96 protein-coding genes and 1 pseudogene (1 of these 97 running past the window's edge) are annotated in these 115,343 nt (G+C 43.6%); 74 read left to right on the top strand and 23 right to left on the bottom strand.

The window, feature by feature from the left end:
- Together trpD and trpC are read left to right on the top strand one after the other, a co-directional pair.
- Positions 1-578: the 3' portion of an anthranilate phosphoribosyltransferase gene (trpD, locus tag C8N29_RS05570; RefSeq protein ID WP_107865058.1), read on the top strand. 466 nt of this gene lie to the left of the window's left edge; only the last 578 of its 1,044 coding nucleotides appear in the window; its start codon lies beyond the left edge, outside the window; the stop codon is at positions 576-578.
- 41 nt (positions 579-619) lie between these two features.
- On the top strand, positions 620-1,435 hold the full coding sequence (gene trpC, locus C8N29_RS05565) for an indole-3-glycerol phosphate synthase TrpC (RefSeq protein WP_107865057.1): 816 nt from the start codon (positions 620-622) through the stop codon (positions 1,433-1,435).
- On the opposite strand, the gene crp is transcribed toward trpC, so the two are convergent.
- The gene (gene crp / locus C8N29_RS05560) at positions 1,416-2,051 is read right to left on the bottom strand and encodes a cAMP-activated global transcriptional regulator CRP (RefSeq protein ID WP_107865056.1); all 636 of its coding nucleotides are present in this window, start codon (positions 2,049-2,051) and stop codon (positions 1,416-1,418) included. The two genes, trpC and crp, sit on opposite strands and share 20 nt — an antisense overlap.
- Before the next feature lie 356 nt (positions 2,052-2,407).
- On the opposite strand from crp, the gene C8N29_RS05555 reads away from it, so the two are divergent.
- Complete coding sequence (locus tag C8N29_RS05555; RefSeq protein WP_107865055.1) at positions 2,408-2,827, top strand: OsmC family protein; 420 nt, start codon at positions 2,408-2,410, stop codon at positions 2,825-2,827.
- Between the two features lie 56 nt (positions 2,828-2,883).
- Here the strand turns inward: C8N29_RS05555 and C8N29_RS05550 are convergent, their stop codons facing one another.
- Genes C8N29_RS05550 through C8N29_RS05540 form a run of 3 tightly spaced genes read right to left on the bottom strand, consistent with a single transcriptional unit; the run spans position 2,884 to position 4,381 of the window.
- Positions 2,884-3,363 (bottom strand): DUF4442 domain-containing protein, encoded by a 480-nt coding sequence (locus C8N29_RS05550; RefSeq protein ID WP_107865054.1) that lies wholly within the window; start codon positions 3,361-3,363, stop codon positions 2,884-2,886.
- Positions 3,356-3,994 carry a 2-polyprenyl-3-methyl-6-methoxy-1,4-benzoquinone monooxygenase gene (gene coq7 / locus C8N29_RS05545; protein ID WP_107865053.1) on the bottom strand — a complete coding sequence of 213 codons (639 nt, stop codon included), beginning with the start codon at positions 3,992-3,994 and terminating at the stop codon, positions 3,356-3,358. Before coq7 ends, C8N29_RS05550 begins: the two co-directional genes overlap by 8 nt.
- Positions 3,995-4,039: 45 nt before the next feature.
- Positions 4,040-4,381, bottom strand: a complete 342-nt coding sequence (locus C8N29_RS05540; RefSeq protein WP_107865052.1) for a histidine triad nucleotide-binding protein — start codon at positions 4,379-4,381, stop codon at positions 4,040-4,042.
- Positions 4,382-5,326: 945 nt separating this feature from the next.
- On the opposite strand from C8N29_RS05540, the gene glnA reads away from it, so the two are divergent.
- The 27 genes from glnA to C8N29_RS05405 all read left to right on the top strand — a co-directional run bounded on the left by glnA (position 5,327) and on the right by C8N29_RS05405 (position 32,626).
- Positions 5,327-6,736 carry a type I glutamate--ammonia ligase gene (gene glnA / locus C8N29_RS05535; RefSeq protein ID WP_107865051.1) on the top strand — a complete coding sequence of 470 codons (1,410 nt, stop codon included), beginning with the start codon at positions 5,327-5,329 and terminating at the stop codon, positions 6,734-6,736.
- A gap of 108 nt (positions 6,737-6,844) precedes the next feature.
- A complete protein-coding gene (locus tag C8N29_RS05530) occupies positions 6,845-7,375 on the top strand; it encodes a DUF4124 domain-containing protein (protein WP_170106902.1) in 531 nt (176 codons plus the stop codon).
- Between the two features lie 16 nt (positions 7,376-7,391).
- Positions 7,392-8,459, top strand: a complete 1,068-nt coding sequence (gene rfbB, locus C8N29_RS05525; RefSeq protein ID WP_107865049.1) for a dTDP-glucose 4,6-dehydratase — start codon at positions 7,392-7,394, stop codon at positions 8,457-8,459.
- Positions 8,460-8,463: 4 nt separating this feature from the next.
- Positions 8,464-9,333 carry a glucose-1-phosphate thymidylyltransferase RfbA gene (gene rfbA / locus C8N29_RS05520; protein WP_107865048.1) on the top strand — a complete coding sequence of 290 codons (870 nt, stop codon included), beginning with the start codon at positions 8,464-8,466 and terminating at the stop codon, positions 9,331-9,333.
- Entirely contained in the window at positions 9,330-9,875 is a 546-nt protein-coding gene (rfbC, locus tag C8N29_RS05515) for a dTDP-4-dehydrorhamnose 3,5-epimerase (protein WP_107865047.1), read from the top strand. The genes rfbA and rfbC overlap by 4 nt, the downstream gene beginning before the upstream one ends.
- Positions 9,872-10,726 carry a dTDP-4-dehydrorhamnose reductase gene (gene rfbD, locus C8N29_RS05510; protein ID WP_107865046.1) on the top strand — a complete coding sequence of 285 codons (855 nt, stop codon included), beginning with the start codon at positions 9,872-9,874 and terminating at the stop codon, positions 10,724-10,726. The genes rfbC and rfbD overlap by 4 nt, the downstream gene beginning before the upstream one ends.
- A gap of 398 nt (positions 10,727-11,124) precedes the next feature.
- Entirely contained in the window at positions 11,125-12,981 is a 1,857-nt protein-coding gene (locus C8N29_RS05505) for a polysaccharide biosynthesis protein (protein ID WP_107865045.1), read from the top strand.
- Positions 12,982-13,100: 119 nt separating this feature from the next.
- On the top strand, positions 13,101-13,859 hold the full coding sequence (locus C8N29_RS05500) for an ABC transporter permease (RefSeq protein WP_107865044.1): 759 nt from the start codon (positions 13,101-13,103) through the stop codon (positions 13,857-13,859).
- The gene (locus C8N29_RS05495; protein WP_107865043.1) at positions 13,859-14,563 is read left to right on the top strand and encodes an ABC transporter ATP-binding protein; all 705 of its coding nucleotides are present in this window, start codon (positions 13,859-13,861) and stop codon (positions 14,561-14,563) included. The genes C8N29_RS05500 and C8N29_RS05495 overlap by 1 nt, the downstream gene beginning before the upstream one ends.
- Before the next feature lie 21 nt (positions 14,564-14,584).
- Entirely contained in the window at positions 14,585-15,343 is a 759-nt protein-coding gene (locus C8N29_RS05490) for a glycosyltransferase family 2 protein (RefSeq protein WP_107865042.1), read from the top strand.
- Positions 15,340-15,975: a PI-PLC domain-containing protein gene (locus tag C8N29_RS05485; protein ID WP_107865041.1), complete on the top strand. Its 636-nt coding sequence runs from the start codon at positions 15,340-15,342 to the stop codon at positions 15,973-15,975. Before C8N29_RS05490 ends, C8N29_RS05485 begins: the two co-directional genes overlap by 4 nt.
- Complete coding sequence (locus C8N29_RS05480) at positions 15,968-16,603, top strand: HAD family hydrolase (RefSeq protein ID WP_107865040.1); 636 nt, start codon at positions 15,968-15,970, stop codon at positions 16,601-16,603. Before C8N29_RS05485 ends, C8N29_RS05480 begins: the two co-directional genes overlap by 8 nt.
- Positions 16,597-17,334 carry a glycosyltransferase family 2 protein gene (locus C8N29_RS05475; protein WP_239986966.1) on the top strand — a complete coding sequence of 246 codons (738 nt, stop codon included), beginning with the start codon at positions 16,597-16,599 and terminating at the stop codon, positions 17,332-17,334. Before C8N29_RS05480 ends, C8N29_RS05475 begins: the two co-directional genes overlap by 7 nt.
- A complete protein-coding gene (locus C8N29_RS05470) occupies positions 17,334-17,654 on the top strand; it encodes a cupin domain-containing protein (protein WP_107865039.1) in 321 nt (106 codons plus the stop codon). Before C8N29_RS05475 ends, C8N29_RS05470 begins: the two co-directional genes overlap by 1 nt.
- A gap of 57 nt (positions 17,655-17,711) precedes the next feature.
- On the top strand, positions 17,712-18,746 hold the full coding sequence (locus tag C8N29_RS05465) for a WavE lipopolysaccharide synthesis family protein (protein ID WP_107865038.1): 1,035 nt from the start codon (positions 17,712-17,714) through the stop codon (positions 18,744-18,746).
- A 25-nt stretch (positions 18,747-18,771) separates the two neighbouring features.
- Positions 18,772-19,890 (top strand): glycosyltransferase, encoded by a 1,119-nt coding sequence (locus C8N29_RS05460; protein WP_204509283.1) that lies wholly within the window; start codon positions 18,772-18,774, stop codon positions 19,888-19,890.
- A gap of 2 nt (positions 19,891-19,892) precedes the next feature.
- Entirely contained in the window at positions 19,893-20,492 is a 600-nt protein-coding gene (locus tag C8N29_RS05455) for a sugar transferase (protein WP_275656200.1), read from the top strand.
- Positions 20,489-21,454 (top strand): ATP-grasp domain-containing protein, encoded by a 966-nt coding sequence (locus C8N29_RS05450; RefSeq protein ID WP_107865036.1) that lies wholly within the window; start codon positions 20,489-20,491, stop codon positions 21,452-21,454. The genes C8N29_RS05455 and C8N29_RS05450 overlap by 4 nt, the downstream gene beginning before the upstream one ends.
- Positions 21,438-22,106 (top strand): HAD family hydrolase, encoded by a 669-nt coding sequence (locus C8N29_RS05445; protein WP_170106900.1) that lies wholly within the window; start codon positions 21,438-21,440, stop codon positions 22,104-22,106. Before C8N29_RS05450 ends, C8N29_RS05445 begins: the two co-directional genes overlap by 17 nt.
- Positions 22,091-23,272 (top strand): DegT/DnrJ/EryC1/StrS family aminotransferase, encoded by a 1,182-nt coding sequence (locus C8N29_RS05440; RefSeq protein WP_204509282.1) that lies wholly within the window; start codon positions 22,091-22,093, stop codon positions 23,270-23,272. The genes C8N29_RS05445 and C8N29_RS05440 overlap by 16 nt, the downstream gene beginning before the upstream one ends.
- Positions 23,273-23,324: 52 nt before the next feature.
- Complete coding sequence (gene glnE, locus C8N29_RS05435) at positions 23,325-26,201, top strand: bifunctional [glutamate--ammonia ligase]-adenylyl-L-tyrosine phosphorylase/[glutamate--ammonia-ligase] adenylyltransferase (RefSeq protein WP_107865034.1); 2,877 nt, start codon at positions 23,325-23,327, stop codon at positions 26,199-26,201.
- 212 nt (positions 26,202-26,413) lie between these two features.
- On the top strand, positions 26,414-27,331 hold the full coding sequence (locus C8N29_RS05430) for a branched-chain amino acid transaminase (protein ID WP_107865033.1): 918 nt from the start codon (positions 26,414-26,416) through the stop codon (positions 27,329-27,331).
- A 406-nt stretch (positions 27,332-27,737) separates the two neighbouring features.
- On the top strand, positions 27,738-28,658 hold the full coding sequence (locus C8N29_RS05425; RefSeq protein ID WP_107865032.1) for a mitochondrial fission ELM1 family protein: 921 nt from the start codon (positions 27,738-27,740) through the stop codon (positions 28,656-28,658).
- Positions 28,643-29,695: a glycosyltransferase gene (locus C8N29_RS05420; protein WP_107865031.1), complete on the top strand. Its 1,053-nt coding sequence runs from the start codon at positions 28,643-28,645 to the stop codon at positions 29,693-29,695. The genes C8N29_RS05425 and C8N29_RS05420 overlap by 16 nt, the downstream gene beginning before the upstream one ends.
- Positions 29,696-29,713: 18 nt before the next feature.
- Positions 29,714-31,000 carry an O-antigen ligase family protein gene (locus C8N29_RS05415; protein ID WP_170106899.1) on the top strand — a complete coding sequence of 429 codons (1,287 nt, stop codon included), beginning with the start codon at positions 29,714-29,716 and terminating at the stop codon, positions 30,998-31,000.
- Positions 31,001-31,005: 5 nt separating this feature from the next.
- Positions 31,006-31,758, top strand: a complete 753-nt coding sequence (locus C8N29_RS05410; protein WP_107865192.1) for a polysaccharide deacetylase family protein — start codon at positions 31,006-31,008, stop codon at positions 31,756-31,758.
- A gap of 100 nt (positions 31,759-31,858) precedes the next feature.
- Positions 31,859-32,626, top strand: coding sequence for a glycosyltransferase family 2 protein (locus C8N29_RS05405; RefSeq protein ID WP_239986965.1), 768 nt, complete (start codon positions 31,859-31,861; stop codon positions 32,624-32,626).
- 19 nt (positions 32,627-32,645) lie between these two features.
- Here the strand turns inward: C8N29_RS05405 and C8N29_RS05400 are convergent, their stop codons facing one another.
- The 4 genes from C8N29_RS05400 to C8N29_RS05385 are packed head-to-tail and all read right to left on the bottom strand — an operon-like array spanning position 32,646 to position 36,866.
- Positions 32,646-33,533 (bottom strand): glucosamine inositolphosphorylceramide transferase family protein, encoded by an 888-nt coding sequence (locus C8N29_RS05400; RefSeq protein ID WP_107865029.1) that lies wholly within the window; start codon positions 33,531-33,533, stop codon positions 32,646-32,648.
- Positions 33,534-33,540: 7 nt separating this feature from the next.
- On the bottom strand, positions 33,541-34,650 hold the full coding sequence (locus tag C8N29_RS05395; RefSeq protein WP_107865028.1) for a glycosyltransferase family 4 protein: 1,110 nt from the start codon (positions 34,648-34,650) through the stop codon (positions 33,541-33,543).
- 2 nt (positions 34,651-34,652) lie between these two features.
- Positions 34,653-35,636, bottom strand: a complete 984-nt coding sequence (lpxL, locus tag C8N29_RS05390; protein WP_107865027.1) for an LpxL/LpxP family Kdo(2)-lipid IV(A) lauroyl/palmitoleoyl acyltransferase — start codon at positions 35,634-35,636, stop codon at positions 34,653-34,655.
- A gap of 48 nt (positions 35,637-35,684) precedes the next feature.
- Positions 35,685-36,866: an FAD-dependent oxidoreductase gene (locus C8N29_RS05385; protein ID WP_107865026.1), complete on the bottom strand. Its 1,182-nt coding sequence runs from the start codon at positions 36,864-36,866 to the stop codon at positions 35,685-35,687.
- Between the two features lie 83 nt (positions 36,867-36,949).
- On the opposite strand from C8N29_RS05385, the gene waaA reads away from it, so the two are divergent.
- From waaA to C8N29_RS05365, 4 genes are all read left to right on the top strand, one after another.
- Positions 36,950-38,224: a lipid IV(A) 3-deoxy-D-manno-octulosonic acid transferase gene (gene waaA, locus C8N29_RS05380; RefSeq protein ID WP_107865025.1), complete on the top strand. Its 1,275-nt coding sequence runs from the start codon at positions 36,950-36,952 to the stop codon at positions 38,222-38,224.
- A gap of 72 nt (positions 38,225-38,296) precedes the next feature.
- Positions 38,297-38,503, top strand: a complete 207-nt coding sequence (locus C8N29_RS05375; RefSeq protein WP_107865190.1) for a type II toxin-antitoxin system VapB family antitoxin — start codon at positions 38,297-38,299, stop codon at positions 38,501-38,503.
- Between the two features lie 20 nt (positions 38,504-38,523).
- A complete protein-coding gene (locus C8N29_RS05370; RefSeq protein ID WP_239986964.1) occupies positions 38,524-38,880 on the top strand; it encodes a hypothetical protein in 357 nt (118 codons plus the stop codon).
- Positions 38,880-39,587 carry a 16S rRNA (uracil(1498)-N(3))-methyltransferase gene (locus C8N29_RS05365; protein WP_107865023.1) on the top strand — a complete coding sequence of 236 codons (708 nt, stop codon included), beginning with the start codon at positions 38,880-38,882 and terminating at the stop codon, positions 39,585-39,587. Before C8N29_RS05370 ends, C8N29_RS05365 begins: the two co-directional genes overlap by 1 nt.
- Here the strand turns inward: C8N29_RS05365 and C8N29_RS05360 are convergent.
- The 5 genes from C8N29_RS05360 to C8N29_RS05340 form a co-directional block, all read right to left on the bottom strand.
- Complete coding sequence (locus C8N29_RS05360; protein WP_107865022.1) at positions 39,584-40,321, bottom strand: NYN domain-containing protein; 738 nt, start codon at positions 40,319-40,321, stop codon at positions 39,584-39,586. The two genes, C8N29_RS05365 and C8N29_RS05360, sit on opposite strands and share 4 nt — an antisense overlap.
- 156 nt (positions 40,322-40,477) lie before the next feature.
- Complete coding sequence (locus C8N29_RS05355; protein WP_107865021.1) at positions 40,478-41,137, bottom strand: alpha/beta hydrolase; 660 nt, start codon at positions 41,135-41,137, stop codon at positions 40,478-40,480.
- 5 nt (positions 41,138-41,142) lie between these two features.
- Positions 41,143-41,601, bottom strand: coding sequence for a hypothetical protein (locus C8N29_RS05350; RefSeq protein ID WP_107865020.1), 459 nt, complete (start codon positions 41,599-41,601; stop codon positions 41,143-41,145).
- Positions 41,602-41,605: 4 nt separating this feature from the next.
- Entirely contained in the window at positions 41,606-42,595 is a 990-nt protein-coding gene (locus tag C8N29_RS05345; RefSeq protein WP_107865019.1) for a putative solute-binding protein, read from the bottom strand.
- 62 nt (positions 42,596-42,657) lie between these two features.
- The gene (locus C8N29_RS05340; protein WP_107865018.1) at positions 42,658-43,695 is read right to left on the bottom strand and encodes a helix-turn-helix transcriptional regulator; all 1,038 of its coding nucleotides are present in this window, start codon (positions 43,693-43,695) and stop codon (positions 42,658-42,660) included.
- 394 nt (positions 43,696-44,089) lie between these two features.
- Between C8N29_RS05340 and C8N29_RS05335 the strand changes: the two genes are divergently transcribed.
- The 11 genes from C8N29_RS05335 to C8N29_RS05285 all read left to right on the top strand — a co-directional run bounded on the left by C8N29_RS05335 (position 44,090) and on the right by C8N29_RS05285 (position 57,060).
- Positions 44,090-44,935, top strand: a complete 846-nt coding sequence (locus tag C8N29_RS05335) for a hypothetical protein (RefSeq protein ID WP_107865017.1) — start codon at positions 44,090-44,092, stop codon at positions 44,933-44,935.
- A gap of 130 nt (positions 44,936-45,065) precedes the next feature.
- Positions 45,066-46,712 carry a GH3 family acyl-acid amido synthetase gene (locus tag C8N29_RS05330; RefSeq protein ID WP_239986963.1) on the top strand — a complete coding sequence of 549 codons (1,647 nt, stop codon included), beginning with the start codon at positions 45,066-45,068 and terminating at the stop codon, positions 46,710-46,712.
- The gene (locus C8N29_RS05325) at positions 46,709-47,803 is read left to right on the top strand and encodes a hypothetical protein (protein ID WP_107865015.1); all 1,095 of its coding nucleotides are present in this window, start codon (positions 46,709-46,711) and stop codon (positions 47,801-47,803) included. The genes C8N29_RS05330 and C8N29_RS05325 overlap by 4 nt, the downstream gene beginning before the upstream one ends.
- Positions 47,804-47,805: 2 nt before the next feature.
- Positions 47,806-48,915 (top strand): efflux RND transporter periplasmic adaptor subunit, encoded by a 1,110-nt coding sequence (locus C8N29_RS05320; RefSeq protein ID WP_107865014.1) that lies wholly within the window; start codon positions 47,806-47,808, stop codon positions 48,913-48,915.
- Between the two features lies 1 nt (position 48,916).
- Entirely contained in the window at positions 48,917-52,123 is a 3,207-nt protein-coding gene (locus C8N29_RS05315) for an efflux RND transporter permease subunit (RefSeq protein ID WP_107865013.1), read from the top strand.
- 1 nt (position 52,124) lies between these two features.
- Positions 52,125-52,445, top strand: coding sequence for a DMT family transporter (locus C8N29_RS05310; RefSeq protein WP_107865012.1), 321 nt, complete (start codon positions 52,125-52,127; stop codon positions 52,443-52,445).
- Positions 52,446-52,697: 252 nt separating this feature from the next.
- Complete coding sequence (locus C8N29_RS05305; protein ID WP_204509281.1) at positions 52,698-53,072, top strand: glycine zipper domain-containing protein; 375 nt, start codon at positions 52,698-52,700, stop codon at positions 53,070-53,072.
- Between the two features lie 333 nt (positions 53,073-53,405).
- Positions 53,406-54,251 (top strand): DUF6502 family protein, encoded by an 846-nt coding sequence (locus tag C8N29_RS05300; RefSeq protein ID WP_107865010.1) that lies wholly within the window; start codon positions 53,406-53,408, stop codon positions 54,249-54,251.
- 239 nt (positions 54,252-54,490) lie between these two features.
- Positions 54,491-55,534, top strand: a complete 1,044-nt coding sequence (locus C8N29_RS05295) for an Lcl C-terminal domain-containing protein (protein ID WP_107865009.1) — start codon at positions 54,491-54,493, stop codon at positions 55,532-55,534.
- The gene (locus C8N29_RS05290) at positions 55,527-56,075 is read left to right on the top strand and encodes an Lcl C-terminal domain-containing protein (protein WP_239986962.1); all 549 of its coding nucleotides are present in this window, start codon (positions 55,527-55,529) and stop codon (positions 56,073-56,075) included. Before C8N29_RS05295 ends, C8N29_RS05290 begins: the two co-directional genes overlap by 8 nt.
- 25 nt (positions 56,076-56,100) lie before the next feature.
- Positions 56,101-57,060 carry a hypothetical protein gene (locus C8N29_RS05285; RefSeq protein ID WP_107865008.1) on the top strand — a complete coding sequence of 320 codons (960 nt, stop codon included), beginning with the start codon at positions 56,101-56,103 and terminating at the stop codon, positions 57,058-57,060.
- 41 nt (positions 57,061-57,101) lie between these two features.
- On the opposite strand, the gene C8N29_RS05280 is transcribed toward C8N29_RS05285, so the two are convergent.
- A complete protein-coding gene (locus C8N29_RS05280) occupies positions 57,102-58,406 on the bottom strand; it encodes a TolC family outer membrane protein (RefSeq protein ID WP_107865007.1) in 1,305 nt (434 codons plus the stop codon).
- 243 nt (positions 58,407-58,649) lie between these two features.
- Between C8N29_RS05280 and thiC the strand changes: the two are divergent.
- The 7 genes and pseudogenes from thiC to parC form a co-directional block, all read left to right on the top strand.
- A pseudogene (thiC, locus tag C8N29_RS05275) lies at positions 58,650-60,446 on the top strand (phosphomethylpyrimidine synthase ThiC); the annotation flags it as partial.
- 131 nt (positions 60,447-60,577) lie between these two features.
- Positions 60,578-61,219: an NUDIX domain-containing protein gene (locus C8N29_RS05270; protein ID WP_107865006.1), complete on the top strand. Its 642-nt coding sequence runs from the start codon at positions 60,578-60,580 to the stop codon at positions 61,217-61,219.
- Between the two features lie 72 nt (positions 61,220-61,291).
- A complete protein-coding gene (gene cpdA, locus C8N29_RS05265) occupies positions 61,292-62,101 on the top strand; it encodes a 3',5'-cyclic-AMP phosphodiesterase (protein ID WP_170106898.1) in 810 nt (269 codons plus the stop codon).
- A gap of 102 nt (positions 62,102-62,203) precedes the next feature.
- Positions 62,204-62,770, top strand: a complete 567-nt coding sequence (locus tag C8N29_RS05260) for a YqiA/YcfP family alpha/beta fold hydrolase (protein ID WP_107865004.1) — start codon at positions 62,204-62,206, stop codon at positions 62,768-62,770.
- Between the two features lie 6 nt (positions 62,771-62,776).
- Positions 62,777-64,663 (top strand): DNA topoisomerase IV subunit B, encoded by a 1,887-nt coding sequence (gene parE / locus C8N29_RS05255; protein ID WP_107865003.1) that lies wholly within the window; start codon positions 62,777-62,779, stop codon positions 64,661-64,663.
- Between the two features lie 844 nt (positions 64,664-65,507).
- Positions 65,508-79,376, top strand: a complete 13,869-nt coding sequence (locus C8N29_RS05250) for a prealbumin-like fold domain-containing protein (protein WP_107865002.1) — start codon at positions 65,508-65,510, stop codon at positions 79,374-79,376.
- A gap of 562 nt (positions 79,377-79,938) precedes the next feature.
- Positions 79,939-82,164 (top strand): DNA topoisomerase IV subunit A, encoded by a 2,226-nt coding sequence (gene parC, locus C8N29_RS05245; RefSeq protein WP_107865001.1) that lies wholly within the window; start codon positions 79,939-79,941, stop codon positions 82,162-82,164.
- Positions 82,165-82,227: 63 nt separating this feature from the next.
- Here parC and C8N29_RS05240 read toward each other — a convergent pair whose 3' ends face one another.
- On the bottom strand, positions 82,228-83,415 hold the full coding sequence (locus C8N29_RS05240; RefSeq protein ID WP_107865000.1) for a hypothetical protein: 1,188 nt from the start codon (positions 83,413-83,415) through the stop codon (positions 82,228-82,230).
- A gap of 322 nt (positions 83,416-83,737) precedes the next feature.
- Between C8N29_RS05240 and serB the strand changes: the two genes are divergently transcribed.
- On the top strand, positions 83,738-84,961 hold the full coding sequence (serB, locus tag C8N29_RS05235; protein WP_107864999.1) for a phosphoserine phosphatase SerB: 1,224 nt from the start codon (positions 83,738-83,740) through the stop codon (positions 84,959-84,961).
- A gap of 56 nt (positions 84,962-85,017) precedes the next feature.
- Here serB and tfpZ read toward each other — a convergent pair whose 3' ends face one another.
- From tfpZ to C8N29_RS05220, 3 genes are all read right to left on the bottom strand, one after another.
- Positions 85,018-85,755 carry a TfpX/TfpZ family type IV pilin accessory protein gene (gene tfpZ, locus C8N29_RS05230; protein WP_107864998.1) on the bottom strand — a complete coding sequence of 246 codons (738 nt, stop codon included), beginning with the start codon at positions 85,753-85,755 and terminating at the stop codon, positions 85,018-85,020.
- Between the two features lie 182 nt (positions 85,756-85,937).
- On the bottom strand, positions 85,938-86,804 hold the full coding sequence (locus C8N29_RS05225; RefSeq protein WP_107864997.1) for an arginase family protein: 867 nt from the start codon (positions 86,802-86,804) through the stop codon (positions 85,938-85,940).
- Positions 86,805-86,814: 10 nt separating this feature from the next.
- On the bottom strand, positions 86,815-87,789 hold the full coding sequence (locus C8N29_RS05220) for a hypothetical protein (RefSeq protein ID WP_107864996.1): 975 nt from the start codon (positions 87,787-87,789) through the stop codon (positions 86,815-86,817).
- A 341-nt stretch (positions 87,790-88,130) separates the two neighbouring features.
- Between C8N29_RS05220 and C8N29_RS05215 the strand changes: the two genes are divergently transcribed.
- Positions 88,131-90,476, top strand: a complete 2,346-nt coding sequence (locus C8N29_RS05215) for a molybdopterin-dependent oxidoreductase (RefSeq protein ID WP_107864995.1) — start codon at positions 88,131-88,133, stop codon at positions 90,474-90,476.
- Between the two features lie 48 nt (positions 90,477-90,524).
- Here the strand turns inward: C8N29_RS05215 and ppnP are convergent, their stop codons facing one another.
- A complete protein-coding gene (gene ppnP, locus C8N29_RS05210; RefSeq protein WP_107864994.1) occupies positions 90,525-90,836 on the bottom strand; it encodes a pyrimidine/purine nucleoside phosphorylase in 312 nt (103 codons plus the stop codon).
- 451 nt (positions 90,837-91,287) lie between these two features.
- Between ppnP and C8N29_RS05205 the strand changes: the two genes are divergently transcribed.
- The 5 genes from C8N29_RS05205 to C8N29_RS05185 all read left to right on the top strand — a co-directional run bounded on the left by C8N29_RS05205 (position 91,288) and on the right by C8N29_RS05185 (position 95,570).
- On the top strand, positions 91,288-91,914 hold the full coding sequence (locus C8N29_RS05205) for a C40 family peptidase (RefSeq protein ID WP_107864993.1): 627 nt from the start codon (positions 91,288-91,290) through the stop codon (positions 91,912-91,914).
- Between the two features lie 250 nt (positions 91,915-92,164).
- Positions 92,165-92,548 (top strand): hypothetical protein, encoded by a 384-nt coding sequence (locus C8N29_RS05200; protein WP_107864992.1) that lies wholly within the window; start codon positions 92,165-92,167, stop codon positions 92,546-92,548.
- Positions 92,529-93,176: a carbonate dehydratase gene (can, locus tag C8N29_RS05195; RefSeq protein WP_107864991.1), complete on the top strand. Its 648-nt coding sequence runs from the start codon at positions 92,529-92,531 to the stop codon at positions 93,174-93,176. Before C8N29_RS05200 ends, can begins: the two co-directional genes overlap by 20 nt.
- A 131-nt stretch (positions 93,177-93,307) precedes the next feature.
- Entirely contained in the window at positions 93,308-94,501 is a 1,194-nt protein-coding gene (locus C8N29_RS05190) for a type III PLP-dependent enzyme (protein ID WP_107864990.1), read from the top strand.
- A gap of 376 nt (positions 94,502-94,877) precedes the next feature.
- Complete coding sequence (locus C8N29_RS05185; RefSeq protein WP_107864989.1) at positions 94,878-95,570, top strand: SRPBCC family protein; 693 nt, start codon at positions 94,878-94,880, stop codon at positions 95,568-95,570.
- Positions 95,571-95,761: 191 nt separating this feature from the next.
- On the opposite strand, the gene C8N29_RS05180 is transcribed toward C8N29_RS05185, so the two are convergent.
- Entirely contained in the window at positions 95,762-97,555 is a 1,794-nt protein-coding gene (locus C8N29_RS05180) for a monovalent cation:proton antiporter-2 (CPA2) family protein (RefSeq protein WP_107864988.1), read from the bottom strand.
- A gap of 642 nt (positions 97,556-98,197) precedes the next feature.
- On the opposite strand from C8N29_RS05180, the gene cysK reads away from it, so the two are divergent.
- The 8 genes from cysK (at position 98,198) to C8N29_RS05140 (ending at position 105,567) form a co-directional block, all read left to right on the top strand.
- A complete protein-coding gene (cysK, locus tag C8N29_RS05175) occupies positions 98,198-99,172 on the top strand; it encodes a cysteine synthase A (RefSeq protein ID WP_107864987.1) in 975 nt (324 codons plus the stop codon).
- A gap of 157 nt (positions 99,173-99,329) precedes the next feature.
- Positions 99,330-99,629 (top strand): hypothetical protein, encoded by a 300-nt coding sequence (locus C8N29_RS05170; RefSeq protein ID WP_107864986.1) that lies wholly within the window; start codon positions 99,330-99,332, stop codon positions 99,627-99,629.
- Positions 99,630-99,641: 12 nt separating this feature from the next.
- Positions 99,642-101,354, top strand: a complete 1,713-nt coding sequence (locus tag C8N29_RS05165; RefSeq protein WP_107864985.1) for an ATP-binding protein — start codon at positions 99,642-99,644, stop codon at positions 101,352-101,354.
- A complete protein-coding gene (locus tag C8N29_RS05160) occupies positions 101,351-102,022 on the top strand; it encodes a response regulator (protein ID WP_107864984.1) in 672 nt (223 codons plus the stop codon). Before C8N29_RS05165 ends, C8N29_RS05160 begins: the two co-directional genes overlap by 4 nt.
- Positions 102,023-102,494: 472 nt before the next feature.
- On the top strand, positions 102,495-103,832 hold the full coding sequence (locus tag C8N29_RS05155; RefSeq protein ID WP_107864983.1) for a GGDEF domain-containing protein: 1,338 nt from the start codon (positions 102,495-102,497) through the stop codon (positions 103,830-103,832).
- A 138-nt stretch (positions 103,833-103,970) separates the two neighbouring features.
- Entirely contained in the window at positions 103,971-104,498 is a 528-nt protein-coding gene (gene ppa, locus C8N29_RS05150) for an inorganic diphosphatase (RefSeq protein ID WP_107864982.1), read from the top strand.
- Positions 104,499-104,648: 150 nt separating this feature from the next.
- Positions 104,649-104,858 (top strand): hypothetical protein, encoded by a 210-nt coding sequence (locus C8N29_RS05145; RefSeq protein ID WP_107864981.1) that lies wholly within the window; start codon positions 104,649-104,651, stop codon positions 104,856-104,858.
- Position 104,859: 1 nt separating this feature from the next.
- Positions 104,860-105,567: a nucleotidyl transferase AbiEii/AbiGii toxin family protein gene (locus tag C8N29_RS05140; protein WP_107864980.1), complete on the top strand. Its 708-nt coding sequence runs from the start codon at positions 104,860-104,862 to the stop codon at positions 105,565-105,567.
- A gap of 180 nt (positions 105,568-105,747) precedes the next feature.
- Here C8N29_RS05140 and mpl read toward each other — a convergent pair whose 3' ends face one another.
- Positions 105,748-107,115, bottom strand: coding sequence for a UDP-N-acetylmuramate:L-alanyl-gamma-D-glutamyl-meso-diaminopimelate ligase (mpl, locus tag C8N29_RS05135; RefSeq protein ID WP_107864979.1), 1,368 nt, complete (start codon positions 107,113-107,115; stop codon positions 105,748-105,750).
- Positions 107,116-107,131: 16 nt separating this feature from the next.
- Positions 107,132-107,683 (bottom strand): hypothetical protein, encoded by a 552-nt coding sequence (locus C8N29_RS05130; protein WP_107864978.1) that lies wholly within the window; start codon positions 107,681-107,683, stop codon positions 107,132-107,134.
- Between the two features lie 65 nt (positions 107,684-107,748).
- Between C8N29_RS05130 and C8N29_RS05125 the strand changes: the two genes are divergently transcribed.
- The 6 genes from C8N29_RS05125 to erpA all read left to right on the top strand — a co-directional run bounded on the left by C8N29_RS05125 (position 107,749) and on the right by erpA (position 112,547).
- Positions 107,749-108,090, top strand: a complete 342-nt coding sequence (locus C8N29_RS05125) for a DMT family protein (RefSeq protein WP_107864977.1) — start codon at positions 107,749-107,751, stop codon at positions 108,088-108,090.
- Between the two features lie 174 nt (positions 108,091-108,264).
- A complete protein-coding gene (gene purE, locus C8N29_RS05120; protein ID WP_107864976.1) occupies positions 108,265-108,774 on the top strand; it encodes a 5-(carboxyamino)imidazole ribonucleotide mutase in 510 nt (169 codons plus the stop codon).
- A complete protein-coding gene (locus tag C8N29_RS05115; RefSeq protein ID WP_107864975.1) occupies positions 108,771-109,880 on the top strand; it encodes a 5-(carboxyamino)imidazole ribonucleotide synthase in 1,110 nt (369 codons plus the stop codon). The genes purE and C8N29_RS05115 overlap by 4 nt, the downstream gene beginning before the upstream one ends.
- A 458-nt stretch (positions 109,881-110,338) precedes the next feature.
- Positions 110,339-110,734 carry a hypothetical protein gene (locus tag C8N29_RS05110; RefSeq protein ID WP_107864974.1) on the top strand — a complete coding sequence of 132 codons (396 nt, stop codon included), beginning with the start codon at positions 110,339-110,341 and terminating at the stop codon, positions 110,732-110,734.
- A 298-nt stretch (positions 110,735-111,032) separates the two neighbouring features.
- On the top strand, positions 111,033-112,052 hold the full coding sequence (locus tag C8N29_RS05105) for a putative solute-binding protein (protein WP_107864973.1): 1,020 nt from the start codon (positions 111,033-111,035) through the stop codon (positions 112,050-112,052).
- A gap of 153 nt (positions 112,053-112,205) precedes the next feature.
- Positions 112,206-112,547 (top strand): iron-sulfur cluster insertion protein ErpA, encoded by a 342-nt coding sequence (gene erpA, locus C8N29_RS05100; protein ID WP_107864972.1) that lies wholly within the window; start codon positions 112,206-112,208, stop codon positions 112,545-112,547.
- 3 nt (positions 112,548-112,550) lie between these two features.
- Here erpA and C8N29_RS05095 read toward each other — a convergent pair whose 3' ends face one another.
- A complete protein-coding gene (locus C8N29_RS05095; RefSeq protein ID WP_107864971.1) occupies positions 112,551-113,657 on the bottom strand; it encodes an anhydro-N-acetylmuramic acid kinase in 1,107 nt (368 codons plus the stop codon).
- A 90-nt stretch (positions 113,658-113,747) separates the two neighbouring features.
- On the opposite strand from C8N29_RS05095, the gene tyrS reads away from it, so the two are divergent.
- Positions 113,748-114,953, top strand: a complete 1,206-nt coding sequence (gene tyrS / locus C8N29_RS05090) for a tyrosine--tRNA ligase (protein ID WP_107865187.1) — start codon at positions 113,748-113,750, stop codon at positions 114,951-114,953.
- Positions 114,954-115,343 lie beyond the last annotated feature (390 nt).

Raw genomic sequence — 115,343 nt, 5'->3', positions numbered from 1 at the left:
ATCATCATGCGGCTATGCGCCATGCAGTTGCACCGCGTCGCGAGTTAGGTATCAGAACGCTGTTTAATGTACTCGGCCCGTTAACCAACCCTGCGGGCGTCAAGCGTCAAGTTTTAGGTGTATATGACCGTGCATGGTGTCGACCGCTGGCCGAGGTCTTGGGGCGTTTGGGCAGTGAGCAGGTGTTAGTCGTACACGCGGACGATGGTTTGGATGAGTTTAGTTTGGCGACCCCCACTTATGTGGCAGAGCTAAAAGATGGCCAAGTCCACGAGTATCGCATTTGCCCAGAAGATGTTGGCTTAAAAACGCAATCATTAGATGGCTTAATTGTTGATAATGTACAAGAGTCTCTCGCCTTATTAGAAAATGCTTTAGCCAAACGTTCCACACCAGCGGCAGTGAAAGCGGCCGACATGATTGCACTCAATGCAGGTGCAGCGTTGTATGTGGCGGGTACAGCACGCTCCATTAAACAGGGTGTGGCAATGGCCGAAGATGCGATTCACAGCGGGTTGGCCTCAGAAAAGCTGGCTGCATTACGAGATTTCAGTCGCGCCTTAGCGATTAATGTTTAGTTGTGATGAAACAACTAAACCTTTGTTTTAAGTGATTTATTATGAGTTCACATATTTTAGGTACGATTCTTCAACGAAAAGCCGAAGAAGTCGATAGCCGTCAACGGCAAGTGTCTTTAGCCACCTTAGAAAGCCGTGCTGCACAAGCATCGCCTGTTCGTGGTTTTTATCAAGCCTTAAAACGTCGCCATGACAAAAAACAACCTGCAATTATTGCCGAAATCAAAAAGGCTTCGCCATCTAAAGGTGTGATTCGTGAAGATTTTGTGCCAGCTCAGATTGCCCGTAGTTATGAACAAGCAGGCGCAGCTTGTTTATCGGTGTTGACCGATGTGGATTTTTTTCAAGGTGCAGATAGCTATTTACAAGAAGCCCGTTTTGTTTGTAATTTGCCTGTGTTGCGCAAAGACTTTGTTATCGACCCGTATCAAATTGTAGAAGCGCGTGCCATTGGTGCGGACGCTATTTTGTTGATTGTCAGTGCTTTATCAGACAGTCAAATGGCCGACTTATACGCCACAGCACAAGCATTTGGTTTAGATGTGCTAGTAGAGGTGCATAGTCAAGCAGAGCTTGAACGTGCCTTAAAGTTACCTGTTCCTATGATTGGTATTAACAACCGTAATTTGAAGACTTTCCAAGTCAGCTTAAATACCACTTTAGCTTTGATGCGTTCTGTACCCAAAGACCGCATGATAGTCACCGAAAGTGGTATTTTGCATCCAACCGATGTGACGCTGATGCAAGCCAATGGTATTAATGCCTTTTTGGTAGGGGAGGCCTTTATGCGCGCTCCCGAACCAGGCGAAGCCTTGTCGGCCTTGTTTTTTCCTAAGACTAGCGCGTCCCGAAAATAACCATCGTTTTGCCTTTGACGCTAATCAGTCCCTGATCTTCAAGGGACTTGAGAACGCGGCCAACCATTTCACGCGAGCAACCCACAATACGGCCAATTTCTTGACGCGTCACCCGAATTTGCATGCCGTCAGGGTGGGTCATGGCATCGGGTTGTTTGGATAAGTCCAATAAACAACGCGCCACGCGGCCTGTCACATCTAAGAATGCTAAGTCACTGACTTTGCGAGTCGTTGCCCGTAAACGACCTGCTAATTGTGCGGACAAAGCAAACATCAAGCCTGCATCTTGGCGCGCAATTTCCTTAAATTTACGGTAGCTAATTTCTGCAATTTCGCAGGCGGTTTTGGCACGAATCCATGCCGAACGAATGGGTTTTTCTTCAAATAAGCCCATTTCACCAAAAAAATCACCTGCATTTAAATAGGCAACGACCATCTCGCGGCCTTCGCTATCTTCAATCACCACAGAGACAGACCCTTTGACAATAAAAAATAGCGAATCAGAGGCATCACCCGCATGGACAATCGCTGCCCGACTCGGATATTGCCGAATATGGCATTGCTCTAAAAAGGTTTGTAGGTGAGGAATACGATCAAGAGCTGGAATAATGGCCATAGATAGTGTCCTAAAGTTAGATTTATTATTACGCTATTAGTTGATGATTAACGTCGGCAAAGGATTATTAAATACCTGTGAGTTAATATCATACATAGACAAAATAATGGCGTGTCTCATTCGTCCGTTTACCGATTGGCGTTACAAATTCCCTCTTTGTGAACGCGAGTTCGCCATATAATAAGTCCTATATATAGCAAATGTTGGGTAGTTTGTAGCAGAATTGCGAACTAATTGCCAAATAATGTCATAGTAAAGTACAGACTATTGTCAAAAAGCAAATAAATCTTTATTTGCGTGTGATAAATAGGGTCTGTTGACGGTTAAGATTGTCTATTTAATGTGAGTGAAAATCAATGAAAGCGGCAGTGCAGTGGGTAAAAGATGTGTCTTTTGTAGCAGAGTCGGGCAGTGGTCATGCCGTTGTCTTAGACGGTGCACCAGAATACGGTGGTCGTAACATTGGCGCACGTCCTATGGAATTAATCTTAATGGGGTTGGGGGGGTGCGCGTCGTTTGATGTCGTGACTATTTTGAAAAAAGCACGTCAACAGGTCACCGATGTGCGTGCCGAGTTAAGTGCTGAGCGTGCCGATGCAGTACCTGCCGTCTTTACCAAAATTCATCTGCATTTTGTAGTGACAGGTAAAGACTTAAAAGAGGTTCAGGTAAAAAAAGCGGTCGAGTTATCTGCCGAAAAATACTGTTCTGCTTCGGCGATGTTGAGTGCAGGTGGCGTGGAAATCACCCATGACTACGAGATTGTGCCGGCTTAGTCTTCAAGTCATTTAGCCCTCTGCTCGTAGGAGAGGGCTAAAAAAGCGACTCATCGTTAACTAGCATGTGATTGCCGTGACTTTTTCTTGACATATAAGGTTTTAATCACTTTAGCAACCACCTTACCGTCTTCACCCAAGACCTCTACGGTATATTCGGGACAAATGGATTTTCCGCTTTCGGCAGCGAGTTTGACTTGGCCAATTTGTTTACTGGTGAGTCTAAATTGCGCATAAACAGTGCCGCGGCCAGGACTGATAAAGTCAATATGTGCAGCTTTATCCCAAATAATATAGTCTTTACCTAAGTTTTCCATCAACATCAGCATTAAAAACGGGTCGGTCATGGCATATAAACTGCCACCAAAATGCGTACCGACATAATTTTTATTGCCCTTATGTAAGGGCATTTTGACATCAATTTCTAAAAAATCATCACTCACCCGCGTAATTTGAATGCCTGCGCCTAAAAAAGGTAAGTACGCATTTAATAGGAGTTTTAGCTTGAGAGCTTTGGGTACAAGTTGCTTAAACATAATAACTGGTCTTGGTCATCACTTTAGACATAGCCTGCATCATTTGTTGTACAGGTGGTGGTAGGGTAACACCACCTGCGGCAAGGGCTTGTTGACGATGATGGTCTTCATCGCTATGCATTTGTTGTAAAATGGCGTGGGTTTTATGGTCTTCGCTAGGCAATTGTTGCATGTGCGCGGTTAAATGCGCACACACTTGTTTTTCGGTTTCGGCGACAAAGCCCAAGCTCCATTTGTCGCCTGCAATCCCTGCTAATGCGCCAATGCCAAACGATAAACCATACCATAACGGATTGAGGAGACTGGGCTGACTGTTCAGTTCACGGAGTCGGTCTTCGCACCATGCCAGATGGTCTTGTTCTTCAAGCGCGGCTTGTTCCATGTCTTGGCGTACAGTGGCTAATTTAGCGGTTAGGGCTTGACCATGATATAACGCCTGTGCACACACTTCCCCCGTATGATTTACACGCATTAAGCCTGCGACAACGCTTTGCTGTTGTGTGTTTAAGGCGGGATTCTCTATGCGCTGTGCAGGGTTGGCGCGTAACGCAGGCTGAGTTTGTGGTGTTAAAGTGCGCACAACTTGGTCAACGTGGCCAATCAAACGGTCGGCTAAACTATAACGTCTCATCATCGTACCTATATAAAGCAGAAAAACGAAATCATGGCGTGACAATTAGCCTGGTGGCCAAGTTAAACGGCGACCTGCTAATAAATGTAAATGAATGTGGTAAACACTTTGCCCCCCATCGGCATTACAGTTCATAACGACGCGATAACCAGATTCGGCCAGTCCTAACTCTGTGGCTAATTGTGCGGCGGTTGTCATCAACTCGCCAAGCACCGCACCTTCTGTTGCGGGCACATCATTGAGCGTACTGTAATGTTGTTTAGGAATCAGCAAAATATGGGTGGGTGCTTGCGGAAAAAGGTCATTAAAAGCAAGCACACGCTCATTTTCAAAGACAATATTAGCCTTTATTTGTTTTTGGGCAATTTTACAAAAGATACAATCCATGATGTTGTCCTAGCAGGTTATTTATCTTGGGCTAGATTACCGTAAGTTTTTCATAAAAGCATAGGGTCTGTTGACATTTTGCGTGTGAGCCGCGTTGCTGATAAAAATGGACTCAGGTAAGGCACAAAACGCAGCGAATAGTGATTCTATTGGCCAGTTTTGTCACGTAGCATGAGCCAGTTTTTAACGGAACCCACAGGGAAAGAGCTATTTTTTGAGGCTACGTTGTTGTTCATCGCTGATTTGGAATAACCAAACTACGCGCTTCACCCCTTGTATCTTCTAAAAAATAGCCTCTTTCGCAACCACAATCAAAACGTCAACAGCCCCTAAGCACAGGCAGTTTTTTACATCAGTCCCTTATGACCATCATTCTGTGTAGGGTAAATCGATAATTGATGTTGTTTTTTGGTGCGAAATTAGTTTATTTGCTATTTTTTGGTGCGTTATTGCATGTAAATTCTGCCTTTAGTGCAATAAAAAATGCATAAATGCGCTATTTTGAGACGTGGCATATAATTTGCTTTTGGAAGGCTTGCGTTAAAATTAAAGCAATGATTTCTGCGTGTAATCGGAAAATAGAGCGAAAACAGTCATACATTGCGTGATAAATGTTGTCGCTCTGCAAGTTCTGTACGTTGTTGCTTGAGTAGCACGATTATTCTGCTAAACTGCCGATGCTTTTAGTAGTGCCTTAAATGATGTCGTCATTCAGGCTGAAATTGAGTAGCGACAATCCCTAAACAACGAGATGCAAAATACGGAAACCCCAAATTTTGTATTAGGGACTGTTGAACGGTTAGCGACAACGAAACGTTGTTTATATTGTCTGTGTGTCTCACAAGCTATTGATAGTCTGTGGTACTGAGCAAGGTGGATGATATTAACCGCAACAGAATCTACGTTAGGATCAATTAGTACTGGTATTTTTTGGAGCAGCTGTAAATGGCCAATAAAGCCCTTGACCTTATTAAACAAAATGAAGCTAAGTGGGTTGACTTACGCTTTACCGATATTCGTGGTAAAGAGCAACACGTTTCTTTCCCAGCTTACACCGTTGACGAAGAAACTTTTGAAAAAGGAAAAATGTTTGACGGTTCTTCGATTGCGGGTTGGAAAGGTATCGAAGCCTCTGACATGATTTTGATGCCAGATGCAGAAACCGCATTCATGGACCCATTCTTTGATGAGCCAACGGTTGTTATCTCGTGTGACATCATCGAGCCAAGCACTATGCAAGGTTATGAGCGTGACCCACGTTCTATCGCTCGCCGCGCTGAAGCCTACTTAAAAGCAACGGGCATTGCCGACACAGCTTATTTTGGTCCAGAGCCAGAATTCTTTGTCTTTGACGAAGTAAAATGGGACATCGACATGAGCGGTGCTCGTCATACCATTTATGCCGAAGAAGCAGCTTGGTCTACTAACAAAGACTACGAAGGTGGTAACACAGGTCACCGTCCACGTGTAAAAGGCGGTTACTTCCCAGTTCCTCCAATTGACTCTGCTCAAGATTTACGTGTTGCTATGTGTAACGCGATTGAGTCCATGTTAGGCGAAGGCAAAATCGAAGTACAACACCACGAAGTGGCTTCTTGCCAAAGCGAAATCGGTGTTGCATTTAATACCTTAGTACGTAAAGCTGACGAAGTACAAGTATTAAAATATGCTGTACACAACGTTGCTCACGCTTTCGGCAAAACAGCAACCTTTATGCCAAAGCCATTAGTGGGTGACAACGGTTCTGGTATGCACGTACACCAATCGTTAAGCAAAGATGGTAAAAACTTATTCTCTGGCGACCAATACGGTGGCTTGTCTGAATTAGCTTTATATTACATCGGTGGTATCATCAAACACGCTCGTGCGTTGAATGCGATTACTAACCCATTAACTAACTCCTACAAGCGTTTGGTTCCTCACTACGAAGCACCCATCAAGTTAGCTTACTCTGCACGTAACCGCTCTGCTTCTATCCGTATTCCCTACGTAAGCAGTCCAAAAGCTGTTCGTATCGAAACTCGCTTCCCAGATCCAGGTGCAAACCCCTACTTATGTTTTGCTGCCTTGATGATGGCGGGTTTAGATGGTATTCAAAACAAAATCCATCCTGGTGATGCAGCAGACAAAAACTTGTATGACTTACCACCAGAAGAAGATGCATTAATCCCAACAGTAGCCGAAAGTTTAGAACAAGCTTTAGACTGCTTGAAAGCTGACCATGAGTTCTTATTAAAAGGTGGCGTGTTCACTAAAGAGTTCCTTGATGCTTTCATTGAGTTGAAAACTGAAGAAGTTCGTCGCTTGAACACAACAGTTCATCCTATTGAGTTCGATATGTACTACAGCGTGTAATACACTGTTTTATATAAAGCGTCACGCTTTGACAAAAAGGCTCATGAAAATGAGCCTTTTTTGTTTTTATAATCCGCTTCAAATATGTCAACTAGATTGGAGCTAAAAATGTACAGCTTAATGATAGGTCTCATCACGGTGCTACTAGCGACAACGACACAGGCGGGGATTTATAAAAGTTACGATAAAAATGGGAATGTGATTTATTCGGATACAGGCAGTACAAATGCTGTAGAGGTAGAAGAAAAACCTGTAGCCACCATGCCAGCATTGCCGCGCTCAGTCATTGAAAAAAAGATGAAAAAGCCTGAAACCACCAATGTCGTTGGCGCGCCAACAAGTTATCAAATTAGCATCGACAAATTAAAGTCGGGTGATACTATCCAACACGGAGATGAGCCTTTTAGCCCCATGATTAGCTTAGACCCATCATTGTGGCGCGAGCATCATCTCAAAGTATCCTTAGATGGACAATTTTACAATCAAGACACCTTTGCCCCCAATATTGACCCTTCCAAGCTAGAACGTGGTCAGCATCGTTTAGATATTAAGGCTGTGGATAAAGACGGCAATGTATTGGGCTCAACGACAGTGGATTTTTTTGTACAACAACAAAGCGCCTTGAAGAAGAAAAAATAGTCTACAGATTGTAATTATGAAAACCATATTAGTGACGGGTGGGGCAGGATTTATTGGCTCAAACTTTATTTTGGACTGGTATCAAGCAGAACCAAACAGCCAAGTCGTGAATCTTGACAAATTAAACTATGCTGCGAATTTAGCGAATTTAGCCACCGTTGCGCAGCAGTCAAATTATCATTTTGTTCATGCCGATATTGGTGACAGTGCACGTTTACAGTATGTGTTATCTCATTATCAGCCTGATTGTATTGTGAATTTCGCTGCCGAAAGTCATGTTGACAGGTCTATTAATAAACCAGCCGCATTCATAGAGACCAATGTCACAGGCACATTTGTGCTCTTAGAGGCCGTACGTCAGTATTGGCAAAGTTTAGGGGCGGATAAAAAAGAACACTTCCGTTTTTTGCATGTGTCTACTGATGAAGTCTATGGTTCGTTGACAAGCACAGAGCCTGCATTTAGTGAAACCACCGCTTATGCGCCCAATAGTCCTTATTCTGCAAGTAAAGCCGCCTCTGACCATTTAGTGCGCGCATGGCATCACACCTATGGTTTACCTGTTATCACGACTAACTGCTCAAATAATTATGGCGCGTTTCAGTTTCCCGAAAAACTTATTCCACTGATGATTGTACAGGCACTCGCTGACAAACCGTTACCTGTGTATGGTAATGGCTTAAATGTGCGTGATTGGTTGTATGTCAGCGACCATTGTGCTGCTATTCGTTTGGTGTTGGCGAAGGGAAAAGTGGGACACAGCTATAATATTGGTGGCCGAAATGAACAAAAAAATATCGATGTAGTGACACAAATTTGTGAGTTATTAGATGAACTACATCCTAGAGTGGATGGTGTGTCATATAAAAAACAAATGACCTTTGTCTCAGACCGTTTAGGCCATGATTGGCGTTATGCGATTGATGCCAGCAAATTGGAAACCGAGTTGGGGTGGCGTGCACAAGAAACGTTTGCCACAGGTTTACGAAAAACAGTCATTTGGTATTTGCATAATCAGGCATGGTTAAAACAAATACAAACGGGTGAGTATCAGTCTTATTTGTCACAACACAAGGGAAATTAAAAACATGAAGGGGATTATTTTGGCAGGTGGGTCAGGAACACGTTTATATCCCTTGACCCTCTCTATTTCTAAACAGTTATTACCCATTTATGATAAGCCGATGATTTATTACCCGTTATCGGTACTCATGTTAGCGGGTATTCGCGAGATTCTCATTATTTCGACCCCGCGCGATTTACCGTCCTATCAGCAGTTATTAGGCGATGGCAGTGCCTTTGGTATTCAACTGAGTTATGCCATGCAAGCCTCGCCAGATGGTTTAGCACAAGCCTTTATGATTGGCGAAACGTTTGTCGGTACTGACAATGTGTGTCTGATTTTGGGCGATAATATTTTTCATGGTCAGCATTTTAGTGACAAATTAAAACGTGCTGCTAGCCAAGCGACGGGTGCAACCATTTTTGGTTATTGGGTCAAAGACCCTGAGCGTTTTGGTGTGATTGAGTTTGATGCACAAGATAACGCAATATCAATTGAAGAAAAACCACAACATCCTAAATCAAGTTATGCCGTGACGGGACTCTATTTCTACGATAACACGGTCATTGAAATAGCGAAACAAATTACCCCTTCCGCGCGCGGAGAATTAGAGATTACCGATGTCAATAATGCGTATTTACGTCGTGGCGACTTGCGTGTGGAGCGTTTTGGTCGGGGTTTTGCGTGGTTAGATACAGGAACACACGATAGTTTGTTGGATGCCTCGCAATATGTGAAAACTATTGAGGAACGTCAAGGCTTAAAAGTGGCTTGTTTAGAGGAAATTGCCTATAGCCAAGGCTGGATTAGCCATACCCAATTACTCCAGCAAGCGCAGGTTTTTGCGAAAACAGGGTATGGTCAATATTTGTTGAAGTTGGCAGGTGAGAGATGAAGGTTTTATCCACCGCTATTCCTGACGTATTAATCATCGAGCCGACCGTGTATGGTGATGAGCGTGGTTTTTTTTATGAAAGTTTTAATCAACAACATTTTCAGGCCGTAACAGGTTTAACGGCCAATTTTGTGCAAGATAATCATTCCCGTTCTCAGCAGCATGTATTACGAGGTTTGCATTATCAAATTCAGCAAGCCCAAGCAAAATTAGTGCGTGTCGTGGTGGGTGAGGTCTATGATGTTGCGGTCGATTTACGCCAGCAATCCCCAACGTTTGGTCAGTGGGTGGGTGTGCATTTATCGGCAGCTAACAAACGCCAGCTCTGGATTCCAGAAGGCTTTGCACATGGCTTTTTGGTACTGTCGGCAGAAGCCGAATTTTTATATAAAACCAGCGATTATTACGCGCCACAACACGAACGCTGTCTGCGATGGGATGACCCTCAACTCAATATAGATTGGCCACTTACACAGCCGCCTATTTTATCGTCTAAAGACCAAGCAGGGTGTTTGTTAGTCAATGCTGAGACGTTTGTATGACCATTTTATTATTAGGGCAACAAGGTCAAGTGGGTTGGGAGCTTAAACGCAGTCTGCTGACGCAGGCGCAAACCGTCTACGGTGTTGACCGTCGTCAGGTCGATTTAAGTGATATGGATGCGGTTCTACGGTTACTAAGAACACTAAAACCCACACACATCATCAATGCGGCTGCTTATACGGCAGTTGACTTAGCCGAAACTGAATCAGAGATGGCATACCGTATCAACGCGACACTGCCACAGTTGTTAGCAGAAGAAGCAAAAACACTGGGCGCGAGTTTAATCCATTATTCGACGGACTACGTGTTTGATGGTAGCAAGAAAACAGCATATATCGAGACAGATAGTCCTAATCCCTTAAATGTCTATGGCCAAACTAAATTAGCGGGTGAACAAGCCATTCAAGCCGTGGCTACACGCTATCTTATTTTGCGGACGAGCTGGGTATATGGTGAACGTGGCAAAAACTTTTTTTTAACCATGCAACGTTTATTACAAGAAAAGCCACAACTTCGTGTAGTCGCAGACCAAGTGGGTGCGCCCACGTGGTCACGTTTAATTGCGCAAATCACCGCACATATCATGACGCAATCCACCAAGACATGGCAGCATAATGGTATTTATCATCTCACGTCGACAGGTGATTGCTCGTGGTATGAGTTTGCCCAAGCCATTGCCGATAAGTTGGGTTACACGACACCCATTATCCCAATTAGTACCGATGAGTATCCGACGCCCGCGCAACGTCCGCGTAACTCTTGCTTGGCAACTACGAAGTTGCAACAAGATTTTGTCCTACATATCCCGCATTGGCGTTGGGTATGGGATGAGTTGGTATCTGGTGCTTGATGTTTCAACTAACGGTTCTCCGTGTGTTTTTAAGACAAAAATAGGGCTGATGCCATTGACACCTCTGAGGCTCTGTCTAAGTCTTGTGTGCAATTGGCTAAATCCTGTTATTAGGTTTTGAGCAGGTCTGGCAATTCTGCTATTATCGCGCGCCTAGACCACAATGGCAGATGAGCGTACCCACAAAACATATCGCATGAAAGCGTCTATGATGCTGGCTGTGTTGTGTTGTCATGTGATGCCCTTAGGCAAATGGTGGTCTAGTCTGTTGAGCTGTTTCACGGATTGATATATGCATGTATTAGGCAGCATGAACGACAGCGCTATGCAAGATATCTATCTATTTTGCTGAACTCAATGCTATTACTCCATCTTCCAAACGTCATAAAGGTCAAGGAATGCTACAAGCGCTAGTCATGTTATCGAGGCAAGTCAAAGTTGCCATCATGATTATTACCGATACGGTATTGCTAATGATTGGCTTATGGTTGGCATTGTCACTGCGCTACGGTATGTGGTGGACGCCGACTAACTTAGAACACTTCTTATGTATGTTGGTGGCGGCACTGAGTGGCGTTTCTGCCTTTGCCGTGTTGGGCTTGTATCGCTGGATGATTCGTTATGTCAGTGCGCATACCGTGGCACTGATTATGCGTGCGCTTTTGATTTCCGCGTTATTATTATCAACAGCAATTATGTTTTTGCGTGCAGAATTACCACGTTCCACCCCCATCATTTATATCTTGGTGGCAGGTGCATTAGTGATTGCCTCTCGGTTCATCGCTCAAGCCTATCTCAGACGGCCTCAACAAAAAGGCCGTATTCCTGTCGTGATTTATGGCGCAGGCGTCACGGGTTCTCAGTTAGCACTCAGTCTACATCAAAGCCATGAATACCGTCCTGTTGCCTTTGTAGACGACAAGACACGTCTACAGGGAATGATGATTTATGGCCTCAAAGTGGGGGCGCCCGATACCTTGGCGTGGCTGATTGAGCAATATGACGTTAAACAAATCTTGTTGGCAATTCCGTCCTTATCGCAATCACGTCGTCGGGAGATTTTGTTAGCCTTAGAATCCCACGAGTTAAAAGTATCTACCGTACCTGCGATGACGGATATTGTCTCGGGACGTGCACGTTTAGATGACATTAAAGATGTTGATGTCGAAGATTTATTGGGGCGAGATGTCGTCCCCGCGCGTGCAGAATTAATGTCGGCACAAATCAGCCATAAAAATGTATTAGTGACAGGGGCAGGTGGCTCGATTGGCAGCGAATTATGCCGACAAATTATGACGCTCCAGCCAACCACGCTGGTCTTATACGAGCAAAGCGAATATGCTTTGTATCAAATTGACCAAGAGTTACATCGTTTGTTAGCGGATACAAATACCACTATTATTCCAGTATTAGGCTCGGTCAGACAGCAAGATACCTTACAACAGCTTTTTATAAAACACCGTATTGATACCGTTTTTCATGCCGCCGCTTATAAGCATGTGCCTTTGGTTGAGGCAAATATTGTTGAAGGGGTGGCTAATAATGTCTTTGGTACTTTAGCCGCCGCACAGGCCGCCTTAGCGGCACAGGTAAAAACCTTTGTCCTGATTTCCACAGATAAAGCGGTGCGCCCTACCAATATCATGGGAGCGACTAAACGTTTAGCGGAATTAATATTACAAGCCTTTGCCCAACAACAACCTGAAACCTGTTTTTGTATGGTGCGTTTTGGCAATGTCTTGGGTTCCTCGGGGTCGGTTGTGCCTTTGTTTAAGGAGCAAATACGACAAGGTGGGCCAGTCACGGTGACCCATCCCGATGTGATTCGTTATTTTATGACGATTCCTGAAGCAGCACAGTTGGTTATTCAGACGAGTGCGATGGCTAAAGGGGGTGATGTGTTTTTGTTGGATATGGGTGAACCTGTGCGTATTGCCGATTTAGCTAAGCGGATGATTCATTTGATGGGACACCATGTAAAAAGTGAAGAGTATCCAGATGGTATTGATATTCAATACACAGGATTACGTGCAGGTGAAAAACTATTTGAGGAACTATTAGTAGATAATTATAATGAAACTACTGAGCATCCAAGAATTTATCGAGCACTAGAGTCATATATGCGTTATATCTCGTTAATGGAGGAATTAGATGTCCTAGAAAAACTATGCCAAGAAAATAATGTTTTAGCGATATATCAACGCCTTGCTTATTTGCCCTTAGGGTTTATATCCTCGCAAAGATTAGAATTGTAGTCTATGCTATAAATTAGAAATGGCAATTAAAGATATATGTTTATAAAATTACGTTTTATCAAACTATATTATTTATATTCCATTGAGTTTAATATGCCTTTCTGTGTTGGGATTTTAAAATGTTAGTTAATCGCTATGACTTGTTTATTAATTTGTTCCGAAAGGAATTAAAAATACGTTATATGGGATCATGGCTAGGCGTCATTTGGTCATTATTGCCTCCAACATTATTTGCTATTTTTTATACATTTCTATTTACTTATATATTGCCCTTAAAAGACCGAGCCAACCCATTATTAGTAGTAACAGGATATTTACATTGGTATTTTTTTGCACAAGTTGTTTCTCAGGGTTGTGATATATTAATTAGTAATTCTTGGTTAATGAAAAAGGTCGATATTCCTAAAATTTTTATAAATATCTCTACCTTTTGTGTGACATTTTTTTTCTGGGTCTTGATCATATTTTTTTATCTTTTGTATATCTTTTTTAATTTTGGATTTTCCTTGTTTGTTATTTATTATTTACTGTTTGTTGTTTTGTATGTATCATTTTGCTTTTCCATATCTGTGATATTGTCTTTCTTATATGTTTCATTTAGGGATCTTCGATATATAACAGATGTACTATTACAAGCATTATTTTGGCTAAGTCCTGTGGTTTATAATTGGCGATCAGTTCCAGAGTTATTTAGTAATTTCTACTACTTTAACCCAGTAGCAATTTTTATAGTCATTTTTCAGGAAATGCTTACATCATCTGCACCATTTGATAAACCTATCTATTTTATATTGGCTATTGGTTATACAATCTTGGTTGGTTTGATAGCTTACTTTATTTATCAAACTAAAAAAGATACGGTTGTTGAGGTGATTTGATGACAGTAGCAATCTCTGTAAATGCTGTTAGTAAAAGGTTTATCCTTAAACATAATGCCAGTATGTCTATAAAACAAAAAATTTCGAGTATTACTAACAAGACATATCGTAGCCATTTGGAGGAGTTTTGGGCTCTTAAGGATATAAACTTTACGATTAATCATGGTGAAAGTATTGCTTTTTTGGGGCATAACGGTTGTGGTAAAAGCACCTTGATGAAGCTAATTTCTGGGGTTTATAAGCCAACGCTTGGTAAAGTGACAATTAATGGCCGTCTGGCGCCGTTAATTGAATTAGGAGCGGGCTTTCATCCTGAATTGACTGGCCAAGAAAATATTTATTTGAATGGTTGCTTATTGGGAATGTCTAATCAAGAAATTACCGAAAAATATCAAGAGATTACGGATTTCGCTGAGTTGGGCGACTTTATTGATACGCCTGTGAAAAACTATTCATCAGGCATGGCTATGCGCTTGGGTTTTGCAATAGCAGTATATTCGTCACCCTCTATTTTAATTGCAGACGAGGTACTTGCGGTTGGTGATGCTTATTTTCAGGAAAAATGCCATAGAAAAATTCGAGATATGCAGAATCACGGACTAACGCTTATTCTAGTGACGCACGTTCCTGAACATGCAGAGTTGTTTTGCCAGCGTTATATTAAGTTAGATCATGGTAAAGTTATAGAGACAGGTTTTTTTTGAAACAAATTAAGGGGGTAAAGGATGTTGAATATAGTAATTCCCATGGCAGGCTTGGGAAGTCGTTTTGCTAAGGTTGGTTATACAGATCCAAAGCCGCTAATCCCTGTGCATGGCATTCCTATGATTAAATTGGTTTTAGAGAATTTAAAGCCAATCCAAGAACATCGTTTTATTATTATTTGCCAACGACAGCATGTGCAAGATTATGATTTAGCAACAAAACTATCCATTTGGTGTCCAAATGTGGAACTGGTATTACTTGATGGTTTAACAGAGGGTGCAGCTTGTACTGTTTTGGCTGCTAAAGATTTAATTAATAATAATGATCCTTTGATGATAGCCAATTGTGACCAATATATTGATGCTAACATTAACCACTACTTGGCCGAAATTGATAATAGACATTTGGATGGGATGATTATGACAATGACAGCAGATGACCCCAAATGGTCTTTTGCTGCTTTAAATGATGAGCAATTAGTCACTCAAGTTGCCGAAAAGAAAGTGATATCTAATGAAGCAACGGTAGGTATCTATAATTTTAGTCATGGATACGATTTTGTGAGTGCTGCTGAGGCAATGATTGCAGATAATGAGCGTGTTAATAATGAGTTTTATGTTGCACCTGTATATAATCGTTTAGTGACCAATAAAAAAATTGGTATATGGAATATTGGTGGTGAAGGTCAGGGTATGTATGGCTTGGGTATTCCTGCTGATTTAGATTATTTTTTAGCATTGTCACTCTCAAAAGATGTGACTTCAAGGATTGAGTTATGATTGTATTGAGTCATCGCGGTTATTGGCTAACTAAAGAAGAAAAAAATACACTCACGGCGTTTAACAGGTCTATTTCCTTAGGTTTTGGTACTGAAACTGATATACGTGATTGTTTGGGGCAATTAGTTATTTCTCACGATATGCCAATCGGTCAAGAGATGACATTTGCTGACTTTTTAGCATTATGGCCTCAAAAAACAAAATTACCATTAGCGTTAAATATTAAAGCAGATGGTCTTGCGGTAAAAGTAAAGCAAATTTTGGCTGATTATGATTATCAAAATTACTTTTTATTTGATATGTCTATTCCAGATATGGTGCAATGTTTAAAGCATGATTTAAAAGTATTTGCCCGTATGAGTGATATAGAAAAGCAACCTTGCTGTTATGAGCAAGTAAAAGGAATTTGGTTAGATGCTTTTTTTGATACTTGGTATCAAGCAAAAGATATTCAGCGTTTTTTAGATGACGGCAAGCAAGTATGTATTGTTTCACCAGAATTACATGGCCGACCTTATCATAATTTATGGCAAATGCTCTTAGATGATAATTTATATAAACACCCTAATTTGTTGTTATGTACAGATGTACCCGAAGAGGCTGTAAAATTTTTAGGATTAGGCAATGATTAAAGCAGTTATTTTTGATATGGACGGTGTCTTAATTGAAGCTAAAGAGTGGCACTATGAGGCGTTAAACCGAGCATTAGAGTTATTTGGTTACAGTATTTCTCGTTATGATCACTTAACTACTTTTGATGGCTTACCAACCAAAAAAAAATTAGAAATGTTATCTGTACAGGCAGGGTTACCAACAGCATTACATAGTTTTATAAATGAAATGAAGCAAATTTATACGATGGAAATCGTTTATACTCAATGTAAACCCAGATTTAATCATGAACATGCATTATCAACATTAAAAAGCATGGGCTATAAATTGGCTGTAGCGTCTAATTCGATTGCACAAACTGTGCATGTGATGATGGATAGAAGTCATTTGGCTAAATATCTTGATATACAAATCAGTAATGAACATGTGAAACAAGCAAAACCACATCCAGAGATGTATTTAAAAGCAATTAGTGATTTAGGACTAACGCCGCAAGAGTGTCTAATTTTGGAAGATAACGAAAATGGTATTCGTGCGGCCAAAGCCTCTGGTGCGCATCTGCTAGTCGTGCAAGATGTTAGTGATGTTAACTTTGATAATATTTTGGCGCGTATTCAACAGATTGAGCAAGGAGAGACAGCATGTTAAATATTATTGTTTTAATGGCTGGGCCTGATAGAGTATTTGCTGATGGTATTAGTAGTTTTCCTACAGCATTAATTGAGTTTAAAGGTAAACCAATTATCGAAAATTTGATTAGTGCTTGTGAGTCATTATCTGATGCAAAAATGTTATTTGTTGCCAGAGCAATGGATGTTAAAAAGTTTCGTTTAGAGAATGTGATTGCTTTATTGAAGCCAAATTCAAAAGTGATTGCTATTGATCAAGAGACAAAAGGGGCTGCCTGTTCTGCCTTATTAGCAGCATCATATATCGATCATACCCAGCCATTATTGATTTTGACCATTGATGATATTTTAGATGTATCTTTTGCGGATGTTATCAAAGACTTTCAACAACGTGAATTGGATGCTGGGGCAGTTGTCTTTTCATCAGTACATCCTCGTTATTCTTTTGTTCGTTTAAATCAATCGGGCTTAGTGTCTGAAGCTGCAGAAAAAAATCCCATTAGTCGTCATGCTATTGCTGGCTGTTATTACTATGCACATGGAGGAGCTTTTGTTGAAGCAGCAAAATCCATGATTAGAAAGGATGCTCAGGTAGATGGTAAGTTTTATATTAGTCCAACATTTAATGAGTTGATTTTGCGTCAAGCGAAAATAGGGGTTTATCCAATTAGCATTAATCAATACCATCCTATTAAGTCGCAACACCAATTAGAGCAATACGAGCATATGATTGAAGTAGGAGTAAAATAATGAAAGTTGAACACTTGGATAATATGGTGAAGGGCTGGTTTGTGGGTGATTTTAATCCTGTTGTCTTCCCAAGCAAAGATATAGAAGTGGCCGTTAAGTCCTATAAGGCAGGTGATTATGAAGCACCTCATTATCATAAAGTAGCAACGGAAATTACCGTGATTGTCAGTGGTGAAGCATTAATGGCTAATAGAAATTGTAAAGCAGGTGATATTTTAACTTTAGAGCCAGGGTTTATTACTGACTTTAAAGCAATTACTGATGTAGTCACAGTAGTGGTTAAGTCACCTAGTGCTAAAGATGATAAATATGTCGTTTAGCTAAGCGACAAGTGTTGGGTGCTACCCATTTTTTTATAATATATGGTTTAGAGAGAGATGACAGGGCAAATTATTGATTCAAAATATGTGACTGTGGTGTTGCAAGGACCTACTTGTCGTGGCGATGGACAACCAGAAAATGATTTAGGTTTGCGTGCCATTCAAAGTATTCGACAGTTTTTGCCCGAAGCAGAGATTATTGTTTCTACATGGCAAAAAGATAGTGTAGAAGGCTTTGGTGATTGCTTTGTTGTGCGCTCAAATGATCCAGGTTCTATGCCAGATATTAATGGTTTCGCTAATAATATAAATAGACAATTATTATCAACTCAGGCTGGAGTACAGCTTGCTTCTCGTCCTTATGTATTAAAAATGAGAGCTGATCATGCTTTAACTAGTAATAAAATTACATCGATTCAGGAGTATGAACCGGGGCTAGGAGTAGAGTATAGGTTATTTAACAAACCTGTGACGATGAGTAATTTATATATTCGTAAAGCGACAAAATATCCATTTCTATTTCATATGAGTGATTTAGTTCAGTTTGGTACGAAAGAAGATTTATTATTAATATGGGGTGATGAATTATTTCGTAAGGAAGATGTTTTTTTACCTGAAGGCAAAAATAATCCTCTTTGGGGGAATTATTCAGGGCCAACAAACTTAATGCATGTTCCTGAGCAAAGTTTAACTATTAGATTGTTAAATAAAAAAGGATTTAATATAAAACTGCCTTACTTGTCTTATATTAATTACGACTATGTGTTGTTGTGGGAAAAGATTTTAGTTATTAATTTTAATGTTTTAAATTGGGAAAATTCTGGGGTGATATTTCCTAGTCGATTTACTAATGTTTTTTATGCATTGAGTACGATTTATACTGAAGAAGATTTGGCAAATATTAGAAAAAAAGTTGTTTGCGGCATTTACTCGCCAAGTTATTTATATATATGGTATAATAAATACATTGCATATAGTTTAAGTATTAATGGTTTTGTGCCTTTAATGGCAAGTTTATTATTTAAGATCTCTCCTAGGTTGCAGGCCTTTGTTAGGGTTATCTGGAAGAAGTTAATGTCTACAAACCGTTAATGTTCTCTGTGTCTGGAGATGGTTGATGCGTTTAATCATTATTACTTCAATTGCGACGACAATTAGAGCCTTTTTGTTGCCTTATGCACGTCATTATCGAAAATTAGGCTGGCAAGTGGACGCTGCCGCACAATCTTTGTCGGCTAATCAAGAGCTACAGCAAGAGTTTGATGTTTGTCACGAGCTACCGCTGACACGTAATCCGAGAAATATTAGTGCCTTGATGCAATCGCCAGCAGCCATTCGCCAGTTGGTTGTTGCAGGCAATTATGATCTAGTGCATGTTCATACTCCAATAGCAGCTTTTTTGGTTCGTTTTGCCTTAAAAGGCTTAAATAAACGTCCTAAAGTGGTTTATACCGCACATGGCTTTCATTTCCATCGTCATGGAAAGCCTCTGACAAATTTTATTTTTCAACAATTAGAAAAAATGGCTGCACCTTGGTGTGATGCCTTGATTACCATTAATAAAGAAGATTTTCAGGCAGCAAAACAAGCAGGTTTCGCCACACGTATTGAATATATGGCGGGCATTGGTGTCGATACCAGCAGTTTGACGGCTGAGGATATTTTACCAACTCAAACCACTCAAATTAGACAACAATTGTCATTGAAAGAATCTGACGTTTTATTTTTGATGATTGCTGAGTTTAATCTTGGCAAACGACATTTTGATGCCTTAAATGCATTAGCACAAACACCTAGTCATGTGCATTTGGCTTTTGCAGGTGTTGGTGGATTATTTGATGAAGTGAAAAATCTGGCTACACAATTAGGTATAGCTAAACGTGTGCATTTTTTAGGCTTTAGACGAGATATTCCTGTGTTAATCCGTATATCAAGAGCGGTCATATTACCTTCGGAGCGTGAGGGTTTGCCTCGCTCTTTATTAGAAGCAATGAGTTTATCAACGCCTATTATTGGGTCAAATATTCGTGGTGTTGCTGAATTGGCGGCAGATAATTGTGGTTTATTGCATGAGGTCGGTGATAGTCAGGGTTTGGCTCAAGCAATCATATATTTGACTGAGCAACCGATATTGGCGCAACAAATGGGGCAAGCGGCGCGGCAAAAAGTATTGGCTTATGATGTGCAAAAAATCATTGAGCATCATGATAAATTATATGCGGAGTTGTTAGCATGAGCGTGGCTAAAAGACTGCTTGATATTGCTGCGTCGTCAGTGGGATTAATACTCTTAGCCCCAGTTTTTTTAGGTACTGCCTATTTAGTACGTAAAAAGTTGGGTAGTCCGATTTTGTTCAAACAAGTCAGGCCCGGTTTACATGGTCAACCATTTCAAATGATGAAATTCAGAACCATGACCGATGCTAAAGATGCACAAGGCAATTTATTGCCTGATGCCGAACGTTTGACTTCGTTTGGTAAGTTTTTGCGCAGTAGCTCTTTAGATGAATTACCAGAGTTAATCAATGTGCTTAAAGGTGATATGAGCTTGGTCGGGCCGAGGCCATTATTGATGCAATATTTGCCCTTATATACACCTGAGCAAGCACGTCGCCATGAAGCAAAACCAGGTATCACGGGTTGGGCGCAAATTAATGGTCGTAATGCCATTTCGTGGGATGAAAAATTTGCCTTAGATGTCTGGTATGTAGAGCACCAAAGTGTATGGTTAGATATGAAAATCTTGGTATTAACCGTATTAAAAGTAGTCAAACGTGAAGGCATTAATGCGGCTAATGATGCGACCATGCCTGTTTTCAAAGGGAAAGACGCACAGTGAATATTCTGATTTTATCCGCAGGACGACGCGTCTCTTTAGTGCGGGATTTTCAACGTGATGCACGTCAATTATTGCCAAACACACACGTGTTTGCTGCCGATTTAAAGCCACATTTGTCGGCAGCTTGCCAAGTAGCAGACCGTCATTTTGTCTTGCCTTCCGTACGCAGTGCGGAGTATCCGCAGGCTTTATTAGCCTTATGTTTGGCCGAAAACATTAGTCTTGTTGTGCCGACCATTGATACGGAGTTGTTGGTCTTAGCCAACCATAAAGCGGAATTCTTGCAGCAGGGCATCCACTTAGTGATTTCGGACGAAGCCTTAGTAAAACGCTGCCGCGATAAACGCCTGACCATTGATTTATTTAATGAAATAGGTATTGACTCGCCACAAATGTATCAAGCAAACGCTTTATCCTTTCCTTGTTTTGCCAAGCCAATTGATGGTAGTTGTAGTCAAAATATTCATACTTTTTATCAAGCCGAACAAATCAGTGCTTCGGTTTTAGAAGACCCTAAAATGCTCTTTATGGAGTTGATTCCTAAAGAAGACTATCAAGAATACACTGTTGATTTGTATTATGACCGCCAGCATCAGCTTAAGTGTGTAGTGCCACGTCGCCGTATTGAGATTCGAGGTGGTGAAGTCAGTAAAGGTGTCACAGTAAAAGGTGCGGTTTATCAGTACTTAACACAGCGTTTGGCTACATGGCAAGGAGCAGTAGGCTGCATTACTTTGCAGTTATTTAAGAAAAATGATGAAAGTCGGTTTTTAGGCATTGAAGTGAATCCGCGTTTTGGTGGGGGTTATCCGCTGAGCTATTTAGCAGGCGCAACTTTTCCTAAATGGTTGATTCAAGAGTATTTATTAGGACAAGAGTTGACATATTGCCAAGATTGGGAAGACCGATTATTGATGTTGCGTTATGACGATGAGGTATTGGTGCATGGCTTTAATCATTAACGAGCAAACGGTGGTCGTTTTTGATTTAGATGATACCTTATACCCTGAACGAGACTATGTGCGTTCTGGCTTTAGTTACCTCAGTCGGCTGATTTGGCAATATTATCAAATTGAGACTGGCGATGAGTTGTGGCAATTATTTAATCAAGGCGCAAAAGATGCGATTGGTGAGATATGCCAACGTTATCACTTACCTGTCAGTGCAAAAGACGATTTAATAGCCGCTTATCGTTATCATCAGCCCGACCTAACCTTAGCTCCGAGCATTCAAGCGGTCATAGACCGTCTGCAACAGCAGAATATTCGTATTGCAGTCATTACCGATGGCCGCAGTATCACACAACGTTCAAAGTTAACGGCATTGGGGCTACTAACGCGGCTTGATGCTTTAGCCATTTCGGCTGAATTAGGGGTAGGTAAACCAGACCCGACACCTTATCAATACATCATGCGTCATTTGCCAGCGACACAGTATGTTTATATCGGTGATAATCCACGCAAAGATTTTGTCACTGCCAAACAATTAGGCTGGTATACCGTGGGTATTAGGGATACAGGTCAGCATATCCATCAGGGGATAGATGTTTCATCAGACTATCAACCACATACTTGGTTACAGCATTTAGGGGAGTTACAGTGGCTAACACCGTGAGCAATAAATCATGGCCATATTACGCGCCAGATGAAGTAGAAGCCGTCACCGAGGTATTGTTATCGGGCAAGGTCAATTATTGGACTGGCCAAGTCTCTCGTCAATTTGAACAAGCCTATGCCGACTATTTGGGCGTTAAACATACCATTGCTGTGGGTAATGGTACTTTGGCCTTAGACTTAGCATGGGTGGCTTTGGACATTGGTGAAGGTGATGAAGTGATTGTCACTTCACGTACTTTTTTAGCGAGTGTGAGCTCAATCGTCTTGGCAGGGGCTAAACCTGTTTTTGCTGATGTTGATTTAGATAGCCAAAATATCACCGTTGACACCATTAAAGCGGTGATCACACCTAAAACCAAAGCCATTGTGTGTGTGCATTTAGCAGGTTGGCCGTGTGATATGCCCGCGATTATGGCCTTTGCTCGTGAACATAATTTGTATGTGATTGAAGATTGTGCCCAAGCACATGGTGCACAAATTAATGGTCAAGCGATTGGTAGTTTTGGTGATATAGCCGCCTTTTCATTTTGCCAAGACAAAATTATGTCGACAGGTGGTGAAGGGGGCTTAGTGGCGACCAATAATAGCGATTGGTGGCAAACCATGTGGTCTTATAAAGACCACGGCAAAAATTATGACACGGTGTATCACAAACAACATCCTGCGGGCTTTCGTTGGTTACATGAGTCATTTGGCACCAATTGGCGGATTACCGAAATGCAATCAGCGATTGGCCTAAAACAATTAGCTAAATTAGATGATTGGATTAAACAACGTCGTGCCAACACCCAAGCTCTATATAGTCAATTAGCCGATTTAGCAGCATTGCGTATTCCAACTGTGCCAGAGCATATCTATCATGCCTGTTATAAAGCCTATGTTTTTGTTCGTCCTGAGCAACTCAAAGCTGATTGGTCACGAGACCGTATTATGCACGCGGTCAATACCGCAGGCGCAGTGTGTTTAAGTGGTAGTTGTTCAGAGGTTTATTTAGAAAAAGCCTTTGATGGTACGGATTTACGACCCACACAGCGTTTAGTGAATGCACAACAATTAGGCGATACCAGTTTAATGTTTTTGGTACATCCCACCTTAAATGAAGAAGACTTAGTGACGGTAGGGAAAATCGTGAGACAAGTGGTATTAGAGGCGTCATTAGCCTAAGTACAAAAATCTTGCTATCGTTAGTACAAACAATATTAACGATAGCATCATCATGTCCTCAATCGAACAACTACTCTCAAGACAGTTTCAACAAGCCACAGAGGCTTTTGCCAAAGCAAATCTAGTCAACGAGTGGCAACAACTGCAACAACAATGCTTGCATCAATTACAACAATTGGCATTAAGCAGTGATTATGCGTGGCGCGTCTTGTGTCAGTGGCCACAGTTTTTTTGGCACGCACATCAACAAGGTTTATTGGATAACACGCTAGCAAGGCCATATTTTCATCAGCAGACTCATCAATTATTTCCTCTAAGCCAGACTGATTTTATGTGGATGCAAAGCATTCGCCAATATCGTCAACAAATGATGTTGCGTTGGATTTATCGGGATGTGAATCAATTATCGACTTTAGCTGAATTAACCGATGAGTTATCAGAATTTGCCGAAGCGAGTGTTGATGCTGCGATTGCGTATGCCGAACAAGCCCTGATTGCCCGTTATGGCCAACCTATTGGCGAAGACTCAGGCCAAGTGCAAAAAATGATTGTTATTGGCATGGGCAAATTAGGCGCACAAGAACTGAACTTATCTTCGGATATTGATTTGATTTTTAGTTATCCCGAAGCAGGCGAAACCAATGGTCGGAGTGTGATTAGTAATCAAGAATATTTTATTAAATTGGCTCAACAGGTGATTCGTTTACTCGACCAACAAACGGCGGATGGTTTTGTCTTTAGAATTGATATGCGTTTACGGCCTTGGGGCGATGGTAGTGCCTTGGCTTTATCGTTTAATGCCATGGAGCGTTATTATGAGCAACATGGCCGCGAATGGGAGCGTTATGCTTTTATTAAAGCGCGGGTGATTGCAGGCGATATCACATCAGGTCAAGAATTACTCAGCAGTTTACGACCTTTTGTCTATCGGCGTTATATTGATTATTCAGCGTTTGCTGCTCTGCGTGATATGAAAGCCATGATTGAGCGTGAAGTACGGCGTAAAGACATGGCCGACAATATTAAATTGGGGGCAGGTGGTATTCGTGAAGTGGAGTTTATTGCCCAAGCCTTCCAATTAATTCGTGGCGGCGTGTTTAAAGACTTACAACAACGACCGTTATTGCCCGTGTTAGCGGTATTGGTTGAGCGTCAATTATTAAGCGCGCAAGCAGCACAAGAATTAGCCAGTGCTTATCAGTTTTTACGGCAGGTTGAACATCGGATTCAATGTTATAACGACCAACAAACGCAAAAATTACCCAGTGATGAGTTTGCGCGTTTACGCTTGGCGCGTAGTTTAGGTTTTGTCGATTATGCGGCTTTTATTGATGTGCTTAGTACGCATCGAGCGAAAGTCTCACATCATTTTCAGGCGGTGGTGGAAAATCCTCAATCAAAAGAACAACGTACAGTGAGTCAGATAGCGCGTGAATTATGGCTAGAAACCCTTGATGAGCAACAAGCCTGCTTAGCTAAATTGGGCTTTAGTGATGTGCTGAGTATCGAACAACGCCTACAACAATTACGCAGCAGTCGTGTGGTCAAAACCTTACCTGTGATTAGTAAAGAGCGTTTAGATACCTTTATGCCTTTGTTTTTAGAAAGTGTCGGCAAGCACCCTCAAGCCGATTTAGCTTTTAGTCGGTGTCTGCCTTTGGTCGAGTCGGTGTTACGTCGTACTGCCTATTTGGTGATGATGCTGGAAAATCCGAGTGCTTTACAGCGTTTAATTAGTTTGTGTGCCGCGAGTCCGTGGATTGCTGAGGAATTAGCTCGTTATCCTGTGTTATTAGATGAATTATTAAATGCAGATACTTTGTTTGCGCCACCACAAAAAGAGCAACTTTTGGCTGAATTACGACAGCAATTATTAAGAATCCCTTTAGAGGACTTAGAAGAGCAAATGCGTGTCCTACGCATTTTCAAAAAAAGCCATGTGTTAAGAGTCGCCGCATCGGATATTCAAGGCACATTACCATTGATGAAAGTCAGTGATTATTTGTCGTGGATTGCCGAAGCGGTATTGGAATCTGTCGTCGTCTTAGCATGGCAGCAGTTAACCACCAAATATGGTTATCCGATTAAATTAGATGGCAGTATTGCCAGTAGTGATTTTATTGTCTTGGGCTACGGCAAATTAGGCGGTATTGAATTAGGTTATGGCTCAGATTTAGATTTGGTGTTTGTTCATGATGTCGATAGTAGTGCCGATACCAATGGCACAAAAGCGATTAGTGGTGGCGAGTTTTATGCCCGTTTGGCGCAAAAAATGATTAGTTTGTTAACCACAGCCACTGCCGCAGGTCAACTCTATGACGTCGATATGCGGTTACGACCCTCAGGCAATGCAGGCGCATTGGTGAGTAGTGTTAAAGCCTTTACTGATTATCAGCAACAACAAGCATGGACATGGGAGCATCAGGCCTTAGTTAGAGCCAGAGTGGTGGCAGGGGATACACAACTTGCCGCATGTTTTACAGACATTCGCCATCAGGTTCTGGCGCGCGCGCGCGATATGCCCTCTTTACAACAAGAAGTCATCGATATGCGGCAAAAAATGCGCGACCACTTATCGAGCCAAGCAAAACAAAAAAATGCTAAAATTTTTGATATAAAACACGATGCAGGGGGTATTGTTGACATCGAATTTATGGTGCAATACGGTGTTTTAGCATGGGCAAGTAATTACCCCGAACTTACCCGCTACCCAGATAATGTGCGTATTTTAGAAGCCTTTGCTCAATGCGGCAAACTCAGCATCGAACAGGCAGAAGCACTGAAAGCGGCTTATCTAGAATACCGCGCCCGCAGTCATCGTTTAGCCTTAGCGCAGCAACCTGCGCAAGTGCCCGATACAGACTTTATCGCCACTCGTACACTGGTACAACAGTGTTGGCAACATTTATTAAGCCCTCATACTCGCTAGAGGACTCCCTCGCCCTTTGGGAGAGGATAGGGGTGAGGCTAAGCATCAGCAAACACAGGACTTGCGCACTTTATGGAAGTGGGCGTTTTTTGTGAGCTAAAAGTGATTGTTTAGTGGACAAAAATGCGACAACGGCGCAAGTCCTAAAATAGTATGAGAGTCCTAAGGTACGAAATTATCTTTATATTGATTGGAGAAATACTGTGCTCAGTATGGCAGAACGTGACGGTTTTATTTGGTTAGATGGTCAATTAGTCGATTGGCGTGAGGCAAAAATCCACGTCTTAACCCACACTTTACATTATGGTATGGGCGTGTTTGAAGGGGTACGTGCCTACGAAACGGCACAAGGCACTGCGATTTTTCGTTTAAAAGAACATACTCAACGCTTGTTAAACTCCGCTAAAATTTTTCAAATGAAAGTGCCCTTTGATTTGGAAACCTTAATGGCCGCTCAATGTGCCGTTATTCGTGAAAACAAATTAGCCTCTGGGTACTTACGACCAATTATTTGGATTGGTTCAGAAAAAATGGGGATTGCGGCTAAAAACAATACCAATCATGTCGCAGTTGCCGCATGGCCTTGGGGCGCGTATTTGGGTGAAGATGGCATGACCAAAGGTATTCGGGTTAAAACCTCATCTTTTACCCATCACCAACCTAACATTACCATGTGTAAAGCGAAAGCGGTGGGTAATTACCCTGTTTCTATCTTGGCGCATCAAGAAGTAGCAGCTTGTGGTTATGATGAAGCGATGTTATTAGATCCACACGGTTTTGTCTGTCAAGGTGCAGGCGAGAACGTCTTTTTGGTCAAAAATGGGGAATTGCACACGCCAGAATTAGGTGGCGGTGGTTTAGATGGTATTACTCGTCAAACCATTATTCAGTTTGCCAAAGACTTAGGCATTCCTGTCATTGAGCGTCGTATTACCCGTGATGAATTTTATATTGCTGATGAAGCTTTCTTTACAGGCACAGCGGCCGAAGTGACACCCATTCGTGAATATGATGACCGTCCAATTGGCACGGGTGTGCGTGGTGAAATGACGGCCAAATTACAGCAGTTATTTTTTGATACAGTGAATGGCAAAAATGAAACCTATAAACATTGGTTAACTTATGTTTAATAAAGGTGATATTCCCTCTCTTTCATGAAGGAGAGGGTTAGAGAGGGGAGGTAAGCAGGCAAGCGTAGCCCCTGTGATAACACAGGACTAAGGTTGAACCGATGGTTGTGTTGAAATATTTCCCCCGCATTACTATGCGGGCTATGGAACTAGGTTAGGCTTGTGTTGGGCAAATCACTCCCTCTCAATTGTAATACCAGTCAGTTAAGCCATTTTTGCCGACTTCGACTCCGCTCAGTCAACGCAAAAATGAGCCCTGAGCTTGGCCAGCCCTGAGCCAGCCGAAGGGTCGAGGGGCAGTTTTTAAGTGCCAATTTTTCTTAACTGACTGGCATTACCTCTCAATTGCCCCTTGTCAGATGGGAGGGGTTGCGTGTCAAAGTTTGTTTTTAAGGCGTAGAATCTCATGTCGCAGCGCGCTTCACCACGCATTATTTGGCAGTTTGTGGATGGTAAAGCTGGCCATGAGCAACAAAGTGCAGGCTTTATTCAGGCCTTAGCTCGTCATCTACCGCTCCATGTCTTGAAAATTGATATTCGCCATCATCCTATTGGTGTCATGGATTGGTTACTTAAACGCCTACCTGTGCACGATTCATTACCCGATTATTTAATCGGTGCGGGTCATCGCACCCATTTAGCCTTATTAACGGCTAAACGTGTGACTAAAGCTAAAGCCGTTGTTTTGATGAAGCCCACATTACCTGTCGCTTGGTTTGATTATGCCTTGATGCCATATCACGACCAACCTCCACAACACGCGAAGGTATTGGCAACACGGGGTGTCTTAAATACCATTCAGCCAAGCACGCATCTCGATAAACAAAAAGGCCTGATGCTATTGGGCGGTGCATCTAAACGACATGATTGGGATGAAGTGTCTTTAGTGAGTCAAATGCGCCATATTCTGACTGCAAGCCCTCATATAGAGTGGCAAATCAGTACCTCTAGGCGTACACCCGAACATACTTTATTAGAAATTCGTCATATTGCGACGCATGCCAAAGTGTGGTCAGCTAATGAAACACCTCAAGGTTGGGTGGCGGCACAATTACAGCAAGCAGGCCAAGTCTGGGTCACCGAAGACAGTATTTCGATGCTGTATGAAAGTTTAACCGCAGGTGCACAAGTGGGGGTATTAGCGGTACCACGTAAACAAACGGATAGAATTACCCAAGCCGTTGATGAGTTAGTCCAACAACAGATATTGACCCGTTATAGTGATTGGCAAACGACACAGCAAATGGTACCTGCACAGTTATTTAATGAAGCCGAGCGAGCGGCGCAATGGTTTATTGAGCAAGAGGGATTATGCGTTACAAAATAGTACAAGTCATGGCAACACAAGGGGGTGTTGTGGGGGGCTTAGAAAAACACACCCTACAACTGTGTGCGGCGTTGGCCGAAAAACACGAGGTTCATTTACTGGCAGACAAACCCTATGCCTCGGTTTGTCCTAAAGGGGTTGTTTTTCATACGGTAGATTTTAGCCAAAGCCGTTGGAATCCGCGTTTATATTGGCAGCTCGGCCAATATCTCAACGATATTCAGCCACATATTGTCCATGCACAGGCAGGCAAAGCAGCCAGCTTATTACGGTGGTTAAAGTGGCTATTTCGCCACATGTTATTTGTGGCAACAGTGCATGGTACCAAAAAAGATATTAGTGCTTATGCCGATATGGACGGGGTGATTGCCGTCAGCAATATGTTAGCTGCACCGTTCCCTGCCGATAAAGTCCGTGTGATTTATAATGGTTCGCAATTACCCCCGCTCTTGAACGACAACGAAAAAAAAGCACTGCGTCAGCGTTTAGTGCCCGAAGATAACAAACCGCTTTTGATAGCAGTGGGACGTTTAGCACCTGTTAAAGCTTACGATATTTTGTTACGGGCTTTTGTGGGCGTAGATGCGCATTTACTGATTGTGGGCGATGGCCCCGAACGAGAAAATTTAGAGCATTTGGCGCAAGAGTTGCTTGTTTTGAATCAGGTCACTTTTTTAGGACAACGCCAAGATGTCAGTCAATTATTGCAAGTTGCCGATTTGTGTGTGATTTCCTCACACCGCGAAGGCTTCCCACTAATTATGGTCGAGTCTTTGCAAGTAGGCTGTCCAGTCATTTCAACGGAGGTCAGTGGCGTTAAAGAATGGTTGCCGCCAGCCTTAATGACCGAGCCTAACAATGTGCAAGCCTTGCACGACTTACTCTGTGTTACACTGCAGCGCTTACCCTTATTACGTCGTAATTATTTGCCTATTTTTTTACGGGCGAAACAAGAGCTAACCGTAGAAGGCATGACCCAACGTACACTAGATTTTTATCATGATTTGCTGGAAGCGCGTCAGCAAATCCCTAGCTAAATGACGGAAAAGACCGATATGACGGCCAAAAATATACCTGTTCCGCCAGCAACCCCACAGATGTGGTTACTGGCGGTTTTTCTGAGTTTGCCTATCGCGTTATTACCGATTGCGCGCTCATTTATGTTGCCATTGGGGATGTTGGCAATTTTAGGTTTATTTATGCTGGTGGGTTTGTTGCGTCATCGTCAACAATTTAATACCGAAGATAAGGCCTTACAGGTCTTACCTCGGGTATTTTTATTTATTTGGTTACCCATGCTAGTGTCTTGGCCAGATGCCGAAGTGCCTGAGCAAGTGCAAAAGGTCGCCTCTCTTTATCCGCTATATGCCTTGATGGCCTTAGCCGTTGTCATTTTGCTGCGAGCAACAGCGGCCAGTCGTCAGTTGGCTATTTTGGGCAGTTGGATTGTCGGCGTATGGGCTTTTGATGGCGTCGCGCAAACGTTGCTGGGCATAGATATGTTTAATATCCCTTTAGACCGTGAAGGGGTAGTGGCGGGTCATGCCAGCGGTTTTTTTACCAATCCCAATAAATACGGTTTTTATATGGGCATGTTTGCGGCCATGCCGTTATTTACCATGTATTTATGCGGAGTGAATCGTTTAACTCATATCCTTGTCAGTACTTTAGTGACGGCGGGGGTGTTGGTAGGAGCAGCACGTGGCGGTTGGATTATGTATGCTTGGGCATTAATTCCTTATTTATATTTAGTCTATATTAAACCTGCCAAACGCCCCATTATTCCGATGCTCGTTTTGCCACTCTTACTAGTGGCGATGTTTGCCATCACCTTGCAATTTAGTGCAGGCGTTCAGGAGCGCGTTAAACGCAGTATGGCAGCAAGCCAAGAATTGACATACGAGAGTCTGAATACCGCATCCAGTGGTCGGGTTGATATTTACTTAGCCGCTTGGAATATGGTCAAGGCAAATCCTGTGAATGGGATTGGCGTAGACAGTTATGAACAGCGTTTTAGAGCGTATTTACCAGAACAGGCGAATATTCCTGACAGCGTGACTGTCCCGCATGCGCATCAAGTGATTTTGGAAGTCTGGTCTGGTGCAGGCACTTTAGGATTGTTCGGCTTTTTATTGGCATGGGCAGCGATGTGGCGTTTGTGGAAACAAGCCTTGCCTGAACAACGTAAGTTAGCCTTACCTTTTATTATCCCATTAGCGGTGTTGTGGTGGCCAATCAACACCCATCGCGGCTTTTATCCGTCTGAACTGGCGGTATTGACCTTATTTATGCTCGCCTTGAGCATTGCTGCATTAACACAAGCACGGGTACAGACAAAATGACTATCATGTTTTGGGTGCTATTTGCGATGGCACTGATTGGCTTACTGTATCTTATGGGGCAGTATACCTTTTGGTTGCCGCCCAAGTCATGGCGATTACCACGTATCTTGATGTTACACCAAGTGACTGCCCAGCAACCTGCCTCAGGTATGAACATGCCACCTGCTAAGTTTGAGGCGTTATTACAATTACTACAAGCCAAACAATGTCGTACGGCGACCATGAGTGAGTGGTTAGCTTGTGTAGAAAAAGGTGAAACCCACAAACTTGTCGCCTTAACCTTTGATGATGGTTTTCTAGATAACTACACAGAGGCTTTTCCCTTACTGCAAAAATATCAGATGAAGGCCACCATCTTTTTGGCACCGCAGTTTGCAACGATTGATAAAATGACAGAACAACATATTCGGCAAATGCACCAAAGTGGTTTAGTTGAATTTGGCGCACATACGCTCACGCACCCTAATTTGAATAATATTGACGATACACAAGCCAAGATGGAAATTAGTCAATCTAAACAATGGGTCGAACAACTACTAGGGCGTTGTGATAATTTTGCCTATCCCTTTGGTCGTTTTTCGGAAAAGCACATGCAGATGGTGCAAGAAGCAGGTTTTAAGAGTGCCGTCTCGACCAAAAAACGCATTGCAGCATTTTCTACAGACTTACAGTACCGTTTACCTCGCATCAGCATCAGTGGTTTAATGAACCCGATACAACTTCGAATTGCCTTACGCGTCGGCCGTTATCGCCTATAAAGTTTTACAGAGTGCACGACGTTCACTGCCATGTGCACGTGCGTCTAAGTGATGAGCCGTTCAATAATCACCTTACCAGTCATCAACCGTGAGAAAGGTCGTGGACAAAATTCCAGTCAGTATTGCCGTGATTTGTAAAAACGAAGCCCATAACATTGAGCGTTTACTGCAAAGTGTTGTTGACTTTGCCGAAGTCATTATTGTCGATTCAGGCAGTACCGATGCCACCTTAGACATTGCCCGCCGTTATACGGATAAAATTTATGTCCATGATTGGGCGGGAGACGGCCCGCAGCGACAGCGAGCGATTGCTTACTGCCAGTACGATTGGGTACTCAATTTAGATGCTGATGAACAACTAACGCCCCCACTGATAGCCGAGATTAAACACGCAATTCAGTCAAATCAATACGATGCCTATAAAGTCAAATTTAATGATTATTTCATGGGGCAATTTGACCATCAGTGGGCACGTATGCATGCTAAGGTTCGTTTTTTTCGTAAAAGCGGTGCACTATTTTTACAAAAAGAAGTGCATGCCAGTGCACCCGACATTCAGGGTAAGGTAGGTTTGTTAGCTAATCCCGTCATGCACTATGGGGATGTCACTATCGAAAATAAAATGTATAAAAACAATTTGTACTCTAGCCTGACGGCTAAAGACAAGGCACAACGTGGTAAACGTGCCAGTGCGCTGAAAATGTTATTGAGTTTTCCCTTAGTATTTATTAAGTCCTACCTGCTGCGTCGTGCCTTTTTAGACGGTTGGCGGGGTTTTGTAGGCAGTATGATTAGTGCGTTTTATGCCTTTTTGAAAGAGGCTAAACTGCTTGAGCTAGAACGGCAACAAAAATTAAAGGATAAATAATCGCTTAAGCTCAGGTTATTTAAGACGGTTTAGGAATCACCTTCAAACCATCCATGACTAGCCAGCCATCCGCATAGTTATAAGTGTGTGTACCTTTAATGCTGTCATCCCAGCATGGTTCTATGCGTTGTAATAATTGCTCCTGATAATGGCTTGTCGTTAATTGTTGAATGGTGCGTAGTTCTAATGCGCCCCCATAACGTGTCACCGAGTCTTGCACGGGGCGTATCAGTTGACCGTTATGCTGAATGATATTTCCAGCAGGGCGGTCAAATACCAAGCTCTGTTTGACGGGGTTTTGTGAATGTGCCTGCCAATTTTTACCTAAAATATCTGTACCAGAAAAGATAAATAACTTATCACCAAATTTTTTACAGTCTTGTTTGAGTGCCGTTAATAGCCACCAGCGTTGGTCATGGAAGACAGGTGTCGTGTCAGCGGCCACAATATTGTCAATTAAAACGCTGTGTTTTTGCCACTTGTAAGGAAACTCTTCACAACGCCACACTTCAATTGTCTTATTCTGATGTGTTTCGGGCAACATAAACCATTGCCCCTCATGTTTGAATAATAAGGGATAAGACAAATGATAAGGGCATTGAATAATAGGAACGGCGTCACTATGACGACCATCTGCTAACACTTCGATGACCGAAATGAAGCCAATCGGTGTTGCAAAGGGATATTCTTCAATAAAAATAAAGGTACGGCCATTTTCGCTAGCGACAAATGGGTCAGCATAAAAACGGTCGGTCGGCGGAATAATCTGATGCATCTGTTGCAAGTCGGCACTCAGTGCACTGTCTTGTTGGCGATATAAAATCATCCATTGACCGAGATGCGTTTTTTCTTCACGGCGAACTTGCGATGCATAATATTTTTTGGCCAAATAACGACGAAAATTCATCCCTGTTTTATCCTACTAACTGTTGATAAATGGCTAAGGTGCTATCGCACATTAATCTTAAACTGAGCGCGTTGGTGGGTTGCGGACGTTCTGGTGATTGTAATAATTGTTCCGTCTTAGCCAGTAAACTGTCGGTGTCTCCAAAGGAAACTCGACCTTGAGGATAACAATTACTTAATGTCTCACCCACACCACCATGATTCCAACCAATGACAGGCGTGCCAATATATAAGGCTTCGAGTGCGGTACGGCCAAAGGCTTCAGGGTCGGTAGACAACGAATAGGTCAAGTGACTTTGACTAAAAATCTCGCGCATATCACTACGGTGTCCCGTTAAACTGATGTGTGCTGAAAGATTTTTAGCGGCAATCAGTTGCTTTAACTCCTCAAGGTAGGCTTGTTTTTTGGCTTCAGCCCCGCCAACAATTAAACCGTGTACCGCATAGTTTTTGCTAACGAGTTGTTCAATTAACTCAATAAATTCGCGTTGACCTTTCCACCGTGTAATACGCCCAGGAAGTGTTAATACCGTTTTACCTTGTAGTTGTGGGTAGTCTTGTTGCCATTGTGCTAACCACGTAGCAGAGGGCTGATAATTATAAGGAAATTCTTGAGAGCTGACGCCGCGATAAATCACTTGAATACGTTCTGCAGGGCAATGAGGGTAGTTTTTGAGAATATAGTCTTTGACCGTATGCGAGACGGCAATCACTTTTTCTCCTTTGGTCATAATCGCACTGTAAAAATTGACCGAATACAACCCATGAACAGTGGTGACAAAATGCGGCCGTTGATTGGGGGCTAATTTACGCCATGCTAACCATGCAATCCATGCGGGTACACGTGAGCGAGCGTGTAAAATATCGGGTTGTAAGTCCTGAATAATGTGACGAAAAGCACCTACTTGCCACAAACTACTTAAGGTTTTGCGATGTACAGGTAGCGTAATGTGTTCACTGCCTTCGGCTTCGAGTTGTGCTACCAAACGCCCGCCGCTAGAAATAACGATAGAGCGATGCCCTGCGGCGACCAATGCACGACCAATTTCTAAAGTTCCTCGCTCTACGCCGCCAGCATTGAGTGCGGGTAGGGTTTGTACCACGGTGAGCTTTTTCATGGTTATTGATTCTCTTTAGTTTGCGTGGCTGCTTCGGCAAGTTCTTGTTTAAGATGGCGTTTCTTTTTGGGATAGGGCATTGCCTCACCGTCAGGACGGGTCTTGAAACGACGATGAAACCACATATATTGGGTGGGTGAGCGTCTAATCAATGTTTCGAGTTGCTGATTAACGCGTGTCGCATCGGCAACCACATCATCGGTAGGATAATCGGCTAAGGGCGGTGTAATCAGAATTTCATATTGTTCGAGGGTGGGATGACGTCGAAAATGGATAAACATGACCACCGAATCATTGATTTTTTGCAAACGACGCGGTGCGGTCAATGTGGCCGCTTGTATACCAAAAAAGGGCGCAAAAACCCCTTGTTTTAGGCCAAAATCTTGGTCTGGCGTGTACCAAACCACATGATTTTCTTTGAGCGCTTTAATCAATAAACGCATATTGTCGTGGTCGATTTGATAGTCATAAATGCGTAAGCGACGTTTGACAATAAAATACTCAAGTGCCTTATTATTTTGAGGACGATAAACCGTATCCACCTGAAAAAAAATAATTGCCAGTAAACCACACAAGTCGACAAAACTATAATGTGCGCCTAACAGCAAGACGCCTTTACCTTCGGCTTGTGCGGCTTGCAACAGATGTAAGCCTTCAATCGTCACTTTTCGATGGTAATAGGTTTTGGGCTTAAACCATGCGTTAGCGGTTTCAAACAGAGCAATCCCACCTTGTACAAATACGTCCTCTGCCATCCATTGCCGTTCTTCCGCGCTTTTTTCGGGGAAACATAAGGCTAAATTAGTTTCGGTGTCGCGTCGGCGTTGGCCAATCACCTTATAAATAAAGCGACCTAACGCGGTGCCAAGTCGATGTTGCACAGACCACGGTAAACGTGATAACAGGTAAAATAAGGGAATGACACATAGCCAAATTGGCCAATAACGTGGCATTAAAAGGTGCCATGTAAAGACGGGAGACTTCATGTAATTTTTGGCTCTGTCAACAAAAAATAAATCAGTATAGACGCACTGTTAAAAGAGTGTTTGCCATGTTGCCTGTCCCAGATGGCAGCGAGACAAGGGCAGATTCAGGGTTTGTTCATAACGGGGTAGTGTACCATGTTGTGCCATAGCCGTCAGAGTTTGATGTGCCGCATTGGGCGCTAAGATGAGGCGTGTTGGCCAAATCAAGGCATTATTAGCAAACCATTGGACATGTGCACGGCTAGCCGCCATCAGCGAGCGCTCTTTAGGATATACCCGATTGATAAGCAGGCTTCTAAAACGCGCCCCTTGTAAACTTTGCCACGGCAGTAGCTCCGCCAATTCTGTTTTGATGGCTTGAATTTGAGCGGGGCTGTCACGGTCTATACCTTCTTCAGCGACAGTCCCACCTACATACCACAAGGTTTTGCCTTGTGCCTGATGTGTCGTAATCGTGAGTCTAGACTTACGTTGTATACCTAAACAATGGCCATAAAATGCGGGCAGGCTATCCTGTTGAATACAGAGCATATGTACAGGTTTGCTGGTCATTAGAGTGGCATTAATGCCCATCTGTTTCACTAAGTATTGATTGCCTTCACCTGCAGCTAAACACACCGTTTGCGCTTTAAGACGTAATTGTGTCGTGCCATGATGAATAAAAATGGCAGTTGAGCGGTATTTATCATCGGTTTCTATATGCCATTTACAGGCGCTAATATCATAAATACAGTCGTGATGGTTAAGGGCTAATTGTGCTACTAAAGAAATAGGGTCAAGCACAGGATAATTCAGACGATAGACATCCCCCTTAAACGAAGGATTACGAAACAAAGAGGGATAATCGTTGGTAGAGAGCTTTTCGACTTGACCATTGATGATATGGCTGGCCAAAAATAAGCCTGCTTGTGCGCGGTGGTTAGGTTCTGCCCAGAGATGTTGGTGCGTGCTAAAACAAGAGACCTGACGGAGGTCAATTTCGCCAGTCCCCGCTAAACAGTCTTGCCAGAGTGCGGGCATATCATCTAATTGTTCATCGTGACTCAGCGCCGATAAGCCATATTTAAGACCACCATGAATCATGCCGCCACTATTCAGTGTTTGTAGACCGCCCAATGCGCCTTGATGCAGCAAAATCACGCTATAACCTGCTGTCTTTAAGCGATTGAGTAGCCATAAGCCCGTCACACCGCCACCAAAAATGACACAATCGACAGATATTGCTTGCATAAATAGTTATCAACAATCAGGATTTAGCCAATTTTGCCGCATCTTAGCGAGAATACCAAGCGACAAATATTTAGGAACTTAGCATGACTTCGTGGCGTTATAATTTTTTATTGCATTTGTTATTGCCGTTTGTTTATTTGCGTTTGTTGTGGCGTGGTAAAAAAACACCTGCTTACGCGCAAAATATAGAACAGCGTTTTGGTGGTCATAAAAAGTTGCCGCAAGGTGGCATCATTATTCATGCCGTCTCTTTGGGGGAAACCTTAGCCTCACAACCTTTGGTCAATGCTTTATTAACACAATATCCCCATTTGCCACTGATTATTACCAACACTACTGCAACAGGCGCAGAACGCGCGCGTGCCTTATGGGGTGATAAAGTCCATCAATGCTATTTACCTTATGATTATTCGTGGGCAATGCGTCGGTTTCTACAAAAATGTCAGCCTAAATTGATTATTGTGATGGAGACAGAGTTATGGCCAAATTTAATTGACCAAGCCAAGCAACTCACTATTCCTGTCATGTTAGCTAATGGTCGTTTGTCGGCAAAATCAGCTACAGGCTATGGCAAAATTCCTAGTTTAGTAACACCGATGTTACAAGCCTTAACCGTTTTAGCGGCACAAGACCAAGATACCGCACAACGATTTCAAGACTTAGGTACGCCAGAAAGTACAATTCAAGTAACAGGTAGCTTAAAGTTTGATTTAACTATTCCTGACGATTTAACGTTGCGTGCAGATGAATTAAAACAACAATGGCAGTTACAAACACGGCCTATTTGGGTGGCAGCAAGTACCCATGAAGGTGAAGATGAAATCGTGTTGACAGCATTTCAACAGATTCAACAACAGTTTAATAATGCTTTGTTGATTTTAGTGCCACGTCATCCTGAGCGTTTTGATAAGGTTGCAGATTTAGTTGCTAAACAAGGCTTTAGCATAGCTCGACGCAGCCAACAACAAGCAATTACCCCCGAAGTGCGTGTGTTTTTGGGCGATAGTATGGGGGAGTTATTGCTATGGTTTGCTTTGGCAGATGTGGCGTTTGTGGGAGGGTCTTTGGTCAATGTGGGAGGGCATAATCCCTTAGAACCTGCTGCTTTGGCTGTACCAATTGTCACAGGCATGACCATGTTTAACTTTAAACAAATTACCGATATTTTGCTGCAAGCAGGGGCATTACAACAAGGTCATGATGCCACAGAATTAGCAAAAATCGTCTGTGAATGGTTAGCAAATCCTGAACAAAAGCAAAAGGATGGACAAGCAGGGTTAGCCGTGGTTAATGCCAATAAAGGGGCGTTGAAAAAACATTTAGCGATTGTAGATGACGTGTTGGCCTTAAAAAAATAACAGCTCCTATTGTAGTAATGCTTTTTGATGTTATATTTGTACTCAAATGATGATGATTTTGGTGTTTTGATTATGCGTACTACAGTGACTATTGATGATAGTTTATATCAACAAGCCTTAGAGCTGGCGGATACCAACATGGAAAAAAGCGAACTATTTAAAGAGGCGATTAAAACATTTATTCGTGTCCAGGCAGCACAAAGGTTAGCAGCGTTAGCAGGAACAGCACCCAATATGACAGATATTCCTCGTCGTATAGAGGATAAATTTAGCGAATGAATGTCCTAATCGATACTTCAATGTGGGTGCATTTTTTTAAACACGGGAATCAACAGTTAGTTCATTTGTTGAGTATAGATGCTGCAATGACTCATCCAATGATAATAGGTGAGTTGCGTTGTGGCACACCACCCGAACCACGACAAAAAACATTAGCTAATATTGCTTTGTTAAAACATTGCCAACAAGCCAATTTAGATGAAGTCAGTGTCTTTGTTGAAACACATAAACTGTATGGTTTAGGCTGTGGACTGATAGATATGACACTTTTAGCATCAACCATATTAACACCCAACACTCAATTATGGACTTTAGACAAGCGTTTATTAAGTTTAGCAACACGTTTTAATATTGCTTATTTACCACTGACACATTAATGAACCTCATCCTCCTCACCCCCGAAGACTGTCCTCAATCTAATATAGCAACCCTATCAGGCCGCCGTTTGCAGCACGTTTTAGAAGTTCACCAAGCACAAGTAGGGCAGCAGTTGCGCGTAGGAATGTTGAGTGGCTTAATGGGTAATGCGGAAATTATTCATTTAGATAAACAATCCTTGCAATTGCGTTTTGAGTTAGACCAAGCTCCTCCGCCAAAGCTACCGTTAACCTTGTTGCTCGCCTTACCGCGTCCAAAAATGCTCAAGCGGATTTTTCAAACCGTTGCCACCATGGGGGTTGACCGTGTCGTGTTGATGAATAGTTATCGCGTAGAAAAGAGTTTTTGGGATAGCCCTTTTTTGCAACCAGACGCCATTCAAGAGCAACTTATTTTAGGTTTAGAACAAGGCAAAGACACGGTTTTACCCGAAATCATCTTAGAAAAACGTTTTAAACCGTTTGTCGAAGATAGATTAACAAGTTTAGCAGGGGATAGCTTAAAATTGGTGGCTCATCCTGTTGCAGAACAACCATGTCCACGCGATGTACAACAGGCCGTCACCTTAGCAATTGGTTGTGAAGGTGGGTTTATTCCCTATGAAGTGAATTTATTGGCTGAACACGGATTTACACCTGTTGGTTTAGGTGAGCGAATTTTGCGGGTTGAAACTGCCGTGACGGCTTTGATTGGGCGTTTGTTTTAGGGATTCGTATTGGCTGTCCACCAGTTTGGTTTTATGTCAGGTTCTACAGCTAAAATATCTTTAAGAATGGCAACCAAATCATAAGAAACTAATCCGTCTATATGTTCATGTAATGACTCATCAATATTATTATGTAAGGCGTCTAACACAAAATCGATGCCGTGGATTCGTGCGAGTTTGGCCGCTGGTACAAAATCGCTATCGCCAGCAATGAGTATAATTTTATTAACCAATTTTTGTTGTGCTAATGTGGAAATATCAATGCCTAATTTAATATCAACACCTTTTTGTCTCATTTCATAATAGAAGTCCTCATTAGAAAGTTGTTCAAAATATATTTCTTCTCGTAACAGTTTATTGAGAGTCGTATCTTTCAATTTCCATTGTTTCTCATGTTTGATAGAGCCTAAACATAATGCAAATTTAGGCTGTTTTTTGAGTCGTTCTAAAATTTCACTACGCTGTATATTTTTCTTATCTTTGGCGAAGTCTAAAACTCGTTTATGTGTTTCACCTTGATTGAGAAGTGGTAAATGTACTTTAATAGTTAGTGGCGGGGAGTCGTAGTAAAAAATTCGGTATGTGTGTTGATAAATATTTTTTGGGCAGTTGAATAGATGTTTTTTAATAATCTGTTGTATAACAAGAACAATTTGCTCTGATGTTAAATCAGGTTTAGATAAGTAATATTTCCGTTTAAAAAATTGCAAGCGGTTCAGAAAAAAAAGACCCATCAATGAGAAATGCTATTTTAATATCCATATTTTTAGCTTCACCACAAATAAAAAACCCACGGGTAAGGCCTAGTTATTACAAAATAAACTTAGACGAAGCCGTGGGCTGAACAACTTCAGTTTAAGAAGTTTATTGCTTTATGTCAATAATAAAAATTATTTAAGCCTTGCTTGCAACCAATTCGAAATATCCATGACCTCCTCTAAACACACTTCATGTTCCATTTCATAACTCCGGTAGTAGGGTTGATAACCCTGATTACGTAAATAATGTAAGGCTTGGTTACCTAATAATTCATTAACTACACTGTCATAAATGCCATGAAAAATCGCAATTGGCAGGTGTTGATTAGCAGGGTGAATGACAATATGTTTGTGTGTGGCAAAATAAGTGGAGAGTGCTAACAAACCACCTAGCGGTCGGTGGTAGGTCAGCGCTGTGTGATACGCAACCGCGCCTCCCTGAGAAAAGCCAGCCAAAAAAATCCGCTCACTGGGAATACCACGCGTCACTTCTCGGTCAATCAATTGTTTAATCGCATCACTCGAGGCCAGCAGTTGAGATTCGTCAATCTCACGTTCAAGGTTCATGGCAGTAATGTCATACCACGCGGGCATAATATAACCGCCATTAATAGTGACCGCGATTTGTGGTGCTTGCGGAAAAATAAAACGAATAGCCAAGGTTTTAGGCAATTTAAGTTCGGGAATAATGGGGACAAAATCATCCCCACTTGCGCCTAAACCATGTAGCCAAATGACGGCAGCAGTAGCGGGTGTGGCAGGATTTATTTCTATAGGATGAAGTTCCATCATAGTGATTACATATTCGACTGTATCATAAGATGAGTAATTTGCAGTTGCTCATCATGTTGTTGGAGGGTGACTTGAACCTGTTGGTGATATGTTAATTCTTCATTTAATAAACGTTTTTGGTCAATGAGTTCATAACTCACCTTGGCTTGTTGGCCAGCGTTTTCAGTTAAGATAAACTGTTTAAGGTTAAAACGCTGATGTTGGCTAAAACGCCAAGTGGCTTTAAGTTGCTGCATAAAATCGCTGCGGCTCAAACTAAAGGTTTGTTGCATTTTATCCAATCTTAGTTTTATCTGTGCTTCTGGTGTTAGCATCGCGAACAGCTTTTTTTCATCGCGCTGCTCAATCGCGCGATAAAAGTTTTCTATAAAGGCTTCGCTTTGTTTTTTTGAAATATCTGCGGCCATAACAAATGGCGTATAACAACAGACAGCACACACCAATAAAGGGTAACCTACTTTCATGGCTTTACTCCTGAGTATCTGCACATTCGTTAGTTTGTGGCGCTTGTTGGCAACGAATTTTCTTTAATAAGGCCATCATTTTTTTGTCATAAATGCCATCTGCCGTGAGACTAATACGGGCATTGCGTAATAACTGTTGGTAGTTTTCATATTCGCCATCAGGTGCAGGAAAAAAATAAAGAATTTCTTCTTCTGCTTTGATAATGGGCTTTAAGAATTGCTCAAATTGGCTAGCAAAATAACGGCGTGACTGTTGGCCAAAGCCGGTTGGAAATTTATCCTGTTTCAGTAGAACTTGTAGGCTGAGCTGAGCAATCGGCATATTGAGTACCAAGCCTTTATTACCGACGCCTTGGTATAATTCTAAAGGTAAATAAGCAAGGGCAGGTGATACCGCCAAGTCGGTGATGCCTTCATTAAATTTGCTAGCAAAATGTTGAATATCGGACGCTAAGGCCTGAAAGCCTAGCCGTTCTGCCAGTTTAATTTGCACGATATCGTGGTCGAGAACAGCGACTTTTTTGCCACGTAATTTGTCTACTGAGTTGATGGCGCGGTCATTTAGGAATAAAAACACAGAGCCAACAGGTAAAATGCCGCCCACTTCATGACCATCACCCGACAGTAGTTTGGCCGCTTCGGGGCGAGAAAGGGTGTCTATGGTTGCACGTAATTGTGGATAGTTCTGAATAGCCCCAATCGCTTCAATACTGCTACTGAATAAATTAAAGTCACGTACGCGAATGCCTGTCATTAACGCAGCATCACAGTGTCCTTGTTGGTAATCGTCATATAGTTGTTGTTCATCTTTGTAAGCGCGAAGCTCAAGCGTCACTTGCCATTTATTGGCTTGGGTTGCGTATTCACGCATCGCCCCATAAAAGGGGCCTTGTACACCAAGAACATCAAACACACACAGGCTTTGCCCATAACTAAACACACTATAGCTGCTCAATACATACACGCTAAGTACACGGAGTAGACGGCCAAACATCTAAATATCCTTCTAAAACAATCCTGATACGCGGAAATGGCGTAGTATACCTAGCAATCCTACTAATGCGTATTGATTATTGTCGCCGCTGTCTGCGTGTGCTTGTGTCCGTGTTGTTGTTTGACGCGATAACGTCGACGTAAGGTATCGGGCGTTTCGTTTGACCATTTTTGAAATGCACGGGTAAAGCTGGCTTGGTCACTATAGCCAACTAAATTGGCAATCCGTTCAATGCTTTGATTGGAAGTTTTTAAGTAGCGCTGTGCGGTTTGCATTCTGACTTCTAAACGAATTTCATTAAAGCTCATGCCAATGTCCGCTAAACGGCGACGTAGGGTACGTACACTCATATTTAAGTGATTGGCAACATCTTCTGCACTTAGCGCCTCATCAACATGACGCAAAATGTAATTTCGCATTCTAACCACGAGACTATGCTCATAAAATGGGTCATGCTCAGTTGTTTGCAGATTCACGGTTGTCGGTAGCCGTGTTTGATGGGACTCGGCGGCATAAAAACGAATTTCGTTATAACTGGCATTTAGCTCAATATGGGCGGCTAATACTTGCTCAAGGTTATGGGTATTACTGAGGATATGTGATTGAAAATGCAAGCTAATATTTTTACTAATCAAGGAGACTAAGGTATACAGGCTGGTTAAGAATGCTTGAGTGACAAAGGCTTCAAGCTCATTTAGCGGCTGTTTATAAGAGACCCGTAGTGCAATGTAATCGTTTTCATGGCGCATCTCTAACACCAATAAAGGCAAACGCACTTGCAGATAATGATAAATGGTGGTCATGAACTCACGAAAAGGCAGTCGTGACGTAAAGACAAAACCAAATAAACCGTGAGTCATCAAATCTAAACGCTGGCCGTAACGAATAGCGGCATGGCTTTGTGCCGTTAAGCCCAAATAATGGCTAACCACGGCACGTACTTGATATACCGATAAAAAGGCTTCGGGTTTGTTAAGCACTGAGGCGTTAATACCACAGTCACGTAAAATGTATTCGGCTTGAATACGTTCTTCGGCCATCAGTTCAACTAATTTGTTGAGATAGACAACGGGCAAAAAAGGGAGGTCGTTGATGTTCATAGCATAAAATTATTGTTGTTTTTTGAGTAAAGCTAGTGTACGCGCGCACTGTAGAAAGGGCTATGCTATTTTGGAGGTTTGGCCGTTTTTGCATATAACTTGGCCGAAAAAATAGATGACTGGTAGCAAAAAGGCGACGAAAATTACAGCCACACACAATAAAACATTTCCCGCATCCTTGTTCTTTGCTTAGCAAAGGGCTTACGCGGTGACGTATTTCGGCATACCTAATGGGTTAAGGCAGGGGTGGTTAGTCAAAAGACATTTTTGCTAAACAGGCCACGCCATAGGCTTACGCACTACATGCGTTGAGTCCTGTATGTGCAAATTGGGTGCGCTGTTGATGCGTTATTCGTCGAGAGATGCGTAAGACCTCACTAATAAGAAGAAAACTATGAAAGCTCAAACCAACACGCCAAAGCTAAACGCTAAGTATTACCCATTACATAAAATTGACGTACATGATATTCGTCAAATGTATGGCATTTACTCACAATATTATGAAAATACCTCGTGGGATATTTTTTTACGCGATTTGAGTAAAAAAACAGGCGCATTTATTTTAACTTGCCCTAAAGAGCAACGTATTGTCGGTTTTTCTACCATTGTCACCAGTGATTTGATGGTCAAAGGCGAAAAAGCACGCGCTGTTTTTAGTGGCGATACCATCATTGAACGAGCCTATTGGGGTTCGCGTGCGTTACAGGTTGCATTTTATAAATTTGTGGTCTTAGAAAAGGCACGTCACCCCCGTCAAACCCTTTATTGGTTGTTAATCTCTAAGGGTTTCAAAACCTACTTGTTATTAGCCAATAACTTTACCACCTATTATCCCAATCCTTCAAATACGCATGGTTACTTAGCCGACGTTGTGGATGATTATTGTCAGCAAATGTTTGCTGACTACTATGATGCCGAGAAACGTGTATTGGATTTTGGCCATGATTATCAATGCTTAAAGGGCGATGTCGCCGAGATTGATGACACATTACGTCATCAAAATCGCAAGATTCGCTTTTTTGAAGAATGTAATCCCGAATGGCGACGCGGTACGGAGTTACCTTGTGTGGGGGTGCTGGATTTAGAAAATTTGGGTAAATACGTGCTCAAATATCTCAGCAAAGCCTCGAGTAAAGGCCGTCGAGATGCCCTGAACGTAGAGCCTCAAACAACGAGCAGAGCAGAAGTACATCCATTACGTGCGCCTGTCTTGGTCAGCCCTATACAGCGTCGCGCATAGTCATTAGGTCTTCAACCGCGTGTCGGCTGATAGTGTCCAGACACGCAATCATACAGCGCACCCTGTGTCTCACTGTCTATGCTGACTGTGCCAAGAGTAGGCTGTTTGCTTCACAATAATGGGTAACATCATGTTTAATCGCTTGACGCATCAGGCATTACAGTGGGCTTGCAGCCGTGCCGATAAACAATTTCGTCAGCAGCATCAACATTTAGAAGTCGTGCAAAGACGTAAATTACAACACATTTTGGCACAAGTTGCACAGGCACAGGCGCGTCCGCGTTTGTCGCAACAAACGTGGGAGCAGTTTAGTATTCATCAGCCCACCACCCGTTATGCGGATTGGCAGTCGACCATTCACCAACAACGCCAAGGACAGACCTTATTAACCACGAGTCCCTTGGTACGTTATCAACCCACCAGTGGTTCTTCCGAAAAACTCAAGTTTATTCCATATACCAAAGCCTTTTTACAGGAGTTAGATGCGGCTATTGCGCCGTGGTTAGCCAGCATGTATCGCCATTATCCGCAAATTAATGGGGGCGTGCATTATTGGTCGGTGTCATGGTTGCCACAGAGTCAATATAGTGAGTTACAAGCTAACTTAAATGATGACAGTGAACTATTAGGCTCGGTAAAACGCGTGTTAGCAGGGCAGTCGCAGGCTGTCCCGGCCGATGTCGCCTTAGCCGCCAGTGCCGAAGATGCCTTATTTGCGACATTGTGTTATTTGGTCGCACAACCTAATTTGCGTATGTTATCGGTGTGGAGTCCTACCTTTGCTTTGCAATTGCTAGACGCCTTACCTGTCTGGGCAGACGAAATTTGTACAGTCTTAAAAACAGGTAAATGGCTCAAGCGTAGCCATGCCTTAGCCAAAATGCGTGCGCCCTATGCGCCTAAACGTGCACAGGCCTTGGCGCATGTATTGAGCTTACACGCCTCAGTACAAGCCTCTGAGTTATGGCCACAATTGGCCTTAGTCTCGGCATGGGATACGGCAGAGGCAGCCCCGTGGGCAAAACAATTAAAGGCTTGTTTTCCACACGCTGCGTTTGAGGGTAAAGGCTTATGGGCAACTGAGGGGGTAGTGACCATTCCTGTCGATGGACAATATCCTTTAGCCTATCGCAGTCATGTCTATGAATTTGAAGACTTAAGCAATGGTGGCATTTTAGCCCCGTGGGAACTCAAAGAGGGCGATATTGTCAGTCCTATTATTACTAGCGGCAATGGATTATTAAGATATCAATTAGATGACCGTATTGTCGTTAATGGTTTTTGGGGTGAGATTCCTTGCTTTAGCTTTTTGGGGCGGCGTTTTGGTGTCGATTTAGTAGGCGAAAAATTATCGCCCGATGTCGCGCGTCAGGTCTTGGCCAAAGTTGGCCAAAAATTTGGTGTGCATCCTGTCAGTTTAATGGCAGTGACAGGCGAGAATAAACAGCGTCCTCGTTATGTGGCTTTATTTAGTCAGCCACAAAAAGTGACGCCGTACCATGTGTGTTATGACATAGCCGCGATGATTGAACACGAGTTGTGCCAACATTTTCATTATGAGCTGGCACGTGATTTACGCCAGTTGGAGCCAGCTTTAGCCGTTGTTGCCGAAGATGCGTGGCAGATTTATCAACAAATTGCGATTGCCAGCGGCATGATTGAAGGCAATATCAAACCTGAACCCGTTAGACGTATGCCGCGTGCGGCGGTTCAGCAGGTGTTAGCCGTTTTACCCTTATCGGGTGTAGATAATCATTGGGTAGGCAAAGCATCATGACCAGTTTTAGTATTCGTACGGCAACAGCCGCCGACAATCAGGCTATTTTATCCTTAATCGCACAGCCTCAACCCTCGAATGGCGTTAAATTTGCCTTTGAGCGTTTACCGAATTATTTCACCTCGGCCTTGATTTCGCATTTACGTCCAGAAACCTTGGTTGTTGAGCGTAAGGACAATAAAGACCTAGTGGCAATGGTCAATATGGGCTGGCGTGATGTGTATGTCGATGGTCAGATTAAAACCATTCGTTATGGCTCAGATTTACGCATTGCCGAAGCCTACCAAGGTAGTCGAGTATTGATTTATATCAATCGTGCGGTCAGAGAATGTGTGAAAGATGATTGGTATCAATCGGTTATTTTAGAAGAAAACGATAAGTCGCGTGGCGCATTAGAAGGGGCGCGTGCGGGTTTACCCTTGTTTAAGCCGATGGGCAGTATTTTCACTCATACCATTACAGGCTGTCGTAAACCGATAACCCTATCCACGCAACTACGTCCCGCTACACAGGCCGATATTCCTGCAATGAACGCCTTTGTGACAAACATGGCAGCGTATTATCAGTTTTTGCCCCATTATAACTTTTGGGATGTTGAAGCGGCACATCCGTATTTTAATGGCATGTCTATCCACGATTTTATTTTGTGTGTAGATGAGCACCAAGAGATTAAAGGCTTGGTAGGTCTTTGGAATCAGAAGTCTTTTAAGCAAACACGGGTTTTAGATTACAGCCGTTCTGTGGCCTTATTTAGACCCTTTTATAACTTTTGGAGTCTGTTAAGCGGTGGGTTTGTCTTGCCAGCTAAAGGGGATACCTTTGATTATTTAGCCTTACATTCCCCTTTAACACACCCCGAAGACCACGACACATTTAGACAATTATTACAAGCCGCATGGCAAGGTGTACGTCAACAAGGCAAACGTGCCATGACGTTAACACTATCCGAAGCAGACCCTCGTTTAGCAGTACTTGCAGACTTTCGCAGTATTCCCTTAAAGGCTTATCAGTACACCGCCGCTTTTGATGAGCAATCCTTACCCAATTTAGATAACACCAGAATTCCCTATTTTGAAAGTGGGAGGTTATAACCATGTTCGCCTCATTGTGTAAACAACAAGGATGGCATATCAGTTTAGGGATAATCTTACTCACGATATGGTTATGGCCAGAGGAATCAACGAGCAAATATAGCTCCAGTGACCCTTTTGTCGAACTAAGTTCAGTGGATGTGGTTACGGTACAAAATACCCGTATTGCTCAAGATATTGCAGTGACAGGCACAATTGCCCCTGTACGTCAAACCATCTTAAACGCCCGTGTATTGGGCGAAGTCAAACAAGTGTTTATTCGTGAAGGGCAATCAGTCAAAGCAGGGCAAGTCTTAGTCGTCCAAGATGACCGTGATTTAGTGGCTCGTTTACAACAAGCCGAGGCGAGTTTATTAACCGCCAAAGCAGAATTAGCCTTAGCGCAACAAAACTTAGACCGCATCAAACCCTTACAACAACAAAATTATGCCTCAAGCAACGATTTAGCTAATGCCGAGCGTCAAGTCGATATTCGCCACGCACAAGTTAAATCAGCCGAGGTTTCGGTTATTCAAGCCAAACAACAATTAGCCGATATGGCAGTGCGCGCACCTTATGCAGGTACAGTGTCTGAACGTTTAGTGGATGCAGGGCAGAGTGTTGCGCCCAATACCCCGTTATTAAAATTAGTCGATTTAAGTCAAGTTGAACTGGTTGCTCAAGTCGCAGCTACCGAAGTTGCGGCAATTAAAGTGGGCCAAGTGATTTATTTTACTGCCGATGGTTATGCCGACCAAACTTTTGCAGGGCGTATCACGCGCATTAATCCTGTCGCCAAAGCAGGTAGCCGTCGGGTTGATGTGTATGCACTCGTCAATAATCAAAAGGGCTTATTACGCGGTGGTTTGTTTGCCAAAGGTTATGTCCGTGATGACCAAGCCCAACAAGGTGTGGCTGTGCCATTTTCTGCGGTGCAAGAACGTCAAGGGCAAAAAGTGGTTCATGTGATTCGGGATAATCGTTTGGTGGCACAAAGTGTGAGTGTTGGTCGTCGTGATGAAGCAAAAAGTTTAGCACTGGTCACAGGCTTACAAGCGGGCGAACGTGTGTTGTTGTTGCCGCCTTTACCGCAAAACGAAGGACGTATCGTCCGTTTTAAGGACGGTCGTTAATATGTGGTTAACCCGTTTATCGATTCATAATCCTGTTTTAGCCACCATGATGATGTTGGCATTAATGGTATTGGGGATTTTTTCGTGGCAAAAACTCAGTGTTGAAGAGTTTCCCGATATTGAATACCCCTATGTGATGATTGTTACTGATTATCCTGCTGCCTCGCCCGAAGCTGTTGAATTAGAAATTACCCGCAAATTAGAAGATAGCATCAATACCATTGCAGGGGTGCGTCGGATTATTTCCACCTCTTATGAAGGCCGTTCACGCATTGCTGTAGAGTTTGATTTAGGCGTACCCATCACCACTGCCGTACAAGATGTGCGTGATAAAGTCGCGGCGGTAAAAGTGAAATTTCGCCCCGAAATTAAAGACCCATTGGTAGAGCGTTATCGTCCAGAATCTTCACCGATTATGTCGATTGCTTTTCAATCCCAAAACTTATCACCACGCGAATTAACCACCGTGGTTGAACAACAAGTCGTCCGTCGTTTACAAAGTGTGACCGGTGTGGGTAAGGTGGAAGTTGTCGGTGGTGTACGCCGCGAAATAGCCATTCATTTGCAACCCGAACGAATGCAAGCACTGGGTGTTGGGGTCGGTGAAGTATTAGCCGCGTTGCGTAGTGATAGTGCCGATTTACCGTCTGGTACAGTGGTTAATGATGTACAAGAAAAAGTAGTCCAAGTTGAAGGCCGAATGATTGAACCCCAAGACTTTGCGCGTTTAGTGGTGGCGATGCGTGGTCAATCACCTGTGTATTTAGAGCAAGTTGCCGAGATTAGCGATAGCGAACAAGAAGCCCAATCCTTAGCGCTAGTCAATGGCCAACGTGCAGTCAGTATTGATATTGTCAAAATGACGGGTGCTAATACCTTAGCCGTGGTGGATGCGTTGCGTGTAGCCTCTGATGAATTGCGCCCCAACTTACCAACAGGCGTAAGTATGTTGGAAGTGGCGGACAGTGCCAAATCGGTACGTGCCTCTTTAAAAGAAGTGCAATCGACCTTAATTGAAGGGGCGATTCTAGCCGTGACGGTGGTATTTCTGTTTTTAGGCTCATGGCGTTCAACCGTAATTACCAGTTTAACCTTGCCAATCGCTTTATTAGGTGCAGTGTTTGGTTTGTATCTGTGTGCCTTAACGCTGAATACCATGACCTTAATGGCGTTATCGTTGTGTATTGGTTTGTTAATTGACGATGCCATCGTGGTGCGTGAAAACATTGTACGTCATGCAGCAATGGGTAAAAGCGCTTATCATGCGGCCATGGATGGCACACGCGAAATTGGTTTGGCGGTGTTAGCGACTACTTTAACGATTGTTGTCGTCTTCCTACCTGTCGCCTTTATGGGCGGTATTATTGGCCGTTTCTTTTATCAGTTTGGTGTAGCAGTTGCTTGTGCCGTATTACTGTCAATGTTTGTCAGTTTTACCCTCGACCCGATGTTGTCGAGTATTTGGCACGATCCACATGAGCACAAAGCCCCACGCACCGAAGACGAAAAACTCAATAAATTCTTACAACGTTTTGAGAAGCACCAACAGCCTAAAACACTGGTGGGGCAATATCTAGAGCAGTTTTTAACACGTTTTGATGTGACCTTAGAAAAATTTGGTCAACAGTATGCTCGTGTCATTCGTTGGGCATTAAATCATCGCCGTGAAACCTTAATTGTCGCTTTTTCTTCCTTATTTTTAGCGTTCTTTTTGGCAAAGTTTGTCGGTAAGGAGTTTGTGCCTGAGCCTGACTTAAGCGAAATTAGTGTGAAATTAGCCACGCCAGTCGGTTCTTCTTTAGCCTATACCCAACAAAAAGTTGAGCAAATAGAAGCGGTGATTCGCAGTTATGACGGTGTACAAGCCACCTATGCCACCATTAACAGTGGCATGGATGCGGGCAAAAACAAAGTCGGTATTCGGGTGCGTTTAGTGCCTAAAAAAGAACGTAAAGTTAGCCAAAAAGAATTGGTCAGTATTTTACGCCAACGCTTAAGCCAAATGGCAGGAGTTGAAATTAGTTCGGTAGCTGCTGCCAAAGAATCAATTAGTGGTGGCTTAAAACCGATTCAAATTTCCTTGCAAGGCCAAGACCTTAATCAATTACGTACTATTGCCGAAGAGTATCAAGCCAAAGTCAGCAAAATTGACGGTGTGGTTGATTTAGAAAGCTCACTCAAAGCGGCACGTCCTGCCTATGCCATTAAAGTTGACCGTGAAAAAGCGGCAGATATGGGCGTATCCATTAGTCAAATTGGTACAGCGTTACGGCCTTTATTGGCAGGCGATGCGGTCACCACTTGGCAAGATGCCCAAGGTGAAAACTATGATGTGCGTGTACAGCTATCACAAACAGACCGTCAAAACCGAGATGATATTTGGGCTTTACCCTTAACCAGTAGTCGTTTAATGAATGCTAATGGTCAACCTGAAATGGTGATGTTGGGTGAAGTGGCGAGAATTGATGATGCCCAAGGCGCATCACAAATTAATCGCCGTAATTTATACCGTGAAGTGTTGTTCTCGGCGAATGTTCAAGGCCGTCCTGCGGGTGATGTCGGGGCAGATATGCGTGAAGTAGCCAGTCAAATGCAATTGCCAGCAGGTTACCGTTTCCAAATTCAAGGCCAAAACAAAGACATGGATGAGTCTATGGGTTATGCCAAAACTGCGTTAATTTTGGCGGTGTTGTTTATTTATTTTGTGTTGGGTGCGCAATTTAATAGTTTTATTCATCCCTTAACGATTATGTCTTCATTGCCTTTATCGTTGATTGGTGTGTTTTTGGCGTTGTTTGTATGCAAAAGCACGCTCAATATTTTCTCCTTAATCGGTATTGTCATGCTTATGGGCTTGGTGACTAAAAATGCCATCTTATTGGTCGATTTTATTCAGCATTCAATTAAAGAGGGTATGAACCGTGAACAAGCCATTTTAGTGGCTGCACGCACCCGTTTACGTCCCATTTTAATGACCACGGCGGCGATGGTGGTTGGCATGTTGCCTTTAGCTTTAGGCTTAGGTGAAGGCTCAGAACAACGTGCGCCAATGGCTCATGCCTTGATTGGTGGGGTATTAACCTCAACCATTTTAACCTTAGTGGTAGTGCCAGTTTTATATACCTTGTTTGATGATTTAAGTAAGGTGTTTAAGACAAAAAATACGCTCAGCAAAGCCACACACGCTCAAGGTTTGGAGCATAAATAACATGGCAGCAGGCAGTATTTTTATCGCACTCACGGTGTTTTTTAATGTCTTTGGGACTTTTTTAGCGCGTTTACATAGCCAACAAGAAAAAATCTGGTTATTGGCTTTTGCATTAGCCTCATATACGGCCGCATTTGTCACATGGTCGAAAGTGCTTAAATATTTTGACATGGGATTTGCCTCGTCTGTCACCACAGGCACTATTTTAACCTTGTCAAATGTGATTGCTTTTGTGTGGCTCAATGAAGTTTATAGCGTAAGCAAGCTATTTTTTACCTGTTTGATTGTGGTCGGCGTGGTAGGGGTGCATGCCAGTCAGTAGGTTTTCTATAGGGTATAGGTCGCAGATATCGCATGGCGGTTGTTATAAAAAGTTTGTAAAAGTTACAGAAGGCTTACGCAGTCCATGCGTTTGGTAACGAATTGAGCAGTTCTATTACTTGCCCTTACATCATTAGGGTAAAACACTGCTATAACTTATGTAGGGGGTTCACTATAGTTCACTCATCAACTAGCCAAACAGACTCTCTTTAGCGTATCAGTGATTTATCAGAGAGTTGTAATGAGGGAATATATGATGAAAACTCATATCTTAGCGACTAGCCTATTATTAGGTGTTTTTACATCTACATCCATATTAGCCGCAGATTCAGGTTCAGTCGTCGGCGGTGCAGTCGGTGGGGCGATTGGTGCAGCGATTGGTCATGACATGAATGGGCGAGATGGTGCAATTATCGGCGCGGCGATTGGCGGGGCAACGGGCGCAGCGATTGGCTCCAGTGGCCAAAAACAAACCACCGTTGTCAAAGAGCATGTAGTCGTCCAACAGCCGCAACCTGTTGTTGTACAAAAAGTGGTTTATGTAAAAGAAGCTAAACATCATCGTGGGCATGGTAAACATAAAGGTTGGTACAAAAAACACAAACATCATCACCATGACCATCACTAAATAAACTTTTTCTCGGTGTGCAATAGTTATTCGGCAAAAATACTGTTGGCAATAAAAAAGGGCGAACCTGATAAGTTCGCCCTTTTTATTTTTACGGAAAATCAAATATGTATTAAATAATGTGTTATAGTGTCTAAAAGTGTTTTTTATCCATATCTAATGGGTTAATTATTTTTTAGTGTGGATTTTGCGAAAAAAAGCGCAAAAACCCTATAAAGTATCAAACTATTATTAGCTAACGGGTTAAAATACACAAGTAAGGAATAGAAAGCGGCTAAACCGACGATAGGACTGATGTGATTTACGTAAAAAGATGAAATTTAGGCTAACGATATGAAAGCTAAACATAGTTTATTAGTATTAGATACCGTCTTATCGATTATGCAACGTTTAGTGGCATGGTTAATTCGTCACGGTATTACCTATGTTGAGTTTGCCCAAGCCTTAAAAAAAGTATTTCTACAGCAAGCACTATTAGAAGCAGAACGATTGGGCAGCAAAAAAACGGATTCTGCCCTTAGTCTATTAAGTGGTTTACAACGTCGCGATGTACAACTGGTACGTACCGCTTTAGAAGAACAACCCATTGCAGCGATTACTCGTAGTACTGTGCCTGCGGAAGTGATTGGCAAATGGTTGGCTAATCAAGATATTTATCCTGATGCTTTGGTCTTTATGAGTGATAACCCAGAGGTCATGAGTTTTGAAAAATTGGTGTTGTCGGTTTCTAAAGATAAACATCCACGTTCAATTCTCAATGAACTCATTCGTATTAAAGTGGTTGAGTGGGATGAGGTTCAGGATACGATTTGCTTGCAACATAAGGCTTTTTTACCAGACCAAGCCAGTGAGCAACTCTATCAATTGTTTGCGCGTATTTTGAATGACCACTTAGCGGCCTCAACTTATAATTTGGAAACGGCAGGCCGAGAAAAATTTTTAGACCAAGCAGTATTTGCTGATGGTTTAGCGCCAGAATCCATTGCTATTTTAGAGCAATACTCACGCAAAAAATGGCAAGCGTTTATGCAAGAAATGCTCACCTTTGCTGACATCTTATGTGAGGCAGACAAAGTTAAGTCTAATGCAGACCAACGTTTTACTGTCGCGATGTTTAATTATGCTGAGCGACAGAACATGCCTGTGGACGTCATCCCACCTGCGCCCACGCGAGATTGAGTAAGATTTGACCGCTTTATCGGCAGATGGAGTTTATCAGTTGCGCCGTAAAATCTGATGACTACTGCGCTTAGCCGACGTATTAGGGGGGGATTGTTAGTATCCCTTTTGGCTCATTTAATCTCTATTTTGAGTCGATTGGCTGTAAAAAAATCGAAAATAAATCGTTTTGTTGAGCTATTGTTAATGTCTAAATCGTTTTAAGATACGGCTTATTTTTTGATGCGCGATGATTGATAATGACTCGTATAACCTTGCTTGTAGGACTAAGCGCCTTATTACTGGTGGCATGTAATGAAAATAATACCACCGCTGCCACGCCCTCAACTATCCCTTCAGTAAGCGCCATACAAGTGCCGACTAAGGTGTTTATTGGGCAGCCCGTTACGGTGTCTATTATTGGTAGTAAGTTGTCGCCCAATAGTGTCAATATTGAGACGGTAGCCTGTACGGATGTTGCAATCACACAACAATCGGCAACAGTATTGCGTCTCACCTGTACGCCACAAGCGCAACAAGTGCCCAGTATTCAAGTAAAAAATACACAAGGCAAACTATTACTGAAACAAACATTTATTGCGGATAGCCTAGCAACAAATGCCTTAAATGATACAGGCGTGATTGATTGTCAAACAGAGACGGATATTATTAGCTTATGTGCAGGCTCTGGCTTAGGCGAATGGTCGGCGTGGCAACAAGATGCGAATGTAGGTCGTGATTATCAAGCACAACAAGGACAATTGGCTAAATTGGGTGCAGGTGCTGCAGGCTTTGATTTTACTAAAATCGACATATCAGGGAAGCCATTAGCCGCAAATGCCACCGTGTGGCATTGTGTACGGGATAACCACACCGGCTTATTGTGGGAGGCTAAAACCAATGATGGCGGCTTAGAGGATTATGACAATACGTATACGTGGTATAATCCTGATACCGCTCAAAATGGTGGTAATTTTGGTTTAGAAAATGGCAATAAGAATACGCTAACGTATATACAAGCAATCAATCAACAAGGTTTGTGTGGCTACAAAGACTGGCGTTTGCCGACGGCTGAGCAACTACAGGGTTTAGTGCATTACGGACAGTCTTCGCCAACGATTGATACACACTATTTTCCCAACACACAAAGTGCAAACTATTGGACAGCAGAAACGACGGGTAGCTCGGGGCAGTTTGCTGTAGTTGTTATGTTTGAATTTGGTCTGGTTAGAAGTATTGCTAAAAATCAACGATTCAGTACCAACGAAAACTATATTAGATTAGTGCGAGCAGGTCATGAATAAATGTAGACATGTGTACCCTATCGCCACATTAATGATAGGACTCTTAAATAGCCCCTCTCTATTTGCCGCTTGTTTTGCCAATATCATCAGTGATACGCCTAATAGTCGCTATCAAATACAAGCTAATCCTCAAGAAGTGAAAGACCTAAAAACAGGTTTGATTTGGCAACGTTGTAGTTTAGGCCAAACGTGGAATGGTTTAACTTGTGAAGGCGAAGCATTGACCTATACTTGGCAAGAGGCTCTAAAAGCCGCTAGCGAGTTTGGGCGGGGTTACCAATTACCTAATATTAAAGAGCTACGTTCTTTAGTGAATAAAGCCTGTATCAATCCAGCAATTAACAGCTTGTTATTTCCTAATACCGCGAGCTTTCCTTATTGGACGTCAACCCCTGTTCAGTTTGAGCCAACCTATAGCTGGAGTGTGGTTTTTGGAGCACCATTTTTGCCAGAATCTTCGGCTGGTGAGACAAGTGGGTCACTGAAAAGCGATAAATATCATGTGCGCTTGCTTAAAGTATCTGATGAGTTGGCTCGCTAAGCTAGGCACTGGAGAAAAATGCGTTATGTCCAAGTTTAAGCCATTCAATCTCGTGGCATCTTTATGGTGTGTCCTTGGTTTACAACTGACAGGTTGTGGCGGTGGTGGTACGACACCTGATGTTGCAGGCGTGAGTACAGGGGGGACGGGTGGCAATATCTCGCCTAATTTAGGAGGGGGAGGTAGCTTAGACACGACCTTATTGTTAGATGCCAGTCAAACCATAGGGACGGGTGTGAATAGCGCAACGCAGCCACCTTTGTTTGGGCAAGACCAATTATTGACGGTACAGCCTCTGCGTATTCAACAAAGTGATGCGAAGGTGAGCATATTGACTAACGATGTGCCGCCTATCACGCAATATCAATTTAACACCAATTTGAAGGCAGAGGGTGTATTACCTACGGTAGATGGTGCAATTTTGTGGTTTAGCACCCCCAAGCAAACTGGTTATCAGCTTTTTTCTTTTGATGCGGGTGGTAGCCCTTTGCTGTCTAAAAATTACGGTTTGAATGGTAAAGTGTTGGCCGCCAATGTGCAGACCATCACCAGTCGCAGTTACTTTCTTAATTTATTCTTATATAACGAAAAAGACGCAGAAAAAATCAGTCAGTTTATTCGTGTCAAAATTATTGACGGGGATATTACCACCACGAATCAAGTGAATAATATCACTCATGTTTTGGTTGCAGCCAACATGCATGACAATACCATGTTATGGATAGATGCAGACAATCAGCAGAAGCAGTCGTTGAACGTCATGCAATGTACGACGGATAAGCTAGATTGTCAGCGTTATCCTGTGTTGAGTATCAAAGGGGCAGTTTTAACAGATAATACCAGTCCGCGTAGTGCGCAAACCACTCTATCTGTCGTGGGCAATCAGTTTTTTGTTTATAGTCAGTTAGATGGTCAAAAATGGCTGAGTAAATATGCCATCAGTGGTGCAAATGTGGTATTGGTTGAGCAGAAGGCCGTCGAGTAATCAACAGACTGTGTGCTGTGTACGCACACAGTCCATCAGGCTTACTGACCAAGCCAGCCATTTAGCTCTTTAATGTCGACTTCACTGAGCTGACCTGCAGATGCACGCAACTTAATCGTATTAATCACATAATCATAACGTGAGTTTGCATAGTCGCGTTTTGCGGCATAGACATTACGTTCGGCAAGTAACACATCGACAATATTCCGTGTTCCTACATCATAACCTGCTTTGGTAGCGGCTAGAGCGGCTTCGGCAGATTTCATGGCTTGCTGACGTGCCGTGACACGATAACTGTCGGCAGAAGCTGTTAAAAAGGATGTACGTGCCAGTGTGGTTAATTGCCGTTCGATAGCACTGATTTGGTCTTTAGACGCATCACGAGCATAATGGGCTTGTTTAATAGCATTTTGTGTGCGGCCACCCGCATAAAGCGACCATTGTAATTCGATGCCTGCGGTGACTTGGTCTGCATTGTTAAATGAACGGCTATTATCACTGCCATTATCCACTTTTGCAAAACTACCGACAAAGTCTACGGTCGGTAAATAACCCGCTTGTTGCTCGCGAATGACATCTTCGGCTGCTGCGTAATTAAAGCGTGCTGCCGCGAGCTGGGGATTTTTTTCGTGTGCGAGTTTCACCCAATCATCGGGGTTATTGGGTTGTGGTGGGGTCACAATAAAATCACTGCGTAAGCTGCTCAACGTACTGTTATCGTTGCCAATAATGGCACTGAGCGCCTCGCGAGCACTAGACAAATTCACTTCTTGGCTGATTCTTCCCGCCGTCGAGCCATCCAGTTGCGCTTGTGCTTCTAGTACATCGGTTTTGGCAATTAAGCCCACATCAAAACGCTTTTGTGCTTGTTCGAGCTGGCGTTTTAATGCCGCTTCTTCGGCTTTGGCAGCCGCTAGGGTTTCTTGTGCACGTAATACATTAAAATACGCTTCACTGACGCGTAACACTTGTTCTTGTTGTTTTTGTTGATAGTTAGCCTCATTAACGGACGTCAATGATTTGGACTTTTGGTAAGCATTCCATAAATCAGCACGATACAGGGGTTGACGTACTTGTAGGGCGTATTGTTGGCCTGTGTAGTCAAAACTATCACTCAATTCGGGCGAAATATTATTACGATTGAGACTGGCTGAGAATCCAACGGTGGGTAAAAGCGCACCACGGCTGATACTTTCTTTTTGATTTTCAGCAAGGTATTGATTGGTGGTCGCAGACCATTGTGGGTCATTTTTAAGAGCAAGCTCATAGGCCTGCGCTAAATCTAAAGCATAAGCGGGTGCGGCAAATGCCGTTAACATCAAAGCGGGTAAAACGAATGAACGCATAGCAACATACCGATGAGTATGGAAAGTATGTCGAGGGTATTGGTTTATGCGCGTTAAAGCAATATCCGAGACACAAATTTACATCACTTTGCCTTGTCCAGTTCCTTGCCTAGTGGCATCTGATGGAGGACAAGGGTATAGTCGCCACATTCTTTTATGTCCTCGATTAATACAGACTATAGTATGACCACATCTCATTTTTTAAGCGAAAACGCGCAAGTTGATACCGCCGCCATTCAGCCTTTACCTGCCTCACATAAAATTTATGTGCAGGGTTCACGTCCAGATATACGTGTACCCATGCGTGCGATTCATTTAGACGATACCCCCACCGCTTTTGGTGGCGAAAAAAATCTGCCTGTGGTGGTCTATGATACATCAGGTGCTTATACCGACCCCAATATCACTATTGATATTCGTCAAGGTTTGGCAGGTATTCGTGATAATTGGATTATTGAGCGCGAAGATACCCAAGTTTTAGACGGTTTAAGCTCGTCTTATGGCCGTCAGCGCGAAAAAGATATTGCCTTAGCGCCGTTGCGTTTTGGTCATTTACGTCAGCCACGCCGTGCGTTAGCAGGTAAAAATGTCACGCAAATGCACTATGCCAAACAAGGCATTATTACCCCCGAAATGGAATTTGTTGCCATTCGTGAAAACTTAAAATTACAAGAAGCTCGCGCCAATGGTTTATTAAATCAGCATGAAGGTCAATCGTTTGGTGCGGCGATTCCCAAAGAAATTACCCCCGAATTTGTCCGTCAAGAAGTGGCTTTAGGTCGTGCGATTATTCCTGCCAACATCAACCATCCCGAATTAGAGCCAATGATTATTGGCCGTAATTTCTTGGTAAAAATTAACGGTAATATTGGTAATTCAGCCCTTGTTTCTTCCATCGAAGAAGAAGTCGCCAAAATGACGTGGGCAATTCGCTGGGGTTCAGACACAATCATGGATTTATCGACAGGTAAAAATATCCATGAAACCCGTGAATGGATTTTGCGTAATTCACCTGTCCCCATTGGCACAGTACCGATTTATCAAGCACTCGAAAAAGTTGATGGTATTGCTGAAAATTTAACATGGGAAATCTTCCGTGATACTTTAATTGAACAAGCCGAGCAGGGTGTCGATTACTTTACCATTCATGCTGGGGTGTTGTTACGTTATATCCCTATGACCGCTAAACGCTTAACAGGTATTGTCTCGCGTGGTGGCTCAATTATGGCCAAATGGTGTTTGGCACATCATAAAGAAAACTTTTTATATACCCATTTTGACGAAATTTGCCAAATTATGAAGGCTTATGATGTGTCGTTTTCGTTGGGTGATGGTTTAAGACCTGGTTCAATTCAGGATGCCAATGACGAAGCGCAATTAGGTGAATTAAAAACCTTGGGTGAATTAACCCAAATTGCGTGGCAACATGATGTACAAGTGATGATTGAAGGGCCTGGCCATGTGCCAATGCACATGATTAAGGAAAATATGGATTTACAATTAAAATGGTGTCACGAAGCACCATTCTATACGCTTGGGCCATTAACCACCGATATTGCACCAGGTTACGACCATATTACCTCCGCAATTGGTGCCGCGATGATTGGTTGGTATGGCACTGCGATGTTGTGTTATGTCACGCCCAAAGAGCATTTAGGTTTACCCAACAAAAAAGACGTTAAAGACGGCATTATTACTTATAAAATTGCTGCCCATGCCGCTGATTTAGCCAAAGGTCATCCAGGTGCTCAAATTCGGGATAATGCTTTGTCAAAAGCTCGTTTTGAATTTAGATGGCAAGACCAATTTAATTTGAGCTTAGACCCTGATACTGCACGGAGTTTCCATGATGAAACTTTGCCCAAAGAAGCCCATAAAGTCGCGCATTTTTGCTCGATGTGTGGGCCAAAATTCTGTTCTATGAAAATTACTCAAGATGTGCGTGATTATGCGGATAGTCTGGAGGCACAAGCCGAAGGCATGAGCCAAAAGTCAGAAGAGTTTAAAGCGCAAGGCAGTGAAATTTATAAGGTGGTATAACTCCAATATAAAACATGAGTAGCCCGTGTGAAGTGAAACGTAACACGGGTTGTTGCTTCCTGTATTTCGCTACGCTGCATACAGGCTACTATTAATAGAGATGTAACGCATTGAAAAAAGGCTAAGATAACATGGAACAAACCCTATTTAAGCAAACACACGATGTTGAACACGTCGAACGTAAAACCTTATTTCAAGGCTTTAACCGTATTGATGTTTTACGCCTCAAACACCGTTTATTTTCGGGGCAGATGGGGACGGTGATTCAACGTGAATTAATGGTGAAACCACAAGCAGTGGGCGTATTGATTTATGACCCAGTCTTAGCGTCCGTGTTGTTGATTGAGCAATTTCGTGTTGGGGCATTAGCCGAAGACAATCCTTGGCTATTAGAAATAGTGGCGGGGTTGGTCGATGCAGAACAGGAAAGTTTAGAACAAGTTGTACGCAGAGAAGCGCAAGAGGAAGCAGGTATTAGTTTACTGCATCTTGAGTTTGTGCAGCGCTTTTACTTAACGCCAGGTTGTAGCAGCGAGTGTTTACATCTCTTTGTCGCCCAAGCGGATTTAAGTCAAGCGGGTGGGATTTATGGTTTGCCCGAAGAAGGGGAAGATATTCGTGCCTGTGTGGTTGAGATAGCGCAATTGCAAGCCTATTTGACACAAGGACGATTAATCAATGCCACGACGGTCATTGCCGCTCAATGGTTATTGTTAAATGAGGTCAAATTACGTACACGTTGGCAAAAAAAAGAAAATTTTGCCGATTTGTAGATTGAGTCGCTGGAAAAAAGTTGTATTCTTACGTTTAATACAACAATAAGTGTCCGCTTTAGGGATGGCATCTTGAAAAAACACAAACAACCGCCACTCCGTGTAGTGCAAGTTTCCGACAGTCATCTGTTTGCTAATACAGAAGGTCGTCTGTTGGGATTAAATACCGAAGACAGTTTGCGTTTAGTTTTGGAGAAAGTAAAACGCGAGCAGTCACACATTGATGTCATTTTGGCCACAGGGGATATTGCTCAAGATGCGTCCGAGCAAGCCTATACCCGTTTTCAACAGCATTTAGCGCAATTTAATACCCCCAATTATTGGTTGCAGGGTAATCACGATATTACACAGCCAATACTCAATATACTGGGCAACAATAAAAGCCATTTAAGCCCTTGTGTGATTCAATATGAACACTGGTGCATTATTATGCTCAACTCCAGTGTTGAATACGAAGTGCCAGGTAAATTCAAGCCCGAAGAGTTAGAATTTTTAAAACAAGCCCTTGAGCAAAGTAAAGATTATCATGTCATGGTGTGTTTGCATCACCACCCTGTACCCATGGGCTGTAAATGGCTAGATACCCAAGTGGTTAGAAATGCGAATGACTTTTGGCAAGTGATTGACCAGTTTAGCCACATTAAAGCGATTGTGTGGGGGCATGTGCATCAAGAATCTGACCGTATGCGTCAAAATGTCCGCTTATTATCTGCACCGTCAACGTGCGTACAATTTAAGCCCCTTAGTTCAGATTTTGCCGTGGATGATATTGCACCAGGTTACCGTTGGTTTGATTTATATGCTGACGGCAAAATCGAAACAGCGGTGTCTCGGGTCGAGGGGGTAAAATTTGTTGTTGATTGGACAGTCAAAGGCTATTAAGCCTCATCGCTTCCGTAAATAAGGGTGTTGACTTGCATCTGATGACATGAATCATTAGCATTAGGTCTTATACGCTATTTGCGCATCATGATTAGACCTTTTATGTCAACGCTCATCTATATTCATGGCTTTAACAGTTCGCCGTTGTCGCATAAAGCAACTGTTATACGCACATGGTTAGCCACCTATCGGCCAGATATAGAATTTTTTAGCCCCGACCTGAATGCGTATCCCAAACAAGCGATACATATACTCACAGCGTTGGTGCAGCGTTATCCCAGTGCGGGTTTATTGGGCAGTTCATTAGGTGGCTTTTATGCCACGTGGCTGAATCAACACTATGGTAACAACGCTGTGTTAATTAATCCTGCGGTTAAAGCCTATGATTTGTTAAGGTCACTGTTGGGTGAGCAGCGTAATTATCATACAGGTAAGGGCTACGTTTTAACCCAAGCTCAAGTTGATGAATTATTAGCGATAGAAGTTGACGCGCTGAGGTATCCTGAACGCTTATGGGTACTATTACAAACAGCCGATGAGACTTTAGACTATAGATTAGCGTTGGCAAAATATCCTCGTTCCCCAATGTTGGTGGAGGAGGGTGGTAATCATGCCTTTGATAGTTTTGAATACCATATTCCCGCGATTATTGATTTTTTACTATATTAAATACTTATGACTACTTATAACGCTGATGCGATTGAAGTTTTATCGGGGCTAGACCCTGTTCGCCGCCGTCCAGGTATGTATACCGATACCAGTCGTCCCAATCATTTAGCCCAAGAAGTGATTGATAATTCGGTTGATGAGGCAATGGCTGGCCATGCGTGTCAAATTCAAGTCATTTTGCACGAAGATAATTCTTTAGAAGTGATAGACGATGGCCGTGGTATGCCTGTTGATATGCACCCTGAAGAAAAAATGTCGGGTGTGGAGTTAATTTTGACCAAACTCCATGCAGGCGGAAAGTTCTCTAATAAGAACTATCAGTTTTCGGGTGGTTTGCATGGTGTGGGTATTTCGGTGGTCAACGCCTTATCCAGCCAAGTACAAGTTAAAGTTAAAAGAGATGGTCAAGAATATGCCATCAGTTTTGCCAATGGCAATAAATCGAAAGAATTGGCGGTAATTGGGTCTGTACCCAAACGTCAAACAGGCACGAGTGTGCGTTTTTGGTCAGACTCACAATATTTTGATAATCCTAAATTTAATACTAAAGCACTCAAACACTTATTAAAAGCTAAAGCGGTATTGTGTCCTAATTTGCAAATTAAATGGGTGGATAAACAAGCCAAAGAAGAAGAGACATGGTATTACGAAGATGGCTTACGCGCGTATTTAATTGACAGTTGTAAAGACTTTGAATGTTTACCTGCTGAGCCTTTTGTCGGCGATTTTAAGGGAGAACACGCCGCCTGTGAGTTTGCGGTGTTATGGCAGCCCGAAGGCGGCGAAACCATTCAAGAATCGTATGTAAACTTAATTCCTACGATACAACATGGCACACACGTTAATGGTTTACGTCAAGGCTTAACCGATGCCATGCGTGAATTTTGTGAGTTTAGAAATTTATTACCCCGTAATGTCAAACTAGCCCCCGAAGACGTGTGGGAACGTGTGGCTTTTGTGTTGTCGATGAAAATGCAAGAAGCACAATTTTCGGGACAAACCAAAGAGCGTTTATCGTCACGCGAAGCCTCGGTATTTGTACAAGGTGTAGTTAAAGATGCGTTTTCGTTATGGCTCAATCAACATCCTGATGTGGGGCAACAATTAGCTGAATTAGCGATAGCCAGTGCCAATAAACGTTTACGTGCTAGCAAAAAAATCGAACGTAAAAAAATTACTCAAGGCCCCGCTTTACCAGGTAAGTTAGCCGATTGTGCAGGCCAAGATGTGATGCGTGGTGAGTTGTTTTTGGTAGAAGGTGACTCGGCAGGTGGTTCGGCCAAACAAGCGCGTGATAAAGAGTTTCAGGCCATTATGCCGTTGCGCGGTAAGATTCTAAACACATGGGAGGTTGCGGCAGACCAAGTATTGGCTTCACAAGAAGTGCATGATATTGCCGTAGCGATTGGTGTTGACCCTGCCAATGACGACTTAACAGGCTTACGTTACGGCAAAATTTGTATTTTAGCGGATGCCGACTCCGATGGTTTGCATATTGCCACCTTGTTGTGTGCGTTGTTTGTCAAACATTTTGCCGCTTTGGTCAAAAATGGTCATGTGTTTGTGGCTATGCCGCCGCTATATCGGATTGATTGTGGTAAAGAAACCTACTACGCCCTTGATGATAGCGAAAAACAGGGCATTTTTGACCGCCTAGCAGCAGAAAACAAACGGGCTAAACCGCAAGTGACTCGTTTTAAGGGCTTGGGCGAAATGAATCCTTTGCAATTACGCGAAACCACAATGGATCCCAATACCCGCCGTTTGGTACAACTGACCTTAGACGATGTCAAAGAAACCGAAAGTTTAATGGATATGTTATTGGCCAAAAAACGTGCCTCAGACCGCAAAGCGTGGCTAGAAGAAAAAGGTAATTTGGCAGAAGCTATTTAACTTGCGCTACTGTTGTGGCTGGGCTGATGGGGCATCCTTAGATATGTGAACGGTATGACGTCAGCCTGTTTAATGTGACACATTATCAGCTGCAATAAACAATGTTTTTAATACCTAACTGAGTACAAAAAGATAAATTGAATAGCTATAGACCTTAAGTCGTCGTTAATCTGTTGTGTTGATTAGGCTCTTAGTCAGTCTTAATAATCTTCCATTCAGATGGATATCGAGTGACTCACAAGCACTTAAATAGTGCCCTATATTTTCTGATGACGGACATTGTCTCTGAGGTCTAAAAATGCTGTTTTTTAGCTCACCATTCGTCGTGCATTTATAGGGTTTTGTCGATAGGTCGCCATAAACCTCCGAATACAGCCAGTTTTCTAGGCGGATAAAATGTACAAAAGCATCACAATTTTCTACAATCGAATGTGAGAAGTATCACAGAATGCTACAGATTGATATGTCTTAGGGGTGGCTATACAGAGTTCCATCTCAGTGTCATGCACTGAGCTTATGATGACTCTGCGACAATCACATAACACAGAGTCTATGTCTACGGGTCATAAATCTTAACTAATTTCTATGGATTTCGTGTGAATCACTGACCATGTGATTAGGTATATAGGTTTAACATAGACTAAGAGCAACTCTAGTTATGTATAGAGCATAATAAATGAGTGCGTGCTGAGATTTATAATAGAGCTATCTTCATATAAATCAGCCGTAATCCCAATGTAAATCATTCAGTCAAGATGCTCTGGATAAGTAATTTTCGGGACACTTAGCATAGCGCTAATGTTATCCCAAAGTACCGCGTTTGCGAGTCTGAGGAATATGTTCGATGTTGCACTACGATAAGGCCATGTTATTCTATTTCTTATTGGCTAGCATGCTATGCGGGCTATGGTGGCACAAAAGCACCCTCAAACATTGGCTCAATCTGCGGCTAGTGTCGCTCTTTATTTTGGCTTTTGGCTCTTTCTTGCCAGTCACTGTCCATGCGTATCAACGTAGTTATTTGAACTTGGGGTTTGAATCGCCAGTCATTGATACGACGGCACCATGTCGGGTCTATATTTCTAATACGCGGGTGCCAGGTTGGTTGACCACCCATCCCTTTGGCGCTGAGCAATCTACAGCCGAATGTACATCACCGATTAGTGTGACAGGCTCGGGTCAATTGATTGAAATTTGGAAAGGGCCACGGGCAATCGGTGGGGGAGGGGGGACAACAGACCGCATGCCTGCGCGTCAAGGTAGTCAATTCGTCGAGTTGAATGCAGAGGCTGTGTCTGAACTCCAACAAAATATTTGTTTGGTCAGTGGCGAACCCGTCACATGGACTTTTAGTCATAATGGTCGTAACGCCGCGAATGATACTTTAGTATTTCGTGCAGGTTCACAGCCTATTGCCAACGTTTCTACCAGTACCACAGGTGATGGTGCTGTCACCAACTGTTATGCGGGCAGTTGTTCGGTCACTTCTAATGTCTTAACGCAAGATGGTATTACCCGTTGGGCGGACTATACAGGTACTTTTACTTATACAGGTCCTTCTGGACAAACCGTTATTGGTTTCCAATCGACATCTGGCTCTGCGACTAACGGTAACTTTTTGGATGGCGTACAAATTACCGTTAAACCGATTGTTGAATTTACGTCTGCCAACTACATTACCCCAGAAAATAACGGTTCGCCGTCACCTGTACAGGTCGTGGTAGCAGGTATTGTGCCAACAGGAGGCTTGGTTTTAACCTTTAATGTCACAGGCGGCACAGCAATTTTAGGGGGTGACTATACGATTAACGGTGGCTCAGCCAATACCTTTAGTGCCACAGTACCCGCAGGTGATTACGGTCAAGGTACGCCTTTAGTGATTAACGTACCTGTGAGTATTATTGATGATACCGTCAATGAAGTAGATGAAACCTTTACTGTCTCTTTATCGCCTACCAGTACCTTTCATCTGATGTCGACCAGTGTCTGCGGCGCATCAGGTAACGGTGTGGCCACCTATACCATTGTCGATGATGACGCAGCTACCGATATGGACTTACGGGTGATTAAAAGCCAACGTCAAGGCACGACGGGAGCTTTTCAAACGACGCCGTTGACGATTGTGTCGGGTAATACCATTCAGTATCGATTTGTGATTAGTAATCGTGGTGTGAATACGGTGAGTGCCACCAGTTTAGCTACTTTTACCGATGCTATTCCAGCAAATATTACAGGTTTAGGAACACCAACATTTACAGGAGGGAGTGGCGCCACGACCTGTCTCGGGACACGCACAGGTAATACCATTAACGGTACGTTTAGTGGGCCAACCAATGCTACCTGTACGGTGACAATACAAGGTACCGCAACGACTAGTGGGACAATCACTAATACGGCGACGGTGACGACCCCCGCAGGCAATACCGATATTTTTCCTTCTGATAACAGTAGTAGTGTCGTCACAACGATTGCCTATGCGACTTTGGTTTTGAATAAGGTCTCATTGGGGGATGTTGGTACGTTTAGTTATACACTAGCCAATACCGCACAAACCTCGGGTTCGGTAACGACAACCATTCCCAGTTCGTCTACACAAGTAGATGGTGATACGGGCGATGCAGGCACTCAAGCCTTTTCTATATTAAACAATACTTCTGCGGTGACGATTTCAGAAGCGAGTGTTGCAGGTTGGACCTTAGAAGGGGCGACGTGTACAAATTCGTCTGGTGCCACAGTGGGCAGCTTTGCCAATCCAACGTATACCATACCAACGGGAAGCCTAACTGCTGGTAATACCTATACCTGTACGTTCTTAAATCGTAAAAACCCTATGGTGACTGTGGAGAAAATTTCTTATGGGGGTACTGCGGGCTTTACATTTTCTGATACCAATTTAACAGGCAGTATTGGTACCTTAACCACCAGTACCTCGGGTGTGGGTGTGTCATCAGCACCATTAACTGTCACGGCTACCAATACCGATGTCACCATTACCGAAACCCTCGTCGGTGGTTATACCCTGACAACGGCAAGCTGTATTGATGAAAACGCGGCAACTACGGGTAATATTGGCACATTTGGTTCGTTGGCAACTAATGTCCTCACTATCCCTGCCTCCTATTTTTTAACAGGTGCAGAAATAAAATGTACCTTTAATAACCGCCGTAGTACCACCTTAACCTTGCGTAAAACATGGGCAGCAGGTAGTCAAGCAGGGCATACCGCCACGGTTAATAGTTCGGGCTTTATTAATAGTGTGACATCAGGCACATCGACGGCAACGGCAGCGGGCAATACAACTACAGGCACAGCAACTACTGTCTATGTCGGTGAATCAGGTACAATCAGTGAGATTTTTGGTGGCGGTGCAGTGGCGGCTGATTACGCGGCCAGCTTGGCATGTACAGGGACAAACGGTTCACTCAGTGGTAATACCTTAACGATTACTCAATCTACGGGTACGGCAATTACTTGTACCTATACTAATACCAAACTGCCTAAAATTACATTGACTAAAATCAGTAATGGAGGGGTGGGGGCGTTTACCTTTACAGGAGATAACGGCTTTACCAGCCAGACCATTACCACCGTGACCGCGGGTACAGGTGTTGCGGGTGCAACGCAAACCTTAGCCGCAGTGTCGACAGCCACAACAATTACCGAAACCATTCCTGCGGGTTATGAAGTCACCGCGATTAACTGTACAGGCCTAGGCTCTGGTGGCACAGCAACGCCAAACTTGGCAACGGGCAGTGTCGTATTAAATGCAGCGGCAACTGCTGCGGGAACCAATATTGCCTGTACCTTTACTAATCGCAAAAAACCACTGATTCGAGTCAATAAAACGGTTAGTAGTTTGTTTGATGCCAATGACCGCTTTACGACTGAAATTCGTACAGTCAGTGCAACTGGTACGGTCGTCTCTACGACGGGTAGTAGTTTAACAACAGGTGGTGGTGTACTGACAACAGGTGGCGCAGCTACCTATAACGCAACAGGTAAATATGAAGGCGCCGTAGGCACACAATATTTTATTACTGAAAGTATTACTGCGGGTACGTCGGTGTTGGGTCGCTATACGACTAGCATTAGTTGTACGAATGCCTTGTCGGGTAGTGCAACAGTGTTACCGTCAGGGACAACAGCGCCTTTTACCATTACGCCACAAGCAGGCGACGATATTAGTTGTACTCTAACCAATACTGTACGTCAGCCCACCGTCACGATTAGCAAAGTATCAACAGGTGCAGTGGGGACATTTAACTTTACCAATACCAATTTAAGTTCAGCTTCTAGTGCCTTAACGACAACTGTTGTAAGTACGCCAGTCAATACGGCAGCACTGACGGTCACCAATCGTAATAATAATGTGACAGTCCAAGAAACAGTACCTGCCAACTGGACTCTCAGCAGTGTCACTTGTGTGGATAATAATAGTGCAGTGACGAGCAATCCAGCGTCTTTTGGTACATTAGTTGGCAGTCAAATCACGATTTTACCTGCCAACTTACAGGTAGGTGCAGACATTGTGTGTACCTTTACCAACCGTAAATCAGCACAACTGACATTGAATAAGGCATGGGTGAATGCAAAGGTAAATGATGCTGTTAATATCACCTCAACAGGCGGTACTAACAATCCAAGCCTCTCAGCGACAGCAAACACCTTAAATGAAACAGATTCCGCAAGTGCTATCACTGTTTTTGCGGGGGAAACGCTCACCTTTAGTGAAAGTTTTACTACGGGCACAGCCGCAGATTACAACACGACCTTAGCCTGTACAGGCGCAACAGATACTAATCCGAATGATGGCTTGGTGATAAATGCAGCGGATACAGCGATTAGCTGTACCTATACCAACAGTCGTAAATCAGCGACTTTGCGCTTACTTAAAGCATGGGGCGCTAATAGTATTAACGGTAATGTCGCGAATATTGGTGCCACAACAGGTTTCATCAATAACACCACCGCATTTAATAGCACGGCAAGCACGAGCAGTAATAGTAATACCGTGACTGTGTATGCGGGTGAGAGCGGTACTTTACCTGCCGAAACCATGAGCACAGGCTCATTAGCAAACTACAACACGACCTTAAGTTGTGATAATGGGGTCACGCCATCTGGAACAAATGGTCAAACGACTAATACGATTAGTATTCCTAATACCGTATCAGGGTTAATTACCTGTACTTATACCAACACCCGTAAGAGCTCAACTTTCCGTTTGGCCAAAGCATGGGGTGCCAACAGTATTACGGGAAATGTGGCCAATATTGCGGCCACGACAGGTTTAACCAATAACACGGCTGCATTTACGAGTACGGCTAGTACCAATACGAATGGTGCATTTGTCACTGTGTTCGCAGGTGAAACGGTCACTATCCCTGCCGAAACCATGAGTACAGGCACTTTAGCTAATTACAATACAACATTGGCGTGTACGGCAGATGGTGGTGCTACGGCTAATACCTTGTCGGGTACAAATGGTCAAGCGGCTAATACCTTAGTTATTGGTGCGGGCGATGCAACCAAAGCCATTACCTGTACCTATACCAATACCCGTAAAGCAGTCACTTTACAATTAGCTAAAGCATGGGGTGCTAACAGCATTACGGGTAATGTTGTCAATATTGGTGCAACCACTGGCTTAGCCAACAACACAACCGCCTTTACCAGTACAGCCAGCACCAATGCAACGAGTGGCTCAGTCACTGCTTTTGTAGGTGAAACAATCACCTTTCCTGCGGAAACCATGAGTACAGGTACTTTAGCTAATTACAATACAACATTGGCGTGTACCGCAGATGGCGGTGCCACGGCTAATACCTTGTCGGGTACAAATGGCCAAACAAGCAATACCTTAGTGATTGGTGCCGCTGATGCAGGAAAAACCTTATTATGTACTTATACCAATACCCGTAAAACAGCGACTTTCCGTTTAGCAAAAACATGGTCGGCCAATAGCATCACGGGTAATGTGGCCAGTCTGGGTGCAACAACGGGATTAATTAATAACACGACAGCCTTCACCAGTACGGCGAGTACCAATACCAATGGTACAGCAGTCACGGTATATGCAGGTGAGACAGCGACATTACCTGCGGAAACCATGACCACAGGTACTTTAGCAAACTACAACACAACCTTAAGTTGTGATAATGGGGTCACGCCATCTGGGACAAATGGTCAAACGAGTAATACGGTGACTGTCCCCAATACCGTATCGGGTTTAATTACCTGTACCTATACCAATACGCGTAAGACAGCGACACTCCGTTTGGCTAAGGCTTGGGGAGTCAATAGTATTGCGGGTAATGTTGCCAATATTGGTGCGACAACAGGTTTTGTAAATAACACGACGGCATTTAATAGCACCGCGAGTACAGCCAATAATAGTAATACGGTGACGGTTTTTGCAGGTGAAACAGGAACTTTGCCCGCTGAAACGATGAGCACAGGTACTTTAGCAAACTACAACACAACCTTAAGTTGTGATAATGGGGTCACGCCGTCAGGGACAAACGGCCAAACCACGAATACGCTGACTATACCTAATACAGTATCCAGTTTAATTACGTGTACTTATACCAATAACCGTATCAGCCAAGGTGTGACGCTCACTAAAAACTGGGTCAATCCTTTTGCAGGCAGTGCTGTTAATTTAACCATTACGGGGGCAACTGGCGCAACCGCAGGTAGCTCAACCGCTGGTGGTACAACAACGCCAGCAACTGCAACAGGTTTAGCAGGCAGTACCATCACGTTTGCTGAGACATTTACGGCAAATAGTGCGTCTAATTACAACACGACTTTAACCTGTACTAAGAATTCCAACGGCAGTACGGTCACAGTAACGAGTAACAGTATTACGATGCCTAGTGACAGTGCCGTAACCTGTACCTTTACCAATACCGCCTTAGCTCTGCCAACAGTGACGTTAACTAAGGTCAGTAATGGTGATGTTGGGACGTTTAGCTTTAGTGGTGATAATGGTTTTGGTTCAGAAAATATTACCACGCTCAGTTCAGGAGTTGGGGTGACAGGTACCACCCATACGCTCAGTGCAGGTGGCACACAAACAATTATTACCGAAACAATTCCATCAGGTTACGCTTTAACAGGGATTAGCTGTACAGGTTTAGGGTCTGGTGGTACGGCCACGAATAATTTAACCGCAGGTACGGTGACGTTGAACGCGGCTGCAACAGCAATGGGGTCTAATATTGCTTGTACCTTTACCAATGCCAAATTACCGACTATTACCTTAACCAAGGTCAGTATTGATGATACGGGCGCTTTTAGTTTTAGCGGTAATAACGGTTTTGGTACAGAAACTATCAATACGACTTCTTTTGGTGTGGGGGCGACGGGTAGCACACGTACTTTAACGTCTTCGGCATTTAGTACCTCCACCGTGATTACCGAAACCATTCCCAGTGGCTATAGCCTCACGAACATTTCATGTTCTGGTTTAGGCTCAGGTGGTACGGCAACCAACAATTTAAGTGCGGGAACTGTTACATTGAATACCGCTGCAACAGCAGCAGGTGCCAATATCAACTGTACCTTTACCAATACAGCAAACTCTACGCCGCCAACCTCATTCCCAGCGCAAATTGCCTGTAATGCGGCAGAAATCACTCAACAGTTTAGCTTTGGTGGGGCGAATACATGGCCAGGCGGTACTAGCTCTAAGAGTTTTGTTGTGGGTACTGCCCCCAATAATGTGACCGTAACGTTTACCAATACCCAAAGCGCAACACCGATATCAGGTGACCCTAGTTTACAAACGTTGGGTGCGGTACCCAGCTCTTTGCAGGTATCTAGTGCGGGCGGATTAGCAGCAAATGCATTAATTGCCACCTTAAGTCTCACACCAAGCCGTAGTATTAACAAATTAAGTTATTCGATGTATGACCATGATTATCAAAATGATGGCTCAAATAACTTCCGCGACCGTACGATTGTCTCTGCCAATAATGGGGCAACAATTTTTCCAACCAGCTTGACGGCTCAGGTGTCTGGTAACCAGACGATTAATGCGGCAACGGGTACAACCACGGCAACCAATAGTTCGAGTTGTGGTACCAATAGTGCTAACTGTAACGTCTATGTCGCTTACAACACCACGGGTATTAATAGCGCAAACACAGAGTTTAGAGCCGCTCATACAGGGACATCCACCCAAGAATATATTGGTTTTAACCAATTTGCATGGTGTTTACCGCGTCATCCTACTGTGACGATTGCTAAGCGTTCGTTATCTGGTACAGGCACTTTTAACTTTAATAATACTAACTTAACAGCAAGTACTGCGGCGATTACCACGGCCACTGCAGGGACAACAGTGAATGCGGCAACAACGAATGTTTCTACAGCCAATCAAGATGTGGTTATTCAAGAAGTAGCGCAAGCAGGTTGGGTTGTTACAGGCGCAAGTTGTACCGATGACAATGCAGGCATTACAGGTAATCCAGCGAGTTTTGGTACTTTAGCGGGCAACACCTTGACTGTTCCTGCAACGAATGTGCGCTATGGTGCAGAAATTACCTGTACCTTCACCAACCAAAAAGTGGTGCCTTTGACACTGAATAAAGTGTGGACAAACGCCAAAGTAAATGATGCCGTTACCATTAGCTCTACAGGGGGTACAGTCAATCCGAGTTTATCCGCTGTTGCGAATACCGCGAATGAAACGGATACAGCATCTGTTGCGAATGTGTATGTGGGGCAAACCTTAACATTTAGTGAGACATTCACCACAGGGTCAGCAGCCAATTACAACAGTAGTTTAGCGTGTACAGGTGCAGCCGATACCAATTTGGCCGATGGCTTAACGATTGGTGGTGCAGATACCGCGATTAGCTGTACCTATACCAATAGCCGCAAAGCGGTGACTGTGACCGCGAATAAGACATGGACAAACGCGAAGGTGAATGATGCGGTGAGCATCACCACGACAGGCGGCACGAACAACGTCAACTTTAGCGCGACCGCGAATACGGCGAATGAAACCGACAGTGCTACAGCGATTACGGTGTATGCAGGGGATGTCTTAACCTTTGCGGAGAACTTTAGCACAGGGTCAGCAGCCAATTACAACAGTAGTTTAGCGTGTACAGGTGCAGCCGATACCAATTTGGCCGATGGCTTAACGATTGGTGGTGCAGATACCGCGATTAGCTGTACCTACACCAACAGCCGCAAAGCGGTGACTGTGACGGCGAATAAGACATGGACAAATGCCAAAGTGAATGATGCGGTGAGCATCACCACGACAGGTGGCACGAACAATGTCAACTTTAGCGCAACCGCCAATACGGCGAATGAAACCGACAGTGCTACAGCGATTACGGTGTATGCGGGGGATGTCTTAACCTTTGCGGAGAACTTTAGCACAGGGTCAGCGGCGAATTACAACAGCAGCTTAGCGTGTACAGGTGCAGCAGATACGAACCCTGCCGATGGCTTAACGATTGGGGGTGCAGATACCGCGATTAGTTGTACCTATACCAACAACCGTAAAGCGGTGACCGTGACTGCGAATAAGACATGGACAAATGCCAAAGTGAATGATGCCGTGAGTATCACCACAACCGGCGGCACGAATAACGTGAACTTTAGCGCGATTGCGAATACTGCGAATGAAACCGACAGTGCCAGTGCGATTACGGTGTATGCGGGAGATGTTTTAACCTTTGCGGAGAACTTTAGCACAGGGTCAGCGGCGAATTACAACAGCAGCTTAGCGTGTACAGGCGCAGCCGATACCAACCTTGCTGATGGCTTAACGATTAGTGGTGCGGATACCGCGATTAGTTGTACCTACACCAACAGCCGTAAAGCCGTGACTGTGACTGCGAATAAGACATGGACAAATGCCAAAGTGAATGATGCGGTGAGCATCACCACGACAGGTGGCACGAACAATGTCAACTTTAGTGCGACCGCGAATACGGCGAATGAAACCGACAGTGCTACAGCGGTTACCGTGTATGCGGGCGATGTCTTAACCTTTGCGGAGAGCTTTAGCACAGGGTCAGCGGCGAACTACAACAGCAGCTTAGCGTGTACAGGTGCAGCCGATACCAACCTTGCTGATGGCTTAACGATTGGGGATGCAGATACGGCGATTAGCTGTACCTATACCAATAGTCGTAAAGCCTCCACCTTCCGTCTAGCGAAAGCATGGGGTGCATTCAGTATGAGCGGTAACGTCGCTAACATTGCGGCAACGACAGGCTTGACTAATAACACGACTGCGTTTACTAGCACGGCAAGTACAGCTGCTAATAGCAATACCGTCACTGTGTATGCGGGAGATGTGGCAACGCTACCCGCAGAAACGATGAGTACGGGAACATTAAGCAATTACAATACGGTATTGTCATGTACAACGAACGCGGGAGCGACGGCGAATACCGTATCGGGAACGAATGGCCAAAACAGTAATACCTTAAGTATTGGTGCAGGGGATGAAGGTAAACTCATTACGTGTACTTACACCAATACACGGATTACGCAAACCTTGAGTTTAGCGAAGCAATGGACGAATGCCGCCAATGGCCATACAGCGACAGTGACGACCACAGGTGGTACGAATAATGCGACAGTCAACTCGACCTCTACAGGAAATAACCTAACGACAGGGACAGCAGTCACGGTTTATGCAGGGGATGTTGTGACATTACCAGCAGAAACCTTTGGTGGTGGAGCGAGTGCGACAGACTACAATACGACGCTAGCCTGTACGGGAGGTACAAGCCTTGCCAGCGGTGCTGTAGCAAGAAGCATCACCATCAGTAACAGCACGACAGCCACAACCTGTACCTATACCAACAGCCGTAAAACAGCAACCTTCCGATTAGCGAAAGCATGGGGAGTGAATAGTATTAGTGGTAATGTGGCGAATATTGGTGCAACCACAGGTTTAAGCAATAACACGACTGCGTTTACCAGTACAGCAAGTACAGGCACTAACAGCAACACTGTGACAGTGTATGTAGGCGAAACAGTCACCTTACCTGCCGAGACAATGAGTGTTGGTAGCTTAGCCAATTACACCACCAGCTTAGTGTGTACCACAAATGCAGGCGCGACGGCCAATACGGTATCGGGAACGAATGGCCAAAACAGTAATACCTTAAGCGTTGGTGCAGGAGATGAAGGTAAATTGATTACCTGTACCTACACGAATACACGTAAGTCTGTGAGTTTGACCGCGAATAAGACATGGACAAACGCGAAGGTGAATGATGCGGTGAGCATCACCACGACAGGTGGCACGAACAACGTCAACTTTAGCGCGACCGCGAATACGGCGAATGAAACTGACAGTGCTACAGCGATTACGGTGTATGCAGGGGATATCTTAACCTTTGCGGAGAGCTTTAGCACAGGGTCAGCGGCGAATTACAACAGTAGCTTAGCGTGTACAGGTGCGACAGATACAAACCCTGCCGATGGTTTAACGATTGGGGGTGCGGATACCGCGATTAGTTGTACCTACACCAACAGCCGCAAAGCGGTGACCGTGACGGCGAATAAGACATGGACAAATGCCAAAGTGAATGATGCGGTGAGCATCACCACGACAGGTGGCACGAACAACGTCAACTTTAGCGCAACCGCGAATACCGCGAATGAAACCGACAGTGCTACAGCGGTTACGGTGTATGCGGGAGATGTTTTAACCTTTGCGGAGAGCTTTAGCACAGGGTCAGCAGCGAATTACAACAGCAGCTTAGCGTGTACAGGTGCGACAGATACCAACCCTACCGATGGTTTAACGATTGGGGGTGCAGATACCGCGATTAGTTGTACCTACACCAACAGCCGTAAAGCCGTGACTGTGACCGCGAATAAGACATGGACAAACGCGAAAGTGAATGATGCGGTGAGCATCACCACGACAGGTGGTACCAACAACGTCAACTTTAGCGCCACCGCGAATACGGCGAATGAAACTGACAGTGCTACAGCGATTACGGTGTATGCGGGAGATGTTTTAACCTTTGCGGAGAGCTTTAGCACAGGGTCAGCGGCGAACTACAACAGCAGCTTAGCGTGTACAGGTGCGACAGATACCAATTTGGCCGATGGTTTAACGATTGGGGGTGCGGATACCGCGATTAGTTGTACCTATACCAACAGCCGTAAAGCGGTGACTGTGACTGCGAATAAGACATGGACGAATGCCAAAGTGAATGATGCGGTGAGCATCACCACGACAGGTGGCACGAACAACGTCAACTTTAGTGCGACCGCGAATACGGCGAATGAAACTGACAGTGCCAGTGCGATTACGATGTATGCGGGGGATGTCTTAACCTTTGCGGAGAGCTTTAGCACAGGGTCAGCGGCGAACTACAACAGCAGTTTAGCGTGTACAGGTGCGACAGATACCAACCCTACCGATGGTTTAACGATTGGGGGTGCGGATACCGCGATTAGTTGTACCTATACCAACAGCCGTAAGAGTGCGAGCTTACGTTTAGTCAAAACATGGTCAAATGCGATTGTGAATGACACAGCAACCTTAGTAACTACAGGTTTTGCGAATAATGCCAGCTTAAACTCTATCGCTAACACAGCGAATGAAACAGATACTGGCACAGTCGTGACTGTCTTTGCAGGTGAAACAGGGACTTTAGCCGAGACCTTAGGTGCTGCTAATAATGGAGTTTATAGTGCGAGCCTATGGGCGTGTGCGGGCGGCAGTTTAGTAGCGAATAGCCTAACTATCAATGCCAGTGATGAGGGCAATAGTATTAGTTGTACCATTACCAATAGTATAGTTTTACCTAAAGTACGGGTACATAAAGAATTACTGAGTTATGTCAGTGCGAATGATGTCATTACGACCGAAATTCGTACAGGTGGGGTAGCAGGCACGGTGGTGTCCAACACTACCGCATCTACAACAGTCGGTGGTGGTGTGGTGACAACAGCAGGTGCAACAGGCACATATAACACAGCAGGTACGTATCAAGGGATGGTGGGTGCTACCTATACGATTACGGAAAGTATTAGCGGTAGTACGACCAGCACTGACCAGTATGAAACAAGTATTAGCTGTACGAATGCCTACACTGCGAGCACAACGGTATTGCCTACAACTTACAGCGCGACCTTAGGAGCAGATATCACGGTAAATTCGGGGGATGATATTAGCTGTACCCTCAGCAACCGTATCAAGCAGCCTGTCATTCGCGTGAATAAGGTGGTCTCCAGTTTAGTGAATGCGAGTGACCGTTTTACGACACAAGTTCGTACAGGCGGTGTTAGTGGAGCGGTGGTGTCTACGACGTCCAGTTCAACAACGACAGGTGGTGGTGTGGTCACTACAGGTGGAGCAGGGACTTATAATGCGGCAGGTAGTTATCAAGGAATAGTTGGTACGAGTTATACGATTACTGAGATAATTAGCGCGGGTTCATCTCCTCTCTCGCAGTATACAACTACGATAAGTTGTACGAATGCCCGTGTAGCATCAACCACTCCCTTGCCAAGCACAGCACCGTTTATACTCACGCCTGCGGCGGGTGATGACATTAGCTGTACCTTAACCAATATCGCCAATAGCAATTACACGATTAGCGGTAAAGTCTTCTTAGATAATGGTAAGAATGCAGCCATTCCACACAATGCAATTCAAGAGGCAGACGAAGCAGGGATAGCCAATATTCCTGTACGCTTAACAGATTGTGCGGCCACCGTGTATCAAACGGTGTTAACGGGTGGTGATGGTAGTTATAGCTTAGCGGTTCCTTCTTCCTTATCGACAGGCGCAACCTTGTGTGTGGAAGAACAACAACCCTTAACGTACCTTTCCGTGACAGGAACAGCAGGCAATACGGGCGGTAGTTATAGCTTGGCGGCTGACCGTACGCAATTTAGCTTAACGGTGGGTATGAATTATACCAACATTAACTTTGGTGATGTCAGCGAAAGTCAATTAACCGCACAAGGTTCACAAACCATTGCGGTGGGCGCAACAGCCGAGTATGACCATCAATTTATTGCAGGCACCGAAGGTAGTGTGACTTTTAGTACCACACAAGCACCCAATCCTGTGTTAACTGGTTGGTCGTCCGTGTTGTATTTAGACAACAACTGTAATGCTGCCTTAGATGTGGGTGATACACAAATCACTGCGCCGATTAACGTCGTGGCAGAACAGATTGTCTGTTTGATTCAAAAAGTGTACTCCCCAGCCGCTGCGAATACAGGAGCACAAAATCAATCGACGATTACGGCGAGTTTTGCACTCACCGCACCCAGTACGATTGTGAAGCCATATACACGCAGTGATAATACAACCTTAGCGGATAGTAGTTTGGTATTAACCAAAACGGTACGTGAAGTGATGTCGTGTCCATCAACGGGTGCAGATACCAATCCATACACGACCAATAACGAAGCGAAGCCCAATGCCTTAATTGAGTATCGTATTCAGTACAGTAATCCGTCTACATCAACGGTGCGCGATATCGTAATTCATGACACGACACCTGCCTTTACCACGTTCAGAAGTGCACGTTGTATTACCACACCAGCCACACTGAATTGTGATGTGCCTAGTGTGTTGAATGGAACAGCGCCTGCGGTAGGTGGAACAGGCAGTATTGATTGGATTCTTCATAACAGTCCAACGGGTTTAGAGCCTGGCCAATCGGGTGAAGTACGTTTCTGTGTGCGTATTGACCCTTAAGCCTTAACTCTACCTAAAAGGGAGGAACTATGTTCCTCCCTTTTTTTGTTTGTCATTTGTGCTTTTAGCGACATAACTGGGTTTTTAAGTTATTAAGGCTAGTATTTCTACTCTCTGATTAGTATAAAATCGCGCATCTGTTTGCGATTGTTTGGTTTCTTCGACTAGGCTCTGTTGACGTTTTGATTGTGGTTGCGAAAGAGACTATTTTTTAGATGATACGCGGCGTGAATCACGTGATTGGGTTATTCCAACTAAGCGATGAACAACAAAGTAGCCTCAAAAAATAGTTCTTTCCCTGTGGGTTGCGTTAAAAATAGACTCATTCTGCGTGACAAAACTTGCCAATAGAACGACTATTAACGGCGTTTTGTGCCTTGCCTGAGTCCATTTTTATCAGCAACGCGGCTCACACGCCAAACGTCAACAGACCCTAAAGTTCGCAAATGAAGTAAATACTAAATAGCGTCAGACTATGAGTGGATTGTCCGAGTGCATTGACTATCTCGTCAAAATAGCCGACTAAATCCTGTCCCTCTTCAACATTGATATTAGGACTATTATGAGCGCAGTGGTAACCGATTTTACCGAACGTCGTTCCTTAGCAGACTTCACAGAGCAGGCTTACTTAAATTATTCGATGTATGTCATTTTAGACCGTGCTTTGCCACATATCGGTGATGGTCTTAAACCTGTACAACGCCGTATTGTCTATGCGATGAGTGAGCTTGGGCTAAAAAATAGTGCCAAACATAAAAAATCAGCGCGTACCGTGGGTGATGTGTTGGGTAAATATCATCCCCACGGTGATAGTGCTTGTTATGAAGCGATGGTCTTGATGGCGCAGCCGTTTAGCTATCGTTATCCCTTAGTGGATGGTCAAGGTAACTGGGGCTCACCTGATGACCCTAAATCCTTTGCGGCCATGCGTTATACCGAAGCCAAACTGTCTGCGTATGCCGATGTACTATTGGGAGAATTGGGGCAGGGTACTGTCGATTGGGTGCCTAATTTTGATGGGACGATGGACGAGCCGAATCTATTACCCGCGCGCTTGCCCAACTTATTGTTAAATGGCACCACAGGTATTGCGGTGGGGATGGCAACGGATATCCCCCCGCATAACTTACGGGAAGTGACCAGTGCGTGTATCGCCCTCCTAAAGAAGCCTTCGCTCACCTTAGAGCAATTGGTCGAATACATTCCTGCCCCTGATTTTCCAACCCGTGCCGAAATCATTACGCCCAAATCTGACCTATTGAATGTCTACAAAACAGGTCGTGGCTCCTTAAAAATGCGTGCTGTTTATGAGATTGAAGACGGCGATATTGTGGTAACAGCACTCCCGCATCAGGTATCAGGGGCTAAAGTTTTAGCGCAAATTGCCGAACAAATGCAGGCTAAAAAATTGCCTTTAGTTGCTGACCTGCGCGATGAGTCAGACCACGAAAATCCAACCCGTTTAGTGATTGTGCCCCGTTCAAATCGGGTCGATATTAGCCAACTGATGAATCATTTATTTGCGACGACCGACTTGGAATACAGTTATCGTGTCAACTTAAATGTGATTGGTTTGGATGGTAAACCACAAGTCAAAGACTTAAAAAAGGTGCTTAGCGAATGGTTGAGTTTTAGACAGGCGACGGTTCGTCGTCGTTTGCAATTTCGTTTAGATAAAGTCTTGGCGCGTTTGCATATTTTGGGTGGCTTATTGATAGCCTACTTAAATATTGATGAAGTGATTCGTATTATTCGTTACGAAGACCATCCCAAAGCCGAGCTAATGCGTACCTTTGGTTTAAGTGATTTACAAGCCGAGGCGATTTTAGAACTCAAACTACGGCACTTAGCTAAACTCGAAGAAATAGAAATTCGCCGCGAGCAAAGTGAGCTTGAAAAAGAACAAGCCGAACTCGAACATCTATTGGCAAACCCTGCGGCAATGGACAAATTAATCATTAAAGAACTCAAAGCTGATATGGAGAAGTATGGCGATGAGCGTCGTTCGCCTTTAGTGGAGCGTAGTGAAGCGCAAGCCTTAAAAGAAACCGATTTAAGCCCTGCCGAGCCAGTCACCGTCATTTTATCGGAAATGGGCTGGGTTCGCGCTGCCAAGGGTCATGATATTGCCTTAGAGGGACTCAGCTTTAAGGGCAGTGATAAATACCTTGCCTCTGCACAGGGTAGAAGTAATCAGCCTGTTTACTTCTTAGATAGTACAGGACGAAGTTATTCCTTATTGGCCAATACCTTACCCTCCGCACGTGGTCAGGGTGAGCCATTAACGACACGTCTCAATCCCCCCGCAGGTGCGAGCTTTAAGATGTTAGTGATGGGGGATACTCAACAGACAGTTATTTTGGCCACTGATGCCAGTTATGGTTTTATCACTACTTTAGGCGACTTAGAGGCGGGTAATAAAAACGGTAAAGCGGTTGTGACGGTGCCTGAGGGGGCAAATTTGCTAGCTCCCTTATTTGTAGACGATGTTGAGCAGGATTACTTGGCAATGATTAGCTCAGAAGGCCGTTTATTGGTTTTCCCAATAAAAGATTTACCTAAATTAACGAAAGGTAAAGGCAATAAACTGATTACCCTTGATGCTAATGAAACCCTCAAGTCGTGGTTGGTCTGTCGTGCAGGTGATAAGTTGGTGATTCACACGTCTAACCGACATTTGACCTTAAAATGGTCTGATGTAGAGCATTACAAAGGTGAACGAGGTAAACGTGGTGCTAAATTACCCCGCGGTTTTCAACGCGTAGAGTCGGTTGTGGTAGAGCGTTAAGAGCTAAGATGACAAACCGCTAAAAATACCCAAGCTATCAGTATGGATAGCTTGGGCGCGGGTTTAGGTGGTTGGTGTGGACGGTGAGTTGCTGTCTGGCTTCTTGCGTTCAAGAATGCGTTTTTCTAAGTTGTTGAGTTCTTCTTCTATTTCAGGCGCTAAACTTTCAACAAAATGCGCTTTAATATCTTTGTTTTTGTTGTCGTCTTCGCTGGCCTCATAGGCTTTGAGTTGATGTTTATTTTGTAAGGTGCTGACTAAGTTATCGTTTGCAGATACTAAGAGTTGATTAACTGTTGTTAGACTGACTAAGCGTTTAGCGAGTTGTAGCGCCGTGTCATCACTTTGTTCGGCCTGTAATTCTACGCTTGCGGCTTTGAGACGTAGGGCGAATTGTTTGGCTTGACGGCGTTTGTGATACGCACTGTCCGCCAGTTTTAATAATAAGCGGCTACTGAGTACAGCACGATTCATACAGTCTTCAATATGGTCACCATCAAAACGTAAGCATACACCGTCAGCAGTTAAGTTATCGATTGTCTTTCCTGTGTATAAACGACTGGCACGCTTGAGTAATTTATCGACAATCAGTAAAAATTGGTCGGCGGTATTCGCATTCACCTTTTGCATCAGATTTTTGCGGTCATCAAAACTGAAGTAAACAAAGACGCTCGCCGCAGGCTTAACGGGTTCAGGCTCTGGCGTGGGCATAGCGGCAGGTAATACAGGTGCAGGTGCTTCTGCGTTATCATCAGGCAGCGATGCTAAGATAGGGATACGGATACGCTTAAATAGGTGTGGCCAACCAATCCAAAGTGTCATAAATACGTGAATCACAAAGGAAAGTAGCAAATTCAGTAGACTATGCTGAATAATATCACCCCGTGCAGGTTTTGCCAGCTCAACAACGACCTCACCTAACACTTGCTTATCTAATTCGATGGGTTGTTGATAAAGATTCCCATGCTGACTTTGGGCGCTGCCACCTGTTGCCACGACTTGATTATGTTGAATAATACGCACATTGAGTACGATATCACTTTCACCAAAGCGGTCAGCCAATAAACCCAACCCCACACTGTCTTGACTTAGCAGTAGGGGCGCAGCATTAGTGGCTAATTGTTTCGTGACTAATTCACCCAGCGATTTTTGATTGTTATAGAGCTCCGTTTCGGCACTATTCACCAAGAGCATGGCATGTATCAGATAACTGATGACAAATAAAATAATAACACCACGAACTTGGTTCAATTTCGTATCCTCTTACTGGGTTAATGCATGGGGGCTATTATACCGACGTGTTTCACCATCTTGGCGATTCATCTTGCAATATAATCAGCAAATGGGACTAGGGGTAGATGTGTGCCCAGCATTTGTGCGTGATATGTTAAGTGTTCGCATAAAAAATAGCCAAAACAAAGCGAAGGTTGGCTCTTCTGCTAATTAAGTGTGCATTAAGACAGCACGAAAAGGCAGCAAGGCATTATAATCGCTCGATTCTCAAATGGGGCATAGCTGATTGTCAGGCAATCACCTATCATGCCAACTATTTCTCACTCATTGTGTAGAGTTTATGCGCGAAATCATTTTAATGTCGTTTTCTGGGCCAGATAGACCCCGTTTAAGTGCGAGTCTGATGGAAGTATTGGCGCAACATGCGGTCAATATTTTAGATGTCGGTCAAGCGGTGATTCATGACCAGCTATCCTTAGGTGTGGTGGTTGAGTCGCCAACCGCACAAGATTCTGCCCTACTGATGAAGGATGTGTTGTTTAGAGCGCATGATATTGGTTTATTGGTTCGTTTTACGCCGATTAGTTTAGACAGTTACCATCATTGGGTGAGTGGTCAGGGTAAAGCCCGTTATATTGTCACCCTGTTAGCGCGTAAAATTACCGCCGAACAGTTAGCTGCTGTGACGCAAATTGTGGCCGATAATGGCTTAAATATCGATGGCTTAAATCGACTCTCTGGTCGTGTACCTTTAGAAGATGAAAATGCAGGTTTAGGTAAAGCCTGTGTCGAGTTTTCGGTACGCGGTGAACCAAATAATATCAATAGTATGCGTGCTGAGTTTTTACGTCTTGCCAATGAGTTAAACATGGATATCGCCTTCCAACGCGATGATGCTTATCGTCGTAATCGTCGCGTGGTCTGTTTTGATATGGATTCTACTCTCATTGAGCACGAAGTCATTGACGAGTTAGCCAAAGCCGCAGGAGTAGGTGAGCAAGTAGCGGCAATTACTGAGCGGGCGATGCAGGGTGAACTGGACTTTAAGCAAAGTTTTGAAGCCCGTGTTGCGCTGCTGAAGGGCTTAAATGCCAGTGTGTTGGCCGATATTGCGGCGCGCTTAAAGTTGTCTGAAGGCGCAGAAAACTTAGTCAAAACGCTCAAAGCATTAGGCTATAAAACAGCCATTTTGTCGGGTGGATTTACCTATTTTGGCCAATATTTACAGCATAAATTAGGCATAGACTATGTGTTTGCCAACGATTTAGAAATTGTCGATGGGCAAGTGACGGGGCGCGTGGTAGGACAGGTGGTTGATGGCCAACGTAAAGCTGAACTGTTACGTGAGATTGCCCTGAAAGAAGGCGTACATTTAGAACAAGTGATTGCAGTCGGCGATGGCGCAAACGATTTACCGATGTTGTCGATTGCAGGTTTAGGGATTGCGTTTCGGGCGAAGCCCCTAGTGCGACAAAATGCCCGCCAAGCTATTTCCACGCTCGGCTTAGATGGGATTTTGTATTTACTAGGCGTTAGAGACAGAGATTTAGATTTAAGAATATAAGGTGATGTACACCCTTACCCCTACAGGGGAAAGGGTGTGATGTTTGCTCAGATGGCTTATAAATCTACATTCGCATAACCAATCACTTTTGCCGTTTTGGCATCGAGTAAAATCGTTGCAAAACCGCGCGCACTGCCTAAATTCATGATTCGAACTTGTTCTGGCACATAACCATAATCTTGTACGGCTTGTTTCAGAGCAGCCAGTTTAGGCGCAGACAACGGGGCACTGTTAATCATCATGCTGTTTTTTAGGATATCAGGCACGACTTTGTCATAGCTCACATAATATTGAGGCGATTGCTGCACATCATGTCCTGCAAACAGTGCCGACATCATTAACTGGGAGCGTTCTTGTTTGTCTGATGGTAAAACTGCACCCACGAGGCGAGGATGGGTGAAGCTGAGGTTTTGATATTCGGGAACGGCTTTTGCTAAGTCTTCGGCTAATATTTCATTGGCAAATACCATATGAAACATTTTGCCAGAAGCCACCAAATATACGGGGCGAGACTCATATAAAGTATGTAATCCAAACCCTAAAAAAGAGGCCTGTACGATAGCAATCACCGTCAAATCCATTTTGAGGCTAGGCTTACCCTGCTTGAAAACAATGAGTGTCAATAAAGGGCCTAAAATCAAATCGATACCCGCTACTAACATCAAAAGTTTATCGGCGTTAGCCATGGGTAGTAGCGGGATAGGATACCAAAAATAAATCACATAAATAGCAATCGTGCTAAGGATTAAAAAGCTAATAATCAGATGTATAAGACTCGCTTGCCAACGATTCATAGCAGACTCCTTTTATAATAGAACGCATTATTATGGTTGTTTGAGGGTAGGCTTCGTGTATCTATAAAGGTAGAAGACGCTATTCTAGGACGGACAGACTTAGCGATAGACTATCACGGTTTTAGCCCAATCATGGTATAGGGTTACATGGAGAGAATTCAAGTGCGATGTCGCAGGGCAAATCAGGCAGAAAAATATACCTGATTTGCGGCAATAAAGGTATTGATATGTAGTTCAACCAATTGATGAAAGGCTTGGTAGCCGCCAGCTAAAACAAACAAAATAGGAATATTGTGTCGTTTGGCAAACTCAAATACCATTTTATCTCGTTCATACAGTGACGTAGTATCAAACCAAGCAGAGCCAAAAGGGTCAGCTTGATGGCAGTCTACGCCCGCCTGATAAATCAATAGGTCTGTTTGCCAATCTAAAACATGACTAAACCCTTCTTCTAAAACCTGACAATACTGCGCAAAACTGCCGTGGTCGCGATGTACCAAGCGGCCTAAGCTGCGTGTCCCATCGACATGCCCAAAGCGCAGGCCATAAATGGTAAAGTTAAATAAATTAGTGAGGCGCTCACAAAAATCTGCCGTACCGTTGCCACCGTGCTGGTCACAGTCAAGAACAAAAACACGTTTATGAGCATATTGCTGAGCAATAAGGGCAAGGCCATTAAATGTACAATAACCACTGCCATAGTCATAACCTGCATGGTGAAAACCTTGAGCAATATTGGCCGCAATTCCATATTCAAAAGCCAAGTTGGCTGCCAACAGTTGGCCACCATGAATCGCTAAAACAGCATCCCGTAATTGCTCACTCCACTGAAAACCTTGTAGCGTCGCAAGCGGTTTTTCACCAACCAAAAAAGCATCTACTAGCGCGGGCTGATGCAGTTGTCTTAATAAATCGGGATGAATGCCCGTAGGCTCAACAAGCTCCGCTAATTGGCGTACTGTTAGCTGATTGGCAATCGCAGTTAGCTTTTCCATGCTGCGCGATAGTGTGGGCGCAAAATATCGTTCAGAGTAGCAAGCCTTAAGCATGAAAACATCTCTACAATTGTTTGGAGGCTAATGCCAATAATTGACGAATGTCTGTGGTGTGATGACTAAATAGACCATTTGCCGTTTGCCATTCAAAGTGTGAGCTAAACGCACGCGCACGATGAGCGACTGAGATAGACAGGGTGGTTAAACGTAAAAAACGAAAACCGATACATGCAGAGGCAGGAATTACTCGACCACGCAAGTGTTTGCAAGTGGTTAAGGTATCGGTTAGGTCTTCTGGGTATTCTACCGCAAATAAACTCGCTGCGGGAATGCGCACACCGTTCATCATGACAGGTGCAACACTGATACAGGAGTGACTATCACCAATATTGACTTTTTCAATCATTAACGGCCGTTGTTGGTCATCGACAATAATATTCACAAAGCCTTTACGCGGGATAGTGCCATATAACATTTCGAGAAAGAATTTTTCTGCCATCGTACAAGACCCCACTTTGGGTTTTTCTGTGAGGGCATTGAGGGCAAATAGACCTTCAGCATTGGCATCGCGGGGCAAAATGATATCGGATAACAGTCGTATCCAAACTCGACTTTCTTCAAGGCTTACTTCGTATTCGCTGTTTCGTAAACGGTGTTGAAAAGCAACTTCTTGCGCAAGGGTGCACCAAAAGCTGTCCTCAGCCGCTGAGTTTTGTTGTAAGTGGGTTGCTAAGTCCTTGCGTAAATCTAAATTACGCCATTGTTTTAAGCCTAATGACTGTGCCTGTGGGTGTAATAATAAGGAACGCAAACCTTGATTGGCGCGATTAAATAATTTTAAGTCATCCAATTCATCGGTGCGTGCTAAGTTGATATTGGTTGCTAGAGCGCGGGTAGCTTGGGTGTAACCGCAGCCACGGCGTTCAGTGCGATGGGTATAATCTTCATTCAACATTTCTATCAGGGTGTCTGATAAAGGCATTTCTAAGCGGTCAAAAGTCTCTACAATTTCATGATGGGTGTGATTTTTTGCTGTCATTACGTCATCCACTAACACGATTTTTTAAGTTTTTTATCAAAGATAATGCCATCACGTTATGATGAACGAGCGGCGATGCAGGTTAGCTGTTGTTGTCTATTCACTAAAGACGGGTCTGTATAAAAACTATAGATTGCCGTCACAAAATAGCAAAATAAATCCGTTGAATGATAGGGGCTGTTGACGAAGGATTCTCTCTTTGCAGATGCCCTAAAAAAGAGTAAGGTCGAGCCACTGACTCAAAATATCATATACCATTAATAATCTAAGCGTCTGTATACCGATAACACAAGGTCATTATCGTTTGTCCTTAGCGCTTAACCATAAAAGAGGAGCACAAAATGAGCCAAGCACATTATCGTACCTGTAATTTATGTGAGGCCATGTGTGGCGTGGTGATTCATACCGAAGAAGGTTTGGAAGGTGAGGGCGTGCGTATCACCAGCGTCAAAGGCGACCAAAATGACCCGTTTAGTCGGGGGCATATTTGTGCGAAAGCGATTGCACTTAAAACCCTACAGGAAGACCCTGACCGCTTGCGTTATCCGATGAAGCGGACAACCGATGGTTGGCAGGAAATTAGTTGGCAACAAGCATTTGACGAGGTAGAGCAAGGCATTAAAGCAGTGCAGGCAAAATATGGCCGTCATGCCGTTGGCTTTTATGTGGGCAATCCGACCGTACATAATTTAGGGGCAACTTTATTTGTTCCGCCGTTAATGGCCGCATTACATAGCAAAAATAAATTCAGCGCCACCAGTGTCGACCAATTACCTCATATGCTGGCGGCCTTACAAATGTTTGGCCATCAGTTATTACTGCCTATCCCCGATGTAGACAATACCGATTTTATGTTAATGCTGGGGGCGAATCCTGCGGCTTCTAATGGCAGCTTGATGACTGGCGGCGATATCATGGGACGGATTAAAGGGATTCAGCAACGAGGAGGGCGTGTTGTTGTGCTTGACCCGCGACGTACCGAAACCGCACAACAAGTAGGCGAACATATTTTTATTAAACCAGCCAGTGATGTCTATTTTTTGGCAGCCTTATTACACGTCCTGTTTAAGGAAACGACGCTTAACAAAGCAGCCATTGAGCAACAGGCTTTAGGCTTGGAAATGCTAGAGTTAGCGGTTGAATCTTTTAGTCCAGAACGTGTTGCTACGGTGACGGGTATAGAGGCCGCCGTCATTCGTCAATTAGCACATGACTTTGCTAAAGCAGAACGTGCAGTCTGTTACGGTCGTATGGGGGTATGTACTCAAGAGTTTGGTGGTGTGTCGGCGTGGTTAATTAATGCCATTAACGTTGTGACAGGCAATTTAGATAAAGTGGGTGGTGCGTTATTTAATCATCCAGCCGTTGACCTTGTGGGTTTAACGTCATCGTCGCCTGCCTTACGTGGCAGTTTTAATCGCTATCAATCACGGGTGCGTGGTTTGCCCGAGTTTAATGGCGAGTTACCCGTTGCGGTATTAGCCGAAGAAATTTTGACAGAAGGCAAAGGCCAAATTAAGGCACTGATTACCCACGCAGGTAATCCCGTGTTATCAACACCTAATGGTCAACAAGTCGACCAAGCCTTAGCTAGTCTGGATTTTATGGTAGCTATAGATATTTATTTAAATGAAACCACGCGTCATGCCCATATTATTTTGCCGCCAACAGGTGTTTTAGAACACGGCCATTATGATTTGGTTTTTAACATTTTAGCGGTACGTAATGTCAGTAAATATTCACCCCCTTTATTAACCCCTCCTGATAATACACGCCATGATTGGCAAATATTATTAGAGTTGGCCGCCCGTTTTAACGCCAATAACGCTAAAGAAAAATGGTTGTGGCAAGGTATTAAACGCATTGTTGAACGTTTACAACCAGAAGGGATACTCGATTTACTGTTACAGTTAGGCCCTTATGGTCAGTTGCCTTTGGGATTAACACCCGTCGCGGCACAAAGTAGCCAATTGTTGATAAAAGCCTTAAATGCGTTCCCTCCTACACACGGTGTAGCCCGTCAACTGAAACAATTATTGACGGCAACGCCCTTAAATGGCAAAGCGCAAGGTTTGAGTTTGGCCAAACTCAAAGCCAATCCACACGGTCTAGACTTGGGTGCTTTGCAACCGTCATTAGCCGAACGTATCTGTACCCCAGACCGTAAAGTGATATTAGCTCCTCATTTGTATTTGGCGGAGTTAAGTCGCGCATTTACGCAATTAAATGCACATCAGCGTCGTGAGCCAAATCAATTTTTATTGATTGGTCGTCGTCATATTCGGAGTAATAATTCGTGGCTGCATAATAGCCTGCCACTGATTAAAGGCAAAAATCGCTGTACTGCTATGATGAATCAGGCGGATGCTAGCGCTTTAGCTGTGAATGAGGGCGACATGATTCGTGTTAAGTCACGCGTGGGTGACATTACACTGCCTGTGGAAATTGTCGATGATATGATGACAGGCGTTATCAGTATTCCACACGGTTTTGGCCACCACCGACAAGGGACACAACTCAGTATTGCCGAAGGCAAGGCAGGGGTCAGTATGAATGATATTACTGATGAGCATTATGTGGATGGCATTAGCGGTACAGCCGCGTTAAATGGTTTAGCAGTCACTGTTTTGCCTATGACCGCTAAGACTAAGGCCAAAAAATCTAAACAAATTGATGTGTTAAACTGACAGATATGGCATCGGCAGTTGTTATGCCGATGCCTGTTTTGGTCTCAGTTAGGCAAAATGACACACATAATCTAAGGTATCAATCGTTTCGATAGTGAAACTCGAATTGCCCGCAACCTCAAAAGATTGACCCGCTCCATATTCCTGCCAGTTATCTTGTCCCGCTAATTTGACGCGGCATTTGCCTGCAATCACTTCCATAATTTCAGGCGCACCGGTATTAAAAACCAGCGTTGATGGAAAAATCACGCCGACGGTTTTGCGGGTGCCATCGGCAAACAAGACGCTATGGCTGACACACTTTCCATCAAAATAAATATTAGATTTTTTGATGACACTGACATTATCGAACTGACTCATGGTGGATATCTCTGTATAAAATAAAACAAAAACATTCGCATTATAGCTGAGTGTGCATTGAAAATTCAGAACTTACAGGCGAAGGATGGCCTTCATTTTGAAGGCGGTGGCGAAGCAGACTGTTTTTTGAGCTTAACAGACTAAAGAAGATGGAGTGATATAACCTGAGTTTGTGATAAGAAACACTGATTTATTGAACGTGATGTAGGTTTAGGCCAAAGTTAGCCAAACCATTGCGTGGTGCAAAGCTCACCGTGGCACCACAACGTCCCAACAGGCCTTTGATGTAATAAACAGTACCATGTCAATTAAAAAGCCGTAGTCTTATCCAGACGCAGCTTATATCAGATGTTTCATACTGACGTCTTATGAGCGCTTCACGCTGTATGCGTCACTAAACTGTCAACAAAACGTCAATAAATGGTCAACAACACAAGACATGCTGTGAGCCATGAAAACAGTCAGTCTTAGTCGCCACAAAAGTCTTGCCTATCAAACCTTAAAACAACAATTACAAACAGGTGACTTAGTGCTTTTCTCGGGCACAAGTTGGTCTTCGCGTTTGGTACAAGTGTTTACCCTCAGTCGATGGTCGCATATTGCCCTCGTGGTACGTTTACCCGAATATCCCGACCAATTATTATTATGGGAAGTCACTCGAGCCAGTAAACTACACGATATTCAACATGGGCAAAGTATGGACGGTGTACAGTTAGTGAATTTAGATGCCAAACTGGCCAGCTATCAGGGGCAAGTGGCCATCAGACGCTTAAAAACGAAACTTAACGAACAACAACGCTTACAACACTTACGTCATTTATTGGCAGCTTGGCGACACAAGCCCTATTGTAATATTGTACGTAAAAATTTATATGCGTGGTGGCATGGTAATGCAGCAAGTAGTATTGGCCATCAAGGGGGATTTTGCAGTGAGTTGATTGCCGAAATTTATCAACGGTGGCAGTTATTACCTGCCGATAGACCTGCACGCTATTATGTTCCCCAAGATTTTGCGCCAAGTGCGGCCTTGAAGTTGGTGAATGGAGGCTTGTCGCCAGCGTGGTGGTTACACTACTAAATAATCGCCATTTATCCCGATATAGCGTTTTGTCGATAGCTGAGCGAAGAGAGGGACGTATCTTAATTCCTATGATACAGCGCACAGTAGGCCAAAAATACAGAATCTGACTGCCGAGTTTGTAATAAAGCCCGCAAAATAGAGGACGTATCCACCCAGATTTCGCTATCATAGGCCGTGTTTGATAGGGGGCAGTAGCCTGTATCATTGAGGATAATTGAGTCGCGCGTGACGCAGGGGATAAATGTAAATGACACCCGAACAACAACAGTATGTGACTACCCGTTTAATGCATATTCGCTGGTGGAATCGTTTAGGTTGGTTATTTGTGGTTGTGATTGCCGCATTTTATGCGTGGTTATGGCAGCATAAACCCTTATATATAGACCCGGGTTTACTACTGACTAAATTACAGATGGGACAAGTAAGCGATATAGAAATTGCGAAATTAGCGGCATTAGGTAATCTTGCCTTTATTGGCTGTGGTTTGTTATTTATTGGCATTGTTGTCCTTACCTATGTCGCATTATGGACAGAAAAACAGACCATCAGCATACTCACAACCAAACAGATAATCCCTTTTAGCACAGAAACGACAGAGGCTAGTAGCAACGATGACACAAAAACTCACTGACTTATTGGCTAAAAATCGGGAATGGGCTGAGCGGATTAAACACACAGAGCCAGAATTTTTTGCCAAATTAACTGCGCAACAAAAGCCCAAATATTTATGGATTGGTTGTGCAGATAGCCGTGTGCCTTGTACCCAACTGGTTGATTTGTTGCCTGGTGATATGTTTGTACACCGTAACGTCGCTAATTTAGTCATTCACACCGACTTTAATTGTTTATCGGTGATGCAATACGCGATTGAAGTCCTCAAAGTTGAACACATTATTGTCTGTGGTCATTATCGTTGTGGCGGTATTCAAGCCGCGATGCAACATCAAGAGTTTGGCCTGATTGATAATTGGTTACGCCATGTGCAAGATATTATTCACAAGTACCAATCATACATCAACCAACAAGCCGACGAACAAGGTCGTTTAGACGCTCTGTGTGAGCTAAACGTGATGGAACAGGTGGTGAATGTTTGCGAAAATACACTGGTACGCAATGCGTGGTTAAAAGGCCAGCAGCTCACCGTACATGGCTGGATTTATGGGGTAGAAGACGGATTATTACGCGACTTAGACCTCAGTATTAGCTCAACGACCGAAATGAAGGCGGCTGTAGCACATTTGCAGCAAAAAACGACGTAATTGTCGCTTGATTGTCAGCGACTTTGGCTTTAACCTTCGCACCTTCACGGGAGCTAACCGTTTTCGCGTTTGTAGGTGTTAATGATGCCTGTAAACACTGTTATTACTTTTGCCTGTACGGGTAATATCTTATGCGTCTAGCTGACTACTGTTCTGCTGAAGAATGGAAACGAATCAAAGATTTTGCAGATACTAAAGAAACGCCTTTTTTGGTGGTGGATTTAGAAATCATTAAGCAAAAATATGAAGAGTTGACCACTTGTTTTCCAATGGCCAAAGTGCACTACGCGCTAAAGGCCAACCCAGGTAAGCCTGTCATTGAATTATTGCGTGACTTGGGGTCTAACTTTGATATCGCTTCTATCTATGAATTAGACAAAGTTCTTGCAACAGGCGTTGAGCCAGAGCGCATTTCTTATGGTAATACCATTAAAAAAGCGGCTCATATCAAGTATGCCTATGATAAAGGCGTGCGTTTGTATGCCACTGACTCCAAAGCTGACTTACAATCCATTGCCGAAAATGCACCAGGCTCTAAAGTATTTGTGCGTATTTTGGTAGAGGGTGGCGAAACAGCCGAGTGGCCATTATCACGCAAGTTCGGTTGCCACCCTGATATGGCGATTGACTTATTGGTACAAGCCAAATTGTTAGGTCTCATTCCTTATGGTATTTCCTTCCATGTCGGCTCGCAGCAAAAAGATATTGCGGTTTGGGATGCTGCATTGTCCAAAGTCAAATATATGTTTGACTGGATGCGTTTAGAAGAAGGCGTCATCCTCAAAATGATTAACATGGGTGGTGGTTTTCCTGCAAACTATATTTCTGAAGTCAACCCGATTCAGGTGTATGCTGAAGAAATTTTACGTTACTTACACGATGACCACGGCGATGATTTACCCGAGTTGATTTTAGAACCAGGCCGTTCTTTGGTCGGTGAATCGGGTGTGTTGGTGTCGGAGGTTGTATTAATTTCGCGTAAGTCACGTACCGACCTTAAGCGTTGGATTTATACCGATGTAGGGTTGTTCCAAGGTCTTATCGAAACAATGGGCGAGGCGATTAAATACCCCATTTATACCGAAAAAATGGATAACAAAGAAGCCGAAGGCAGTGTTGTGCTTGCAGGGCCCACTTGTGACTCTACAGACATCATGTACGAAAATGCCAACTACCATTTGCCACATAATTTGGCGGTAGGTGACCGTTTGTATTGGATGACAACAGGTGCGTACACCACGTCGTATAGTTCTGTAGAATTTAATGGTTTTCCCCCATTAAAAACCTACTTTATTGGTTGTGGCAAAGAAGAAGAGAAAAACTAAACTCTTGTTTTTTGTCTAGCTGCAAAAATCCTCCAGTATTGGGGGATTTTTTTTATCTGCTTTAACGGTAGCTTATCAAGCAGATAGGCCTTCTTGGTGTTGAAAAACACGCTTTTGACAGACAATGCCACAAAATTTGCAAATTGTTTGACAGTTGGACATTTTTTATGTTGCTCTCATTTTGAGCAGGATATATTGCTAAACATTCAATTTGGGTAATAGTGTTCATCGCTAGTTGACTCTTGTGTCAGGATGAAAAACGATAGGACATTAAACACTATTATGTATGGCATAACAGTCGGTATGTTTATGGTAGCCCACCGCGTGTTGGCTTAAGCACACAATCGACTGCGCTGATTCGATGAGTAGCAATATCATGCGTAAATTGTGTTTTCTGTTGGTGTTGGCTTGTACCAGTCTGAGTGTCGCTGCGGATAATACCTTAGATGAGCTAAGGGTTCGATTAGATGAACATTGGCATCCTGTTAAAGTGGATAAAAGCCGCGACATTAAAACCTATGCTAAACGCGAGGATGGCAAGCCATTTCGCTCGTTCAAAATTGAGCAAACCATTCCCACGACAATGGATACCTTAAGCCATATTTTATCGGATTTCGACAGTTATCCGCGTTGGTTTTGGGAAACTCTCGAAACACGCTTGCTCAAAAAAGTCTCTAGTAAAGAATTATATGTCTATATGGTGCATCGTGCACCGTTAGGTATTCCCAATCGTGATGTGATTTTGCATGTCCGTGTTGAACCTATGACCGATAAAAAGAATTACGCCATTTTACATGCAACGGCCGTGAGTGATTATTTACCCCTAAAGCCACCCTTAGTCAGAATGGCAGCCGAAGAGTTTGTCGTGCGTTTTACCGCCTTAAATGAGCAAAAAGTAAAGTTGGAAATTGAAGGCTACATTGACCCCAATGGTAACGTCCCTGTCTGGGCAACTAATTATGTTCAACGTAGCGCGCCTTATGTGATTGCCGTGGGCTTACAACGTATGGCCAAGCTGGATGAATTCAAAAATGCCAAGTCAATGCCATCCTTCACATTGGTTGAATAAAATTCTCTAGTTATATGCTCATGTTGACCTAATGCGGGTCAGTTAAGCATTTTTTGTTGGTTTCGACTCACTTCGGCTGTGCTCAGTGACCACCGCTCAACCAACGAAAAATGTCACCTGAGCGAAGTCGAAGGGGTATTTTTAAGGGACAATTTTCTCTTAGCTGACAGGCATTACCCTGTTGACCGCGTTTAGCGTGTTTGCTCGTTTGTGCTTTGTTCGGCGAGGGCATCGCTTTCAAACAATTCTTCTAAGTCACGCATCGCTTGTTTATTACTGGCGATGAGTGATTCTTCATCGTGATAAAAAGCCTGTTGCCGAATCAATAGTTGTTCATCGTAATGACGGAACTGTTGTACGCCTTGTGCTGCACGTTCTGGGCTTAGACCTGCTTGTCTTAAGGCTTCTTCGGCAACCTCTAATGACGAGGCAAACATTTCACGCGTGACCAGTTTGACCCCAATATCCATCAATTCATAAGCATGGCGACGGTCACGCGCACGTGCCAAAATAGTCAAATGGGGGTAATAATGACGGACTTGCATGGCGGTACGTACGGAGTCATTGACATCATCGATGGCTAAAATAAAGACTTTGGCCTTGTCAAGTTTGGCGGCACGTAGCATCTCGATATGACTGGGATTGCCATAATAAATTTTATTACCAAAACGACGCACAAAGTCGACTTGTCTGGCATCGCCTTCGATGGCCGTAAAACCAATTTTATGCATTCTCAGCACACGTGCAACAATTTGACCAAAACGGCCAAAGCCTGCAATCACCACAGGATTATCATGGTCATCAGCACCAATTTCATCAAAAGCACGGGTGTCAACTACTTGCCAACGGGGTTCAATAAAACGTTCTAATAAGAAAAAAGCGAGTGGCGTAAGTGCCATCGACAGGGTGACAATTAAAATCAAACGGTCGCCAATGTCAGCGCTTAATAAGTGATATTGTGTGGCCGTACTAAAGAGTACAAAGGCAAATTCGCCCCCTTGAGCTAAAGTCACCCCTAAACGAATACTGGTTTGCCACGGGGCATCGCACAGGCGGCAAATCACTGTTAATAAGGCAAATTTAATGAGCATGAGACTGATTGCGCCACCCACAATCAGCAAGGGTTCATTTAATAAGCGGTGCATGTCGGTACTCATGCCCACGGCCATAAAAAACAAGCCCAACAATAACCCCTTGAAAGGTTGAATATTGGCTTCTAATTCGTGCCGATATTCGGAGTCGGCCAGTAAAACACCTGTCACAAACGCGCCCAATGCCATCGATAAGCCCAACTTTTCCATGACGACGGCAATGCCAATAATAATAAATAGCGCTGCTGCGGTAAGCAGCTCGTTGGCTTTGCTGGCGGCAATGATTCTAAAGACAGGACGAATGACAACACGACTGGCTAATATCAATAAGGCAAATAAGCCTAAGACTTTGGCAAAATAAATGAGGTTGTATTCTTGCGTTTTTTCGCCAGACAAAATCGGTAAAATCGCCAAAATAGGAATAACCGCCATGTCTTGAAATAATAAAACCGCAAAGGCTTTACGCCCATGACGGGTCGTGAGTTGTTTTTTATCCGACAATAATTGCATGACAAAGGCTGTGGAGGACATGGCCAAGCCAAAACCTGCAATGGCACTGGTAATCAGGTTAATGCCAAGACTCAACCCGATGAGGGTAAAAATACCCCCTGTCACTAACACTTGTAAGCCGCCTAAAATAAAAATCGAGCGGCGCAATACCCATAAACGCGAAGGCTCTAGCTCTAAACCAATCACAAACAACAGCATAACGACGCCAAATTCGGCAAAGTGTAGAACGGTCGTGGTATCGCCTGCTAAATTGAGTAAATTGGGGCCAATAATAATGCCTGTAATCAAATAGCCCAGTACAGTCGCCAGACCTAAGCGGTGGCATAAGGGGACGATTAATAGGGCAGCTCCCAAAAACATGGCTGTTTGTGATAAAAGCGTCATGCTGACTATTCCAAAAAAGAAGGGGTATTTATGCACATAAATACTAGGGTCTGTTGACGTTTGGTGTGTGAGCCGCGTTGCTGATAAAAATGGACTCAGGCAAGGCACAAAACGCCGTTAATAGTCGTTCTATTAGCAAGTTTTGTCACGCAGAATGAGTCAATTTTTAACGCAACCCACAGGGAAAGAACTATTTTTTGAGGCTACGTTGTTGTTCATCGCTGATTTGGAATAACCAAATCACGTGATTCATGCCTTGTATCCTCTAAAACATAGTCTCTTTCGCAACCACAATCAAAACGTCAACAGACCCTAAAGCTAAAGTTTTTCTGTCTGTTCGCGTGAGATGAATGTCGTTGTCGCAGTTGAGTCTAGACCAAACAAACTATTAGCAGATACCGCGACTTCACTCAGTCTACCAGTACATTTATACCTGAGTATTTGGCGGTGTATCTGTATCAGCCATTGATAAAATGACCCTGTATCAATCGTTACTATCCATACTAGCGTTCGATTATGCGTAACTCTACAATCAAAAGATATAACTTTAGATGAATTTGATTGTTGCAAAATAGACGATAAGACGCCACAGTCGCTTTCAGATAAAACTATCGAAAATCTAGACCAAGCAAGGACTCAATCATGCCAAAAATTTATGAAGATAATAGCTTAGCGATTGGAAACACCCCGTTAGTACGTCTAAACCGTATTGTTGGAAACCATAAAAAAGTGTATGCCAAAATTGAAGGCCGTAACCCTGCTTATTCGGTGAAGTGTCGTATTGGTGCCAATATGATTTGGGCAGCAGAGCAATCAGGGCAACTTAAGGCAGGTATGGAAATTGTGGAGCCAACGTCAGGCAATACAGGCATTGCCTTGGCCTATGTGGCCGCCGCTAAAGGTTATCCTATCACGCTCACCATGCCAGCCTCCATGAGTTTGGAGCGTCGAAAAGTCTTAAAGGCTTTAGGGGCAACCTTAGTGCTAACCGAAGCGGCAAAGGGCATGAAAGGGGCTGTCGATAAAGCAGAAGAAATTCGTGCCAGTCAACCCGAAAAGTATTTTTTGCCACAACAATTTGAAAATCCTGCCAATCCTGCCATTCACGAACAAACAACAGGTCCTGAAATTTGGCACGATACGGACGGTGAAGTAGATGTCTTTATTGCAGGCGTGGGCACAGGCGGTACACTAACAGGCGTTTCGCGTTATATTAAGCAGACACAGGGTAAGGCTTTACTCACTGTAGCGGTAGAACCCGAAGTCTCACCGTTGATTAGCCAAACCTTAGCAGGCGAAAACTTAAAACCTGCGCCGCATAAAATTCAGGGAATTGGTGCCAATTTTGTCCCTAAAAACCTCGATGTCTCACTCGTCGACCGTGTAGAGACCGTCAGTAATGATGAAGCAATCGACTTTGCCCGTCGCTTGATGAAAGAAGAAGGTATTTTGGCGGGTATTTCTTGTGGGGCAGCGGCGGCGGTTGCTGCACGTTTAGCCGCATTGCCTGAGTTTGCCGATAAAACCATCGTCGTTATTTTGCCTGATTCAGGTGAACGTTATTTATCGACTGTACTTTTTGATGGACTCTTCACCGAACAAGAAATGGTGCAATAACAAAAATGGGGCGATTATCCATGATTGCTCCATAGTTATAGTCTATCGTCTACATGAAGAAAAGAACAACTGCTCGGTGTCGAACCAGTCGACGTTGCTCGGTTGGCATGTAAGTCTTTGACGAAATAACATGCATGCACAATAGGAAACTCAAACGATGTCTAAGCTGTATGTCGCCATACTGTGTTGTATTTCAGCATCGGTCATGGCTCAAAACTTACCCCCACCTATCGGTGGCAATAATGGGCGTATGGGTGAGCCGCCACCAGGCCCGCCAAAAGCGTTTTTTGAGGCCTGTAAAAATAAAAAAGAGGGCGATACCGTCACTCTACAAAATGGTCAGGGGCAACGCGTTGTTGGTCAATGTCGTATGGTGTGGGTGCCATCACAGGCGATGGGCGGGCAAGGTGGACAAGCCCCGACAGGAGGAAATCCTCCGCCACGCTCAGGTTATTAAAAAGGGGCTAAGATGGCGATAAAACTTAAACCGTCTATTGTACAAACCTTATTCTTAGTCATGACAGGTGTTGCCTCAGTGGTTGTCCTGAGTATGGCAATTATGATGAGTGTCAGTTTAGAAAAGGGGTTTAAGAATCATATTCGTATGACCGAACTTAGTCATATGACCGCTATCGAAAAAGCACTGATTTATCATTATCAACAACACGGAGGCTGGCAGTTTTTACAAGAGTTAGATGCGCCAGATTTTGCGATTGGTATGAGTTTATTGGTACAGCAAGTACCGGGTTTGATGGGGGGGCAGCAGGGCGGAAGTCAAGGCTCAGGTGTTGGTGTTCATGATTTAGAAATTTTACCCAATACCGGTGGCCAAGATGGCGCAGGTCAAACATGGCAAGTGGTAGAAAATGACCCGACCTTATTAGAAGCTGAGCCTACACCTGCGGCAACGACCCGCAATGACCAATGGCAACCCATCTCTACATCTGAGTCGGAGCAAAACCCAGCCCTGCCTACCCCCGCGCTAAATTTGCCCACACCACAAACGCCACCCATGCCTCAAGGGGGGCGTCCGCAACGGGGTAGTGGTGATTTAGCGTCGATTGGACAACGTATGGCGGTCGTCTCGGTTGAGGGTCGTGTACTGGCAGGACATCCTCATCCTGAGCTTGACCCACGTAGGGAGTTGTACCTCACAGAAAATGGCGAACAAAAATTGATTGGCTATTTGGCCTTAGCTAAACCACTGATGGCGGGTAATATTCAAAGTCGGGGTGACGAATATAATAACAGTTTTATCAATCAGCAAATTCATAATATCTTAGGCATTGCGGTATTGGGGTTAATGGCTTCTGCCTTAGCCGCAGGGTTATTAGCGCGCTATTTTCGTCAACCCATTAAAGAATTGGCTGATGCCGCACAGTTAGTTGCTGCGGGTGACTTTAGTATTCGAATCAATAGTCGCCGTCGTGATGAGTTGGGCGACGTTGCCCGTGATTTTAACCAAATGGCCGAGCAGTTAGAGGCATTTGAACGCTCACGTCGACAATGGGTGGCGGATACCTCACATGAACTCAGAACCCCGATTACGATTTTAAGTACCCACTTAGAAGCGATGGCAGATGGTATTATTCCTACAAATTCTGAACGTTTAGGCGTGTTGGCACATACTGTGGCCGATATGAATCGTTTAGTGGGGGATTTACATCAGCTCGCCAGTGCAGATGCAGGTAAACAGGATTATCAATTTCAACCTGTCGCAATTGGGGAGTTATTGGCCGACTTGCAACACGCATTTAGTGCACGCTTGCAACAGCAGCAATTAAGTTTAGAGGTCAGTAATCAAACACCTGATGGTCTCTGTATCGACGCCGATAGATTGCGTATCACGCAAGTATTGGCCAATTTACTCACCAACTCTAGTCGTTATACCGATGCAGGGGGTAAAGTCTGTATGACTGCCCATATTGAAGCGACACAATTGCGTTTAACGATAGAAGATAGCGCGCCCAGCGTTCCTACAGAAGCCTTAGCTCATTTATTTGACCGCTTTTATCGTGTAGATGAATCACGTAGTCGCAAAAATGGCGGCTCTGGTTTGGGCTTGGCCATTTGCCAAGCCATTGTCAGCGCCCATAATGGCCTCATACAGGCGAGTCATTCGCTATTAGGTGGGCTAAAGATTGATATTTATCTTCCCTTAGAGCAAGCAGAAACAGTATGACTTCCGTGGTATTAGTTGAAGATGAACAGCATATTGCTGATATTGAAATCGCTTACTTAAAAAAAGCGGGTTTGGATGTGACACATTTTGTTGATGGTGAGGGCGTAGTGGCCTATGTCCGTGACTTTCAGCCGCAACTGGTGATATTAGATATTATGGTGCCTTATATGAGTGGCACAGAGATTTGCCAAGCCATTCGTCAGTTTTCTGCCGTCCCTATTATTATGATTACTGCCCGCGCCGAAGAGGTAGACCGTTTACTGGGCTTTGAATTGGGTGCGGATGATTATTTATGTAAACCGTTTAGCCCTAAAGAAATGATTGCCCGTGTCACCGTGTTGTTACGTCGCTCAGGCGCATTAAGTGTAAATAAGCCTGTATCTATTTTTGATAATGACCCTCTCACGCAACGTATTCAATGTAGAGGTCAGCGTTTAGACCTTACCCCACAAGAGTATCGTTTATTATCGGTATTGATGTCACATCCAAGCCGTATTTTCTCGCGGGGGCAACTCTTACAAATGGCTTATGAGGATGATAGCGAGGTATTTGACCGTGCCGTTGATAGTCATATTAAAAATTTGCGTAAAAAAATTGCTACCGTTATGGGCGAACAAGTTGTGATTCATTCCGTATACGGTGTGGGTTATCGTTTTGAAGTGGAATAAAATCGTTGATACCACGCGGTTCACATCAATCTTAGCAATTAAACCATCGAGCTGTTGATGTCCTAACGGTGGCGTGTTTTGCACATAATATAGCAATCGCCCCTACAGCTACTAATGCCCGTCATTTAAGCCTGTTTTGCTGATTTGGTTTCGACTCCGCTCAACCCCCTCGACTCCGCTAAGTAAACGCAAACATGCGGCCTGAGCTTGGCCAGCCCTTAGCCAGCCGAAGGGTCGAAGGACAGTTTTTAAGTGCCAATGTTTTAACCTGACAGTGATTATCTAAAATTAACTGCTTTCATACATAATTGCGCTGCTGTCTGTATAAGAGGCGGCTTTTCATCTAGTCTCCACAATTGCTCCCCAATGTTTATATAACTTAGGCTAATCCGCTCAACAAAGTCTGCAACGTACTGGGCTTGTAGATGATTCAATTTTACTGCTCAGTCAGGACGGTTAAGGAGTAGCCATCATGTTATTTGCACTGAGTTGCACACTGGCACAAACACTGATTATGTTTTTAATGCTCTTATGGGCACATACTGCGCGTCAAAAAATGGGTCTAGGCTTGTTTTATAGCTTATTGGGCTGTCTCGTGGTCACGAGTTTGTGGTTAAGCAGTGCGGGACTCCATTTAGAGTTATCGATTTATCGTTTCGTGATAGGGTTTAGCGTATTTTATACCTCCGTTTTATTGGCCGTATTTGTGATATATGTCTTTGAAGGCCCTAGAGTTTTTAGAGCGGTGATGACCCATCTGTTTATATTGATGATAATCACAACACTGATTTTACATAGTCTCAGTTGGCAATTACCTGAACAAGCAGGCTTAAGTTATCTCCCACTGCCAACGCTACGTTTATTATCGGCATTTTTGGCGAGTATGGTCATTGATGTTATTTTTTTAGCCATCGCATGGGAATATTTTGCTAAACCTAAATGGCCAATGAATTTATGGTTAAATGTGTTTTTTACATTGAGTTTATTTTTGCTAGTGGACGGTTTGGTATGGAGTGTGATGGTACAGTTAGGTAGTGTGGACTTTGTGCCTACTTTCACGGGAACATTGTTTAGTCGATTATTATTAAGTTTGACCGCCAGTCCTTTTGTCTTAGCGTATCTTTATTGGCAACAGCAATATCAGGTTACAGCTGCACATCAGCAGCCGATGTTATTGCTGCAAAATGAAATCATCTATATGCGTCAAGCCTTAAGCCATGCGCAGCAAGCCTTAGCAGAACAAAAGCAAACCGCAGCCTATTTGGCAGAAAAAGCCTATACTGATGAATTAACACAGCTCGCCAATCGTCGCTATTTTGATGAAACTTATGATAAAGAATGGAAACGGGCACTGCGTCAGCAACAACCTTTATCGGTGATTTTGTGTGATATCGATTACTTTAAGTGCTACAACGACCATTATGGTCATTTACAAGGGGATAGCTGTTTAGCCAAAGTGGCACAAACTATTCAGCAGGCCTTATATCGTCCTGCAGATGTCGTGGCGCGTTACGGTGGCGAAGAATTTGTGGTGTTGTTGCCAGAAACCGAGCTGGTGGATGCCTTAGATATTGCTGAACGGATTAGACTGGCCGTACAACAACTACACATAGCGCATAGCAAATCGAGTGCTTATCCGTATGTCACTTTAAGTTTAGGGGTGAGTAGTCGACAATTAGGTCAACATCAAACACCAGACAATGTCTTACAACAAGCGGATAAGGCCTTGTATAAAGCCAAAGCCGCAGGACGTAACACCGTTTGGCCACATTTGCGTAAAGTCACTAAAGCCTTTATGCGTATTGCCTAAGCAAGTTCCGCTCAATAGTGCTAATAGTTATATAGAGAAGCTGTTGGCAATTGTGACAACAAGCGTATAATACGCGGCGTTCAAAAGCACTTACGACCCTTTACAACGTAAGTACGCATCCATCAAAGAGAGTAAACCATGAGTTACAATAACATCCCTCCAGGAAAAGACGCCCCAAACGACATTTATGTTGTCATCGAAATCCCTGCGAACCACGACCCCATCAAATACGAAATTGACAAAGACAGCGATGCGTTATTTGTTGACCGTTTTATGGGTACTGCGATGTTTTACCCTGCTAACTATGGTTATATCCCCAACACCTTGTCTGAAGACGGTGACCCATTAGACGTATTAGTTGTCACGCCATATCCTGTTGCCGCAGGTTCGGTGATTCGTTGCCGTCCAGTTGGCAAATTAAATATGGAAGATGAGTCTGGTATTGATGCAAAATTAATTGCTGTCCCACACGACAAGTTAACACCGCTATACAAACATGTTAAAGAATATACTGACCTTCCAGAGTTATTAGTCAACCAAATCAAGCATTTCTTCGAAACTTACAAAGCCTTAGAGCCAGGTAAGTGGGTTAAAGTGACAGGTTGGGAAGGTGCTGACGTCGCTAAGGCGGAAGTATTAAAGTCTATCGAAGCTGCTAAAAAATAAGCGAGCTCTTCCCCTCGCTCGAACTCTCTCCCTGTGTGAAAGGTTGGCGTAAGGGTGGTCGATGAGATTAAAATAAAGGCGCAATTTGCGCCTTTATTTTTGCTTCAATTTTGGCTAGATTTAAGACTGATGTTTAAACAGTAGTTGATTATGTCCAATATTAACCGTAGCCATTATCCAGAGCTAAATCATATTTTGTGGGACATTCATCAAAAATTTATTCCTGCTCAATTGGCTTTTGTGTTTTATGAGAAGCGTTGGGCATATATTAGCCAACAAAAACTATTGCCTAAAGAAAAAAAATTAATTGCTCGCCTGACTAAAGAATTTGGTCAAGGTGTGTTTATGCCAGCCATATAATATGAATTATCTATTGGCGCATCATCAAATTATTGCATCAGCGTTAGAGTTTTTTAATGCAGAGTTTTTCTTTCAACATAAGATTATTTTTGGCGGAGGAACACGCATCGCCTTAGAACTTGATGAATATAGGCAATCGGTAGATATAGATTTTTTATGTCCCAATAAAGCATCTTATCGTGCGGTGCGAGAGCAAGTAACTAACAACACACTTGGAGAATTAGTAAAAAAGGATTTTGACTATATCCGCGAGATTCGTGCCGACCGAGATGCTGTACGTACCGTCATAAAACATCAAAATACTGCTATAAAATTAGAATTTGTTAGTTTTGATGATTATGATTTAGGCTATGAATCTAACTTAGCTAAGTTTCCTGTGCCTGTTTTAGATAGAGTCTCTTGTTTCTATACAAAACTCTTAGCAAACGCGGATAGAAAACTCACTGAACCGTATAAAGACATTTTCGATATTTTAGCCATGTATAAGGCATGGGGTAGTATTCCACAACAAGCGATAAGTTTGGCTGAGCAACATTATGGGGTGAAAGTCGTTATTCCTGATGTAATTACTGCCCTGCAAGATATGATAAAACGGCCAGACGTGTATAAAAAAGCGGCTAAAAAAACATTATTGATGAAAGACCAATGGAGTAATGTCTTGATTTTAGAGTATGCACCACGTTTGCTAAGAGAAGTACAACAAAAATAAAGGCGCAATTTGCGCCTTTAGTTTTAATGTTAGGGATTGTTGACGTTTGCTTAAACTATCCCTTCGACTCCGCTCAGGGAGCTTTTTTGCGCTGGCTGAGCGGAGTCGAAGCCTCTTTTGATGTAGTTTTATTGGGATTTTTCAGGTAAAACACGCTGTATTTCAAAACGTCAACAGCCTCTAAGCAAACTTTGCTTTTAACGTATTCACTAACTTGCCATGAATGCCGCCAAAACCACCATTAGACATAATGACAATCGCATCACCCGATTTAACCTGAGCAATAACATCAGCAATAATGCCATCAATATTATTAGCCACTTGAGCTGGCACAGGTGAAGCCGCAATGACGGGGCTTAAATCCCAATCTAAACCTGCGGGCTGATACCAAATCACTTGGTCAGCATCACGAGCCGATTCAGCTAAATTATCTTTGTGTGTACCCATTCGCATAGTGTTTGAGCGCGGCTCAATAATTGCCCAAATTTTGCGCGCGCCAACCTTGTTGCGTAAGCCTTCTAAGGTGGTTTTAATTGCCGTCGGGTGGTGGGCAAAATCATCATAAACACTAATATCGGCCACTTCACCCACCAACTCCATGCGCCGTTTTACGCCATCAAACGCGCTTAATGCCGCACAAGCCGTCGCCAAATCAACACCGACATTATGCGCAGCGGCAACGGCGGCTAAACCATTATAAACACTGTGTAAACCGGTCATGCCCCAAGTGACTTCGGCTTGTTGACCTTGATAAGACACGACAAAATGACTGCCATCATTGGCACGCAACTCCGCTTGCCAATCGCTAGAATTGGGGGTGATACCTGTGGTTTCCACAGGAGTCCAACAGCCTTTGGCTAAAGTGTCTTTTAAGTTGTCATCGTTGGCAGGGACAATAATTTTGCCTGTGCTGGGAATAGTGCGGACTAAATGATGAAATTGTTTTTGAATAGCGGCTAAATCATCAAAAATATCAGCATGGTCAAATTCTAAATTATTTAAAATGGCTGTTTTTGGCGCGTAATGAACAAACTTAGAGCGTTTATCAAAAAACGCTGAATCATATTCATCGGCTTCAACGACAAAATATTGGCCGCCGCCTAAACGTGCGCTCGCTTCAAACCCTTTGGGCACTCCCCCAATCAAAAAACCAGGTTCTAAACCTGCTTGTTCTAAAATCCAAGCCACCATTGTTGTCGTGGTTGTTTTACCATGTGTGCCAGCCACGCCTAATACATGTTTGCCTTGTAACACATATTGCGCCAACCATTGTGGGCCAGAAGTATAAGGAATGCCTTCATTTAACACATATTCTACTGCAGGAATGCCGCGTTTCATGGCATTACCCACAATCACTAAATCGGGGTGAGGCTGCAAATGTTCAGGTTCATAACCTTGCATCAGGCTAATACCTTGTGCTTCCAGTTGGGTACTCATGGGTGGATACACATTGGCATCACTGCCTGTGACCGTGTGGCCTAAATTTTTAGCTAAAACGGCTAATGACCCCATAAATGTGCCGCAAATACCTAAAATATGAATATGCATAATAGTTTCCTAAAAATTAAGTGCCGCGACTAGCGGCTGTACTTTGTGGCAGTAATTCAGGGAAAAAATAGAGTGTTACGGTCATGACTAATAAAAAAATGGCAATTGCGAGCATATTAGCCATTAATAAACCGATATTTAAGGCGCGATGATATACAAAGGCTCGCAATCCTAAGCTCCACCCCAAAATCACCACTTCAATTAAGCCCAAAAACGCTAATAGCGGAGATTTGGCGGGTAGTACCACACTCAGAACCAACAAAGGTAGGCTAGCAATGGTTAACAAAGTATCACAACCCACAATCGCGGTGATACTTTGGACAAAACGCGCCGTCAATTGTTTAAACTGTAATAACAAAGCGAGTACCATACATTCTACGCTAAGTGCAATGATGGGTAACAGCACTGCCCTCGATGCATCGTTAGGATGGCTAAGGTATTGTCCTCCTGCGGTGACAGTCAGATTGATGGCTAGCAGTAATAATAAAAGTGCACGATGATAAGGCACATCTTCAGGCCCTAAACGAAAGCTCAGTACCTGCCAAAATAACGTTAAAAGTGGTTGCATATCGTAAATTCAAGCGGGGTTAGATAAGCTCTGGTGATGATTGATAGTTATCACCGAGACAAATAATGCCTATAGCACTACAAACTATTTTATTACTGATTTGTTCCAATGTATTTATGACATTTGCATGGTACGGACATCTTAAAAATTTAAGTGACAAACCGTGGTATCTTGCCGCCTTATTCAGCTGGGGGATTGCACTGTTTGAATATTTGCTCATGGTACCTGCTAATCGTATCGGACACACTGTTATGTCAGTGGGGCAACTGAAAATTTTACAAGAAGTCATTACGCTCAGTGTCTTTATTCCGTTTGCAATTCTGTATCTCAAAGAACCCTTCAAAATGGATTTTGTGTATGCAGGTTTATGCATGTTGGGTGCAGTATATTTTATGTTTCGTACTTAGTAGAACACAACGACAGAAAATAGCGCGACAAATTGACAAAAATCAGAATTTATTGCGATAAAGTACAAAAAATATAGATTAGTACTTGGCCAAAATAGAATCTTTCGCCAAAATACTGCGCTTTTTTAACCCATGTTTAGCAGAGCCTAAGCCTTATTCAGAGAAGTACGTGTAATGACAGCAGTTGTGGCATCACCTTTAGTAGGTATTATTATGGGGTCTCAATCAGACTGGGCAACCATGCAACATGCGGCAGACGCCTTAACTGCGTTGGGTGTGCCTTTTGAGGCGGAAGTGGTCTCTGCACACCGTACCCCCGACAAATTATTTGCCTATGCCGAAGCGGCGCGTGGTCGGGGTATTCAAGTCATTATTGCAGGAGCAGGGGGAGCGGCACATTTACCGGGTATGTGTGCTGCTAAAACATCCTTACCTGTGTTAGGCGTACCCGTACAATCGCAAGCCTTAAATGGTTTGGATTCTTTATTATCTATTGTACAAATGCCAGCAGGTGTCCCTGTGGCAACACTAGCGATTGGCAAGGCGGGCGCAACAAATGCGGGTCTATTAGCTGCCCAAATTTTAGCTGCTCAATATCCTCAATATTTGCAAGCCATAGAGAATTATCGTCAGCAACAAACAGACAAAGTGTTAGCAAATCCTATTCCTGGGGTACAAGCATGAAAATCGGCATTTTGGGTGGCGGACAGCTTGGCCGTATGATGGCTTTAGCAGGTTATCCGTTTAATTTACGCTTTAGCTTTTATGATGCGGCTAAGGACTGTCCCTCAGCACCTTTGGGTGAACTGTATGGTGATGCTCAAGCGACTCAGGCTAGTTTAGATGCGTTTATTGCCAGTGCCGACGTGTTTACGTATGAGTTTGAAAATATTCCTGTGGCGTGGGTGGAATATATTGCACAACACAAACCCGTGTATCCCAGTGTTAAATCCTTAGCGGTTTCACAAAATAGGATTCGTGAAAAAGCGTTATTTAAGCAGTTGAATATTCCTGCCGCTGCCTACCGAGAAGTCTATTCGCAAGACGATTTACAACAGGCTGTGACGGCTTTAGGTTTACCGCTCGTCGTTAAAACGACGATGGGGGGGTATGATGGTAAAGGGCAATTTGTCATTCGCCAGCCCGAACAAATTGCTCAAGCATGGTCAGAGCTGCAAGCGGGTGCCCCTTTGATTGCTGAGGCCTTTGTCAGCTTCAAGCGTGAGTTGTCGATGATTGCGGTGCGCGGTCAAGAGGGGACGACCTTGTGTTATCCCTTAGCATGGAATACCCATCATCAAGGTATTTTGTCGCATTCTATCGTACCAGCGCCGCAAGTCAGCCCTGCAATTCAGGCACAGGCCGAACAATACATCACGCAGATTTTACATGAACTCAATCATGTTGGCGTATTGACCTTAGAGTTATTTGAAACCGATAACGGTTTATATGCCAATGAAACAGCCCCCCGTGTACACAACTCTGGCCATTGGAGTATAGAAGGCGCGGTGTGCTCACAGTTTGAAAATCATATGCGTGCTGTTGCGGGTCTCCCTTTAGGTGTCACAGACCCCATTCGTGCCAGTGCGATGGTGAATATTATTGGCCAGCATCCCCGTACAGAAGCTATTTTGGCTATCCCCGAAACGCACCTCCATTTGTATGGTAAAACCGAGCGTGTAGGGCGAAAATTAGGTCATATCACGGTGACTGCCCCCAGTTACGAGGCTTTACAGACCCGTATTGCTGCAATTGCGCAAGAATTGCCCAACAAAATGGCCTTAGTCTAATAGCGTCAAATAAAGCCAACCTGTAGTTGGCTTTTTTGTATTTATTAATGCTTGCTTCATCTAAATGACACCTGCTTGAGTTTTAATAACACATGGGGCGCTTCTCGCCTATTTCAAATAGATTCATCCGTTGCGGTTAAGCGCATTGTCAGTTATCAAACGTATGGAATCATCAGGCAAGGTTACCGTACAGTCATAGTCAATAGGTTTTATATCTGCTTCAGTCCGTACCTCATGTAAGAGAGGCAGACAGTCAGCGCGTAAGTCACCATAAGAGCCTAATAACTTCCCCGTTAATCGGAATCATGTTAGACAAAACCTAAAAAATTAAAAATCCTGTCTGATTGTTCAACAAGGAGAGAACCATTTATGACACAGCGTTTTTATAATGGCTGCATGAGTTGTCGCTAGGTTGTGACAATAGGAATTGGGTGTGTTGACGTTATTTGGAGTGCATCATGGGCGAGTTAAAAGAAGTTGCCGAAACTCAAGCAGAAATCAGCTTGGTTGACCGTGTTAAAGAATTAGGTCAGCAAGTCACTTTAGCAGGCTTTGGTGTCGTTGCCAAGCTAGAAGAAGTGTTTGCTAAAGTGGAAGAAGAAAGCCAAAAGCAATTAGATAAACTTGTTGCTGCTGGTCAAGTTGCCCGTGGCGAACAAGCTGCTGCTGACAAAAAAGTTGTGTTAGTTGCTTTTGGTTTAGTCGAAACAGTGAAAGCTGAAGCCGATAAATTAAAAGTTGACGTTAAAGGTGAAGCCGAAAAACTCAAGGGCGAAGCCGAAAAGTTAAAAGCAGATGCTCAAAAGTTATTTAGCGATTTAGTCGCTGCAGGCGAAAAGCGTAAAGCTGCTTAATTATTTGCGTGTAATTAGCGCAAATCAAAAGAACCCTCTTTTGGGGTGGCACCCTGCCACCCTTTTTTTTGCCCAAAATATCTACAATGTTATGACAAAATGTAATAAATGTGCCCAAAAAGTGTACTAACCGTCTATGGAAGCCTAAACAAATTCAACTAGAGTATGAATAATTGCTGCTAAAGTAGTTAAACTAGCCGATAAAAGACCATGTAACTTGGTATTTTATACGCTAAAATCTCGCAACCCTTAATGGGCTTTGCATTTCATAATCCCAAACCGACGACAAGGATAAATCATGAAAAAAATCAACGTCTCTCGCTGGAGCCGTCAAGTTGCGACAACGATGCTTGCCGCTGGTGTCATGCTCAGCCCAGTTGCTGAAGCAAAACAAAAAATTTGTGTGTTCGACTTATTAGGGACAGGCGGTGACGTCTATGCCATGATGAAGGACTACACCTTAGCTGCATCTAAATGGGGTGCAGATGTCGAGTTAAAGCCTTACACCGATGAGCGTATTGCTGCTGAAGACTTCAAAGCGGGTCAATGTGATGGTGTGAGCTTAACAGGTTTACGTGGTCGTCAATTTAATACCTTCACAGGCAGTATTGACTCCATTGGTGCGATTACCAGTTATGCGGAAATGCGTGATGTCTTAACATTGTTAAGCTCTCCAAAAATTGCGGCTAGCATGGTCAGTGGCCCGTACGAAGTGGTTGGTATTATGCCATTAGGCGCAGGTTATTTATTGGTTAATGACCGCGCTATCAATAACTTGTCCAAAGTCTCTGGCAAAAAAATCGCTGTGTTAGACTATGATAAGTCTCAAGCCAAAATGGTACAAAAAATTGGTGCACAACCAGTTGCTTCTGACGTAACTAACTTTGCGGGTAAATTTAACAATGGTCAGGTCGACATCGTGGCTGCACCTGCTGTTGCAATCAAACCATTAGAGTTATACAAAGGTTTAGGTACTAAAGGTGCGATTGTACGTTTCCCAATCGTACAAATCACTGGCAATATCATCATCAACCCAGCAAAATTCCCAGCAGGTTTTGGTCAAAAGAGTCGTGAATACGTGGCTACTCAAGTAGATAAAGCCTTCAAAACCATCGAAAAAACCGAAAAAGATGTTCCAGCTAAGTATTGGATGGACATTGCTGAAGCCGATAAGCCTGGCTATATCAAATTAATGCGTGAGTCCCGTATTTCCTTGGCTGCCGAAGGCATTTATGACAAAAAAATGTTAGGTTTGCTCAAGCGTGTACGTTGTAAACACGACCCAGCCAGCTTTGAATGTGCATTAAAAGACGAATAATTCGTTAATTACGTTAGCACATACCGAAGGCTCAGCATTGCTGAGCCTTTTGTTTTGGTGAAATGCCCATATAACAGCGGTGATGAATTGACGAAATATACAATTCTCTAGATAATAGTTTAGTGTTTTACTCGGGTAAGTTTGAGGCAAAGAATGACAGACCAAACACAAGCAATGGTGCTTACTGATAAGGCAGCGGCTAAAGTACGTAAATTGCGTGAAGGCGAAGCAAATCCCGCGCTAAAATTACGCGTATATATTACGGGTGGTGGCTGTTCAGGGTTTTCTTATGGTTTTACCTTTGATGAAAATACCAATGAAACAGACACCGCATTTACGAATGAAGATGTCACTATGTTGGTGGACTCCTTAAGTTTTCAATACTTAGTCGGTTCTGAAGTAGATTATGTCGAAGGATTAGAAGGCTCACGTTTTGTGATTAAAAATCCAAATGCCACCACAACGTGTGGCTGTGGCTCATCTTTTTCCATTTAATCCTTAGGCTTGATAGATTCCACCTAAAATACGTAAGCCTGCTGCGCCCGTCACAGCAGGTAAATTGCCTGCTAAATGATGCAAGGTTTGGTGTGCTAACCATGCAAACGCGGCTGCTTCAATCCATGTCGGTGCAATGCCTATTTCTGCTGTGGTATGCAAGCTAAATGAGGGGAGTTTGGTAGCCAAACGCTGTTGTAAATAGTGATTAAATGCGCCTCCACCACATAACCACAATTCACCTACATTAAAAGAAATCTTATCAATCTCTCTGGCAATAGATTCAGCGGTCAATTCAAGTAGTGTGCATTGTATATCGGCTGGTGAAGCATGCGGAAAATCTAGTAATAGGGTATCTAGCCAGTCGATATGAAAATCTTCTCGTCCTGTGCTTTTAGGTGCTGCTTTCGCAAAATAGGGATGGTCTAATAGTGTTGTTAACAAGGAGGGAATCACATGACCGCTTGCCGCCCAAGCACCATGAGTGTCATAACTTTGTTGTAAATGGCGTTGGCACCATGCATCCATCAACACATTAGCTGGGCCTGTATCATAACCATATACTAAACCGTTTGCTTTGGGTAATACCGTGATATTCGCCATTCCGCCTAAGTTTAAGACCACTCTGTCCATATTTTCATGCCCTAAAATGGCGGCATGAAATGCAGGGACGAGCGGAGCACCTTGTCCACCAGCTGCTACATCACGACGACGAAAATCGGCGACTACTGTCACTCCCGTGAGTTCAGCAATGACATTAGGGTCAGTGATTTGTAAACTAAAGGCAGGACGATGGAGCGGTCGATGACGAATAGTCTGGCCATGACTACCAATGGCACGAATTTGTGACGCAGCCAAGCCGAGTTTGTCCATCAGTTGATGAGCGCATTTGGCAAATAGTTGGCCTAATAGCACATCAACAGCACCTAATCGCTCAATTTCATTATCAGATGGTTGAGTTAGTGCTAATATTTGCGCTCTTAAATCTTCGGGCAGGGTGAGGGAGTGCGTACCCATTAAGCTAATGTGTTGTGAGTGGATACGTACAGCAACGGCATCTACCGCGTCTAAACTCGTACCTGACATTAAACCCAAGTAAATTTCATCCATTTTGATGATTCTCTCTGTCTAGGTAGGCAAACTAAATGGTTGTTTAGTTAAACCTTAGATAATATGAATTTTGACATTGTAGCGAACAATATGATGACACCTGAACAACAACTTGAATTGATTAAGCGCGGTACTGAAGAAATTATTCAGGAAAATGAGTTATTGGCCAAACTGAAAGAGGGTAGACCCTTACGCATCAAAGCAGGTTTTGACCCGACAGCGCCCGATTTACACCTAGGGCATACCGTACTTATCAATAAATTACGCGTTTTCCAAGACCTAGGCCATGACGTGATTTTTTTGATTGGTGACTTTACTGGCATGATTGGCGACCCTACAGGCAAAAATGTCACGCGTAAACCCCTAACCAAAGAACAGGTTGCCGAAAATGCCAAAACCTATCAAGCGCAAGTCTTCAAGATTTTAGACCCTGCTAAAACACGTGTCGTCTTTAATTCCGAGTGGATGGGACAAAAAACTGCCGCAGATTTGATACAGTTAGCTGCTCAATACACGGTAACTCGTATGTTAGAGCGTGATGATTTCGCCAAACGCTATGCCAATCAACAGCCAATTGCTATTCACGAGTTTTTATACCCCCTATTACAAGGGTACGACTCTGTGGCTCTAGAGGCCGATGTTGAATTGGGTGGCACAGATCAAAAATTTAACCTGCTCATGGGACGTACCTTGCAAGGTCGTCATGGCCAAGCCTCACAAATTTGTATCACCCTGCCTATTTTAGAAGGGCTAGATGGGGTACAAAAAATGTCTAAATCACTGGGTAATTATATCGGTGTGAGTGACAGTGCAGGTGAAATGTATCAGAAACTGCTCTCAATGCCAGATAGCCTGATTGCACGTTACTTTGAGTTGTTGAGTTTTAGACCGATGTCTGAGGTCAATCAATTCTTAGCAGAGATGGCGAATGGACGTAATCCACAAGACATCAAAAAAATCTTAGCCGAAGAAATCATCACCCGTTTTCACAATGCCGATGCGGCGGCTAGTGCGCATAAAGGTGCGGGTAATGTCTTGGCCTATGGTGAAATTCCTGAAGATGTGCCTAGTGTTAGCATCGAGGTGACTGCCGATACGATAGATTTACCTATCAGTGCTGTATTAAATAAAGCAGGACTAGTCAAAAATGCAGCAGGCGCTAAAGACGTCTTGACGCGGGGTGTTGTATTTGTTGATGGTCAAAAAGTGACGACAGATTATCGTTTAGCGACAGGACAAAGTGTTGTTATTCAAGCAGGAAAAAAAGCAATTGCCCGTGTGATATTAAACAAGTAGGCAGTTTTTAACAGGTTTTGCATGCTTTTTAGCCAATTAAAGCCTATTTTGATTGTTAAGTAATCAGTCGTGATGTTTTTAGTGATTTTCCGCTTGCAAGGATTGAATAAATGAGTAGAATGCGCGGCCTGCCAACGACGAAGCGACGCGAAAGCGAAGCGGGAGTAGGGTGGTAAGTTGATGACGATGAGTAGTTGAAATAAAGCGAAAATAGTTATTGACAAGTAAGAAAGATGCTGTAGAATGTGCAGCCCTGACGCGATGAACTGATTAAGAGATTAGTTGATTGAGTTGGCTTAAGTAGAGATACTTGAGAAGTTCTTTAACAGATAGATAAGCAATTTGTGTGGATTTTTGCTGTTGATGATGATGTTAAAAAATTATCAATGG

The organism is Agitococcus lubricus (genome assembly GCF_003051055.1).
GTDB lineage: Bacteria > Pseudomonadota > Gammaproteobacteria > Pseudomonadales > Moraxellaceae > Agitococcus > Agitococcus lubricus.
Note: the sequence above shows the minus strand (reverse complement) of the source record. Positions and strands in the feature narration are given on the sequence as shown.

What these genes read in the sequence shown, in the direction of transcription:
- trpC (WP_107865057.1), top strand. Translation starts at nt 620, where the DNA reads ATGAGTTCACATATTTTAGGTACGATTCTTCAACGAAAAGCCGAAGAA.
- crp (WP_107865056.1), bottom strand. Translation starts at nt 2,051, where the DNA reads ATGGCCATTATTCCAGCTCTTGATCGTATTCCTCACCTACAAACCTTT.
- C8N29_RS05555 (WP_107865055.1), top strand. Translation starts at nt 2,408, where the DNA reads ATGAAAGCGGCAGTGCAGTGGGTAAAAGATGTGTCTTTTGTAGCAGAG.
- C8N29_RS05550 (WP_107865054.1), bottom strand. Translation starts at nt 3,363, where the DNA reads ATGTTTAAGCAACTTGTACCCAAAGCTCTCAAGCTAAAACTCCTATTA.
- coq7 (WP_107865053.1), bottom strand. Translation starts at nt 3,994, where the DNA reads ATGAGACGTTATAGTTTAGCCGACCGTTTGATTGGCCACGTTGACCAA.
- C8N29_RS05540 (WP_107865052.1), bottom strand. Translation starts at nt 4,381, where the DNA reads ATGGATTGTATCTTTTGTAAAATTGCCCAAAAACAAATAAAGGCTAAT.
- glnA (WP_107865051.1), top strand. Translation starts at nt 5,327, where the DNA reads ATGGCCAATAAAGCCCTTGACCTTATTAAACAAAATGAAGCTAAGTGG.
- C8N29_RS05530 (WP_170106902.1), top strand. Translation starts at nt 6,845, where the DNA reads ATGTACAGCTTAATGATAGGTCTCATCACGGTGCTACTAGCGACAACG.
- rfbB (WP_107865049.1), top strand. Translation starts at nt 7,392, where the DNA reads ATGAAAACCATATTAGTGACGGGTGGGGCAGGATTTATTGGCTCAAAC.
- rfbA (WP_107865048.1), top strand. Translation starts at nt 8,464, where the DNA reads ATGAAGGGGATTATTTTGGCAGGTGGGTCAGGAACACGTTTATATCCC.
- rfbC (WP_107865047.1), top strand. Translation starts at nt 9,330, where the DNA reads ATGAAGGTTTTATCCACCGCTATTCCTGACGTATTAATCATCGAGCCG.
- rfbD (WP_107865046.1), top strand. Translation starts at nt 9,872, where the DNA reads ATGACCATTTTATTATTAGGGCAACAAGGTCAAGTGGGTTGGGAGCTT.
- C8N29_RS05505 (WP_107865045.1), top strand. Translation starts at nt 11,125, where the DNA reads ATGCTACAAGCGCTAGTCATGTTATCGAGGCAAGTCAAAGTTGCCATC.
- C8N29_RS05500 (WP_107865044.1), top strand. Translation starts at nt 13,101, where the DNA reads ATGTTAGTTAATCGCTATGACTTGTTTATTAATTTGTTCCGAAAGGAA.
- C8N29_RS05495 (WP_107865043.1), top strand. Translation starts at nt 13,859, where the DNA reads ATGACAGTAGCAATCTCTGTAAATGCTGTTAGTAAAAGGTTTATCCTT.
- C8N29_RS05490 (WP_107865042.1), top strand. Translation starts at nt 14,585, where the DNA reads ATGTTGAATATAGTAATTCCCATGGCAGGCTTGGGAAGTCGTTTTGCT.
- C8N29_RS05485 (WP_107865041.1), top strand. Translation starts at nt 15,340, where the DNA reads ATGATTGTATTGAGTCATCGCGGTTATTGGCTAACTAAAGAAGAAAAA.
- C8N29_RS05480 (WP_107865040.1), top strand. Translation starts at nt 15,968, where the DNA reads ATGATTAAAGCAGTTATTTTTGATATGGACGGTGTCTTAATTGAAGCT.
- C8N29_RS05475 (WP_239986966.1), top strand. Translation starts at nt 16,597, where the DNA reads ATGTTAAATATTATTGTTTTAATGGCTGGGCCTGATAGAGTATTTGCT.
- C8N29_RS05470 (WP_107865039.1), top strand. Translation starts at nt 17,334, where the DNA reads ATGAAAGTTGAACACTTGGATAATATGGTGAAGGGCTGGTTTGTGGGT.
- C8N29_RS05465 (WP_107865038.1), top strand. Translation starts at nt 17,712, where the DNA reads ATGACAGGGCAAATTATTGATTCAAAATATGTGACTGTGGTGTTGCAA.
- C8N29_RS05460 (WP_204509283.1), top strand. Translation starts at nt 18,772, where the DNA reads ATGCGTTTAATCATTATTACTTCAATTGCGACGACAATTAGAGCCTTT.
- C8N29_RS05445 (WP_170106900.1), top strand. Translation starts at nt 21,438, where the DNA reads ATGGCTTTAATCATTAACGAGCAAACGGTGGTCGTTTTTGATTTAGAT.
- glnE (WP_107865034.1), top strand. Translation starts at nt 23,325, where the DNA reads ATGTCCTCAATCGAACAACTACTCTCAAGACAGTTTCAACAAGCCACA.
- C8N29_RS05430 (WP_107865033.1), top strand. Translation starts at nt 26,414, where the DNA reads ATGGCAGAACGTGACGGTTTTATTTGGTTAGATGGTCAATTAGTCGAT.
- C8N29_RS05425 (WP_107865032.1), top strand. Translation starts at nt 27,738, where the DNA reads ATGTCGCAGCGCGCTTCACCACGCATTATTTGGCAGTTTGTGGATGGT.
- C8N29_RS05420 (WP_107865031.1), top strand. Translation starts at nt 28,643, where the DNA reads ATGCGTTACAAAATAGTACAAGTCATGGCAACACAAGGGGGTGTTGTG.
- C8N29_RS05415 (WP_170106899.1), top strand. Translation starts at nt 29,714, where the DNA reads ATGACGGCCAAAAATATACCTGTTCCGCCAGCAACCCCACAGATGTGG.
- C8N29_RS05410 (WP_107865192.1), top strand. Translation starts at nt 31,006, where the DNA reads ATGTTTTGGGTGCTATTTGCGATGGCACTGATTGGCTTACTGTATCTT.
- C8N29_RS05400 (WP_107865029.1), bottom strand. Translation starts at nt 33,533, where the DNA reads ATGAATTTTCGTCGTTATTTGGCCAAAAAATATTATGCATCGCAAGTT.
- C8N29_RS05395 (WP_107865028.1), bottom strand. Translation starts at nt 34,650, where the DNA reads ATGAAAAAGCTCACCGTGGTACAAACCCTACCCGCACTCAATGCTGGC.
- lpxL (WP_107865027.1), bottom strand. Translation starts at nt 35,636, where the DNA reads ATGAAGTCTCCCGTCTTTACATGGCACCTTTTAATGCCACGTTATTGG.
- C8N29_RS05385 (WP_107865026.1), bottom strand. Translation starts at nt 36,866, where the DNA reads ATGCAAGCAATATCTGTCGATTGTGTCATTTTTGGTGGCGGTGTGACG.
- waaA (WP_107865025.1), top strand. Translation starts at nt 36,950, where the DNA reads ATGACTTCGTGGCGTTATAATTTTTTATTGCATTTGTTATTGCCGTTT.
- C8N29_RS05375 (WP_107865190.1), top strand. Translation starts at nt 38,297, where the DNA reads ATGCGTACTACAGTGACTATTGATGATAGTTTATATCAACAAGCCTTA.
- C8N29_RS05370 (WP_239986964.1), top strand. Translation starts at nt 38,524, where the DNA reads ATGTGGGTGCATTTTTTTAAACACGGGAATCAACAGTTAGTTCATTTG.
- C8N29_RS05365 (WP_107865023.1), top strand. Translation starts at nt 38,880, where the DNA reads ATGAACCTCATCCTCCTCACCCCCGAAGACTGTCCTCAATCTAATATA.
- C8N29_RS05360 (WP_107865022.1), bottom strand. Translation starts at nt 40,321, where the DNA reads ATGGGTCTTTTTTTTCTGAACCGCTTGCAATTTTTTAAACGGAAATAT.
- C8N29_RS05355 (WP_107865021.1), bottom strand. Translation starts at nt 41,137, where the DNA reads ATGATGGAACTTCATCCTATAGAAATAAATCCTGCCACACCCGCTACT.
- C8N29_RS05350 (WP_107865020.1), bottom strand. Translation starts at nt 41,601, where the DNA reads ATGAAAGTAGGTTACCCTTTATTGGTGTGTGCTGTCTGTTGTTATACG.
- C8N29_RS05345 (WP_107865019.1), bottom strand. Translation starts at nt 42,595, where the DNA reads ATGTTTGGCCGTCTACTCCGTGTACTTAGCGTGTATGTATTGAGCAGC.
- C8N29_RS05340 (WP_107865018.1), bottom strand. Translation starts at nt 43,695, where the DNA reads ATGAACATCAACGACCTCCCTTTTTTGCCCGTTGTCTATCTCAACAAA.
- C8N29_RS05335 (WP_107865017.1), top strand. Translation starts at nt 44,090, where the DNA reads ATGAAAGCTCAAACCAACACGCCAAAGCTAAACGCTAAGTATTACCCA.
- C8N29_RS05330 (WP_239986963.1), top strand. Translation starts at nt 45,066, where the DNA reads ATGTTTAATCGCTTGACGCATCAGGCATTACAGTGGGCTTGCAGCCGT.
- C8N29_RS05325 (WP_107865015.1), top strand. Translation starts at nt 46,709, where the DNA reads ATGACCAGTTTTAGTATTCGTACGGCAACAGCCGCCGACAATCAGGCT.
- C8N29_RS05320 (WP_107865014.1), top strand. Translation starts at nt 47,806, where the DNA reads ATGTTCGCCTCATTGTGTAAACAACAAGGATGGCATATCAGTTTAGGG.
- C8N29_RS05315 (WP_107865013.1), top strand. Translation starts at nt 48,917, where the DNA reads ATGTGGTTAACCCGTTTATCGATTCATAATCCTGTTTTAGCCACCATG.
- C8N29_RS05310 (WP_107865012.1), top strand. Translation starts at nt 52,125, where the DNA reads ATGGCAGCAGGCAGTATTTTTATCGCACTCACGGTGTTTTTTAATGTC.
- C8N29_RS05305 (WP_204509281.1), top strand. Translation starts at nt 52,698, where the DNA reads ATGATGAAAACTCATATCTTAGCGACTAGCCTATTATTAGGTGTTTTT.
- C8N29_RS05300 (WP_107865010.1), top strand. Translation starts at nt 53,406, where the DNA reads ATGAAAGCTAAACATAGTTTATTAGTATTAGATACCGTCTTATCGATT.
- C8N29_RS05295 (WP_107865009.1), top strand. Translation starts at nt 54,491, where the DNA reads ATGACTCGTATAACCTTGCTTGTAGGACTAAGCGCCTTATTACTGGTG.
- C8N29_RS05290 (WP_239986962.1), top strand. Translation starts at nt 55,527, where the DNA reads ATGAATAAATGTAGACATGTGTACCCTATCGCCACATTAATGATAGGA.
- C8N29_RS05285 (WP_107865008.1), top strand. Translation starts at nt 56,101, where the DNA reads ATGTCCAAGTTTAAGCCATTCAATCTCGTGGCATCTTTATGGTGTGTC.
- C8N29_RS05280 (WP_107865007.1), bottom strand. Translation starts at nt 58,406, where the DNA reads ATGCGTTCATTCGTTTTACCCGCTTTGATGTTAACGGCATTTGCCGCA.
- C8N29_RS05270 (WP_107865006.1), top strand. Translation starts at nt 60,578, where the DNA reads ATGGAACAAACCCTATTTAAGCAAACACACGATGTTGAACACGTCGAA.
- C8N29_RS05260 (WP_107865004.1), top strand. Translation starts at nt 62,204, where the DNA reads ATGTCAACGCTCATCTATATTCATGGCTTTAACAGTTCGCCGTTGTCG.
- parE (WP_107865003.1), top strand. Translation starts at nt 62,777, where the DNA reads ATGACTACTTATAACGCTGATGCGATTGAAGTTTTATCGGGGCTAGAC.
- C8N29_RS05250 (WP_107865002.1), top strand. Translation starts at nt 65,508, where the DNA reads ATGTTGCACTACGATAAGGCCATGTTATTCTATTTCTTATTGGCTAGC.
- parC (WP_107865001.1), top strand. Translation starts at nt 79,939, where the DNA reads ATGAGCGCAGTGGTAACCGATTTTACCGAACGTCGTTCCTTAGCAGAC.
- serB (WP_107864999.1), top strand. Translation starts at nt 83,738, where the DNA reads ATGCGCGAAATCATTTTAATGTCGTTTTCTGGGCCAGATAGACCCCGT.
- tfpZ (WP_107864998.1), bottom strand. Translation starts at nt 85,755, where the DNA reads ATGAATCGTTGGCAAGCGAGTCTTATACATCTGATTATTAGCTTTTTA.
- C8N29_RS05225 (WP_107864997.1), bottom strand. Translation starts at nt 86,804, where the DNA reads ATGCTTAAGGCTTGCTACTCTGAACGATATTTTGCGCCCACACTATCG.
- C8N29_RS05220 (WP_107864996.1), bottom strand. Translation starts at nt 87,789, where the DNA reads ATGACAGCAAAAAATCACACCCATCATGAAATTGTAGAGACTTTTGAC.
- C8N29_RS05215 (WP_107864995.1), top strand. Translation starts at nt 88,131, where the DNA reads ATGAGCCAAGCACATTATCGTACCTGTAATTTATGTGAGGCCATGTGT.
- ppnP (WP_107864994.1), bottom strand. Translation starts at nt 90,836, where the DNA reads ATGAGTCAGTTCGATAATGTCAGTGTCATCAAAAAATCTAATATTTAT.
- C8N29_RS05205 (WP_107864993.1), top strand. Translation starts at nt 91,288, where the DNA reads ATGAAAACAGTCAGTCTTAGTCGCCACAAAAGTCTTGCCTATCAAACC.
- C8N29_RS05200 (WP_107864992.1), top strand. Translation starts at nt 92,165, where the DNA reads ATGACACCCGAACAACAACAGTATGTGACTACCCGTTTAATGCATATT.
- can (WP_107864991.1), top strand. Translation starts at nt 92,529, where the DNA reads ATGACACAAAAACTCACTGACTTATTGGCTAAAAATCGGGAATGGGCT.
- C8N29_RS05190 (WP_107864990.1), top strand. Translation starts at nt 93,308, where the DNA reads ATGCGTCTAGCTGACTACTGTTCTGCTGAAGAATGGAAACGAATCAAA.
- C8N29_RS05185 (WP_107864989.1), top strand. Translation starts at nt 94,878, where the DNA reads ATGCGTAAATTGTGTTTTCTGTTGGTGTTGGCTTGTACCAGTCTGAGT.
- C8N29_RS05180 (WP_107864988.1), bottom strand. Translation starts at nt 97,555, where the DNA reads ATGACGCTTTTATCACAAACAGCCATGTTTTTGGGAGCTGCCCTATTA.
- cysK (WP_107864987.1), top strand. Translation starts at nt 98,198, where the DNA reads ATGCCAAAAATTTATGAAGATAATAGCTTAGCGATTGGAAACACCCCG.
- C8N29_RS05170 (WP_107864986.1), top strand. Translation starts at nt 99,330, where the DNA reads ATGTCTAAGCTGTATGTCGCCATACTGTGTTGTATTTCAGCATCGGTC.
- C8N29_RS05165 (WP_107864985.1), top strand. Translation starts at nt 99,642, where the DNA reads ATGGCGATAAAACTTAAACCGTCTATTGTACAAACCTTATTCTTAGTC.
- C8N29_RS05160 (WP_107864984.1), top strand. Translation starts at nt 101,351, where the DNA reads ATGACTTCCGTGGTATTAGTTGAAGATGAACAGCATATTGCTGATATT.
- C8N29_RS05155 (WP_107864983.1), top strand. Translation starts at nt 102,495, where the DNA reads ATGTTATTTGCACTGAGTTGCACACTGGCACAAACACTGATTATGTTT.
- ppa (WP_107864982.1), top strand. Translation starts at nt 103,971, where the DNA reads ATGAGTTACAATAACATCCCTCCAGGAAAAGACGCCCCAAACGACATT.
- C8N29_RS05145 (WP_107864981.1), top strand. Translation starts at nt 104,649, where the DNA reads ATGTCCAATATTAACCGTAGCCATTATCCAGAGCTAAATCATATTTTG.
- C8N29_RS05140 (WP_107864980.1), top strand. Translation starts at nt 104,860, where the DNA reads ATGAATTATCTATTGGCGCATCATCAAATTATTGCATCAGCGTTAGAG.
- mpl (WP_107864979.1), bottom strand. Translation starts at nt 107,115, where the DNA reads ATGCATATTCATATTTTAGGTATTTGCGGCACATTTATGGGGTCATTA.
- C8N29_RS05130 (WP_107864978.1), bottom strand. Translation starts at nt 107,683, where the DNA reads ATGCAACCACTTTTAACGTTATTTTGGCAGGTACTGAGCTTTCGTTTA.
- C8N29_RS05125 (WP_107864977.1), top strand. Translation starts at nt 107,749, where the DNA reads ATGCCTATAGCACTACAAACTATTTTATTACTGATTTGTTCCAATGTA.
- purE (WP_107864976.1), top strand. Translation starts at nt 108,265, where the DNA reads ATGACAGCAGTTGTGGCATCACCTTTAGTAGGTATTATTATGGGGTCT.
- C8N29_RS05115 (WP_107864975.1), top strand. Translation starts at nt 108,771, where the DNA reads ATGAAAATCGGCATTTTGGGTGGCGGACAGCTTGGCCGTATGATGGCT.
- C8N29_RS05110 (WP_107864974.1), top strand. Translation starts at nt 110,339, where the DNA reads ATGGGCGAGTTAAAAGAAGTTGCCGAAACTCAAGCAGAAATCAGCTTG.
- C8N29_RS05105 (WP_107864973.1), top strand. Translation starts at nt 111,033, where the DNA reads ATGAAAAAAATCAACGTCTCTCGCTGGAGCCGTCAAGTTGCGACAACG.
- erpA (WP_107864972.1), top strand. Translation starts at nt 112,206, where the DNA reads ATGACAGACCAAACACAAGCAATGGTGCTTACTGATAAGGCAGCGGCT.
- C8N29_RS05095 (WP_107864971.1), bottom strand. Translation starts at nt 113,657, where the DNA reads ATGGATGAAATTTACTTGGGTTTAATGTCAGGTACGAGTTTAGACGCG.
- tyrS (WP_107865187.1), top strand. Translation starts at nt 113,748, where the DNA reads ATGATGACACCTGAACAACAACTTGAATTGATTAAGCGCGGTACTGAA.